Genomic DNA, 115343 nt, shown 5'->3' on the forward strand with positions numbered 1-115343 from the left:
GCCAGAGATGAACTTGAAAAAAATAAGGATTCCATGAACGAACTTGAGTGGATTGGAAAAAATTTATAAAGCACACACCAAATTCCAGTTTGACGAACTGAATCCGAAAAACATTAGGGCGCAGAGGAGATAGAATCCTTTGCGTCCTTCCTTTTTATACAAGGGTTGACATCGTTACCAGGCTTGGTGCAGGGAGAATAATAATGGTTATGCAAGGACGGCCAAAGAGTTCCGGGAACAGCTTGTTGCACATATCGGAGGCACATTTGCTGATATTACGACTAGACAGAAGGGTAACACCTATTATAAAGACCTTACAATTACGCAGGAGACAAAAGAGTTGTATGCAAAAGAATATGGTTATGAGGAGACTGATTTCTTAGCTGGGTAGCAGTATGGGGGCAGAGGTAGCAGTACAGGTAGCAGTAATTTTCACAACTGCTACCCAATCAAAGCCAGTAAATACAAGGGTTTTTGGATATTGGTAGCAGAAGGTAGCAGACTTTTCAACTTCTAAGCCGAAAAATTAAACTTTAATGCAGAAATATATCGGTATATGAAAAAGAAGAATTGTGATTATTATTTTGTGAGAACTGCTACCCAAAGTTAATTACTGCTACCCGCAGATGAAGAAGGGAGAGAAGTGGATGTCAAGAAGGGACACAGCAATCCGGGCATTGTGTAAGAGCCTTGGAGAGGATTACAGAGAAAAACAATAAATTACGCAGGAGGAGTGAAAAACATGAAACACAGGATTTTTTATGGTTCGGATTTCAAATTAAATGATTCCGATAAAAAGATGTTTTCAAGAGATGGATATGAATGTAAGGCTTTATTGCAGGGGAAGTCTGGAATGCCAGTGGCAGTATCACAGAAAATGGACAAGGATTTTCCAATATGGAAAGTGCAGTATGGATTTTCGTGTCTGGTATTTCCGACTTATGAAGATGCAATGGACTTTTGCAGAGGGAGATTCACAAGAATAGATGGAAAGGCGGTGTAGAAAATGCAGACGATAAGATATCATCCGTTAATTGATGGAGACACAGATGGAAGGGAGAAAGTTCCGTTGTTTTTTTCAACGGACGGGGAGACAATCCTGCAGAATAGCAAACTGTATCTGTCGGAGATTATCCCTAATCATTACAGACTTTATTCGAAAGAATCAAAGAGCCGGAGGGAAACGGATCAAATGATAATTCATTGTCCGTTGTGTGGAGACACATTAAGACAGGTGATTCAAAACTACGATACAAATAAACTTGGGCTGTACACCTGTGACAGGTGCAGACGATAGAAAGAGGGAGGATTATATTATGGTATTTCCATTAGTAAAAATGAATAAGGAAGGAACCTTATTACAACCGACAAATTCATATTATTCAGAGGAGTATGCACAGCGAATGTGCGACTTATATCTGACGGATGAACTGAATCGGGATGAAACCGGGAAAATAAGGAAAACTTACAGACTTCATGCGAGTAAAGACCACAGCGAGGAGATGGCATTTGCTTATGAAATCCATTGCCCGAAGTGCGGAAATTATTTGAAACAGATTGGGAGACAGTTGACATTTAATACGCTGGGACTTTATAAGTGCCCTGTGTGTGACAGAAAGAAAGGGGGAAAAGAGTTATGGTAGATAACGTACAAATCACAGGAATATGATATTGAATTCTGGAATGCAATGAGAAATAAGGAAGTAAGAGGAGATATTCTTGCTAAAGGACGGGATATCAGTACGGGTACTTATAGCATGCCAACGGTTGCAGCCGGGAAGGTTATGAGTGAGATTGAAAAAGAATCTGATTTCAGAAAGATTGCAACAGTTATCCGTGCATATATGACTGGCTATAAACTCTTTGCGAAGGACTGTAAAGATAAAGCTGAGTTCGTAGCAGAAGGTGCTACAATTCCTGTTTATGAAGGCGCAGGGGATTTTAATGAAAATGCGATTGGAAAGAGAATAGTTAATATCGACCACCAGTTACAAAGAACATCGGATATGCGGTATATCATAGAAACTACAAAGACGGATGCCGGAACAAGGAAACTTCCCATTACAGAGGATGTAGCACAGATGTTTCAGGCAATCATTGAGGACAGAGTACCACCAAAGGTTGAAAAGGTGATTGATGGTTATAGCGGGTTTCTTTTCTACGATGAAAATGATATGCCTTTGGTGGCAATGCACTGGCAGCACCGATTCAATCACATGGTCGGCAGGTACAATGACATTTACCGGGTGCAGATGCCGAATATCACTCCTCATGTTTGTAGGCATACCTACTGCTCCAATATGGCAAAATCAGGAATGAACCCGAAGACACTGCAGTACCTCATGGGACATTCAGATATATCGGTTACGATGAATGTGTACACGCATATTGGCTTCGATGATGCGGAGGAAGAACTGAAACGGATGGAAGAGTTCAGAAAGGCACAGGCAGAGATAGAGAAGAAAAACGATACTAAAGCGGTATCGCAGAAAATGTTTAAAGTAGTGTAGCATTGTTACTCGGCAGAGACGCTCCGGTTATACTGGGGCGTTTTTTTTATGGAAAAATGATAAGGGTGACGATATAATATGTTAAGTAGCGAAAAGTAACTAGTGGTAGTATTGTGAGAAAGAGTTGCTTATCGTACTTGTGTAAAAAATGACAGGATAGATTTAGAATGATGTAGAATAGGAAGGTGTTGTTTGGATGGGTGTAACAAATAATGTTTCTATATATTTCCCGGTATATAAAAAAATAGAAAAGGAGATACAAGAATTAGCATCTGCTATATATTTTTGTGATGAGCAAAAGAATGTATTTTCGCTTGATATTGCAGATTTGATTGTTAGATGTCTAGTAGAAATAGAATCTATTGCAAAGGATATTTATAGAATAGAAAATGAGGTGGAACCAGATAATCCGGGTGAATGCTTTAAGTGGATGGAACAGAACTGGAATATATCAAAGAAAAAGGTGGTTGTTATTTCTCCATTTTTCCACTTCGATGAGATGAAGAGCTTTTTTCCATTTGATTATAAGAATAAGTCCGAAGAAGATTATTATTCTACATATAATGCAATAAAGCATGACCGAGTGAAGAATATCAGTAAGGCAACATTGTATACACTAGTTCGAGCGTTAGGTGCATTATACATATTAAATATTTATTTTAAAAATGATAGAATTCAGCTGAAGGATGATAATTATGCGGCACATGTAGATAGAACATTTGGTTCAGAAATTTTTTCAGTAGATATTGCGCCATGTAAAGATATTGTTGTATTGAGTTCTGAAAAAAATATAATACCAGAACAATGTATATACAAAATCATTAGAAAAGAATCAGATTATGCCTTTTCGTTATCTTATAAGAATCAATTTGGAGAGGTTTGCTCATCCAGTTTGGTTATGACTAATAAAGAATTTCAAGATTATGCAGCATCATGTGTAGGAAAGGGAATATGTACCGAGGAGTTTTGGGATTTTGTGGCAAAATTTTCGGGTATGACGGCCGAAAATTTTAAGGTAGGCTTCTTGAAAAATAATAAAGTTAGTGAGTTTATATCTGTGAGAGCGTATAAAATGAAAGCAACTTTCTGGGCTGAGTTGAATAAATAAAGTGAGAGTAGGAACGAGGATAATTATGGCAAATTCAAATCAAACATTAAAATGGATAAACAGCCTTGAGGATAATAAGATTATATTTGATGCTGGAATTATTGATGGCTCGAAGAACAGAGGTATTTATGGTATTTTTGCGATTGATATTATTAAAGGAACTGAATATTGTGCGTATGTTGGAAGAGCAGTTAATATTTATTCAAGATTTTTAATCGGTAAAGAAGCGCATTTTGTTAAGCTGAGAAAAGGTGAATTAAAGAATAATAAAATTATAGAAGCATTAAATGATAAGTGTAAAAGAATAGAAGTACGTGTGCTTGAACCGATAGAGTTCAAGTATGTAGACTATTGCAGGGATACACAATTAATGGCTTCGAGAGAGTGTTATTATATAGACTATTATCAAGCGCTAAATCAATGTTTAGAGCAATATCCAGATGGAAGTAATATTAGAAGGGAAGTGTGGAAAGAAGAAAAAATCCTTAGTAGTAAGAATTCTCCTTTTACTACTATTTCTACTACTAACAGGTAGTCACAACTTGCTCCATCTTGCCGTATTCTGCCAAGATGACAGGTTAAGAACACATTTTACAAACATCTGGAATTCCTTGCAAAACAGGGCATTTCCGGGCAAATTGAGGAGAATGATAACAATGATAAAAATACTTTTCATCTGCCACGGCACTCCAGTTTTATGATAATGCATACCTTCGCAGACTGGGGCAGAGTACGGCATAATATGGCAGAAAGCCTTGGGATTACTACGGTTTAGACTACTAAGGCTCATGACTGCAAGTGGGATAAAGGCAAAGATGTTGGGAGGATTTTTTAGTAGTAAGGGACTACTTACAGGCAATGTAGTAGATTTTTATTGATGGAGATGTGGAAAAATTATAAAAAGTATTGCATGTTTATTGAGGGTTGGATATACTAAATGCAACAGAGTTGCCCGATGCTCTTGTGGCGTTGGGGACCAAGCTGAGACTTGTGCTCAGCTTTTTTACGTTAAAGAGAGTTTTTGTAAAATATTGAAGAACTCAAATTCTGATTGAGATTTGAATGACTATATGATAAAATAAAGAATAATTTTTTATTTCGGTATAGGAGAAAAAACTATGTCAGTAAGTTACAATAGGCTTTGGAAACTTTTGATTGATAAGAATATGAGTAAGACACAGCTTATAAAGGATGCTAAGATTAGCACAAATGCAATGGCTCATTTAGGAAAAAATGAGGATGTGCGTGTAGAAGTGCTAGTTAAAATATGTGGAGTGCTTAATTGTAGCATGGATGATATCATGGAGATAAAAGATTGATTGTCTGAGTCCAGCTTATTGATCCAATAACGGAGTAAAATTATATACATGTTATTGGAAAGACTAAAAAGAGGTGATTTATATGCTAAAAGACAAAAGCTTGACGTATATCTCGTTGTTTAGTTGTGCAGGTGTTGGATGCTACGGTTTTAAGCAAGAGGGTTTCCATTGCATTGCAACGAATGAACTTGTAGATAGAAGATTAGCAGTACAGAGAGCTAATAATAAGTGTGAATTTGAATCCGGATATATAAGTGGAGATATTACACTTGAAAGCACCAAAAAGAAGATTTATGCAGAAATACATAGATGGAAAAAAATGGGTAATGACAAGGTGGATGTGGTAATGGCTACACCTCCTTGCCAAGGAATCAGTGTAATAAATCATAAGAAAAATGATAAAGATATTCAAAGAAATAGCTTAGTAATAGAATCGTTAGAAATCATTGAGAAGATAAAACCAAGGATTTTTATTTTAGAGAATGTTCAGGCATTTGAAAAAACATTTTGTGTTACAGATAAAAATGAAGTAATGCGTATTGGAGATTATATCAGAAAACGTTTAGGTGATGAATATACCATTTCGAGCCGGATTTTGAATTTTATGAATTATGGTTCAAATTCGTCAAGAACCAGAACATTGGTTATCGGTGTGCATAATAAGTATAGAAATAATATTTCACCATATGATTTATTCCCCCAATATAGAAAAGAAAAAACATTACGAGAAGTTATTGGTAGTTTCCCAAGACTTGAATGGGGGGAAATTTCACAGGATGATTTCTATCATGCATTTCGAACATATGATGAGAAAATGCGTCCGTGGATTCATGACTTGAAAGAGGGTGAATCTGCATTCGACAATGAGGATATAAAGAAACGACCGCATAGAGTTATTAACGGTAAAATTGTAGAAAATGTAAAAAAGAATAGGGATAAGTACACACGGCAAAAATGGGATAGATTTGTTCAGTGTGTGCATACGAGAAATGATCAGTTGGCGGCACAAAATACTGTGCATCCAGATCAGGATAGAGTTTTTTCTATACGAGAATTAATGGAAATGATGACAGTTCCACATAACTTTAGATGGATGGACAGGTCATTGGAAGAATTAAATCAGTTAAGTATTACTGAAAAGAGAAGGATATATAAAGAACACGAGGTTAATATTAGGCAATGCTTGGGTGAGGCTGTTCCTACTGCGGTAGTGAAACAAATTGCTCATAATATTTCTAATGAACTTTCTAAGAAGAGATATGAGTCAGTTGCAATAGGTACTGTGATAAAGGAGTATCAGCTAACAGATAAGAAAGAATTAAAAAAGTTTATTTTATCTGATCCATTGCAATTAGGAATATCAGGACTACAGAGAGTGGTAGAATTATGTAATGCAAAACGCAATGAAAATGCAGCGTTTTATACTAATAAATTTATGATTAGTGAAATAATGGATGCCTTACCGGAATTTTCGAACGAGACACTTAGAATTATTGAACCATCGGTAGGAGCTGGTAGCTTTTTGCCTTTATTAATTGCTAAATATGCGTATGTGCCTAATGTGCTAATAGATGTCATTGACATTGATAAAGATAGTATCGATATTTTAAAAGTCTTAATTTCAAAAATGTATATTCCTAACAATGTGCATATTAACATTATATGCAAAGACTTTTTGAAATTTGATGCAAATGAAAGGTATGATTTGGCTGTTGGAAACCCACCTTATGCAAATCTGAAAGATAAGTCAAAGGAAATGCAGCAAAGGTTGGCAGAAAATGTAAATACGGAAACAAATAATTTAGCGGAATTTTTTTTGGAAAAATGTTTAAGAATAGCTGACTATACCGCTTTGGTTCTAAACAAGACTATATTGTCCAGTGGTGAATATAAGCCAACACGTGAACTTTTGAAAAAGGTCTGCATTGATAAGATTATTGATTTTGGACGTTACGGTTTCAGTGAACTTTCAATTGAAACAATCGCATTAATGATTGATGTCAAAAGAAAACCGGGAAAGACTTTTATAAAAAATCTGAAATACAATATTTTCTTAAATCAAAAACAAGAATATATTACAGATTCACAATTTCCATATTACATTATATATAGGAATGATGAATTTGATGCAGTTGCTGATAAATTGGAGTTTGGCATTTTCGATGTATTTAGAGATAGGCAGATCACAAAGAAAAATACTGTTTCTAAAAATGAAGAAAATTGCATAAGAGTAATAAAAGCAAGAAATATTTTGGATGATGGGACAGTAGTTGATATACCGGGATATGATATGTTTATAAATTATAAGAACAATCAGCGATTGACAGCAATGCAGTATGTTAATGATATGTCGATTTATTTAACACCTAATATGACATATAAACCGAGAGTAATTCGTAATGTCAAGAATGTTGTTCCGGATGGCTCGGTTGCAGTTTTATGGCCTAAAGATGGTAGAAATATTTCAGATGAACAGTTGAGTTTTTTTGCAACAGATGAGTATAGAAAATTTTATTTTGTTGCACGAAATATGTCTACACAATCTATTAATGTAGATAAAACAAGTGTATTTTTTTACGGAGTGAGGAAAGATGACGAATAATCTGATAAAACAATTTTTGGATGAACATGATTATGATGTGAGGAAAACACATAATGGAAGATGGATAGACCAGAAGTGTATTTATGATGAAGTATGTTTTGTGTCTGACTGTATAGTAGACTATTTGTTAAATGGCGGGAAAGAACCATTTACATCACCACTTATATGGCATCAAGATTATTCTATTAAAAATGTCATGCATGTTTTTGGTAAACCGGATCCTACAACAGATACCGTAATTGATGAATATAATAAATTTTTTCGTCAACCAATGAAGATGTTAGCTGCAGCAGGAGTTTTAAAAGAAGAAAAGAAAGGTATTACTATATATTTTTCTGTAGAGAATAGGGACATGCTTGAACATATTGCTTTGAGAGAAAGAAATGCTTTTGATTTTATGTGCCTATATATAGAAAAAGTTTTGAAAGATAGTGGAATATGGGATCCGTTTGCTTCGTTTTTTGATGAGCAAACGAATGAACAATATGATAACTTAAAAGCACGTTTTTCAGAATTTTGTATCGAAAATACTCCAATAGGTACGGAGGTAGAGGCTAATAGAATTTTTACAACAATATTGAATCAATTGGCGTGTAATTATCATAAAAAAGGCACTGCGCGTGGTAAGATGTCAAAAACAATAATAACTTTGGATAAGATAGCATATAACAAGCCTAATTGGTATGACAATCTTACTGGGAAAGAAAAGAATGTTTCCAGAAGAGATTTCAGTGAAATGGATGAAAGCACGGTTGCTGATAATACATATGATTATATGGTGACAAGAGCGATGCGAAATCTTCGTGACTTCATTGAAAGATATTATAATAATGAACCGGAAGTTATTGATAGATATTCAATAGGACAAAAACAAAGTGCTATACACCATATTTTTCCTAAGAGTAGTTTTCCTCGTATTGCTATGTATATTGAAAATCTTATAGCATTAACTAGTGCACAGCATTTACAGGAAGCGCATCCAGGAGGAAATACAAGGAAAATTGATAAAGATTTTCAGTATACATGCTTGATTTGTAAAGCGGATCGTATAAAGAAGAATATTGAGGGAGAAGCAGGAATACCAGTTAAGTACAGTTTTAGCGATTTTATGTTTGTGCTAGATGTTGGACTTTCAACAGATTATTTTGAACAACTTGAAGAAAATGATTTTAATGCTGTGTTGGCAGGCATCGAAGCAAACTATTCATAAAGGAAGGGGGATCCAAATCTCTACAACCTTTCTGCCTGAAGACCGATGGCCCCCTTCGTGCGAATTTTCGCAGAATTAAACAGGGGGGATACCCACAGAATCCATATTATATGAAAATTTCCGCAGAATACCGCTTCTTTAGCCGATTTTGTTTTGCTGGATAATACCGAAATACGCATAAAAACCGTGTGTAAAACGATGGAAAAAGCACAGTTTTTATGCATATTTTCTGACAGAAATATAATCAGAAATGTCTTGCTATTCTGTGTTGTCAGAGTGATATATGTACTACCGAAAAAAGAAAGGCAGGTACATATTATGAAAAATGGAATCAGATTTACACTGGAACCAAAGCAAAGACCAAAACTGGCGAAGGAGATTGGCAAAATACTCGGAACAGCACCGCATTATGAGCGGGTGCCAAGCTGTGCATACGATATTGCAGGATACAGGCTGGACAAAGAGGGCGTGCTGCACATCCCGGAGGGAGTAGCGGTAGAAATGGTGGAACACTTAATTCGCCAGTTATGGGAACATGGGTTTCAGGACGATATGGAAATAACGGAAGAAGTGCCAGTGCAACAGGATAAGCTGACAATAGCGATTCTGAAAGAGAGCCTTACGGATACGGCATTGGAAAATTTACAGAAGATTATAGCAAATAAGCAGATGCTTTTTCAACGCGCATTTCAGACGGACAGCACAGAGATTGAAATTACAGATGAAAAAATAAATTTCACATGGTTTCCATACACAGTGGATGGAGATGATATTGCAGCCTACACGCAATTTATCTCAAGGCTGTGTGATATGGCAAGAGATGCAAAAAGGGTATCATCAAAGCCGACCGAAACGGACAATGACAAATATGCTTTCCGCTGTTTTCTGCTCAGACTTGGCTTTATCGGAAAAGAGTATAAGACAGCGAGAAAGATTCTGCTTAGAAATCTTATGGGAAATTCAGCATTCCGCTGCGGAGAATAAGGATAAAATGACATGGGGTGTCGGTGCAGACCGATGCCCTTTTTCTATGGAAAAAACAGTTGGGGCAACTTGTGGCAGATGATTTAGGTTATTCTTATAGAGCCTATATAGAAAATAACCTATATTACTTGCCACATCTTGCCCCAGTGTGAAAACAGCCGTGGTCACGCCCAGCGGTTATCATTTTCTTCCTGTATCTTTCTGCGATAAGCAGTGCGGGATTTTCTGCGGTTTCGTTCCTTTTTGCATTCTGGATTGTCACAGTATTTTTGGCGGTTTCCGTTTTTGATGAACAGACGGCCACAGCACTCACAAGTGGCAACGCCCACACGGTCGGCATAAGCAATGGGGTAATCTGTAGGGATAGATACATATTGCGATAGGGCGAAACGGGCAGTGTCAAAAACAGAGTGGAAATCCGGCATAACCTTCAATTCTCCATTTTCATCCAGTCCCAACTTCATAGTTACGCCATTCATTTTATTTAGGTAAGCTGATATTTTACCGAGGTGTTTCTGCATAGGAAACGAATTAAAATCTGCAAATTCATTCGTCCATGTGATCTGCGCAAGATCTGTGGAAACGTCAAGCCGTTCCAGACATTTTTTGAACATCAGGATGACAAGGGTATCCCGATACAGGCTTTCGAGATCTTTCCGCATGGTGTGAACATCAAAAGTGAAATTACCAAGAATGTTAGTGGAAAAATCCCAGTATTCCGTATCCTTTTCAATATCCCAACGATATTCTTCGATGTCCTCAGAGGCATAGTAGGGGTGTGCGTACTGCTGACACCAAGAAATGATATCATCGGCAGCAGTGTAGTCATCTTTTCCACGGATACTCTGGTACAGGTTATTCAGAGAAAGCCAGAGCTCATTTCCGTCCAAGCCGTATCCACGGTTGAGTTTCGGAACATCGCCCTTGCCCAGACAGGCGGTGATTACGATTTTTCCATTCTGTTCTGTCTTTTCATAGTATTTGAAAGTTGCGGTCAGCCGTGCATCCGCACTCATTTTCCCCAAACTGAAATCTTCGTTCATATTCTACCTCCATTCTTACCGATAGAACTTGCTTTCGGTACGAGTTTTTACCAATAGAAAATAGTCTTTGGTAACATTATAAAGTATACTGTGATAGAAAACAAGAGCAATTCATGTTTGGAATGCAGAGAGGAGGATGGCTATGGATAAAGTCACGATGAGCGTACAGGAAATGGCAATGCAGATGGGAATCAGCCTGAGCAAAGCGTATGCACTGACCAGAGAAGCGGATTTTCCAATCGTCCGTGTAGGCAAGCGGGTATTGGTTCCTGTTTCCGAATTTAAGGTGTGGTTATCGGCAAGAGCCACGGAGAAATGATACGTCAGAAAATAAGCGGGGAAGGAGGAGCACAGAATGTATGAGAAACTTCCGGAACAGTTGAAAAAAGACGGACGGTTCTGTCTGTGGAAATATGAAGAAAGAAACGGACGCATGACAAAAGTGCCGTATCAGACAAATGGCAGAAAAGCGAGCAGTGCCGATAAAAATACCTTTTCGGATTTTCGATTGGCAGTCAATGCAATGGATGGTTATGACGGAATCGGTATGGGTGCATTTGATGATTTCTGCATGGTAGATATCGACCATTGCGTGTTTGGTGGAAAGATGACGCAGATGGTAGAAGACATCGTGGAGAGAATGGACTCCTATACAGAATTCAGCCCCTCCGGCACGGGAGTCCGCATAGTATGTAAGACATCTTCCCTGTCTTATGATACGGGCAGATATTACATCAATAATCAGAAACTTGGTCTGGAAATCTATACAGCAGGTGTAACAAAGAAATTCTGTACTCTGACAGGAAATGTGATCCGCAACCGTGGTGTTGAGGAGCGAAGCACTGAAATTGGGGAAATACTGGAAACTTATATGCTCCGTCCGATTTCTAAGAAAAAGAACGATGTACAGGATATTCCCGGCAGTTATCTGTCCGATGATTCCGTGGTCCGCTTGGCATCGGATTCCAGACAGGGCGAAAAGTTCAAAGCCTTGTGGAATGGAGAAATACTGGAAGGAAAATCCCACAGCGATGCGGATATGTCGCTTGCAAGTATCCTTGCATTCTGGTGTGGCGGTGACACAGGGCAGATGGACAGACTGTTCCGAAAATCGGGATTGATGCGGAGCAAGTGGGACCGTGTGCAGAGTGGCTCAACCTACGGCGCATTGACGATGGAAAAGGCAGTGGCACAGGCATTGGATTTCTACCGACCTTATGCAAGGACATCAGCAGAGAGTGATTTTGATGATATGTTGCAGAAGCTGATAGAACTGAATGTGTCGGATAACAGCAGATACCCGTGGAATGACAACGGCTCAGGCAGATTGTTTGCTGATGTGTATAAAGATATCGCAAGGTATGTGCCGGAAAGGAAAAAGTGGTATGTGTATGACGGAACCCGGTGGATTCCGGACATTGGCGGACTGAAAACAATGGAGCTTGCAAAATCCCTTGCGGACAGTCTGGTCAGATATGCCCTGACAATTACCGATGAACGTATAAGAAAGGACTATCTGGAATATTCTGCGAAATGGCAGAGCCGGAATTACCGTAACACGTATATCAGTGATGCCCAGAGCGTGTATCCGATTGCAATGTCTGAGTTTGACCGCAATGTTTATTACCTGAACTGTCAGAACGGAACACTGGATCTGCAGATGGGAGAGTTCCATCCGCATACACCACAGGACAAGCTGACCAAGATTGCAGGGGCGGCCTATGATCCGAATGCAAAGAATCCACGTTTTACCAGATTTGTTTCAGAGGTGATGAGTGGGGATACGGAGAAAGCAAGGTTCATGCAGAAAAGCCTTGGTTATGGTCTGACAGGTGATACCCGCTATGAATGTATGTTTTTCTACTACGGTGCAACCACCAGAAATGGGAAAGGGACTCTGATGGAAAGCACACTTCATGTGATGGGAGATTACGGTTTGACTGTCCGACCGGAAACGATTGCTGCAAAACCGTCTGCCAACAGCCAGAACCCGACAGAGGATATTGCACGTCTTGCCGGAGTGCGGTTCGCCAATATCTCAGAGCCAAGGCGGGGATTGGTGCTGAATGAAGCACAGATCAAAAGCATGACGGGAAATGATACACTGAATGCCAGATTCCTGCATGAAAACAGTTTTGATTTTAAACCACAGTTCAAGTTGTATGTAAATACAAATTATCTTCCGGCTATTACGGATATGACACTGTTTTCGAGCGGACGTATCGTAATCATTCCCTTTGACAGACATTTTGAGGAATGGGAGCAGGAACAGAATCTGAAAGCAGAATTTTCCAGGCCGGAGGCAGCAAGTGCCATCTTAAACTGGCTGATTGAAGGCTACACCATCTTGAAAGAAGAAGGTTTCGCTCAGCCAAAAGCAGTAAAAGATGCCACTATGTCCTATCAGCATGACAGCGATAAGATGGAACTTTTTGTGGAGGAATTCCTGGAACAGGAGAAGGATGCGGAATGCCGGACATCGGCAGTGTATCAGGCATACCGAAACTGGTGCAATGACAATGGATATTTTGCGGAGAACAGCCGGAATTTTAACCAGGCACTTCGTACAATCGGTACGGTAGTCCGCAAGCGTCCGAGGGATGGTGGAGAAAAAACCACACTTTTAACAGGATATCGGCTCTTGTGCAGAGATTTCCTCTGCTGAGAAAAAGGAGGTATACATGGGAAAACAGAAAGCAGCACCACCGATGCGGTTTGAACCATCGGATTTTTCAACAGACAAGTACAGATGTGTGAATGTCATCAATTTAAGGGACAGATGCCCGGTCATTATTATGGCAAGCGAATCCTGTGACCCGCCTTATTACCGTGTGGTTGACGGGTCATTGGAGATGTTTTATCTGTCCTATTCTGAAGCAGTGGATTATTGCAGACAGAGTGGTTATATGACACAAAAATAATTTTTCAGGAGGTTTATTATGATTGACAGTACAGCTTATTATAACGATTTTTGGAACGAAATGAGAGGAAAACAGGCAGTTACGGACAGCCTTTATAACAACCGTGAAAGCAAGACAAATGCGTACCATCTGCCCGGAGAATCAAATAAAAAATATACGGCAGTACTACGGAAAGAAAGTGCAGTCCGTCAGCTGGCAACCGTTGTGAATGCGACCAGAAGTGACAGCCGTCTTTGGACATTTGACTGTGAAGGTCAGGCTGAATGGGGCGATATGGTCAATCTGGAGGGCATGGATAACGAGGACGATTTTCAGAGATTTGAAGTACAGGCATACCGATTGTCTGAGCTTGTCAGACTTGGATTGGAGTTCGCTTCTGACCAGTCCTTTGCCATAGAGGATTATGTAATCGGGAAAATGGCACGTTGTTTTGGCACAAGCGAGGAACAGGCGTTTATCAACGGAACAGGGGAAAATCAGCCGACAGGTATTCTGCACGCCACTGACGGAGCAGAAACGGGCGTGACGGCAGAGAGTGATTCTGCTATCAGCTATGATGAAATCATCAAACTGTATCTGTCCGTGGATAAGAAATACCGTAAACATGGTACATGGCTTATGAATGACGAAACGGCTCTGGCACTCCGTACCCTCAAAGATTCAGCCGGAAACTATCTGTGGAAGGAAAGTGATGAAACGATTTTCTCAAAACCTGTGCAGATTGTTGATTCCATGCCGTCTATCGGAAAGGGGCAGAAAGTAATCGCATTTGGAGATTTCAGCAATTACTGGCTCGTTCAGCGTTTTCCGCTGACTATCCGCACACTGAAAGAAAAGTTTGCCATGCGTGGACAGGTAGGATATCTGGGATGTGAGTATCTGGATGGAAAGCTGATCCGTAAGGATGCAGTCAAGGTATTTCAGATGGCAGCAGACTAAGCAGTTGGGTCTGTGGAAATACTGCAGCCCGTATGGAAGGAGGATTGCACATGGCAATAGAAAAACATGATATTTCTGGCAGTATGGAAAATACAATTGTCCCTGTAAAGGAAAAGTATACGCTCACAATCAAGGAGGCTGCAGCTTATTTTAATATTGGCATTAAAAAGATGAGAAGGATTGCAGAGGATAACCTTGGAACTGTGGCAGTTTATTGTGGAAACAGGTTCTTGATTATCCGTCCGAAGTTTGAGGAATTTATCCTTAATTCATCAGAAATATAATTCCTTTTATCTGCCGAAAGTAGTTGCTATTTCTGGGGAGTAGAGCGAATATACGATGAACCAATTAAACCCTTGAAAACAGCCACTTTCGGCAGAAAGGAAGTGTATTATGGCAAGACCAAATTTAGCAGAAAAGGATATATTGAACCCTTCGGAGGCAATTGACTATTTTGTCCTGAGCCGAAGAAAGTTTTATGATTTATTGAAAAATACGGATGGTGAGGATTTCTTGGCATACTACGGAGAGCGCAAGCTGATTCTCCGTGTTGCATTTGAAAAATATCTGCTGCACCATCCAGAGTTGAGGAGGCGAGGCTAATGGCAAAGGCAGGAAGAGGAGAGACAAGACGGGATTCCAAACGCAGAGTGCTGCGACCGGGAGAGAGCGTAAGAGCAGATGGAAAATATCAGTATAAATATCATATTGATGGAAAACCACATTTTGTATACAGTTGGAAACTGGAACCTACGGACAAACTTCCCAAGGGCAAAAAACCATGTCTTTCTCTCAGGGAGTTAGAAAAGCAGGTAAACACAGATTTAGATTTGCTTGTGAATATCGTAGACGGACAGATGACAGTCTGTGAACTGGTAGACCGATATTTGAAAACAAAGACAGGAGTAAGGCAAAGCACGAAACAGGGATATGTAACAGTGCAGAGATTACTTGCGAAGGAAGCATTTGGCAAAAAGATGATACGAAGTGTGAAAACATCCGATGCAAAGCTGTTTCTTATAAAATTGCAACAGGAAGATGGGAAAAGCTACAGTTCCATTCATACCATCCGGGGAGTGCTGCGACCAGCCTTTCAGATGGCGGTGGATGATGACATTCTGGTAAAGAATCCTTTCGGATTTCAGCTTGCCGGAGTATTGGTAAATGATGCAGTTACAAGAGAGGCAATCACAAAAGACCAGATGAGAAAGTTCCTAAAGTTTGTGCATGACGATGTGGTGTATTGCAAATATTATGAAGTGGTGTACATACTCTTTCATACGGGAATGCGAATATCAGAATTTTGTGGCTTGACGCTGAAGGACATTGATCTTGTGAACAGAACTGTAAATATTGACCACCAGTTGCAGAGAACATCAGATATGCGGTACATCATAGAAACCACAAAAACGGATGCTGGAACAAGAGTATTGCCAATCACAGAGGATGTGGCACAGATGTTTCAGGCAATCATTGAGGATAGAAATGCACCAAAAGTGGAAAAATCCATAGACGGATATAGTGGATTCCTATTTTACGATGATAATGGAATGCCACTTGTTGCAATGCATTGGCAGCACCGCTTCAATCATATGGTTGGCAGATACAATGACGTTTACCGGGTGCAGATGCCAAATATCACGCCTCATGTATGCCGACACACCTATTGTTCGAATATGGCAAAATCGGGAATGAATCCCAAGACACTGCAGTACCTCATGGGGCATTCGGATATATCAGTCACAATGAATGTGTACACACATATTGGATTCAATGATGCAGAGGAAGAACTGAAACGGATAGAAGAGTTTAGGAAAGCACAGACAGAGGTTGAACAGAAAAAAGAGAAGCCTATGTCGCACAAGATGTTTAAGGTAATTTGATATAGAAGATGGATGACGCTCCGGTATGGCTGGGGCGTTTTTTCTATGGAAAAGAAGTGAAAATGACGATATAATATAATGAAAGTTCTATGAGAAAAATGCACTTGAGGAGATATATCATGGGAGAATTTTTAATTAAAATTTTTGAGCTGTTATTGGGAGAAAATAAAGAAAAAAGGCAATATAGGTTATTTCATCTAAAATCCGTAACTTTTTTGTGGTTGATTTTGATTTTGTTTACCAGTAGGGTTTGGAATGTGCAGAAGTGTATTAAAGGTCTGATAAGCGAGAAAATACAAAGTATAATTTTAGATATTGCAAGAATTGGGGCACATTTATTTACAAGTTTGGTAATCATAGCATTCGTAATATTTGTTATTGCAGCAATTATTTATGAAATTATGTATAAAGTGTCTAATAATAATGAAAGAATAGATTATTTTCACAGGCTTAGGATAGGGGCATCATTCCGTTTTTCAAGCAGCCTTGAAAATGTTCTAATATTTCTAATGATGGGTTATGTTTTTGATAATAATTTTGTAAATGAATACACGGCTATTTATTCTCAATATTTATGGATATGTATATTTATTGCATGTGGGGTTGAATTTGTTTTTTCAAGTTCAATAGGTATTCTTAATAGATTTTTTGTGTTTTGGTCCCCATTAGATAAAAAAGATAAAGATTAGCATTATAGGATAGGAGTGAAAAATATGGAAGTGGATATAATTGTTCTTCCTAAGGATGGAAGCAAGCAAAAATTACAGATGGGAATGAAACAGGCAGTAAAAAATGTATTTAAGAAACTGTATAATAATCTTCAAGACGAAAATTTTGAGTTTGATTTAAATGAAGAGTGTGTAAATGTAAAATATCAGTTGTCGACAAAAAATGCTAATATGGTATTTGTAAAATTTGAATGCGAATATACATCGGCTAAATCAGCAAGGGTTTTGGACTGTTGTATAAATAAACTAATACAGGGAGAGCACAGAAAAGATTGGAATATTGTAATTACATATGATGAGGTCTCACAGTTGTATTGTTGTAAGTTAATGCCGCTATTTGGAATTTTTGAACGAAGAACTCGAGAATTAGTTTATATTACCGTTATAAAAATATTTGGAGTGGGATGGTATGAAAAATCCTTTAGTGAAAGTTTGCAAAATACATTGAAGGGTAAGGGGAATAAAACAAAGTTAGTAGAAGGTGCATTAAATGAATTGACGTATGAACAACTTAAAGAATATCTTTTTGTGCCGTTCAGTAGTCAAAATTTGTCAGAGGTATTAGAAAGTGAACTGGCGAAAGAACATATTCAAAGTTGGTCAAAAGAAGAGATGACAAGCATAATTGATAAATGTCGAAGTGTTTCCTTGTGGGACAGGTTCTTTGGGCAATATAAAAAATTTCAAAATTTCAAAGAAAAAATTGAAGAGTTGCAACCATACAGAAATACAGTTATGCACCATAAAAGGATAACACAACAAGAATATGAAAAGGTTAGAAAATCATTAAAAGCTGTTAATAAACTTTTGGTAGATGCTATTAATGTGTTAGAAGAGGATATATATACGGAAACACACTTGGTAGATGTTGTTTCAGCATTGGGAAATGTAATTTCTAATATTCTTGGAGATTATGTTCCAAAGTGGGTAGAAAGTATGAAATCTGCATTAGCATCATTTGGTAGAGTTGTTATTGAGGCTGCAATGCCACAGATAAATATCCCAGATATAATGCCTCAATTAACATTAGGCGCAGAATTGTCTCAGCATTTTCAAAGCGTATATAATGTGCCGCAAATTGGTAGCTCTGCAATGGCAGCGGCTAAGGCGTTATATCATAGTTCTGGAATGAAGATGGCAAGTGAAATGGCAGCACAGGCTAGTCGACTACCGACAATGCCCGAAATAACAGGAATTAATAATATTATGGCGACTACGGATGCTCTTAATATCCCTGCAGCAAGAATAGCAAGCGAAATGGCGGCACAAGCCAATAGTATAAAAGCTATGTGTAAAATGCCTGCAATCGAAAGTATGACTGCAACAGCAGACACGCTGAATTCTTATGGCAAATTATTTTCGGACGAAATGGAAGAAACATATAGTAGAATCTCAGGGGATTTAGAGGCTGCTCGGTTAATAGAAAACGCTGAAGAAAAGAAGAAAGTGAATTCGGATGTTCCTACTGATGAAAAGCCTTAGTAGTAGGAAGTTTGATTTTACTACCAACTTTACTACTAACAGCCCGCAACAACTTGCTCAATCTTGCCCTATTTTGCCAAGATGCCAGTCAAAACACACATTTTACAAATCCCCGAAATTCCTTGCAAAACAGGGCATTCCGGGGCAAATCAAGGAGAAATAAAACTATGATAAAAATACTTTTCATCTGCCACGGCAACATCTGCCGTTCCACCCTAGCCCAAAGTGTCTTCACCCATAAAGTCGCATCCCAAGGGCTTTCCGCCCACTTCCTTATCGACAGCGCCGCCACAAGCACCGAAGAAATCGGCAATCCACCGCACCGGGGGACGGTGAATAAGCTGAGGAAGGTTGGAATTCCTCTGGTGCCGCACCGGGCGCGGCAGGTGACGTGGGCGGATTATGAGAAATTTGATTATATCATAGGTATGGACAGTGCCAATATCCGAAATTTAAACCGGATGCTGAAAGGCGATCCGGAGGGGAAAATATACAAATTCCTCACATTTGCAGGTTCAGACCGTGACATCGCGGATCCGTGGTATACGGGTGATTTTGACGCGACGTATGAAGATGTTCTGGAGGGCTGTGTGGGTTTTCAGGCATATCTGAAAGAACAGGGACAGATATAACCAAAAGTTTGATGAGTATCCATTTCAGGTTAAGATGGAAGGAACGGACTGTTTCTGTTGCAATTTATCAGTGTGCTGGAGGAACATCCGGGCGATTCGTGGATTAAAAAATATATTTTCCCGGGCGTAATGGTTCTAAGTCTCTGGGAAATGATTTCTTGTGGTTCAGCAGATGGATTTTATATCCTGGATGTGGAAAACCTGCGTCTGCACCAGATTTTATTTACAAAAGGAATTAATAATGACTTGCCGATGACACGCTGGTATTAATAAGTGGAGTGCTTTTTTATTTCCAGCTGAATCCGTTCGCAGAGATCCTTGACCGTGACAAGCTCGATAAAATCCGTTTCCGGAATATCGATCTCGAAGCAGTCTTCGATTTCTGTGATAAAGTATACGATCAAAAATGAATCCAGCCCCAGATCGTCGATCAGGCGGTCAGCCGATGTCAGCGGGCGGGTGATTTCTACGTATTCTGATAGAATGTCTTTTATTTCAACCAGGATTTCTTCCTGCGTCAGTTCGTGTTTCATGAGAAGTTCCTCCTAATATATGTGATTCATGCAGCTATTTTTATTGTAAATTTAATATAGAATCTGTGTTTGTGAGATGATTCTATCTGTGTGTTTATTTTATCATGAAACTGCCCGCTTGAGTAGATATATCCCTTAAAATAGGAGGAGCCGACAGGAACGGACTCCTGTCGGCGTAGGTATGAAAAAGTATATTATGAAAGGTCTTTTGCCTTTACGCGTATTACTATATCGAAAAAATGTGATAAAAGTATGTTCGGAATGTGAAGAAATCATAAATTTCGGAAAATATTTTGGAAGTGGATGGGGGAATAAAAATGACACGCAGATATAAGTTTGTGCAATTTTATTCATAAAAATGAAAATATATGCGTGAAATTTCTGAAAAAGATAGAATGTAAAAAGGTAATATGATATAATGAGCGCAAGTGAGCCAGAGAGCTGCTTGCAGATTTATGGCGAACGGCGAATGGCGATCACGATAGCTGCGTCAGCAGCGGTAAGCATCGAAGATGCGAATCGTGATATAATATGAACACTTACAGAGAACTTGTCAAATCTAGTGTGAGTTATAGCTGAACATTTGATGAATCTGAGATAAAGGAGAAAAATAATCAAAATAAAGATTCAAAAAAACATATCTACGAAGAAGAAGGCAGAACATCAGGCGGATGCAAAAGCATTTGCCGGAACGGGTTCAGAAAGGACAGGGAACGATGCGGGCGTTTACATTTGAAAATGCGACAAAGATTTATTTTGGCGGAGGCTGTGTGAAGGAGCACCTGCTGGAGGCGGTGAAGCCGTATGGGGAAACGGTGATGCTGGCGTATGGCGGCGGCTCGATCAAGATGAATGGCATTTATCAGGAAGTGATGGATGTCTTAAAGCTGGCTGGAAAACAGGTGATAGAATTTTCTGGCATCATGCCGAACCCGACTTACAGCAAGGTGATGGAAGGGAAAAAAGTCGTACAGGAAAATCAAGTGGATCTGATCCTGGCCGTGGGCGGCGGTTCAGTCATGGACTGCAGCAAGGCGATCTCAATGGCGGCTGCGACGGACAAGGACGTCTGGGAGGAATACTGGATCAAAAAGGGCGAGATTGATTTTGAGCCGGTTCCGGTGGGCGTGATTGTGACCGTGGTCGGCACTGGAAGCGAGGTCAACGGCGAGGGTGTAATCACCCATGAGGAACAGAAAATTAAGACGAGCCGGAATTATCCGCGCTGCAATCCGGTGTTTGCGATGATGGACCCGAAATATACCTACACGGTTTCTCCACTCCAGACGGCAGCGGGCGGTTTTGATATGCTCAGCCATGTGATGGAGACATATTTCAGTGCACCGGATGAGGATAATCTTTCGGATGCGATCTCGGAGGCGTTGATGCGGAGTATTATTGAGAACCTGCCGGTGGCGATCCGGGAACCGGAAAATTATGAGGCGCGCAGCAACCTGATGTGGGCGTCCACGATGGCGGAGATTGGCATTATCAAATTAGGAAAACAGTGTGATTTTGAGGCGCATATGATTGAACATCAGATGGGGGCTTACACGGACTGCAACCACGGCATGGGACTTGGCGTGATCCATCCGGCGTATTATCGTCGAATTTGCCGGGACGGCATCAAGAAATTTGTGAAATTTGCCGTAAATGTCTGGGGAATGTCACCAGATGGCGGCGATGAGGAAGAACTGGCATTTGGAGGAATTGACGCATTGCAGGCGTTTATTCATGAGATTGGTTTGCCGGGGACGCTGCGGGAACTGGGAATCACAGATCAGAGCCTGCTGAAAACGATTGCTGATTCATGTATCCGCAATGACGGCGGGTATCGGCAGCTGACGCACGCGGAAATCTTGGATATTTTGGAAGAGTGCTATTAGTACAAAGGAGGAAAATCATGCCACACATTGCAATATCTATGTACCCGGGACGGAGCCGGGAAGAGAAGGCAGCGCTGGCTGAGAAGGTCAGAACGCTGGTATCAGAAGAATTAAAGAAGGATCCGAAGGTTGTGACGGTATCGGTTCATGATGTACCGGCTGAGAAATGGCAGGAACATTTGGATACGATTCCGGGCGAGGAGAGATTCTATTAGAAGTCTAAGTCGGGGTTGCAGAAAGAGGCAAAAGATCATCAGACGATGGATAATATAGCTCAAGCAGTGTCGAAAAAATAAACTGCAAAAGATATATAATAATGAATAAAAAAGAACGGACTGTTCATAAATAGACAAAAAAGCATAGGATGTAGAGAATAGATATTTGAACTGTGCCGGTTTACAGAGTATCATCTGTAAACCGGGCAGAAAGAAGCACATTTACGCGCATTACTTAGTGGATTTTGTCTGTATGAACAGTCTTTTTTGCAGCATTTTATAATTGAGAAAATATTTCATTTACTCCTTTTAAATTCCCACAAATATTTCTTGACATTTCCCAGTTACATTCATATAATGAACATATGAACAATGATTCATATAAATAAAAATATTTCAAAGAAATCTTGATAAAATCCTGCAAACTGCTTTCACGAAAGAAGCAATGAAGCAGGGCAGAAACGCGTAGCATGAAGGGAGAAATCGGATGGCAATTCATGATGTAGAGTGCTGTGAGGAGTGTGCTGTTCACGATGAGGTTGTGCAGTCGGTCCGGGGAATGCTGCCGGATGACGATGATTTGTATGATCTGGCGGAGCTGTTTAAGGTATTTGGTGATTCGACGCGGATCCGGATTTTGTTTGTGCTGTTTGAGTCGGAGATGTGTGTCTGCGACATTGCACAGCTGCTTAATATGACGCAGTCGGCGATTTCGCATCAGCTTCGGATTCTCAAGCAGTCGCAGCTTGTCAAGAGCCGCCGGGACGGAAAGTCGGTGTTCTATTCGCTGGCAGACGACCATGTTTACCGGATTATCAACCAGGGCTTTGAGCATATTAAAGAATAGCAAGTTCCTTGAATGATGATAATGGATTGAATGAATGTGAAAGCGGTGCTATCTGTAAAGAAAAAAATTGCAGGTCTCGGAAAGCAAACATTAAAAATTTATAACTCAATAAAAAGAGGAGGATTATCATGAAGAAGAAATTTAAATTAACTGATCTGGATTGTGCAAACTGTGCAGCAAAGATGGAGGATGCGATCAAGAAGCTGGATGGAGTTAATGATGCGAGTGTCAGCTTTATGATGCAGAAAATGACGATCGATGCGGATGACGCACGTTTCGACGAGATCATGAAAGAGGTTGTAGAAGTGTGCAAGAAGGTGGAACCGGACTGCATTATTAATATGTAAAATTGGAAAAGGCATAATCGGATCAAAAGCTGCTTTTTAAAAGAATAAAATCAGATTGTGTAATGCACAGAAGGGCAAAGTAAAAAGATATAGGCAAATGAGCTGTGCCGGCACATTTTCCTATATCTTTTTTTCTGGGAATGTGTTTCCAGAATGAAGGGAGGCTTTATGAATCAGAAGCAGAAAACGATGCTGAAGCGGATCGTCGCGGCGGCAATCGTATATATCGCGGCGGCAGCAGCGAAAAAAATGAATGTATTTGCCGGAATGCCGCAGCCGTGGACAGAGTTAGTCGTATTTTTAATTCCGTATCTGATTATTGGATGGGATATTGTATACAAGGCGTTCCGGGGGATTAAAAATGGTCAGGTATTTGATGAGAATTTCCTCATGACAGTAGCGACGTTCGGAGCGTTCGGTGTGGGCGAGTTTTCTGAGGCGGTTGCGGTTATGCTGTTCTATCAGGTTGGCGAGCTGTTTCAGAGTTATGCGGTCAACCGTTCGCGCCAGTCGATCAGCGATCTCATGAATATCTGCCCGGAATATGCCAATATTGAAAAAGATGGACAGATAGAGCAGGTCGATCCGGATGATGTGGAAGTGGATGACATCATCGTGGTACAGCCGGGAGAGCGGATTCCGCTGGATGGCGTGGTGGTAGAGGGTGAATCGATGATCGATACCTCGGCGCTGACTGGTGAATCGGTACCGCGCGGTGCGGCAGCCGGGGATGAAATCATCAGCGGATGTGTCAATGGCAGCGGGCTTCTGCGGGTGCGCGTGACGAAAGAATTTGATGATTCGACGGTGGCACGGATTCTGGAGCTGGTGGAGAATGCCAGCAGCAAGAAGGCGAAGGTGGAGAACTTTATCACTCGGTTTGCCAGATATTATACGCCGGTGGTCGTGATCGCGGCGGTTGCTTTGGCATTTGTGCCGCCGATTGTGCTGGGCGGAGAATTTGGCGAGTGGATTCAGCGAGCTTGTATTTTCCTGGTAATTTCCTGCCCGTGTGCGCTGGTGATTTCGGTTCCGCTTAGCTTCTTTGGCGGCATTGGTGCTGCATCCCGCATCGGTGTGTTAGTCAAGGGAAGCAATTATCTGGAGGCAGTTTCGGAGCTGGATACGGTTGTATTTGATAAGACAGGCACCCTGACGAAGGGCGAGTTTAAAGTGACGGAGCTGCATCCGGCGGGAATCAGTGAGGATGAGCTTCTGGAGCTGGCGGCGTATGCCGAGAATTATTCGACGCATCCGATCGCGGAATCGATACGGGAGGCGTATCGTGAGAGAAAAGGCAGTTTGGCAGAAGCAGAAACTCAAAAGGCGAATGCGGGAACAGCAGAAATCGTTCTGGATGCTGACAATGACACAATAAAAGAGGTGCAGTCCAAAGAGGGTGTGCAGGGAGTGGTACGCAAACCCCTGATCGACTTAACCCGCATTGGTGAAACCAACGAGATTTCCGGTCATGGTATCGAGACAACGATTGACGGTCACAAAGTTCTGGCGGGTAATGGACGCCTGATGAAGAGTAAAAATATACCGTATCAGGAATGCGACGGCATCGGCACTGTGATTTATCTGGCAAAGGACGGAAAATTTGCCGGAAGTATCCTGATTGCCGATACGATCAAGCCGGAGACGGAGGATGCGATCCGTGGACTGAAGGTGGCTGGAATCCGCCGTACTGTTATGCTGACGGGCGACCGGAAAGCGGTCGGCGAGGCGGTGGCTGCGAAGGTTGGCATCGATCAGGCGTACACGGAGCTGCTTCCGGCGGATAAGGTGCAGAAGGTCGAGGAGATGCTGGCGGAGATGACCGGAAAGCGGAAGCTGGCATTTGTCGGCGACGGCATCAACGATGCACCGGTTCTCTCCCGCGCAGATGTCGGTATTGCAATGGGAAGCATGGGAAGTGACGCGGCGATCGAGGCGGCGGACATTGTCCTGATGGATGATAACCCGGCGAAGATTGCAGGTGTGGTTAAAATCGGACGCAAGACAATGGCAATTGCGCACCAGAATATCGTGTTTGCTCTGGCGGTTAAGGCGGTTGTGCTTCTGATGGGCGCGGCTGGAGTGGCGAATATGTGGGAAGCCGTGTTTGCGGACGTCGGTGTTTCCGTCATTGCAATTTTAAATGCGATGAGGGCATTAAGAACTAAATAATCGGTAATATCAAAAAGCTATGGTAGAAGGAATACTTGATGGTTCCGGAAACTGTAGCTTTTTAAACTTGCGTTTTTAAGGGATTTATATATATAAAACCAATATTTGCAAGTGGTAAAAGAATAGGAATAAGAAAGAAATCAAGGCTTGGAAAAGATAAAATGCTGGGAATCATACAGAATTTCCAAAATAGTTGTAATAATCCTTAATAAAATAGTAATTGAATCTGACGGAAGAATGAAGTATGATCAAATACCATAGGATATTAGACGGAAAGGAAGGAACAGGATGAAAAAATGGATGAAAACGGCGCTTGTCCTGGCTGCAGCGGTCTGCCTGAGTGTGGCGGCTGCGTTCACAGCACTGGCGGCGCAGACGTTTCAGATAACCGCTTCGATCGGCTCCTGTCTGATTGGTTCGGGGCAGAATACAGTGGATATTTCACTTTCAAGCAACGGTGATACAACGGGGACGGACGGAAAGATTTATCTGTTTGAATTGCGGCCGTATGAGTCGGAGATTGGAAGTCGGACTGATTATGTCAGCAGCGTAGGCGCAGGGGAGACGAGGACCGTCTCGATTCCTTTAAACAAGGGAACTGCCCAGGACCGCCTTTACAGCCGGTTTGTTCCGGCAGTGTTTGACGGAACTGCATTTACGGCAGTTGGCGCGGCACATTATATCACAAATCCGGAGGTGGTTGCATCCAATCAGGATGCGTTTAAGACGCCGCTGACGAAAAAGGGCTTGAATATCCAGTTAAATATGCTCAACGATGCATTTACACTGGGCGTCAAACATGTGGCGGTCAATATCGCATTTTCCCAGTTTTTAGGAAGTGGCATTGATTATGAGTACGATGGAAAAACGTATCATTTTAATAAGTCGGTGGTTGAAAATTATGACAAGGTGATCAGTACATATATCGGAAAAGATATATCTGTGACGGCGATCGTTTTAAATGACTGGAATGACGCGCACCCGGAACTGGTTCATGCGGGAACTGCGAAATCTTCGAGCGCCAATTATTATATGTTTAACACGAAGACACAGGAAGGATTTGAGACAACGCGTGCGATCTTCGCGTTTTTGGCGGATCGTTACAGCGGCAAGAATCATAATTCAAATTATGCGAAGATTTCCAACTGGATTCTGGGCAATGAGATCAACAACCAGATTTGGAACTACATGGGACCGGCAGATTTGAATACATATGTATCCACGTATCAGCAGGCATTCCGCACGTTCTACACGGCGATCAAGAGCACAAGTGCGAATGACCGGGTTTATTTTTCACTTGATTTCTGGTGGGGAGCTCCGTATGAGAACCTGAACGATCAGGTGCATTATACGGGCAAAGGCATTGTTGATACGTTTAACGCCCTGGCAGTAACGGAAGGTCAGATGGACTGGGGCATTGCCTACCATCCGTATCCGTACCCGATGACGGAACCGGAATTCTGGGATGATCCGGCAACGGGGCTGGTAACCGAGAGTGCAGATTCACCGATTGTCAACTTTGCAAACCTGCATGTACTGACCGATTATCTGAATCAGGATTCGATGAAGACAGCATCCGGCGAGGTGCGCCATGTCATTCTGACGGAGGAAGGATTTACTGCACAGAGTCTGACGCGCGGCGATGTGTCGGATATCCAGGCGGCGGCATTTGCATATTCTTACTATATCGTAGACAGCAACCCGTATATCGACGCGTACATTCTGAGTCGTCAGGTCGATGCGCCGTCAGAGGTAAGGGCAGGCTTAAGCTTCGGTCTGTGGTCCTGTGATATGAATCAGGGCAATGAGATTGTAGCGGTAAAGGATCGAAAGCTCTGGAGAGTTTTCCACGACATTGATCAGAAGAGATACACGCTGGAAACTTCGAATTTTGCAAAATCAATCATTGGAATTAATAAGTGGTCGGATGTGATTCCGAACTTCCGGTGGAAGTCTCTGGAACAGTAGCGGATGGTAGACACAGACTTGTAGAACAAAAACTATAAGAAAAAAGTATAAATAAAAAAGTGCCTTTCTTCTCGAAGAAAATTTCTTGAGAGGAAAAGCACTTTTTTTAGAAAATAAACGTATCTGATGTATCGGAGAACCGGGAGTCTCAGATACCATAGATGGTTTGCTGGATTTTGTCTCCGAATCCTGCCGATTTTATCAGATCTTGAGTTCTTATCAGATCTTATTGCTCTGTCTCCAGATATGCATCTTCTCAGCTTCCTTGATCAGCTGATCGCGGAACTGCGGATGTGCAACGGAGATGATAGCCTCGCATTTCTGCCAGGTTGCAAGACCCTTTAAGTTTACTTTACCGTACTCGGTTACCAGGTAGTGCAGGTTTGCACGTGTATCGGTTACGATGGAACCCTGATTTAAGGTCGGGAGAATACGGGACTGCAGCTCGCCAGCCTTGTTCTTGAAGGTGGAGGAGCAGCAGATGAAGCTCTTTCCGCCCTTGGACAGGTAAGCGCCCAGAACGAAGTCAAGCTGTCCGCCTGCACCGCTGATGTGCTTGATTCCTGCGGACTCTGCATTTACCTGACCGAAGAGGTCGAGGTCAACCGCGTTGTTGATGGACATGAAGTTGTCCAGGGCTGCGATGGTGCGGACGTCGTTGGTGTAATCAACCGGAGCACTCATGCAGGCCGGGTTGTTGTTTAAGTAGTCATACAGTTTCTTGGTACCAGCGCCGAATGCGTATACCTGACGGCCTTTGTCCAGTGCTTTGTGAGCGCCTGTGATCTTGCCGGCTGCGGCAATATCAACGAATGCGTCAACGTACATCTCGGTGTGAACACCCAGATCCTTTAAGTCAGATTTCGCAATCAGGGAACCAACTGCGTTCGGCATACCGCCGATACCTAACTGTAAGCAGGCACCATCCGGGATCTCGTCTACGATCAGTTTTGCAACTGCTTCATCGACATCAGTCGCTGCTGCGCCGCCTCCCATCTCTGCGATGGTCGGGTTGCTGCCCTCTACGATCATGTCTACGTTGGAGATATGAACGCCGTTCTCAAATCCGCCGAGGCAGACCGGCATATTTTCATTGACCTCTACGATGACAACCTTGGAAGTCTCGCAGCAGGCTGCCATATGGGAAGCATTTGGTCCGAAGTTGAAATAACCGTGCTCGTCCATCGGAGCGACCTGGAATACAGCTACATCCGGTTTGGTTGCGGACTCACGATAGTATCTCGGAAGCTCGGAATAACGGATCGGAGCATAGAAGCTGAATCCCTGTGCGATTGCCTTTCTCTCGATACCGCTCATGTGCCAGGAGTTCCAGGTCATATGAGCTGCCGGGTTTTCGATCTTGAAGATCTCCGGTACCCACATCAGGATACCGCCGCGGAAGTTTACATTCTCCAGTTCCGGAAGACGTTTTGCGATAGCAGCATCGACTGCTACCGGAGTGCCGGTGGTCCAGCCATAGTCAACCCAGTCGCCAGATTTAACGACGGAAGCAGCTTTTTCAGCGGAAACCAGCTTTTCTGCATACAGTTTCTTGTAATCCATACTTATTCACCTTGTCCTTTTTAATAATATGAAGAAGTCCGTACAAATGCGTGATTCGGACATCCCCCGTTGTTTATCAGTGTATCATCTCCACTACCCCTTGTCAACGAAAGAGGCGGAGGACAAAATAGGGGAAAATGACGACATATTCATATTTATGAATTACAGATATAAGTGTATGTAAATGGAAGAGAAATGAGTTTGTCTATTAATTCACAAACAAAATACCATGTTGGTTATAATGCCAGAGAAGATCACTTTTATTGAGAAAACGGAAGAAAAAAATTGTGCATTCCGCCTAAAGGCGATCAAAACGATGTAGAAATAAGTGGATTGTACGCGGAAAAATGAGAATCTTAAATCTTTATAAATCCATTGATAATTATTTGACAGGAGCCGCGTGGGGTGTTAAGATACAAATACACTATCATATTTATCACTATTTTACTATTTACTGCAGTTGTGTTATTTACGTGGTGGATCATTTTCAAGGAGGATTTTTTCAATGTCTAAGAAAGTCGTAATTGCAAGTGCATGCCGTACCGCAGTAGGTTCTATGGGTGGCCAGCTCAGTACTGTTCCAGCAGCTGAGATGGGTGCCGTAGTTATCAAGGAGGCTCTGAAGAGAGCAGGCGTTGCTCCGGAGCAGGTTGATCACGTATACATGGGATGTGTTATCCAGGCTGGCCTTGGTCAGAACGTAGCACGTCAGATGTCTCTGAAAGCTGGTCTTCCGGTAGAAGTTCCGGCAGTTACCCTGAACGTGGTTTGCGGTTCTGGTCTGAATGCTGTAAACGCAGCAGCAGATATGATCCTTGCAGGCGATGCTGACATCGTAGTAGCTGGTGGTGCAGAGAATATGTCCGCAGCTCCGTATGCTCTGATGAAGGCTCGTTACGGATACCGTATGAACAATGCGACCATGATCGACACCATGGTAAATGACGCTCTGTGGGATGCATTCAACGATTACCACATGGGTATCACCGCTGAGAACATCTGCGATCAGTGGGGTATCACAAGAGAAGAACTCGATGAGTTTGCAGCAGCTAGCCAGCAGAAGGCTTGCGCAGCTATCGAGGCTGGACGTTTCAAAGACGAGATCGTTCCGATCGAAGTTAAGAAGAAAAAAGAGACTGTTATCGTAGATACCGATGAGGGTCCGCGTCCGGGTTCCACTGTAGAGGTTCTTGGCAAGCTTCGTCCGGCATTCAAGAAAGACGGACGTGTAACAGCTGGTAACGCTTCCTCCATCAACGATGGTGCAGCAGCTGTAGTTGTTATGAGCGAAGAGAAAGCAAAAGAACTGGGTATCAAACCGATGGCTACATGGGTAGCAGGCGCTCTGGGCGGTGTAGATCCGAGCATCATGGGTATTGGACCGGTTGCAGCTACCAAGAAAGTTCTGAAGAAGACAGGCTGGAAGGTAGAAGACTTCGACCTGATCGAGGCAAACGAGGCATTCGCAGCTCAGTCTATCGCTGTAGCTCGTGACCTTGGCTTCAACAAAGACATCCTGAACGTAAACGGCGGTGCAATCGCTATCGGACATCCGGTAGGAGCATCTGGCTGCCGTATCCTGACAACTCTGTTATACGAGATGCAGAAACGTGACGCTAAGAAGGGTCTGGCTACTCTGTGTATCGGTGGCGGCATGGGCTGCGCAACGATCGTTGAGAGAGACTAATTTCTGACGCAGAACCGGAGTCGTCGGGGCTTATCCCCGGCGCTCCGGCTGTTTCTGGTTTTACGTATTTCAATTCAAGAGCTTTTTAGGAGGAACTGGAAGTGGGATTTGTAGACTATGAGGTAGACGGACACGTCGCAGTCATAACTATTAATCGTCCGAAGGCACTGAACGCGTTAAACGAGGATGTGCTGAAGGATATTGAAGCTGCATTTGATGCAGTAGACCTTTCCGAAATTCGTGCAATTATCCTGACCGGCGCAGGAGAGAAATCTTTCGTAGCCGGTGCTGACATCGCTGCTATGAGCGTGATGACCAAGGAGCAGGGCGAGCACTTCGGTAAATTCGGCAACGATATTTTCCGCAAGATCGAAACCTTCCCGGTTCCGGTTATCGCGGCAGTAAACGGTTTCGCACTCGGCGGCGGCAACGAGCTTGCCATGAGCTGTGATATCCGTATCTGCTCGGACAATGCATTATTCGGACAGCCTGAAGTAGGTCTTGGTATTACACCAGGCTTCGGCGGTACACAGAGACTCGCACGTCTCATCGGACCGGGCAAGGCAAAAGAGATGGTATTTGCGTCCCGCAACATCAAAGCGGACGAGGCATACCGTGTTGGACTTGTAAATGCTGTTTATACACAGGAAGAGCTGATGCCGGCTGCGAAGAAGCTGGCAGGCGCTATCGCAAAGATGGCTCCGATCGCTGTCAGAAACAGCAAGAAGGCGATGAACGACGGACTTCAGACTGATATGGATCAGGCTATCGTGATCGAGGAAAAACTGTTTGGCGGATGCTTCGAGACAGAAGATCAGAAGAACGGTATGCAGGCATTCCTTGAGAAACGGAAAGTGGAGCAGTTTAACAATAGATAGTTAGTTAAATTATAGTTGTATAATTTCAGGAGGATTTGTCATGAAAGTTGGTATTATTGGTGCAGGAACCATGGGTTCCGGAATCGCTCAGGCATTTGCCCAGGTAGATGGATATGAAGTATGCCTGTGTGATATTAACGAAGAGTTTGCTTCCAACGGCAAACTGAAAATTACCAAGAACTTTGAGAAGAGAGTAGCAAAAGGAAAGATGGCAAAAGAGGATGCAGACAAGATCCTTGCCAGAATCCATACCGGCGTTAAGACTATCTGCAGCGACTGCGATCTCGTAGTTGAGGCAGCAATCGAGAACATGGAGATCAAAAAACAGACCTTCAAAGAGCTGGGCGCTATCTGCAAGGCAGACTGCGTATTTGCTACCAATACATCTTCTCTGTCCATTACAGAGATCGGTGCAGGTCTTGACCGCCCGGTTATCGGTATGCACTTCTTCAACCCGGCTCCGGTTATGAAGCTGGTTGAGGTTATCGCAGGCTTAAACACTCCGGCAGAGATTGTTGACAAAGTTAAGAAGATCTCTGAAGAGATCGGCAAGATCCCGGTACAGGTAGAAGAGGGCGCTGGTTTCGTAGTAAACCGTATCCTCATCCCGATGATCAACGAAGCTATCGGTATCTACGCTGAGGGCGAGGCTTCTGTAGAGGGTATCGATACCGCTATGAAGCTGGGTGCTAACCATCCGATGGGACCGCTTGAACTGGGCGACCTGGTAGGTCTGGACGTTGTTCTGGCTATCATGGAAGTACTTCAGTCTGAGACTGGTGACCCGAAGTACCGTCCGCAGCCGCTTCTTAGAAAGATGGTTCGCGGCGGCAAGCTTGGCCGTAAGTCTGGCGAAGGCTTCTACAAGTACAACTAATATGTACATAAGTCTGGCTTCTTGACCAGATGAAAACATAATAGAGTACCAGATTTTTAAGAACCGCAACGGGGCGGCGCTTAAAGCCGCCTCTTAAGCGTATATAAGAAAATGATGGAGGAATAGACACATGGATTTTACATTAAGTAAAGAGCATGAAATGGCGAGAAAGTTATTCCATGACTTCGCCGAGAACGAAGTAAAACCTTTGGCACAGGAAGTTGACGAGACAGAGCACTTCCCGGAGGAAACCGTTAAAAAGATGCAGAAGCTTGGCTTCATGGGCATCCCGGTTCCGAAGGAGTATGGCGGACAGGGCTGTGATCCGTTAACATACGCTATGTGCGTTGAGGAGCTTTCCAAAGTTTGTGGTACTACCGGCGTTATCGTATCTGCACACACATCTCTGTGCTGCGATCCGATCCAGACTTTCGGTACTGAAGAGCAGAAACAGAAATACCTGGTTCCGCTTGCTAAGGGCGAGAAGCTTGGTGCTTTCGGTCTTACTGAGCCGGGTGCTGGTACAGATGCTCAGGGTCAGCAGACCAAGGCTGTATTAGACGGCGACGAGTGGGTATTAAACGGCTCCAAAGTTTTCATTACCAATGGTAAAGAGGCTGACATTTACGTTATCATCGCTGTAACAGGCGTTGTTGAAGTAAAGGGCAGAAAGAAAAAAGAGATCTCTGCATTTATCGTAGAGAAAGGAACTCCGGGCTTTACCTTCGGTACCAAAGAGAAGAAGATGGGTATCCGTGGATCTGCTACATACGAGCTGATCTTCACAGATTGCCGTATCCCGAAAGAGAACCTGCTTGGCCAGAAGGGCAAAGGTTTCCACATCGCTATGCATACCCTGGATGGCGGACGTATCGGTATCGCTTCCCAGGCACTTGGTCTTGCAGAGGGCGCTCTTGAGAGAACTGTTGATTACGTAAAAGAGAGAAAACAGTTTGGTCGTGCTATCGGTCAGTTCCAGAACACTCAGTTCCAGCTGGCAGATATGGCTACCAAAGTTAAAGCAGCTCAGCTCCTTGTTTACAGAGCAGCCGTTGCTAAGAAGACACAGAAAACCTATTCTGTAGAAGCAGCTATGGCTAAACTGTATGCAGCAGAGGTTGCTATGGAAGTTACAACCAAGGCTGTACAGCTTCACGGTGGTTACGGCTACACGAGAGAGTACGATGTAGAGCGTATGATGCGTGATGCTAAGATCACTGAGATCTACGAGGGTACATCTGAGGTTCAGAGAATGGTTATCTCCGCTGATCTGTTAAAATAATTCAGTCTGCAGAGAAATCAGAACAATCTCAGTCCTAGAGAAAAAAGAAAAAAATAAGGAGTGAAAATACCGTGAAAATTGTAGTTTGTGTAAAACAGGTTCCGGATACCAAAGGCGGAGTTAAATTTAACCCGGATGGTACTCTTGACAGAAGCGCAATGCTGGCAATCATGAACCCAGATGATAAAGCAGGTCTGGAGGCAGCGCTTCGCTTAAAAGATCAGTATGGTGCAGAAGTTACCGTAGTTACTATGGGTCTTCCGAAGGCTGAAGAGGTTCTTCGCGAGGCTATGGCTATGGGCGCAGACAATGGTGTTCTTGTAACTGACCGTGTACTCGGTGGTGCAGATACCTGGGCTACTTCCCAGACAATCGCAGGTGCACTTCGCAACCTTGATTATGACTTAATCATCACTGGCCGTCAGGCTATCGATGGCGATACCGCTCAGGTAGGTCCGCAGATCTCCGAGCATCTTGGACTTCCGGTAATCAGCTACGCTCAGAACATCCGTGAAGTAAACGAAGCTGAGAAATACATCGTAGTTGAGCGTCAGTATGATGATAGATATCACGTAGTAAAAGCACAGCTTCCGTGTCTTTTAACCGCTCTTGCAGAGTTAAACGAGCCGCGTTACATGACTCCGGGCGGAATCTTCGATGCATACGCAAAAGAGATCACCGTTTGGGGCAGAAAAGATCTGAAAGAGGTTGAGGATTCCAACCTCGGTCTGAAGGGTTCACCGACACAGATCGCAAAAGCTTCCGATAAGGTAAGAAAGGGTGCTGGCGAGAAGGTAGAACTGGATCCGGCAGCTTCCGCAGATTATATCGTTGGCAAACTGGCAGAGAAACACATTATCTAATTATTTTATAGAAAAGAGTGGTGAATAAGATGAACAACTTAGAAGCATATAAGGGCGTATTTGTCTTTGCACAGCAGGTGGATAATGTTATCAGCAATATCGCTTTTGAGCTGATTGGCAAAGGTAAAGAATTAGCAAAAGATTTAGGAGTAGAGGTAACCGCTGTTTTAGTTGGTTCTGACGTTAAGGGTCTTGCAGATCAGTTAGCAGAGTACGGTGCAGACAAGGTTATCGTTGTAGACGATCCGGAGTTAAAAGAGTACCGTACAGAGCCGTACACACATGCAATCGCATCTGTTATTGAAGAGTTCAAACCGGAAATCTTCCTGATCGGTGCTACTGCAATCGGTCGTGACCTTGGTCCGCGTGTTTGCGCTAGAATCCATACAGGTCTGACTGCAGACTGTACAAAACTTGATATCGGTGATTTCCCGATGAATCCGGTTCCGGGTAGAGAGACAAAGCACAATCAGCTGCTTATGACTCGTCCGGCATTCGGCGGCAACACCATCGCTACCATCGCTTGCCCGGATTTCCGTCCGCAGATGGCAACCGTTCGTCCGGGTGTTATGCAGAAGGCTCCGAAGGAAGCTGGCAAAAAAGCTGTTGTTACTGAGTTCAATCCGGGATTCACAAAGAACAACAAATATGTTGATATTCTGGAAGTTGTTAAGGCTGTATCCAACACCGTTGATATCATGGATGCTAAGATCCTTGTATCCGGCGGTCGTGGCGTAGGAAGCCCGGAGAACTTCAAGATTCTGGATGATCTGGCAGAGGCTATCGGCGGTACCGTAAGCTGCTCTCGTGCAGTTGTAGATGCTGGCTGGAAGCCGAAGGATCTTCAGGTAGGTCAGACAGGTAAGACTGTTCGCCCGAACGTATACTTTGCAATCGGTATCTCCGGTGCTATTCAGCATCTGGCAGGTATGGAAGAGTCTGACATCATCGTTGCTATCAACAAAGATGAGTCTGCTCCGATCTTCGATGTTGCTGACTACGGCGTAGTAGGTGACTTAAACAAGATCGTTCCGATGCTGACTGAGAAGATCAAAGAAGCTAAAGCAGCAGCTAAGAACAACTAATTAAAAGCAGGAAGAGATATCTTCTTACAATAAATAAGCAGTAGAGTTTTGTATATTTTTCTCTGATAAATATATGAGACAGCGCCGGCTGGACGGATTTACTCCACCCAGTACTCCGCAGTCCCGTGCCAGCGAGTAAAGAGAACCCTGTTTCCGAGGTGATGAACCTGGGAGGCAGGGTTTTTTTGTTTCATAGGAAATTGCGTCCTATGAAACAAAAAACGCTCCGCGAGGATGCGCCAAGGCACATTCTTTATTCTGGTCAAAAACACTTGACAGATTAAGGTGGATTGCCCGTATAATAGAGTATCTGGAATATAGATATGATTTATCTGCTATATAAGAAAATACAGGTTACTGTTCACGGGTAGGCACTTTTGGAACCGAAAGTGCCGTAAGAAAACGTGGTGGCGGCAGGAAGTTGCCGTATTTAAATGCGAAACCACGGCAAATTCTGTTACTGGGCACGTATGCGTGAACAGTAACAAATACAGGATGGTATGATTTATGTTATTTAGTTCCCTTGTGTTCCTATGGTATTTTTTGCCAGCGGTATTTTTTCTTTATTTTATAACGAAAAATCTGCATATCCGCAATAGCGTCCTTCTGACTGCCAGCCTCTTTTTTTATGCGTGGGGCGAGCCGAAGTATGTGATTCTGATGCTTGTTTCGATCGGGCTGAATTATTTCTTTGGATTGTGGATTGGGAGGATGCAGAGTAAACACAGAATGCGCCTTGCTGTTACAACCTGCGTGTTTTTAAACCTCCTTCTTCTGGGCTATTTCAAATATTTTAACTTCGCAGTCGAGATTGCAAATTCTCTGTTAAGCCGCTTTGCGGGCGGCGCACATACACTTTCTTTCCGCGAGATTGCTCTTCCGGTCGGAATATCCTTCTACACGTTTCAGGCGCTTTCCTACGTGGTGGATGTGTACCGGGGGACGATTCAGGCGCAGAAAAATATCTTTCATCTGGCGCTCTATATTTCCTTCTTTCCGCAGCTCATCGCGGGACCGATCGTCAAGTATCACGATGTCTGCGAACAGATTGGGAACCGGCAGTGTACGGCGGAGGGGATGGCGTATGGAATCAAGCGCTTTTCCTACGGACTGGCGAAAAAAATGTTGTTTGCTAATACCTTTGCGGCGACGGTGGACTGGATGATGGAGAAACCGCTGGCACAGCTGGGAACGGTCAATGCGTGGATGTTGGCGGTTTTGTACACACTTCAGATTTATTTTGATTTTTCGGGATATTCGGATATGGCGATCGGATTGGGAAAAATGTTTGGATTTGATTTTATGGAGAACTTCAATTATCCGTATATCTCTACCTCGATCCGCGAGTTCTGGAGACGCTGGCATATTTCACTCTCGACCTGGTTTAGGGAATATCTTTATATCCCGCTGGGCGGCAACCGGAAAGGGCAGGTGCGGACGTATGTTAATCTGCTGATTGTCTTTTTTGCGACCGGGCTCTGGCATGGCGCTGGGGCAACCTTTATCATCTGGGGATTGTACCATGGGCTGTTTCTGGTGGTGGAACGCATGGGACTTGGGAAGCTATTGGAGAAGAACTGCTTCCGGGGACTGAATCACATCTATACGGCGTTGGTTGTAGTGGTTGGCTGGGTGTTCTTCCGCGCCGATACGCTGGCGGATGCGAAAGTGATCCTGCATCAGATGTTTACCTGGGAGAACGGCATCTATCCGGCATCGCTGTTCGTGAATCGGAAGGTAATTTTTCTTGCGGTGCTGGGCGTGCTGCTTTCGGGCATCGCGCAGAGTATATGCCCGAAGCTGCGGGAGCATTTGTATGAGAAAGAAGTGACAAAGACAGTGGATATTGTGATTATGGCTGTGCTGCTGTTTTTGTGTACCATGTATCTCGTCAGCAGCACGTATAATCCGTTTATTTATTTCAGGTTTTAGATCCAGCCGCCGTCCAGTTGAATTATCTGTCCCGTTAAATAGGAGTCCTCGCTCCCCAGCTGGTATGCCAGTTTTCCGACTTCCTCGGCACGCCCCATACGTCCTGCTGGAATTTCTTCCAGCAGGGCATTCCGTTCTTCTTCATCGAGAAACTGGTTCATTTCGGTGTCAATAGCGCCGCAGGCGATCGCGTTGACCTGGATGCTGTTCGGCGCAAGTTCCTTCGCGAGGGCGCGCGTCATGGCGTTGATGCCGCCTTTGGTGGCAGAATAGGCGACTTCGCAGGAAGCGCCGCAGACGCCCCAGACGGAGGAAATATTGAGAATGCGTCCCGATTTGCGTGACACCATCATCGGAACGGCGAGGCGGCAGCAGTTGAAGACGGAGGTCAGGTTGGTATTGAGAATGTGGTTCCACTCGTCCGGCGTCATATCCTGGAACAGACCGATGTAGGAAATCCCTGCATTGTTGACGAGGACATCCAGGGAACCGAAGCGCTCCCGGATCGCGTCAAACAGGCGGGAACAGCTCTCAAAATCGCCCGCATCGCCCATCCAGGCAAGGCAGGAAACGCCCAGCGCTTCGATTTCGCGCTGGGTCTTTTTTAATTCTTCTTCCCGCCTCAGGCAGGTAATCACGACATCCCAGCCGTTCTTAGCGTAGGTTAATGCAATCGCTTTCCCGATTCCGCGGGAAGCGCCGGTTACGAGGATAGTTTTATGATTCATGGCAGTAAACTCCTTATATGCGAATGTTTTTGAGAATTGCGGGAGCACGCAGTGCAGAGCAATTCGGTATCAGAGGGGTCAAAAGCTTTTGACCCCAACATCATATTTGATTGAATTATAGCATGTATTTAAAATTCATGAAATAGTTTCATTTTTCCGCCTGTCATAAAATCGTAAGAAATTTTCATCCATTTTTTGCTCTTCTGAGTGTTTTACAGCATTGTATGAAAGTGCCAAAATGTGTTATACTAAAACCAAATGGATCTGACACAGCGATAGAGCGGATCAATTACCGAACAGATTCGGAAGAAAGGAACTGTATACCATGTATGATATAATAATCATTGGTTCCGGACCAGCTGGCTTGAGTGCGGCGATTTATGCACAGCGGGCGTGTCTGGACACGATTGTGATAGAGAAGAATGGAATCAGCGGCGGACAGGTGCTGAATACCTGGGAGGTGGACAATTATCCGGGATTTCCGGGTGTGACCGGCTTTGAGCTTTCCAGACAGTTCCGGGAGCATGCAAACAAGCTGGGAGCAAGAGTTGTACAGGATGAGGTCGTGCAGGTCGAGCTTTCAGGAAATGTGAAGAAAGTAGTCTGCGAGGAAGAGACGTATGAGGCACGCTGTGTGATTCTGGCATCCGGAGCACATCACAGGACGTTGGAGGTGCCGGGAGAAGAGGAACTTCGCGGGGCAGGCGTTTCATACTGCGCGACCTGCGACGGGGCATTTTTCCGGGGAAGGACGGTTGCCGTTGTGGGCGGCGGCGACGCGGCGCTGGAAGATGCAATTTTTCTTGCACGGATGTGTGAAAAAGTATATATCGTCCACCGCAGAGACAAGCTTCGCGGGGCAAAACGGCTGCAGGAGCGCTTACAGGCGCTTGAAAATATTGAATTTGTCTGGAACAGCGAGACGGTTGCGATTGAAGGGAACGCTCAGGTGGAGGCGTTGCGGCTGAGACAGACCAAAACCGGAGAAGAGAGGCGGCTGGACGTGGATGGTGTCTTTATTGCGGTCGGAATCGCACCGGAGAGTGAGCTGTATGCGGGTCAGTTAGAGCTTGATGAGCAGGGCTACATCCGGGCGGATGAGAGCGGTCAGACGAGCGTTCCGGGCGTATTTGCAGCCGGAGATGTCCGGACCAAGGCGCTGCGCCAGATTCTGACAGCGGCATCGGACGGTGCAAACTGCGTGGCATCTGCAGAGCGATATCTTCAGGCATAACTCATTTTTAACATAGAAGAAAACAGAGTAACTGTTTAGTAGGTCTGCGCATTTACTGCGCTGACCGTACGAAAACATGGGTCAGCAGGCAAAAATCCCATTGCCGTAGTCAATTTTTAATGGATTTTTGCGCGTGACTGTGAAGGTACTGAACAGTTACAGTTTGAGATAAAACGACGGAACAGAACGGACAGAAGAGTAGGAGGTCCTTATGAGAAAAACGCTGAAATTTCTGATAGCATCAGGAGCGTGCCTTGTGATGGCAGGGACGGGACAGATGAGCGCCCAGGCGGCGATGAATCTGGAGACGGATGCCCCGGTCGCTGGTGCGTCAGTGGCGATCAATAATTACTATGCGAGCAGCTTGAACCCGGAAAAAGAGCTGGCGGAGGCATTTGCTTCTAAAGAAGTTCTGGCAGTGGCGGGAGCCGGTCAGACGGGAGTGGCAGGCGGCGCGCAGACAGCCAAATCGGCACAGGTGCCAGCAGAGACGAAAGCCCAGCCAAAGGAGACAACTGGCGAGACTGAGGCGGTTGTCCGCGCGATGTCCAAGTCGATCTACGATAATATCGCGATTTCCCGTGTGACCAATTATGTCAATGTTCGCGCACAGGCGAGCACAGGCAGCGAGGTAGTTGGAAAGATTTACAATAACTGTGCGGCGACAATTCTGGACACGGTGGACGGCGAGGGCGGCAAATGGTACCATATCCAGTCGGGTTCCGTGACCGGTTATATTAAAGCACAGTATTTTGTGACCGGTGAGGAAGCGTCCAAGATTGCCAGGGAGGTCGGCACAACCTACGCAAAGGTTACAAATACCTCTACGCTTCGCCTGAGAGAGACGCCGAGCTTAGAGGGCAAGACGCTGGATCTTCTTTCTGCCGATGCAGAGTATGAGGTGATCGGAGAAGAGGGCGATTTTGCCAAGATTTCCGTCGATAATGATCTGGTCGGATATGTGTATAAAGATTATATTACGACGCAGGTAGACTTTAAGCAGGCAGTTTCCGTAGCTGAGGAACAGCAGCAGAAAGCTGAAGAAGAAAAACTGAAACAGGAAGCGAATGCGGCGATCGAGAACCTGGAACAGGTAAAGAAGAAAGCCGAGGAAGAGTCGAGGGCAGCGGAAACCACGGCAGCGGCGAAGGAAACCACGGCAGCTGCCAAAGAGACGACCAAAGCACCGGAGACTTCCTACAGCGGAACAATAGAGGCGAATCCGAGCGAAAGCAAGGCAGCTGGGACGACAGCGGCAGCCAAGGAGACGACAAAGGCAGTTGAGACGAAAGCGCCGACTACCGTGGCAGCGACGAAAGCGACCACTGCAAGCGGCGTTGGACCGGGCGGCGGACCGGGCACAGGCGGTACGTCCTCTTCTGGAAATGAAGTAACAAATGCTACCCGTTCTGCGGTTGTGGCATACGCAAAGCAGTTCCTTGGAAATCCGTATGTATACGGCGGAACCAGTCTGACAAACGGTGCGGACTGTTCCGGATTTACAATGAGTGTATTTGCACATTTCGGTATTTCAACCGGACGAAGCTCGAGAGATCAGGCGGCAAAGGGCAAGGAGGTTGCGGTCAGCGCAGTACAGCCGGGCGATCTGCTTTTTTATGCGAGCGGCAATTATATCAATCACGTAGCACTTTACATAGGCAATGGACAGGTTATCCACGCAAGTACGGCAAAGAGCGGCATCAAGATTTCGCCGTCCAACTACCGAACACCGTGTAAGGCAGTTTCATTCTTAAATTAGTAAACGCAGATAAAGGAGTATATCGGTTCTTACGGAACGATTTCATATCCGTAGGGCGCGGTGGGAATACCGCAAAATTACGTTGCCAGCGGGGCAGAAGATTTCTGATCGGTGAGACAAGCAATTTTGCGGTATTTTTTCATTTTCATAGGAAAATGTGTGCACTCGCGCGAAGAAGAATTATGTCGCAGGCGACCGCGCGAGGCGCGAGAATGTGCCAAGGCACATTCTTTTTCATAAAAAAGGAGAAAAATCATGGCAGAATTAAGAGAACTTTCCGTAAACCAGTTCGTAGAAGAAACTGCTTCGAAGGCGTCCGTACCGGGCGGCGGAAGCGTGTCGGCGCTGGTGGGGGCGCTGGGTGCGGCATTGATGGAAATGGTGGCAAATCTGACGATCGGAAAGGAAACATATGCCGGGGTGCAGGAGGAAATGCAGGCGCTGGCAGCTGAGGGCGCTGCGCTGCATGAGGAGCTGCTGTCAGGGATCAAAAAGGACAGCGAATCGTTCAATGGATATATGAGAGCGCTGAAACTTCCGAAGGAGACGGAGGAGGAGAAAAAAATCCGCACTGCCGCCCTGCAGCAGGGGTTAAAAGAGGCGACCGAAGCGCCGCTTGCGATTGCGGAGTCAGCGGCAAAGATTTTTCCGATGGCGGAAGCGGTCGTAAAGAGGGGCAATAAAGGTGCCGTTTCCGACGGTCTGATTGCGGCGATGTTAGCCCGGACAGCGGTTGTGGGTGCGCTCTTTAATGTGAAGATCAATCTGGCATCGATCAAGGACGAAAGTTATGTATCAGAACTTGAGAAAAGAGTAGAAAAACTGGAATCGGATGCAATTTTTTGTGAAAAATCAATTTTGTGTCTTTCCAAATTGTCAGACACAGTATATAATAGATAACATTCACAGCCTTTCCGGGAAATTCACAGGGGGGATCTTCTTTACAGAAGATAAAGCAGATAACATTCACTGTGTGAAAACTTCCGGAACAGGCAAAACCGCAAAAACAGGGAGGTACAGGAGCAATGATGACAGATATTGAGATTGCACAGGCAGCGAATCCACTGAAAATCGGTGAGATTGCAGAGGCAGCAGGCGTAGACGAGAAGTATCTGGAGCAGTATGGAAATTATAAGGCAAAGGTTGACTACAATCTTCTGAAAGAGACCGAGGGCAAGGATGGAAAACTGATTCTGGTGACCGCGATCAACCCGACTCCAGCCGGAGAAGGAAAGACCACGACCACGGTCGGTCTGGCAGACGGATTGAAACGTCTTGGCAAAAAGGTAACCGTAGCGCTTCGTGAGCCGTCGTTGGGACCGGTCTTTGGTGTCAAAGGTGGTGCAGCTGGCGGCGGATATGCACAGGTCATTCCAATGGAGGATATCAACCTCCATTTTACCGGTGATTTCCACGCGATCGGCGCAGCAAACAACCTGCTGGCAGCGATGCTGGACAATCATATCTATCAGGGCAATGCACTCCGCATCGATCCGAAGCGTATTACCTGGAAGCGTGTTGTCGATATGAATGACCGTCAGCTCCGCAACATCGTAGATGGTCTGGGACGCCGCGTGGATGGCGTGACCCGTGAGGACGGATATGACATCACGGTTGCCAGCGAGATCATGGCAGTTCTGTGCCTGGCACGCAATATTACGGATCTGAAAGAACGCCTTTCCAAGATTATCGTAGGTTATACCTATGACGAGGAACCGGTCACTGCCGGTGATCTGAAAGCAGCGGGCGCGATGACGGCTCTTTTAAAGGATGCCCTGAAACCCAATCTGGTACAGACCTTAGAGCATACACCGGCATTTATCCACGGCGGTCCGTTCGCGAACATCGCGCATGGATGTAACTCCGTCATTGCGACAAAGATGGCATTAAAGCTGGGTGATTACACGATCACAGAGGCTGGCTTCGGCGCTGACCTGGGTGCGGAGAAATTCCTGGATATCAAGTGCCGGATGGCAGAGCTGAAACCGTCGGCGGTCGTTGTAGTAGCGACAGTACGTGCCCTGAAGCATCACGGCGGCGTGGCGAAGGCTGACTTAAACGCAGAGAATCTGGAAGCACTGGAGAAGGGACTTCCGAACCTGATGCAGCATGTAGAAAATATTACCAAGGTATATGGACTTCCGTGTGTCGTAGCGATCAACCGCTTCCCAATGGATACCGAGGCAGAATTAAAGCTGATCGAGGACAAGTGCCATGAGGTCGGTGTCAATGTAGCTCTGTCCGAGGTATGGGCGAAAGGCGGAGAAGGCGGCGAGGAGCTGGCAAAAGAAGTCATCCGCCTGTGCGAGACTGAGAGCGAGTTCCACTACTGCTACGAGACCGATACAACCATCGAGGAGAAACTGGATGCGATCGTGAAGAAGATCTACCACGGCGACGGCGTTGTACTCACGGATGCAGCAAAGAAGCAGGCAAAACGCCTGACTGAGCTTGGATTTGGTAACTATCCGATCTGTATGGCGAAGACGCAGTACAGCTTTTCGGACAATGCGAAGCTGCTCGGCGCACCGAAGAATTTTACAGTAACTGTCCGCAACCTGAAAGTATCCGCGGGCGCAGGCTTCATCGTAGCGCTGACCGGGGACATCATGACGATGCCAGGACTTCCGAAGGTGCCGGCGGCAGAGAAGATCGATGTCGATGAGAATGGACGGATCACGGGTCTGTTCTAAGAAAAGAAGTAACTGTTCAGTAGGTCTGCACATTTACTGCGCGTGACTGTGAAGGAACTGAACAGTTACGAAAAGAAATAGAATATGAATGGAACTTAACACAACGCAAAAAGGGGAACTGCCACATGGCAGCTCCCCTTTTTGCCAGGAAACTTGTCTACTTATAGTACGAAGCGATGAATTAAAATTCTGGTTCGATCAATCCGTAGGTGTTGCCTTTACGTTTGTAAACAACATTGACCTGCTCGGTCTCGGAATTCAGGAATACATAGAAACTATGTCCTAAGAGTTCCATCTGTACACAAGCCTCTTCCGGATCCATCGGCTTCATAGCGAATTTCTTTACTTTGACGATATCTACTTCGTCGTTGGAATCATATTCTTCGTTTATGAAGAGGTCAGAGAATGCAACGGCTGCCTGTTTCTTGTCTACGATTTTATTCTTATATTTTTTGAGCTGACGCTCGATGATTTCTTCTACCAAATCAATCGATACATACATATCGTTGCTTTCCTGCTCTGCACGGATGATGGTGCCTTTGACAGGGATGGTAACCTCGATCTTCTGACGATCTTTCTCAACTGTAAGTGTGATATTCACTTCAGTGTCCTGATTGAAGTATCGCTCTAACTTTCCGATCTTCTCCTCTACAGCTGCTTTTAACCCCGGGGTAACATTGATATTTCTTCCAGTAATCTTATAACGCATAATCATCGCTCCTTTTTATTGGGATGGCTATAGTATACCACTTTTGGATGTTAAATTCAACCTTTTTCACAAAATTGTCAACACAATTAATTGAAAAACAGGTCGAAATACTGTGTCGTTTGATTTTTCACGAATTGCTGTTGTTTTATAAGGGATTTGCGCGCGGTTTGTGCGGCGGACAATGAAATATGAAAAAAGAGTCTTGCAGGATAGGGCAGAATGGGTGTGTTTTTGCAACAGAAAAAGGTCGAAAAAGCTAGAAAAAACGGGGGTTTGGAGGCAATGCAAGGGTTCTTCATTTGTCAATAGATCTGCTTGTATTTTTGGAAGAAATATGCAAATTTATGAGATCTGAACAAAAAAGAAATCAAAATGCGCCGGGGACAATGGGGGCTTCATGAACAGACGGAAATTGTGGATAATGTGGATAAGTCGGTGCAAAACTCCATTTTCCCTAAAAAAGGGAAAAAACGGGGGTGCAAAACTTATCCACAAAACTGGGGACAAAATGTGGATAATGTGGACAACAAGAAAGTCGAACATATATTTTGTGCAACTTGTCTGGTTTACCATAAAGTTGGCGGGCTGGCAGAAGAAAAAACGTTTTACCTGGATAGGCAGGGAGGCGGCGTTTTACAGCAGGTTCCTTTGTTCGTGTATGGAGGGTCTTGTTTTATGGCTGGGATTTTCCGGGTACGGCAGGTTCGGCTTATCTCAGCCGGGCGCGTGCGCAGCGTAAATGTAAAAAAATCATGAAATCATTGAATAAAATCCCTGTTAGTGTTAGAATAAATAAGATTGTATAACTATACCTATACGATCTTTTCGATCTAAAACATATCATACATTGAGCTATAAAAACGAAAAAAGAATGAGAAAGCAAGAAATAGGAGAGAAAAGCATGAATCTGATAGAGAAAGTGTTTGGTACCCACAGCGAACGCGAGCTGAAGCTGATCCGCCCGATTGTGGATAAGATTTTAGGTATGCGCGAGCAGATGGTTGCCTTATCGGATGATGAACTGCGCGACAATACGCGCAAGTTCAAAGAGCGCCTTGCAAACGGCGAGACGCTGGACGACCTTCTGCCGGAGGCATTTGCAACCGTGCGTGAGGCGGCGAGACGGGTATTAAATATGGAGCATTACCCGGTTCAGCTGATCGGTGGTATCGTCCTGCATCAGGGACGTATCGCAGAGATGCGTACTGGTGAAGGTAAAACCCTGGTTTCTACCGCACCGGCGTACTTAAATGCGCTGGCTGGAAAGGGCGTATTTATCGTTACCGTCAACGACTACCTGGCAAAACGAGATGCAGAGTGGATGGGTGAGGTTCACAGATTCCTCGGTCTGACGGTCGGCGTGGTTTTAAATTCAATGAATTCCGACGAGCGCCGGGAAGCTTACAACTGTGATATTACCTATGTTACCAACAATGAGCTTGGTTTCGATTACCTGCGTGACAACATGGCGATCTATAAAGAGCAGATGGTTATGCGGAATCTGGACTATGCGATCATCGATGAGGTCGATTCCGTCCTGATCGATGAGGCGAGAACCCCGCTTATCATTTCCGGACAGAGCGGCAAGTCCACGAAGCTCTATGAGGTGTGCGATATTCTGGCACGTCAGTTGGAAAAGGGCGAGGAATCAGCAGAATTTTCCAAGATGGCAGCCATCATGGGCGAGGAGATCGAGGAGACAGGCGATTTCGTAGTCAATGAGAAAGATAAAGTAGTCAACCTGACCGAGGCTGGTGTGAAGAAGGTTGAAGATTTCTTCCACATCGAGAACCTGGCGGATCCGGAGAACCTGGAGATCCAGCACAACATCATTCTGGCACTGCGTGCCAACTACCTGATGTTCCGCGATAAAGACTACGTGGTAAAAGATGACGAGGTTCTGATTGTCGATGAGTTTACCGGACGTATCATGCCGGGACGCCGTTATTCCGATGGTCTCCATCAGGCGATTGAGGCGAAGGAGCACGTACATGTGCGCCGTGAGAGCCGCACGCTGGCAACCATTACCTTCCAGAACTTCTTCAACAAGTTCAACAAGAAGGCTGGTATGACCGGTACGGCACAGACCGAGGAGAAGGAGTTCCGTAACATTTACCAGATGGACGTTATCTCCATCCCGACGAACCGCCCGGTACAGCGTATTGATTACGAGGATGCGGTTTATAAGACGAAAAAAGAGAAATTCCATGCGGTTGTCGAGGAAGTGGCAGCAGCCCATGAAAAGGGACAGCCGGTTCTGGTTGGTACCATTACGATCGAGACTTCCGAGCTTCTGAGCAAGATGCTGACAAGACGCGGCATTCCGCATAAGGTATTAAATGCGAAGTTCCATGAGCTGGAGGCTGAGATCGTAGCAGATGCAGGTATCCACGGTGCCGTTACGATCGCGACTAATATGGCAGGTCGTGGTACGGATATCAAGCTGGATGAGATTTCCAGAGAACTGGGCGGCTTAAAGATTATCGGTACAGAGCGTCATGAGTCCAGACGTATTGATAACCAGCTGCGCGGTCGTGCCGGACGTCAGGGCGATCCGGGTGAATCACGTTTCTACCTGTCCCTGGAGGATGACCTGATGCGTCTCTTCGGTTCAGAGCGTCTGATGAATATGTTCAACGCCATGGGCGTACCGGAGAATGAGCAGATCGAGCACAAGATGCTTTCCAAGGCGATTGAGAAAGCACAGATGAAAATCGAGACCAACAACTACGGTATCCGCGAGAACCTGTTAAAATACGACGAGGTTATGAACGAGCAGCGTGAGGCAATCTACGCAGAGCGCCGCCGTGTACTGGATGGCGAGAATATGCGTTCCGTTATCATGAAGATGATCACGGATATCGTAGAAAACGCCGTAGATATGTCCATCTCTGATGAGCAGGAACCGGCTGAGTGGGATCTGTCCGAGTTAAATTCCCTGCTGCTTCCGGTTATCCCGTTAGAGCCGATTCAACTGACGGAAGACCAGCAGCATATGAAGAAAAATGAGCTGAAACATATGCTCAAAGAGGCGGCAACGAAGCTTTATGAGACACGCGAGGCAGAGTTTACAAGCGCGGAACAGGTACGCGAGATGGAGCGCGTGATCCTTCTGAAAGTGGTTGATGCAAAGTGGATGGCTCATATCGACGATATGGATCAGCTGCGCGAAGGCATCGGTCTGCAGGCATATGGTCAGAGAGACCCGCTGGTTGAGTATAAGATGAGCGGCTATGAGATGTTCGACAGCATGACGGCAGCGATCCGTGAGGATACCGTCCGTATTCTGTTCCACATCCGTGCAGAGCAGAAGGTCGAGCGTGAACCGGCTGCCAAGGTAACGGGAACCAACCGTGACGACAGCACCGTGCAGGCACCGAAGAAGCGTGAGGAAAAGAAGATTTACCCGAACGATCCGTGCCCATGCGGTTCCGGCAAGAAGTACAAACAGTGCTGTGGACGGAAGCTGTACGCGAAGAATTAATAGATGAAAGAAGGCAGGCTGCCGTGATTTTGCAGCAGTCTGTGCAGAAAATTCCCGAAACTATGGCGAAATACCTGGTTCCGGGAATTTTTCCAAATATAAAAAAGAGTTACGGTCTATATGTGTGTGATCCGTAACAAAATATAACTGAAAGAATGCTGAACCGTTGAGGAAAATGGCAGCAGATAGATGAGAATGGAGAAGGTGAGAGCATGGTTGAATTAGATCAGTTTAAGTATACATTATCAACCTACGATGAGACGCTGAAAGAGGTCAAGGATTCCCTGGATCTGGAAAATAAGGAGCGCCGCATCACGGAGCTTGACAAATCAATGGAAGAACCGGGCTTCTGGGATGATCCGGAGCGCTCGACCAAGACGGTCCGTGAGGCGAAAAATCTCAAAGATACCGTGGATGGCTACAAGCACCTTGAACAGCAGTATGAGGATATCCAGGTCATGATCGAGATGGGCTATGAGGAAAATGACCCGGCGATGATTCCGGAGATTCAGGAGATGTTAGATGAGTTCGTCAAAGAGCTGGAAGAACTCCGCACAAAGACACTCCTGTCCGGCGAGTACGACGGCTGCAACGCGATCCTTAAGCTGAACGCGGGCGCGGGCGGTACCGAAGCGATGGACTGGTGCAGTATGCTGTATCGTATGTACCAGCGTTGGGCGGACAAAAAGGGCTTTACGACCGAGGTGCTTGATTTCCTGGACGGCGACGAGGCGGGACTTAAGTCCATCACACTGCAGGTCAACGGTGAAAATGCCTACGGCTACCTGAAATCGGAGAAAGGCGTCCATCGTCTGGTCCGTATTTCCCCGTTCAACGCGGCTGGCAAGCGTCAGACCTCATTCGTTTCCTGTGATGTCATGCCGGATATTGAAGAAGATCTGGATGTGGAGATTAATCCGGACGATCTGCGGATCGATACCTATCGCTCGAGTGGTGCCGGTGGACAGCATATCAACAAGACGTCCTCCGCGATCCGTATCACGCATCTGCCGACCGGTATCGTCGTACAGTGCCAGAATGAGCGTTCCCAGTTCCAGAACAAGGACAAGGCGATGCAGATGTTAAAGGCAAAGCTGTACCTGCTCAAACAACAGGAGAATGCCGAGAAGTTGTCCGACATCCGCGGCGATGTCAAGGACATCAACTTCGGAAACCAGATCCGTTCCTACGTTATGCAGCCGTACACGCTCGTCAAGGATCACCGGACGAACGCCGAAAATGGCAATGTGAACGCGGTGATGGATGGAGATATTGATCTGTTTATCAGTGCGTATTTAAAGTGGATCAGCCTGAAAAACCAGAAGACAGAAGAGGCGTAAAAGAAGATAAATCAGCCTGGATTGGCGGCACAAAAGTTTGACAGAGAAGAAAACACTCTGTCAAGTGCCGTCAGTTCAGGCTGTTTTTTTACAGATACAATTCGACTATAATGAAAGAAATAGATTGCAGAGTGTCAATAAATGTGATAATATCTTTCTGGTAAACACAAATGTATTTCTGGTGCGTACACAAGCGGAGATGGAATGGAAGAAAAAACAAAGTATTATCTGTTAAAGCAGAAAGCAGTGCCGGAAGTCCTTTTGAAGGTGGCGGAAGCGAAGAAGCTCATTGCGTCAGAAAAAGCGATGACGATTCAGGAGGCGACCGACCAGCTGGGGATCAGCCGGAGTTCCTTTTACAAGTATAAGGACGATATTTTTCCATTTTATGACAACGCCAAGGGCAAGACGATTACCATGGTGCTGCAGATGGATGATGAACAGGGACTTTTATCGGATCTTCTTCATATCGTAGCGATTTACAAGGCAAATATTCTGACGATTCATCAGAGTATTCCGGTCAACAATGTGGCGACGCTGACACTCAGCGTGGAAGTCCGTTCGGATACCGGAAATATATCGCATATGGTCGAAGAGATGGAAGAAAATTCGGGAGTACACAACGTAAAAATTATAGCCAGGGAGTAAAGATTATGATTCAGGTAGCAGTGATGGGCTATGGAACAATTGGTTCCGGAGTCGTAGAAGTATTAGAAACCAACAAAGACAAAATCACAGAAAAAACCGGCAAAGAGATTGCAGTAAAATATATTCTGGATCTGCGTGAATTTCCGGGTGATCCGCACGAAGCGCAGATTGTTCATGATTTTGAGATCATTGAAAAAGACGAAGACGTAGAGATCGTTGTAGAGGCGATGGGCGGCGTCAATCCGGCATACAAGTTTGCAAAAGCGTGCCTGTTAGCCGGTAAGCACGTTGTGACCTCCAACAAGGCACTTGTAGCGGCACACGGCACCGAGCTTCTGGCGATTGCACGCGAGAAGAACTTAAACTTCCTCTTTGAAGCCAGCGTAGGCGGCGGCATCCCGCTTCTGCGTCCGCTGACCCAGTCTCTTGCAGGCGAGAAGATCGAGGAAATCAGCGGTATCTTAAACGGTACAACCAATTACATCCTTACCAAGATGGCAAGAGAAGGTCAGACCTTTGAGGAAGCCTTGAAGAAAGCGCAGGAACTCGGATATGCAGAGCGCAACCCGGAGGCAGACGTAGAAGGCTACGATACCTGCCGCAAGATCACGATTCTTACCTCACTGGCAACTGGAAAAGAAGTAAATTACGAAGATGTGCCGACCGAGGGCATCACAAAGATTACCGATACCGATTTCAAATATGCGGCAAAGCTGGGAACTTCGATTAAACTGTTTGGAACCAGCCGCATGGAAGGCAATAAAGCCAGCGTCTATGTATGCCCGATGATGATCGGACCGGATCATCCGCTCTTTGCAGTCAATGACGTATACAATGCAGTCATGGTTCGCGGCAATACACTTGGAACCGTCATGTTCTACGGCAGCGGCGCCGGAAAACTCCCGACCGCCAGCGCAGTCGTCAGCGACATCGTAGAGATCGCCGGACACATGGAAGACAACATCCCGACCGGCTGGACCGACGAAAAACAGCCAGTTGCACCGATGGGCGAAGTAACCTTCAGCTACTTCCTCCGACTGGCAGGCAAATCAGCCGACAAACTTGCCGATGTGCGTGCAGCCTTCGGTGAGGCAGAGACCATCGAACTCCCGGAGATGGACGAATTTGCGGTCGTAACCGGAGAAATGACCGAAGCACGCTTCCGGAAACTGGCAGCGGCATTCGAGGAAGATATCCGCCAGACGATTCGCTATACAAAATAGGATATAAAGTAAAAAGCACGCCAAAGTCATTCATGACGCGGTGTGCTTTTTAACGCAAGAAATACACAGAAAAAGGTCCCCTTGCCAATCATTTTATTGTAACGGACCAATCAAACTCTCATACAACTCCATTGCCTGATCAAAAAACGGCGCATATTGCGGATCCGTAATCATATGGTATACCTGGATCAGGCAGAAAAACTCAACTACTCCAAAGATGGTAGACATAACTCCCAGTATCAGCCCGACCACTGCGCTGCCGCGCCGCGGCTGTCCTTCCTCCTTGGAGAGGACAAACAGTACATTCGCCGACATTCCGAGCAGAATCGCGGCGGAAAAACTCAAAAACAGGGAAAAAAATGCGAAGATGCCGCACATCATTGACATCGTGGCATAGCGGCGCGAACGATTGCGCCGGGTTTCATTTGTATTTGAATGTTCCTTCGGAGAAGGTGTTTCATCGTAATAACTCATCGTATATCTAATCCTTTCATAACTGTGAAAAAAGAAAACAGCTACATCCTTTTCTGAAAATTAGAGACAGCCGCTGAATAGGGCAAAACAAAATCTATGCCCATCTGGCGGATTGAATCCGATAAAAGTGTATCATGAATAAAGCCGCTTGTCCAGTTAGGCATTGACTTGCGAAATATGCGCTGGAATGGTATGATTAAACAGCGTATTGATATTGAAGGAGAGTTTTTGCATGGATATTATACAGGCATTGAAAGAAGAGCTTCAGATAGGGAGAAATCAGGTCGAAGCGGCGGTAAAGCTGATCGATGAGGGAAACACGATTCCGTTCATCGCGCGCTACCGCAAGGAGGCGACCGGTTCCCTGAATGATGAGGTGCTGCGCCAGCTAGATGAGCGACTGCGCTATCTTCGGAATCTGGAGGATAAAAAGGAGCAGGTGATCGGTGCGATCCGCGCCCAGGAGAAGCTGACTCCGGCGCTGGAGAAACAGATCCGCGATGCGGCGACGCTGGTTGCGGTGGAAGATCTTTATCTTCCGTACCGCCCGAAACGGCGCACCCGTGCCGGAATTGCCCGTGAGAAAGGGCTGGAACCGTTAGCAGTCTGGATTTACAAGCAGGAAGCGGGCGGCAGCCTGGAGGCGGAGGCGGCGAAGTATGTGTCGGAAGAAAAGGGTGTTGCAGATGTTTCAGAGGCAATAGACGGCGCGCGTGATATTCTGGCTGAGCAGATCAGCGAGATGGCAAAATACCGCAACTACGCACGTAAAAAGACGATGCAGGACGGTCTTTTGGAGGCATCCGCAAAGGATGAGAAGATACAGTCGGTGTACGAGATGTACTATCATTTCTCCGAACCAGTCAAAAAGCTGGCGGGACACCGTGTGCTGGCGATCAACCGCGGTGAGAAAGAGAAGATTCTGAGCGTGAAGCTTATAGCGCCGGAGGAGCAGATTGTCCGGTATATGGAGAAACAGCTGATTATCCGCTCGGATGGGGATGCGGCGCGCGTGATGGAAGAAGTGATTCTGGACAGCTACCGCCGCCTGATCGGACCGGCCATCGAGCGCGAGATCCGCGCGGGGCTGACAGAAACGGCAGAGAACGGCGCGATTCAGGTATTTGGCAAGAACCTGGAACAGCTCCTGATGCAGCCGCCGATCGCAGGATGTGTGGTGCTCGGCTGGGATCCGGCATTCCGGACGGGCTGCAAGCTGGCAGTTGTGGATGAGACGGGAAAAGTGCTCGATACGACGGTCATTTATCCGACTGCGCCGCAGAACCGCGTGGAAGAGTCGAAGGAGATCGTGAAAAAGCTGATCCGCAAGTACGGCATTTCCCTGATCTCAGTGGGGAATGGTACGGCAAGCCGAGAATCTGAGCAGATCATCGTGGAACTCTTAAAAGAAATTCCGGAGAAGGTTCAGTATGTTATCGTCAATGAGGCGGGCGCGTCGGTTTATTCGGCGAGCAAGCTGGCGACGGAGGAATTTCCGCAGTTTGACGTCGGACAGAGAAGTGCGGCATCGATCGCGAGACGCCTGCAGGATCCGCTGGCGGAGCTGGTAAAAATTGATCCGAAATCCATTGGAGTCGGTCAGTACCAGCATGATATGAACCAGAAAAATTTAAGCGAAGCGCTGCAGGGCGTGGTGGAAACGTGCGTAAATAAGGTCGGCGTGGATCTGAATACGGCATCGGCGCCTCTGCTCGCCTATATTTCCGGCATTAACAAGACGATTGCGAAAAATATCGTGGCATATCGGGAGGAGAATGGCGCATTTTCAACGCGCCGTGAGCTTTTGAAGGTGGCGAAGCTGGGACCGAAGGCGTATGAACAGTGCGCCGGATTTATGCGGATCCAGGGCGGCAAGAATCCGCTCGATGCGACGAGTGTGCACCCGGAGAGCTATAAAGCAGCGGAGGCACTTTTAAAGCAGCTTGGACATGATCCGAAGGAGATCGCGGCGGGTGGCATCCGCAATATCCGCAAGGAGATCGCGGATACGGCAAAGCTGGCAAAAGAGCTTTCGATCGGCGAGCCGACCTTACTCGATATTGTGAGCGAGTTGGAAAAACCGGCGCGCGACCCGCGTGAGGAGATGCCGAAGCCGATTCTCCGCACGGATGTGCTGGAAATGAAGGATTTGAAGCCGGGCATGATTTTAAAAGGAACCGTGCGGAATGTCATTGATTTCGGTGCGTTTGTGGATATCGGCGTGCATCAGGATGGTCTGGTTCACGTGTCCCAGATGACAGACCGCTATATCAAGCATCCGCTGGAGGCGGTCAGCGTCGGGGATATCGTGGAGGTCAAGGTGCTGGCGGTTGATGTGGCGAAGAAGCGCATTTCGCTGACGATGAAAATCCGGGAGACGAAGTAAACCACGGCAGATTCAGCCGTTGGTTATAGGATGCAGGAGCGCTGACTGGAATGGGGCGGCGGATAAGGCATAGAAAATTAGGGAGAAGATAAAATGGACTTACGTGTAAAAATACAGCCAAAAGAGATTTTTATTTATTCGATGTACAATTTCTGGGCGGGACTGCGTGGAATCGGATGCATCATACTGACGGTGCTCGTTATTATTGCAGCGGCAGCCAGCGAGGAACGTCTGGGAACGCAGGTGACGAATCTGGTGATTCTGGGAGTGATTGCCTTGACAGGCTTTCAGATTTTTGCAATCTGGAAACAGGCAGAGCGCACCGCCGGGGATGCGAAAACGGGAGCTGAGATTGTATTTCACATTGGAGACGAGGGCATCCGTGCCCGCCAGGCGAACGGCAAGGGTGAGATCAGCTGGGATAAGCTGGTAAAAGTGAAAAAGATCGCGGGAATATATGTGCTTTACCTGGGTCGAGACAAGGCGTACCTGATGCCGAAGCGCGTGTTCAGAGGTTCGGAGGAGCAGATTTTTCTCAGTATGCTTACAAGAAATCTGCCGCAGGAAAAGAGAAGAGGAATTCGAGCATGATGATAGAAACAAACAGCCCGGAAGAGACGTATGCGTTTGGAAAAAAGCTTGGAATGGAAGCGCAGGCAGGGCAGGTGTATTGTTTGAATGGTGATCTGGGCGTAGGAAAGACGGTCTTTACCCAGGGGTTTGCCGCGGGACTTGGAATTCAGGAACCGGTCAACAGCCCGACTTTCACGATCGTGCAGGAGTACGACGATGGGCGCCTGCCGCTCTACCATTTTGATGTATATCGTCTTGGCGATGTGGACGAGATGGATGAGATTGGCTATGAGGACTATTTTTACGGCGAGGGCATCTGCCTGATCGAATGGTCGGAGCGCATCCGCGAGATCCTGCCGGAACATCCGATCCAGATCACGATTGAAAAGGATCTGGAAAAGGGCTTTGATTACCGGAAAATTTCAGTAAACGAGCAGTAGCCGGCGACAGGAGGAAAGAGAAAATGAGAATTTTGGGAATCGAAAGCGCATCCCTGGTGGCATCGGTTGCTATTGTTACGGATGATGTGATCACGGCGGAATATACGGTGAATCTGAAAAAAACGCATTCGCAGACACTTCTTCCGATGATTGATGAGATTGTGAAAATGCTGGAGGTGCCGTTGGAAAGCATCGATGCAATCGCAGTATCCGGCGGTCCGGGCTCTTTTACGGGGCTTCGGATTGGCTCTGCGACAGCGAAAGGACTGGGACTGGCGCTTGGGAAGCCGCTGATCCATGTGCCGACGATGGATGCGATGGGATATTGTCTGTACGGAGCTTCGGCGCTCATCTGCCCGATGCTGGATGCGAGACGGCAGCAGGTGTACACGGGACTCTATCGGTATGAAGAGAAGTTCGAGATTGTGAAAGAACAGTACATTACGGATATCCATGCGTTGATTGCTGAGTTAAATGAGCGCGGCGAGCGCGTGATTTTCTTGGGGGACGGTGTGCCGGTCAACCGGGCGGTGATCGAGGAAGAGATGAAGGTGCTGTATTCGTTTGCACCGGCACAGGCGAGCCGTCAGCGAGCTTCGGCGGTGGCAGCGCTTGGCGCAGTGTATCTGGCAGAGGGAAAGACCGAGACGGCAGCCGAGCACAAGCCGGATTATCTGCGGAAATCGCAGGCGGAGCGCGAGCGCGAGGTCGCAGAGCGCCAGGGCGAGATGGATAAGCTGGCAGCCGGTATTGTGGTTGTGGAGAAGAAATAATGGCGGCAGGAACGGGAACGCAAAAAAAGCTTCGTGTTCAGATAGTGGATTTTCAGCCGGGGGATCTTCCTGCTGTCCGGGCACTGGAACTGGAATGCTTTTCGGATGCATGGTCGGAGAAGCTTTTACAGGATCTGCTGACGAGCAGCTGGGATAAAAACTGGGTGCTGAAAGAGGATGAAACCGTCCGTGGTTACTGCAATTTCCGCGTCATTGCCGGGGAAGGCGAGTTGATGCGGATCGCGGTTCACGGCGCGTGCCGGGGGCGCGGCTATGGGCGGCTTCTGATGGAACGGCTGTTAAAGGAAGCAGAGGAAGAAAACGTTGAGGATATTACCTTGGAGGTGCGTGCATCCAATGCCCCGGCGATTGCGCTGTATGAGGCGTATGGCTTTCAGAAAGAGGCGGTTCGGAAGAATTATTACAGCGGGCCGACGGAAGATGCGCTGATTTATTGGAAAAGAAGCGGAAAAAGCATTGACAGATGAAATGGAAATGAGTATACTGTTTAACAGATAAAAGCGTAACACTTTACAGTGTTAAATCAAAAGAAAAGAACGGTAGGAGGTTCATATGCTGAGTCAGGTATCTATTTTTGCAGAGAATAAGAAAGGACGTTTACAGAATATTACATCCCTTCTTCAGAAGGAGAATATTAACATTTGGGGTTCGATCACGAATGACAGTGCGGAGTACGGCATTATCCGTATGGTTGTTTCTAATCCAGAGCACGCGGAGAAAGTGCTGGCGGAAGCTGGTTATCTCTGCCGTCTGACAGAGGTGCTTGGCGTCGAACTGGATGACGAGGTCGGAGCACTCAACCGTCTGTTAATTTCCCTCGAAGAGAGCAATATCAATGTAGATTACCTGTATCTCTCCTTCAATCGTGATTCTGGCAAGCCGGTTATGGTGCTTCACACGGACGATGTGAGGGAGGTCAGCATCTGCCTGACATCGAAGGGATATAAGGTACTGTAAGTATTTCCAGCACTTTCCGCTTAAAAACCGGTATAAAAAACAGTATAATGATGGAGAAGCTGTGGAGGACATGGCTTCTCCATTTTGCGTATATAGAAGAGAAAGGCGAGGAGAGCATGAGAAAATATGGAGAGAGCGGCATTCTTCTGTCGGTTGTCTGCAACCGGTGCGGAAAGAAGCTGGCGGTGAAAGATGGCATTCTGCGCGAAGGAGCGGCGCATTTTGATGTGGCATGGGACTATTTTTCGGAGAAAGATGGGGAGGTGCATCATTTTGATCTGTGCGAGGAGTGCTATGATGGAGTGACGCGGGAATTTCTGATTGAGGCAGATAAGGAGGAGAGGACGGAACTATTGTAGAGTCGTGAGGGGGACGGAGAAACGCGGGACAGGCGGTGCGCCATCTGCGTCTCTCCAGTGAATTGGATTGCTGAATTTCTGGCTTGCAACATAGTATTTCTTTATGATATTATTAAATGATATGGGAGTTAGGGGGAAAGCTGTTTTGACAGCTTTTTGCATGACTTTTAATTAAAAAGATTTATTATGAATCATTTATTTAATAGAAAAGAGGATGTTTCATGTTAGATGTATGTTTGCTGGGAACGGGCGGGATGATGCCGCTGCCGTATCGGTGGCTGACGGCTTTGATGGTCCGCTGCTCGGGCAGCAATTTGCTGATAGACTGCGGGGAAGGCACGCAGATTGCGTTGAAAGAAAAGGGCTGGAGCCCGAAGCCGGTGGATGTGATTTGTTTTACACATTATCACGCGGATCATATCAGCGGTCTGCCGGGACTTTTGTTGACGATGGGAAATGCGGAGCGGACGGAGCCGATCACGATGATTGGACCGAAGGGACTGGAACGCGTGGTGACGGCACTGCGGACGATCGCGCCGGAATTGCCGTTTCCGCTTGAGTTTATCGAGCTGACGGAGCCGAGACAGCAGCTTCAGATTGGACCGTATGTGATCGATGCGTATCGGGTCAACCATAATGTGACCTGTTATGGGTACTCGATTTCGATTCCGAGAAAGGGACGGTTCGATGTGGAACGCGCGCGGGCGCAGGAGATTCCGCAGAAGTTCTGGAGCCGCCTGCAGAAGGGGGAGACGATCGAGGAGGAAGGCAGAACGCTGACACCGGATATGGTGCTCGGAGGTGACCGGAAGGGAATCAAGGTGGCATACTGTACCGATACGAGACCGCTTCCGGTAATTGCGGAGTACGCGAAGGATGCGGATCTGTTTATCTGTGAAGGCATGTACGGCGAGGACGGGAAAGAAGCCAAGGCGAGAGAATACAAGCATATGACATTCCAGGAGGCGGCGCACCTGGCGAAGGAGGCCCAGCCGAAGGAAATGTGGCTGACTCATTACAGCCCGTCGCTCATCCGTCCGGATGATTATATGGATAAAGTGCGTGAGATATTCCCGAGAGCGAAAGCCGCCCGCGATGGCTGGACGGCAGAGCTGGGATTTGATGAGGAGTAAGGGCGATGCAGACGGAAGAAAAGAGAGAGAATATAGAAGAAAAGAAGGAAGAACGGATGGAAATGCCAGTTTCAGGAGCATTGGAACGGGGATCAGGGAAAGCTCCGGTATCGGGGGCAGAGATTTCCGTGCATGATACAGAAAACGGACACCCATCAGAAGATGTTTACATTCTTGCAATCGAGAGTTCCTGTGATGAGACGGCAGCTTCAGTCGTGAAAAACGGACGTACCGTTCTTTCCAATATCATATCTTCCCAGATCGATCTTCACACGCTGTTTGGCGGCGTTGTGCCGGAGATTGCGTCGAGAAAGCATATCGAGAAGATCAACCAGGTTATTGAAGAGGCGCTGACAGAGGCACATATGAGTCTGGAGGAGATGACGGCGATTGCAGTTACCTACGGTCCAGGGCTGGTTGGCGCGCTTTTGGTCGGTGTGGCGGAAGCCAAAGCACTCGCGTATGCGGCGAAGAAACCGCTGGTCGGCGTACACCATATCGAGGGGCACGTATCGGCAAATTTCATCGAAAATCCGGATCTGGAACCGCCGTTCATGTGCCTGATCGTGTCAGGCGGACATACACATCTGGTGATTGTGAAAGATTATGGCGAATTTGAGATTCTGGGACGCACCCGAGACGATGCAGCAGGCGAGGCGTTTGACAAGGTGGCACGCGCGGTCGGGCTCGGTTATCCGGGCGGCCCGAAGGTCGATAAGGCAGCAAAAGAGGGGAATCCACATGCGATTGAGTTTCCACGGGCAAAAGTGGGCGACAATCCATATGATTTCAGCTTCAGCGGCTTAAAATCGGCGGTCTTAAATTATATTAACCATGCGAAAATGATGGGCGAGGAGATCCATGTGCCGGATCTGGCGGCTTCGTTCCAGAATGCGGTTGTGGAAGTATTGGTATCGCGCACGATCGAGGCGGCGAAACAGCACGGCTATAAGCGCGTGGCGATCGCCGGCGGTGTGGCATCCAACTCCGCTCTCAGGGCGGGCATGGAGAAGGCCTGTAAAGAGGCGGGCATCCAGTTCTTCCATCCGTCACCGATCTTCTGTACGGACAATGCGGCGATGATCGGCGCGGCGGCGTACTATGAATATAAGAAGGGCGCGCGCGCAGGCTGGGATCTGAATGCGGTGCCGAATTTGAAGCTGGGCGAGAGATAATACAAATTTTTTCAGGAAGAATTGTTTTGCGGTTAGTTTTTTTAAAAGATTGATTTGACAAAAAGTGGAAAAAGAGTGTTTTAAGAGATCGTTCTGGCATGGAGGAGAAACGAGATGGAACATACATTGGATCAATTTGGGAAAGAGAAAATTACACCGCATCCGACCCGCACCGCCGCTATCGTTCTGGCAGCCGGACAGGGAAAACGGATGAAAAGCAAGATTCAGAAGCAGTTTCTCCTTCTGGAGGAAAAGCCGGTCATCTGGTATGCACTTCACGCGTTTGAGGAGAGCCGGGTCGATGATGTGATTCTGGTGACCGGGGCGGATGAGATCGCGTACTGCCGGGACGAGATTGTAGGAAAATATGGATTTTCCAAGGTGCGCGCTATCGTTGCGGGCGGAAAAGAGCGCTACCATTCGGTCTACGAGGGTTTAAAGGCGCTCGGCAGCCAGCTTTCCTATGGGGAGGGGGACTGCGTCCTGATTCATGACGGGGCGCGTCCGTTTGTGGACGAGCCGATGATTGAACGTATCGTATCAGATATACGAAGTTATAGCGCAGCAGTGGCGGGCATGCCGTCAAAGGATACGGTCAAGCTGGCGGATGCGGACGGATTTGCCTCTGTGACGCCGGAACGGGCGCATGTCTGGATGATTCAGACACCGCAGGGATTTACTTACCCGCTGATCCGCGCGGCGTATGACAAGATGATGAGTCGGGAAGAGTACCAGCAGGGAGTGACGGATGATGCGATGGTGGTCGAGACGATGACCGATCACAAGGTACGCCTGACCGAAGGTTCTTACCGGAATATCAAGGTGACAACGCCGGAGGATATGGAGGTCGCGGCTGCATTTTTACAAAATAAAAAAAGTTAATAGGTCTATTGACAACCCTTGACTTCTATGTTATAGTATTTATCGTGTTTAACTGCCAAAGACAGCAGGTGCCGAAAGGCATAAGGTTAATACGCCTGCCGAGGGAACTGATATCGTTGTATATTTCTATCCCCCTGTCCTGCGAGTGACGGAGGGATTTTATTTTACAGAAAACGTTTACCAGGCGGTTATAGAAATAAAACAGGAGGTAAACCAATCATGGCAAAAGTTGAATTAAAGCAGCCGGTTGTTGCTGAAATCGCAGAATTATTCAACGGCGCTAAGGGCGCAGTAGTAGTTGACTACCGTGGACTGACAGTTGAGCAGGACACACAGCTCCGTAAGCAGTTAAGAGAAGCTGGTGTTACTTATAAAGTATATAAGAACACTATGATTCGTTTCGCTGCTAAGGGTACCGCGTTCGAGGCTCTGGAGCCGAATCTGGAGGGCCCGACCGCTCTGGCTGTATCCAAAGAGGATGCTACAGCTCCGGCAAGAATTTTAGCTGAGTTCGCTAAAAAAGCAGACAAGCTTGAGATCAAGGGCGGCGTTGTAGAGGATACTTACTACGATGCAAAGGGCATGCAGGTTATCGCAACCATCCCGTCCAGAGAAGTTCTTCTTGGAAAACTTCTTGGAAGCATGCAGTCTCCGATCACAAACTTCGCTCGTGTTATCAAACAGATCGCAGAGCAGCAGGAGGCATAAGACCCTTACCTGCAAAGCAGGGTGTAAGGTGCGTGAGAGCCGCATAGTAAAGCAAGAGGCCGCATAAGGCTGATTTAAAATTCAATCACAGGAGGAATATTAAAATGGCAAAGTTAACAACAGCTGAGTTCATTGAGGCAATCAAAGAATTATCCGTATTAGAGTTAAACGATTTAGTAAAAGCTTGCGAGGAAGAGTTCGGTGTATCCGCAGCAGCAGGCGTTGTTGTAGCAGCAGCAGGTGCAGCTGAGGCAGCAGAAGAGAAGACTGAGTTCGACGTAGAGCTGACAGAGGTTGGCCCGAACAAAGTTAAAGTTATCAAGGTAGTTCGTGAAGCTACAGGTCTTGGTCTGAAAGAGGCTAAGGAAGTAGTTGACGGTGCTCCGAAGGTAGTTAAGGCTGGCGCTTCCAAGGAAGAGGCTGAGGACATCAAGACTAAATTAGAGGCTGAAGGCGCTAAAGTTACCTTAAAGTAATTTAAGTAATTTCGCATAGAGCTAATTGCATTACAGATGGGGAGTCTGGCGTGTGCGTGAGCGCATGCCAGGCTCTTTTTATTTCATGGGAAATTGCGTCCTATGAAATAAAAAACGCTCCGCGAAGATGCAGACTCTTTTTTAAACGGGGGAATCAAATCAAGATGGCAGAGAAGACAAGAAATGAAACGGCAGCAGATGAGGAAGTTAAAACGCTTCGGGAACGGCTTAAGACGTGCGAATTTCTGTTGATTGGGCTTGGAAGCGAATGGGAGAAGGCGGGAGGCGCGGAGGTACAGGGGGCATACCGGGCGCTGGCATCGATGACAGAGGGGAAGGATTATTTTATCGTGACAACCGCAAAGGATGCGCGCATCTTTGAAAGTTCGTTGGATGAAGCGAAGATCACGGCGCCGTGCGGTAATGTGAACTGGCTTCAGTGTTCGAAAGGCTGTACGAAGGATATCTGGGAGCGCGGCGAGGTGGCGGATGGTATCTGCCCGCACTGTGGGGCGCCGCTGACAGAAAACACAGTTCTGGCGAATCCGTATATCGAGGAAGGTTATTTGAAAAGCTGGAATCTCTACCGGGAATGGCTGGCTGGAACCTTAAACCATGCGCTCCTGATTCTCGAGCTGGGAGTGGATTTCAAGACGCCGACCGTCATCCGCTGGCCCTTTGAAAAGACGGTCTTTTTTAACCGCAAATCGCATATGTATCGGATAAACCAGAAGTTTTACCAGATTGTCGGAGATATTCAGGAGAGGACCGTATCGATTCCGCAGAATTCGGTCGGCTTTATCCGCAATTTTGCTTCCTGCGATTGAGAGTCCACTTAGTTACTGGGCACGTATGCGTGAACAGTAACGTCCACTTATCTGCGGAGGGTACATTTGGGAAGCAAAACTTGAGAAACCGCTTCGATTGTGCTAAAATGGAACCATCGTTTGACAGAAAACGACAGAAAATGACATGGACGAGAGGATAGGGCAATGGGAGCAATCAGTAATGACTGGCTGGCTCCGCTCAGCGGAGAGTTTAAAAAGCCATATTACAGAAAGTTATACGATACTGTGAAACGGGAATATGAGACGCATGTTGTATATCCGGATGCGAATGATATTTTCAATGCATTTGATTTTACCCCTCTTTCCGAGGTAAAGGTGGTTATTTTAGGTCAGGATCCCTACCATGGTCCGGGACAGGCGCATGGGCTTTGCTTTTCGGTAAAGCCGGATGTGGAAATCCCGCCGTCCCTGGTGAATATTTATCAGGAATTGCACGATGATCTCGGCTGCTACATCCCGAACAATGGCTATCTGACGAAATGGGCGAAGCAGGGAGTCATGTTGCTGAACACAGTTCTGACCGTCCGCGCGCATCAGGCTAATTCCCACCGTGGAATCGGCTGGGAGGAGTTTACGGACGCTGCGATCAAGATCTTAAATGAGCAGGACCGTCCGATGGTATTTATTCTGTGGGGACGTCCGGCACAAGCGAAGAAATCGATGCTTAATAATCCGAAGCATCTGATTCTCGAAGCACCGCATCCGAGCCCGCTGTCTGCGTACCGCGGATTTTTCGGCAGCCGCCCATTCAGCAAGACCAATGAATTTTTAAAAGAACATGGTGTTGCCCCGATCGACTGGCAGATAGAAAACGTGTAGGAAGGAGCAGACATGAGTTTTGTTGAGATTTTAAAGGTAATTGTACTGGGAATCGTGGAAGGTTTCACGGAATGGCTTCCGATCAGCAGTACCGGGCATATGATTCTGGTGGATGAGATCATCCATCTGGATGTCAGCGAGGCGTACCGGGAAGTGTTTATGGTTGTCATCCAGCTGGGTGCGATTCTGGCGGTTATGGTGCTGTATTTCAATAAATTGAATCCGTTTTCACCGCACAAATCGATGGCGCAGAAGCGCGGTACAATCCGTTTGTGGATAAAAATTATTATAGCCTGCATTCCGGCAGCGGTGATTGGGCTTCCGCTTGACCATTTCATGGATAAGCTGATGAATGGCTATGTCGTAGCAGCGATGCTGATTCTCTACGGCGTTTTGTTTATCGTACTGGAAAATCGAAACGTGCACCGTCATTTTCCGATTGAGCGCGTGACGCAGATTTCGTTCCAGACAGCGGCACTGATCGGCTGTTTCCAGGTGCTGGCGATGATTCCGGGTACTTCCCGTTCGGGCGCGACGATTCTGGGCGCGATGCTGATCGGCTGTTCACGTCCGGCGGCGGCAGAATTTTCATTCTTCCTTGGGATTCCGGTTATGTTCGGTGCGAGTTTTTTAAAGATTGTGAAATTTTTCATTCAGGGCGGCGGATTTTCTTTCGCGGAGTTCATTTATCTGGTCCTTGGTATGGTGGTCGCATTTGGCGTGTCCGTGTACTCGATCAAGTTCCTGATGGGATATGTCCGCAAGCATGATTTCAAGTTTTTCGGATATTATCGGATTGTGCTTGGTATCGTGGTGCTGTCCTACTTTGGTATTTCGGCGCTAGTAGGTTAAAATGTACGCTCGGAGTCGTTCCTGCACTTGCTTTTGCGGCTGGCGGAAAGATTCCGAGAGCACATTAAATAGAAAAAGAGGATTCAGACCTGACAGAAATGCGGAGGTCTGGATCCTTTTTTGCGTTCATATAATACATGGAAGCGGAAACGCAAATATAAAGGGGATGCCCTGTCACAGTTCAGGGCTGACACGTCTAAAATGGTAAATCGGATCATTCAAAATAAGGGTTCCATGAGGAAAAAACTGCTCTGCCTGTGCACGGCAGTGCTGCTGGATCTGTGTTTCTTAGGAATCGTGTGCAGGCTGGCAGTGGGGATGCAGTGGGAAGATTTGGCAAAAGTGGACCAGACGGACCAGACGGTTTCCTCACCGGAATGCTTTTCCGGCGGGGAGCTGGCGCTGACCTTCGACGACGGACCGCACAGGGTGTACACGAAAAAGCTGCTGGACGGCTTGCGCGAGAGGGGCGTGAAAGCCTCTTTTTTTCTGGTCGGGGAAAATATTCCGGGTAATGAGGAACTGGTGCGACAGATGGCTAAAGACGGTCATCTCATCGGGGTTCACTGTATGGCACATGTGGATCTGGCGCGCCAGCCGATTGAAAAGAGCGTGGAGGAGATTCGGGAGACGGCCGATTGGATCGAGGCGGTCACGGGAAAACGTCCGGAATACATACGTCCGCCGTATGGTTCATGGAGTACGGAGCTTCAGGAGAGTGTGTCGATGACGCCGGTGTTCTGGGACGTCGATACGCTGGATTGGAAAAGCCGGAATACGGCGCGGATTGTGAAGCATATCTGTAAAAATGCGGCGGTTCACACGGTGGTGCTGATGCATGATGCATATCAGACTTCGGTCGATGCAGCGCTTGAGACGATTGACACATTGACGGCGGAGGGATATACTTTTGTTACAATAGAAGAATGTCTGATTGATTGAGAGGATACGATGGATTTATTTGATTATATGCGGAAAAATACGATCGAGCAGGAGGCACCGCTGGCATCCAGGCTGCGCCCGTCCACGCTTGACGAGGTGGTGGGACAGAAGCATATCATAGGAAAGGATAAGCTTTTGTACCGGGCGATCAAGGCGGATAAGCTCGGATCGCTGATTTTTTATGGACCGCCCGGAACGGGCAAAACGACGCTGGCGCGCGTGATTGCCAACACGACGAGCGCGCGTTTTGAGCAGCTCAACGCGACGGTGGCGGGGAAAAAAGATATGGAACAGGTCGTGCAGGATGCCAAGGATGCGCTGGGGATGTACGGAAAGCGCACGATCCTGTTTATCGACGAGATTCACCGCTTTAATAAGGGGCAGCAGGACTATCTTCTGCCGTTTGTTGAGGATGGTACGATTCTGCTCATTGGTGCGACGACGGAGAATCCGTATTTTGAGGTCAACGGGGCGCTGATTTCCCGATCCCGTATTTTTGAGCTGAAACCGTTGGAAAATGCGGATATCCGCGAGCTTTTAGAGCGGGCGCTCCATGACAAGGAAAAGGGTATGGGAAGCTATCGCGCGGAGGCGACGGACGAGGCGCTCGATTTTCTGGCCGATATGGCAGGCGGAGACGCGCGCGCGGCGCTCAATGCGATCGAGCTTGGTATTCTCACAACGGAACGGAGTGAAGATGGACTGATTCACATCACACTCGATGTAGCACAGGAGTGCATCCAGCGCCGTGCCGTGAAGTATGACAAGACGGGGGACAACCATTACGATACGATCTCAGCGTTTATCAAGAGTATGCGCGGTACCGATCCGGATGCGGCAGTTTATTATCTGGCGAAGATGCTGGATGCAGGCGAGGATATCAAATTTATTGCGCGGCGTATCATGATCTGTGCATCGGAGGATGTCGGCAATGCGGATCCGCAGGCGATTCAGGTTGCGGTCAGCGCGGCGCTGGCAGTGGAGCGGATTGGTCTGCCGGAGGCGCGGATTATCCTGTCGCAGGCGGCTACCTATGTGGCGAGCGCGCCGAAGAGCAACGCGGCGTATATGGCGGTCGATGAGGCACAGGAGGCGGTCAGGTTAAAGGGCAACTTTACGGTGCCGTCCCATCTGCGCGACTGCCATTACAGCGGGGCGGAGAAGCTGGGGCATGGCGACGGGTACAAGTATGCACATGATTATCCGAACCATTATGTGAAGCAGCAGTACCTGCCGGATGGACTGGAGGGCAGCACATTTTACCGCCCGTCAGAAAATGGGTATGAGAAGAAGATTGGGGAGTGGCTGCACTTCCTGAAGGGCTCTGAATGAGAAAAAGCTTCTTTTTAGATGGATTTTGCCGATGCTACGCATTCCAAATCGGCAAAATCTGCTGCCGGAACTGTATCGTACGGAATTTTCAGTTCAGAAAATTCCTACCTGTGAACAGTTACTATGTTCCTGAATTGATATGTATGAAGAAAATGTTTACTTGAATTTTTATGAAAACCGTTTATAATAAAACCAAGGTGGCTGCAGGATAAAGAGCAGTCACAGCATAAAAGGCTATGTTAAAAAGGTATGCCGGGCAGGTATCTGCCTGTCCGGTTTCGTGTAAGTACCTGGAAGACATCCACACGTTTCTTATTTCTGATTTTTGAATCCCAGAGAATATGACACAATTAAACAGGGTAAGGAGAATTATATGAGAGAAAAATTAAAGACACTCCCTCTGGTGCAGCTTCGGGAAATGGCGAAGGCACAGGGGTTAAAGGGGATCAGCACCCTGAAAAAGGCGGAGATCATAGACAGGCTGTGCGAACTTGAGAAGCCGGCGGAAGGGGGACAGAAAGAAGAAACGCCCCAGGCTTCTGTCAGTGAGCATCCGGCCGGATCGGCGGAACCGGCAGAGAGAACGGAAATGCACGTGCAGCCGCGCAGAACGGATGCAGGGCAGAATACATCGGCACAGACGTATTCGCAGCCGCGGAGATCTGCCAACGGAGAACGGGCTGCGGGAGGGCAGAATTCCAGCTATGAGCGCCGCAGCGAAGGCGGATACCGCCGGAATGAATACGGCTCCTATACACGCCGTGAGAATAATAATACCCGTTATCAGGATAACCGCAGACGCGAGTACACGCAGCGAGAGGGGTATCAGAGAAATTCCTATGTGCCGCGTAACAATTACAATGAAGCGATGAGCGCAAGAACCGAGTATAGCCAGCCGGAACATACCGCACCGGCACCGCAGATGGCAGAAGCAGCCTCCGAGTACAGTCAGCCGGAACGTACCGCGCCGGTGCAGCAGATGGAAAGCACCCGTACCGAGGTGGAAAATGCACGCATGGAGGATCTGAAAAATGAATTTCAGGAGTTGGACAGCGGCATCGAGGCGAACGGAATCCTGGAGGTTATGCCGGATGGATTTGGATTTATCCGTTGTGAAAACTTCCTGCCGGGTGAAAATGACGTCTATGTGGCGCCGTCCCAGATCCGCCGTTTTAATCTGAAAACTGGTGATATCGTGCGCGGAAGCCGTCGTGTGAAGTCGGCGACGGAGAAATTTGCCGCATTATTATATATTAATTCGGTCAATGGATACCCGACCAGCGTGGTGGAAAAACGTCCGAATTTTGAAAATCTGACGCCAATTTTCCCAAATGAACGTCTGCACCTGGAATATCCGGGGGTTAAGACTTCCATGGCGATGCGCGTGATGGATCTGCTGTCCCCGATCGGAAAAGGACAGCGAGGCATGATCGTATCCCCGCCAAAAGCCGGAAAGACCACCCTGTTAAAGCAGGTGGCGACGACCATCACAAAGAACCATCCAGAAATGCACCTGATCATCCTTCTGATCGATGAGCGTCCGGAGGAGGTGACAGATATCCGTGAGACGGTAACGGGAGAAAATGTCGAGGTCATCTATTCGACGTTTGACGAGCTGCCGGAGCGTCATAAACGTGTGTCGGAGATGGTAGTAGAACGGGCGAAGCGCCTTGTCGAGCACGGAAGGGACGTTATGATTCTTTTAGACAGTATCACCCGTCTGGCGAGGGCTTACAACCTGGTGGTTCCGCCGAGTGGACGAACTCTTTCAGGTGGTTTGGATCCGGCAGCGCTGCATATGCCGAAGCGCTTCTTCGGTGCGGCGAGAAATATACGCGAGGGCGGCAGCCTGACGATTCTGGCGACCGCGCTGATTGAGACGGGCAGCCGTATGGACGATGTTATTTACGAGGAATTTAAGGGAACCGGCAACATGGAGCTGGTGCTTGACCGCAAACTTTCCGAGAAGCGTATCTTCCCGGCGCTCGATATCCTGCGTTCCGGTACGCGAAGAGATGATCTGCTTCTTTCGTCCGCCGAGGCGGAAGCGGTCGATATCGTTCACAAGGCGACCAACACGCAGAAACCGGAGGATACCGTTGAGCGGATCCTGGATCTGTTTGCCAAGACGAAGAACAATACGGAATTTGTGGAGATCACGCGGAAAAAGGGGTCATTTTACTAAAAATCATGTTTCACCAATAGCGCATCTGTGAGGACTTTCTTCCAGGCAGGAAAACAGGACTGTAAGAAGAAAAATAGTATTGAAAAATAGATAAAATTGCTTGCTAAAAAGTACACACCATGATATAATTATAAGGCTGTATTAACAGACGGTAGTTCTGACATCTGCGTGAGTCGTCCTTACGAGTGGAAGGAACGCTTAAATGATGGAATAGCGTGCCTGGATGTGCGGAGCTTTATATAGAGCCGTTTTAAGACGGCTTGCAATTAAAAAAGCGGTCGGAAATCGCAATGAAAAATTCAGAGAGGTGAAAGAAATGAGAGAAGGAATCCATCCAGCCTATTATCAGGCAAAAGTAGTTTGCAACTGTGGTAACGAGTTCGTAACTGGTTCTACCAAGAAAGACATCCACGTAGAGGTTTGCTCCAAGTGTCATTCATTCTACACAGGCCAGCAGAAAGCAGCCGCTGCCCGCGGACGTATCGATAAGTTCAACCGCAAGTACGGCATCAACGCAGGCAAATAAGTTTGAACCATGTAAAGGTTGGGTTTTAGTGGCGACATTAAACTCAGCCTTTTTGTTTTCTTCTTTTTTTATTTTGAAAGGACAGCATGAAGTATTCAGGAATTGGCGGTCAGGCGGTAATTGAAGGAATCATGATGATGAAAGGCGAGGACTATGCAGTGGCAGTCCGCCGGCCTGACAAAGAGATAGAAGTAAAAAAAGACACATACCAGAGTATCACGAAAAAAGCGAAGATTTTACAGCTCCCGTTTGTGCGCGGCGTGTTCCGGTTTGCAGATTCGATGATCATCGGCATGCGGAGTCTGTCGTATTCCGCCAGCTTTTTTGAGGATGATGAGGATGCAGAGCCGGGAAAATTCGAACAGCTTTTAGACCGTGTGTTCGGCGAGAAGCTGGAGAGTGCGATCATGGCAGCAGTGCTGGTAATTTCGTTTATTCTGGCAATTGGTATTTTTATGCTCCTGCCGCTGGGGATTGCGAACCTGTTTAAGGGAGTTATCACATCGGATCATCTGATGGCAGTGCTGGAAGGTGTGATCCGGATCGCGATTTTTATTATCTATATTAAACTCGTTTCGCGGATGGAGGACATCCGGCGGACATTTATGTACCACGGGGCGGAGCACAAGTGCATCAACTGTGTGGAACACGGACATCCGCTGACGGTAAAATATGTGCGCGAGAGCTCGAAGGAGCACAAGCGCTGTGGTACCAGTTTCATATTGATTGTCATGGTGATCAGTATTCTGATGTTTATGGTGATCCGGGTCGATACGATCTGGATGCGGATTCTGAGCCGTATTATTCTGGTTCCGGTCATTGCAGGTATATCATATGAGGTATTGCAGTGCGCTGGACGGAGCAATTCGAAGTTTATGGATCTGGTGAGCCGTCCGGGTATGTGGATGCAGGGTCTGACGACGAAGGAGCCGGATGACTCGATGATTGAGGTGGCGATCGCGGCGACCGAGGCAGTTTTTGACTGGAGAGAATACCTGACGGAGAATTTCCCAGGCTGGGAAAAGCAGCTGGAAGAGTCATAAATAGAACACGGTACGACAGAGGGGATGAGTCGATGAGCGAGGAAAACGGAAGAACAGACCTGACCTGGAGAGAACTGTTGGATGAGGGCGGCGCGCGCTTAAGTGAGGCGGGTGTACCGGACGCAGGGACGGATGCCTGGTATCTGATGGAAGCGGCGTTCGGGATTGACCGGGTGCATTATTATCTGGATCAGAACCGTCCGATCCATGCGGAACGCCTGGAAAAGGGCTATGGGCGCTATCAGGAAATGCTTCAGAAACGGGCAGAGCGCATTCCACTGCAGCAGATTCTGGGAATGCAGGATTTTATGGGAATGACATTTTCTGTCGATGAAAATGTCCTGATTCCGCGCCAGGATACGGAGACGTTAGTTGAGCGGGTTCTTCGGGATTACCCGGAAAAGGATCTGAAACTTTTGGATATGTGTACCGGATCCGGCTGTATCGCGATCAGCCTTGCCGTGCTTGGCGGCTACCAGAACGTGACGGCGGTGGATATTTCCGAGGCGGCGCTGCGCGTGGCAAAGAAAAATGCGAGACGTCTCTTTTTGATTCAGAAGGGAACTGCGCGGTCAGAATCGTTTCAGGTATCGGAGGATCCGTGGTGCATCCGCCTGAAAACGTGGCTGGCAAAGGGACCGCGCCTGCAGGCAGAGATCGAGGAACACAGCCTGACACTTTTGCAGAGCAATCTGTTTCAGGCGGTGGAGGCGGATGTCATGTACGATGTGATTGTGTCGAATCCGCCGTATATCCCATCGGCGGTGATCGACGGTCTGGAACCGGAGGTACGCGACCATGAGCCGCGGCTGGCGCTGGACGGCAGCGAGGACGGTCTGTATTTTTACCGGGTTCTGGCGCTGGAGTGCAGCAAACATCTGAACAAGGGCGGCTGCGTATATTTTGAGATAGGATATGACCAGGCGGAGGCGGTCAGCCGGATACTGACCATCGCCGGGTATCGGGAGATAGAAGTGATAAAGGATGAGTCGGGGCTTAACCGCGTGGTAAAGGCACGGTGGAACCGTTAGACGATAGAGGAGGATATCATGTTTGACAGATTGGATGATTTGCTGATCCGTTATGAAGAGCTGATGGAAGAGCTCGGCAGCCCGGAAGTGGCAAGCGATACAAATCGTTTCCGCAAGCTGATGAAGGAGCAGTCGGATCTGGCTCCGATTGTGGAGGCATATAAAGAGTATAAGAAGGCAAAACAGGACGTAGAGGACAGTCTGGCGCTTCTGGATGAGGAATCCGACGAGGAGATGCGCGAGATGGCGAAGGAAGAGTTAAATGCTGCGAAAAAGCGCATTGAAGAGCTGGAGCAGGAATTAAAAATTCTGCTTCTTCCGAAGGATCCGAATGATGAAAAGAACGTTATCGTCGAGATTCGTGCAGGTGCAGGCGGCGATGAGGCGGCATTATTTGCGTCCGAGCTGTACCGCATGTATGTGCGCTTTGCAGAGCGCAATCGCTGGAAAACCGAGCTTGTCAGCGTCAGTGAAAATGGAATCGGCGGCTTCAAGGAGGTCGTTTTCATGATTACCGGCCAGGGCGCTTACTCCAAGATGAAGTACGAGAGCGGTGTCCACCGCGTACAGCGTGTGCCGGAGACCGAGTCCGGCGGACGTATCCATACTTCGACCGCGACGGTTGCCGTGATGCCGGAGGCAGAGGATGTGGACGTTGTCATCGATGATAAAGATATCCGTATTGACGTTATGCGTGCGTCCGGAAACGGTGGACAGTGTGTCAACACGACTGACTCCGCGGTACGTCTGACCCATATTCCGACCGGTATCGTGATCTACAGCCAGACTGAGAAATCGCAGTTACAGAACAAGGAAAAGGCGTTCCGTCTTCTGCGTTCCAAGCTATATGATCTGGAGTTGGAGAGACGCCAGAACGAGGAAGCGGCAGAACGCCGCAGCCAGATTGGTACCGGTGACCGTTCCGAGAAGATCCGTACCTATAACTTCCCGCAGGGACGTGTGACCGAGCACCGCATCAAACTGACCTTGTATAAGATCGATTCGATCATGGACGGCGATCTGTATGAGATCATTGACAGCTTAATTGCAGCCGATCAGGCGGCGAAGCTGGCGAAGATGAATGAGGGCATCTAAAGAATTAGAGAAAACGGAAGGGGGATCCTATATGGAAAGAAGAGATAAAGTCAATTATTATTTGGATCTGGCGGAAATGGTTTCGCAGCGGAGTACCTGTCTGCGAAAGCACTACGGGGCAGTGATTGTGAATAACGATGAGGTTATCTCGACCGGCTATGTGGGCGCCCCGCGCGGACGGAAAAACTGTTCCGATATCGGTCGCTGCATCCGCGAGGAGCTTCATGTGCCGCGCGGCGAGCGGTACGAGTTGTGCCGCAGTGTCCATGCCGAGGCCAATGCCCTGATCAGTGCCTCCAGAGAGCGCATGATCGGCGCGTCGCTGTATCTGACCGGTGTCGATGCGAGAACCGGCGGGTATGTGGAAAAATCGAGCTGCTGTTCGATGTGCAAGCGCATGGTAATCAATGCCGGAATTGAACATGTCTATATCCGTGATACGAAAAATGAGTACCGAAAAGTCGATGTAGAAGATTGGATCCGCGAAGATGAATCGCTGGAAGGAAAATTTGGGTACTAAGAAGCGCACAGGAGACGGCGCTGCCCGCTGGGCACGCCGCATCTTCTGTGCTTTTTTGATCGTGATTGGATGTCTGGTTCTGGCGGATGGTGTGGGGGATGCGGTTAGAAGGGCGGAAAACAGAGATTCCCAATCTGAAGGAAATGTAGAGCAGAATTTATCTGGAAAATCTGATTCAGATGCGTCAGAGCCGATATGGCAGCCAGATTTCGCAGCCTTAAAATGCCAGAATGCCGACGTCATTGCCTGGATTCGGATTCCCGGTACTCACATCGACGAACCGATTGTCCAGACAACCGACAATGAATCGTACCGCAGCATCGGGCTGGATGGAAAACCAGATCCAGCCGGGACTGTCTTTCTGGACTGCGAGAGTGCACCGGATGCATCGGATTTTCATTCGATTTTTTACGGGCATCATATGAAGGACGGAAGCCGGTTTTCCGAGCTGGTCCGCCTGAAAGACGAAGATTTCTTCCAGAAGCATCGGACGGCTTATCTCTATTTCCCAGATGGGAAAAGGCGGACACTCCGTCTGATTGCAGCGCTCACTGCGGGCAGTCAGGGGGAACGGCGTAGGACGGAATTTGCGGATCGGTCGGAGATGCATTCTTATATAGAAGAAATGACGGAGGGATGCCGGTTTCGCGAACTTCCAGACGAGGAGGTTTCCCACTTGTATTCCTTTGTGACGTGCAGTTATGAATTTGCGGATGCGCGGACGATTGTGTATGCAGTGGATGAATGATGCTTATGGATTGTACGTTACTGTTCACGTATACGTGCCCAGTAACGGAATTTGCCGTGGCTCCGCATTTAAATACGGCAAATTCCTGCTGCCACCACGTTTTCTTACGGCACTTTCGGTTCCAAAAGTGCCTACCCGTGAACAGTTACGATTGTACAATGCAAGAAAGAAGTGCAAAGCAAATAAATTTGCAAGCAGCAGGCAAATGTGGTATATTACTTATAGTGATGAGATCTGCCTTTTTTTAGAAAAGAGGCGTGAAAATAAAACATATGAGGAGAACAAGATATGAAGGGTATCGTTTTAGCAGGCGGTTCAGGCACACGCCTTTACCCGCTGACACGCGTAACTTCCAAACAGCTGCTTCCGATTTATGACAAACCGATGATTTACTATCCGATCTCCGTTCTGATGAACGCGGGAATCCGGGATATTCTGATTATTTCGACACCGGATGACACACCGCGTTTTAAGGAATTGTTGGGCGATGGACATCAGTTTGGTTTACATTTAAGCTATGCCGTGCAGCCAAGTCCGGATGGACTGGCACAGGCATTTATCATCGGCGAGGAGTTCATCGGGGATGATTCCGTAGCGATGATTCTGGGCGACAATATTTTCCAGGGTCAGGGACTTGTGAAACGCCTGCGTGCTGCCTCTGCCAAGAAAGAGGGCGCGACTGTATTCGGCTACTATGTCGATGATCCGGAGCGCTTCGGTATTGTAGAATTTGACGACCAGGGCAAGGCGATCTCCATCGAGGAGAAGCCGGAGAAACCGAAGTCCAATTACTGTGTAACGGGTCTGTATTTCTATGACAACCGGGTAGTAGAGTATGCGAAACAGTTAAAACCGTCTGCCAGAGGCGAGCTTGAGATTACCGATTTGAACCGCATCTATCTGGAAAATGGCGATCTGGATGTCATTCTTCTGGGACAGGGCTTTACTTGGCTCGATACCGGTACACATGAGTCCTTAGTTGAGGCAACCAATTTCGTTAAGACAGTAGAGACCCACCAGCACCGCAAGATCGCGTGCCTGGAGGAGATTGCGTACTTAAACGGCTGGATCAGCAAGGAAGAAGTGCTGGAGGCATACGAGGTATACAAGAAAAACCAGTATGGCAAATATCTGAAAGACGTACTGGATGGGAAATATGTTGATAAAATACATCAGAATTAAAAGGAGTTAAAACAATGAAGATTATCGTGACAGGCGGAGCCGGATTCATCGGCGGAAACTTCGTACACCATATGGTAAATAAATACCCGGAGTATCAGATCATCAATCTGGATCTTCTGACCTATGCGGGCAACTTAGAGACACTGAAACCGGTAGAGGATAAGCCGAATTACAAGTTTGTACACGGCGATATCGCAGACCGCGACTTTGTGTTTAAACTCTTCGAGGAAGAAAAGCCGGACATCGTAGTAAATTTTGCAGCAGAGAGCCATGTAGACCGTTCCATCACGGACCCGGAGGCATTTGTCCGTACCAATGTCATGGGAACGACCACCCTGCTGGATGCCTGCCGCACCTATGGAATTAAACGTTATCATCAGGTATCGACCGATGAGGTATACGGCGATCTGCCGTTAGACCGCCCGGATCTCTTCTTCACGGAGACAACCCCGCTTCATACCTCCAGCCCGTACTCTTCTTCCAAGGCGAGTGCGGATCTGTTTGTACTGGCATACCATAGGACCTACGGACTTCCGGTGACAGTATCCCGCTGTTCCAACAACTACGGTCCATATCATTTCCCGGAGAAGCTGATTCCACTGATGATCAGCCGTGCGCTGGCAGACGAGGAACTTCCGGTATACGGCGACGGCGCGAACGTCCGTGACTGGCTGCACGTATCGGATCATTGTGAGGCGATCGATCTGATTCTCCACAAGGGACGCGTCGGTGAGATTTACAACATCGGCGGACACAATGAGAGGACCAACCTGGAGGTTGTCAAAACCATCCTGAAAGCGCTGGACAAGCCGGAAAGCCTGATCCGCTACGTCAAGGATCGTCCGGGTCATGACCGCCGTTATGCGATCGATCCGACCAAGATCGAGATGGAGCTTGGCTGGAAGCCGAAATACAATTTTGACACCGGCATTCGTCAGACGATCGACTGGTATCTGAACAATCAGGACTGGTGGAAACACATTTTAAGCGGTGAGTACAGCCAGTACTTCGAAAAAATGTATGGAGATAGATTATAATGAGAGTATTAGTGACAGGCGTTAAAGGCCAGCTTGGCTATGACGTGATGAATGAGCTGAAAAAACAGGGTCTTACTGGCATCGGTGTGGATGTCGATGAGATGGATATTACCGATGCCGAGGCATGCCGCCGCGTGATCACCGAGGCAAAGCCGGATGCAGTGATCCACTGCGCTGCATATACTGCAGTAGACGCAGCGGAACAGAATATGGAACTCTGCCGTAAAGTCAATGCAGATGGAACGAGAAATATCGCTGAGGTCTGCAAAGGTCTGGACATCAAAATGATGTACATCAGTACCGATTATGTATTCAACGGTCAGGGCACCCGCCCGTGGGAGCCGGATGACCACCGGGAACCACTCAACGCCTACGGTCAGTCGAAGTATGAGGGCGAGCTGGCAGTTGAGGAGCTGGTAAAGAAGTTTTTCATCGTCCGTATCGCGTGGGTATTTGGCGTGAACGGCAAGAACTTCATCAAGACGATGCTGCGCGTTGGCAAAGAGCGCGGGGCAGTCAGTGTTGTGGATGATCAGATCGGTTCCCCGACTTACACATACGATCTGGCGCGTCTGCTGGTTGATATGATTCAGAGTGACAAATATGGTCGTTACCATGCGACGAATGAGGGACTTTGCAGCTGGTATGAATTTGCAGTTGAGATCTTTAAGCAGGCGGGCATGGACGTCAAGGTGACGCCGGTCAGCACTGCTGAGTATACAGCTGCTTATCCGGGTCAGGCAAAACGCCCGATGAACAGCCGGATCAGCAAAGAAAAACTTTCGGACAACGGATTTGAGCGCCTTCCGTCCTGGCAGGATGCGGTAGGTCGCTATCTGAAAGAAATTCAGTAAAAAATGTGCAATCAGACATAGAAAGCAGCAACGGCAGAAAGTGTGAAGCGCCGTTGGCTGCAGGATTTTCTTCAGGTTGGAATCAAAATCGTAGAAGGTCATGTATGTTAGTGGGGGATTTCCATAAATGTACATGACCTTTGGACTCTGTATTTGATGATGTAGGAGGAACTCTCAAAATGGGTAAATATTTTGGAACAGACGGATTCCGCGGCGAGGCAAATGTGACGCTGACCGTGGAGGACGCCTATAAAGTAGGTCGTTTCCTGGGCTGGTACTATGGACAGAAGACGAAAGCAGATCGCTGCCGGGTCGTGATCGGCAAGGATACGAGACGCAGCAGCTATATGTTTGAATATTCGCTGGTATCGGGACTGACCGCTTCCGGCGCAGATGTCTATCTGCTTCACGTGACAACTACTCCGAGTGTATCGTATGTTGTACGCACAGAGGAGTTTGACTGCGGTATCATGATCTCCGCAAGCCACAATCCATACTATGACAACGGAATCAAGGTCATCAACGGACGCGGCGAGAAACTGGAGGAGGAGACGATCGAGAAGATTGAGTCGTATCTGGATGGCGAGACGGGTGAGATTCCATTTGCCAAGCGCGATGCGATCGGACGCACCGTTGATTATGCGGCGGGACGCAACCGCTATATCGGTTATCTGATTTCCCTGGCAACACGGTCTTTCAAAAATATGCGGGTAGGTCTTGACTGTGCAAACGGAAGCGCTTCTGCGATTGCGAAAAATGTATTCGATGCACTGGGCGCGGAGACACACGTCATCAATAACACGCCGGATGGTCTGAATATCAATACAAATTGCGGTTCCACCCACATCGGGGGACTGCAGAAATATGTGGTTGAAAATCATCTGGACGTTGGATTCGCTTATGATGGAGATGCGGACCGCTGCCTGGCAGTGGATAGTGAGGGCAAGCTGGTGGATGGCGACAAGATCCTCTATGTATGTGGAAAATATATGAAAGAACAGGGCACGCTGGTCAACAATACGGTTGTCACCACGGTTATGTCGAACTTCGGTCTTTATAAGGCATTTGAGCGCGAGGGCATTTCCTATGAGAAGACGGCGGTTGGTGATAAGTATGTCTATGAAAATATGTCCCAGAACGGTCACTGCCTGGGAGGCGAGCAGTCGGGCCATATCATTTTCAGCAAGCACGCGACGACCGGAGATGGCATTTTAACATCATTAAAGCTGATGGAAGTGATTCTGGAGAAGAAAGAGACACTTGCAAAGCTGGCAGATGAGGTGCAGATTTATCCGCAGGTTCTGAAAAATGTCAGAGTCAAGGATAAAGAGGCGGCGCAGGCAGACCGCGACGTGCAGGCGGAGGTTCAGAAGGTATCGGATGCGTTGGGCGATACCGGTCGAATCTTAGTTCGTCCGAGTGGTACGGAGCCGCTGATCCGCGTGATGGTCGAGGCACCGACGGATGAAATCTGCGGAAAATATGTAGCACAGGTTGTAGAAATGATAGAAAAAAAGGGACTGGCAGAGTAAGACATGAGAGAGCAGCTGACAGAAAGTGATGTAAAGAAGATTCAGGAAGAGATCGACCATCGGAAGCTGGTGGTCCGCAAAGAGGCGATCGAGGCGGTCAAGGAGGCGCGCGCACAGGGTGACTTGAGCGAAAACTTCGAATATTATGCTGCTAAGAAGGATAAGAACCGGAATGAAAGCCGTATTCGCTATCTGGAAAATATGCTGAAGCACGCTAAGATCGTATCGGAAGAATCCCGCCCGGATGAGGTCGGAATGAATGATACGGTTACCCTGTATTTTGAGGATGACGACGAGGAAGAAGTATACCGTCTGGTAACGAGCATCCGGGGCAATTCCCTGGAAAACCGGATCAGCATCGAGTCGCCGCTCGGAAAAGCGATCGAAGGACACCATGTGGGTGACCAGGTGGAAGTGAAGGTCAACGATAAGAGCAGCTATGTGGTGGAGATCCGGAAGATCGAGAAAACGGGAGAAGAGGATTCGGATCGGATTCGTAGTTATTAGTCGCAATACAAAGGAGAGTTTTGATTACTATGAAATTTGAAGAATTATGTGATGCACGTTATTCACTTCGTAAATTTGACAGCCGCCCGGTTGAGGCGGAAAAATTACAGAAAGTGCTGGAGGCAGGACGCAAAGCCCCGACGGCACATAACTTACAGCCACAGCGCTTTTTCGTGATGCAGAGTGAGGAAGCTCTGGCGAAAGCGGATGCATGTACGGCGTGTCATTTTCATTCGCCGGTTGTGATTGTAGCAGCCTATGATCCAGAGATTTCCTGGAAAAGGGAAGAGGACGGGAAAAACCATGGAGAGATTGATGTGACATTGGCGGTTTCCCAGATGATGCTGCAGGCAGCAGAACTGGGACTGGGAACAACGTATGTTGGTATGTTTAATCCAGAAAAATTGCTGGAGCAGTTCCCAGAGATGAAGGGCTTACAGCCGACGGCCTATCTGCCGCTTGGATATCCGGCAGAGACAGCTCATCCGTCCAGGCTGCATGCAGATCGCAAGCCGCTAGAAGAGCTGGCGGTATTTCTGTAAAATATAGACAATCCGTAACTGTTCAGTACCTTCACAGTCACGCGCAAAAATCCATTAAAAATTGCCTGCGGCAATGGGATTTTTGCCTGCTGGCCCATGTTTTCGTACGGTCAGCGCAGTAAATGCGCAGACCTACTGAACAGTTACGACAATCCTTTATTTACCATAATCCTTAATCGATACAGTCTGTTTTCTGAGAAGCTTGGAGACAGGCTGTATTTTTGTGTAATGCCAATGATGCGCACTCGCGCGAAGCAGAAATATGTAACGATATATCTTGCAATCCATGTGCATTTAAAAGTATAATAAAAAAATATGAAGAGAAGCATGAAACGATGTAAGATGAGAAAAGGAAATGGTATGTTATTAAGAGAATATTTAAAAGAATGGACCAAAGAAGACTTATTAAACGAAGCAAGAAGCTACGAGTTAAAGAACTGTTCCCGACTTAAAAAGGATGACCTGATTGACCGAATTGTAGAATATTTAACGACAAAAGAGGCACTCCGGGGCAGACTTTCATGCCTGACGAAAGAGCAGATGGTGCTTTTTTGCAAAGCCTGTACCGAGCCACAGAAAATTTCTGCAGAAGAGATTATGGATGGAATGCAGTTATATAAATACGTACTTGGAAGTTTTGAGGAAGTGAGTGACTGCTTTACTGTCTTTGAAGAGATTGCACAGGGATTTAGCGGGATTGACGATGAGGCATTCCGGGCGGTTCAGAGCAAAAAAGGCTGGCTGATGAAGTGTATCAGCTTCTTTATCGATTATTATGAGATTGCGCCGCTGGAAATTTTGTATGAACTGTACAAATTGAAGGTGAAAGGCACGATCGAAGAAATGATGGGAATGCTGGAGGAAATGCCGGAGGACATCACAGAATCCTGCATTTTCCCGATGGAGAAATTGGGAATGCAGGATCTGCCGAAAGAGAATCCGCTTTATTCCGAGAGGGGCTTGTATGTACATCTTCCAGTTTTTGAGGGTGATGGACTCACTGCTTTGTTGAAACAGCAGCAGAATAAAAAATTCTATATTCCGTCTGCACAGCAGTTGGATGAAATCTGTCAGAAAGGGTATGAGGCAGGGGTACTGGCTTATAAGGAGCTGGAGTCCTATTTCATAAAAAAATTGGATGTGCCGTATGAGAAAGCGGCTAGATGGTGCTTTGAGACGTGGGCCAGCAGTTATGAAGGAAAATCACCGGCAGAACTGATGAATAAGATGCATGAAGAAGGGATTGTCTTCCAGAGCGAGCAGCAGATGGGCGAATTTTTAAGACTTCTCATGGATGCGTTCAACAATACGAGAACAAAAGAAAACCGCGGAAATAAACCGTGGGAATTAAGTGAGAGAGGTATGATCGGCGGCATGCCGGCGATGGTGCCGGAAATGTCCCAGCCAGCACCGGTAACCGCGAAAAAGGTGGAGAAGATTTATCCGAATGATCCGTGTCCTTGCGGATCTGGGAAGAAATATAAGAAGTGTTGTGGAAGAAATTAATACTCAGAGGTGAAATGAAAAATGCAGCAAGAGAGGAAAGAAATATCTGGCAAAGCTAATACGATCGCTGGTTTTTCCATCCCTCTGTATCTAGGCATCCTGGCGCTGGTGGTGGTCTGTATGTATATGGACTGTCTTCCGGCAGGCTTGGTCGGCGGCATGATTGCGCTGATGGTGCTGGGCGAGGGACTCAATTTTTTAGGAAATCATACACCGGTTGTGAAAACGTACCTGGGCGGCTCGGTCATCTGTATTCTGGGGGCGGCGGTCATCCAGGCGCTGGGGCTGATTCCGGAGCAGACGCATGAGATCCTGGACAATTTTGTCAACAAAGAAGGATTTCTGGTCTTCTATATCTCAGCGCTGATCACAGGAAGTCTTTTCAATATCGACCGCGGGCTTCTGATCCGCGCAACGGTGAAACTGCTTCCGACAGCTGTCATATCGCTGGCAGTCGGCGTGATACTTTCAGGTCTGCTCGGTATGGTGATGGGGGATAGTTTTCTGGAAGGAATCCTGTATATCGGTATTCCGATGACGAGCGGCGGCATGACGGCGGGAGCAGTGCCTCTGTCGGCAATGTATTCGTCGGTTCTGGGGACGGACGCCGGACAGATCCTGACGCGGATCGCACCGGCGACGGTGCTGGGAAATTGTGTGGCGATCATTTTTGGCGGTTTAGCCAATAATATCGGCGAGCGAAAGCCATCCCTGACCGGAAATGGCTGCCTTGTCAATGACGGTCACGAAGTGAAGAAACAGCCTCCGATGAAACCGACCTTCGCACTCTTATGTACGGGGCTTATCATTTCAATGGCATTTTATGAACTGGGGGCGCTCTGCCATCATTTTATTTCGATTGTACCGACGTATGCGTGGATGATTGTAGCAGTTGTGATTGTGAAGGGAACGGGAATCCTTTCGGAGCGCCTGGAGGACGCGGCGAGAGAGTGGGGACAGTTCGCGATCCACAGCTGGACAGCGGCGGCGCTGACCGGAATCGGGGCGACGCTGATTGATTTAAAGACGATTTTACACACGATCACTCCGTTTTATCTGCTCAGTGTCGTGCTGATTGTCGGGGCGATCACACTGACCGCCGGATTGATCGGCATCAAGATGGGATTTTATCCGCTGGAATCATCGATCGCAGCGGGGATGTGTACGACGAACATGGGCGGTTCCGGAAATGTGGCGGTGCTCAGCAGTTCAAAACGGATGGAACTGCTTCCATTTGCACAGATTGTGACGCGTTCCTGCGGAGCACTGATGCTGACCATCGGGGGCGTGCTGATACAGCTGCTGGCGAGGTAAAAAAGAATTGTGATTGACAGAGAAATGTGCCTGATAGAGGGAAAATAAGTGAAAACAGGGGAATAGAGAAATAGGGAAAAGCTGGGAGGTAGGTCTTATGAACATATTCATTGCGATCATGCTTGTATTTGCGGCAGCCGGGCTTTTGGATGAGATACTGGGAGGAAAGCTGGGGCTGATGCCGAACTTTGAAAAGGGGCTTGCCACGATGGGCGGTCTGGCGATGTCCACGGTCGGATTTTATGCGATCGGAGTTACATATGTGCAGACGCACGCGGAAGCGATTGCGGAGGCGGCAAAGCATATGCCATTTGATCCGGCGCTCATTCCAAGCTGCCTTCTGGCGCCGGATATGGGGGCGCTTGGCATGGCACAGAAGCTGGCGGCGACACCGGCGCTGGCGGCATTTACCGGTGCGATGGTAGCAGGCAGTCTGGGAATGACGGTCGGATACCAGCTGCCGGTCTTTCTGGCAGCTGTTCGAAAAGATGAAATAGGAGAGCTGATGCGGGGGTTCATCTTCGGTCTGATTGCCATACCGTCTGGTCTGGCGGTCGGAGGTCTGATGCTGGGTCTGCCTGTCCGTCAGCTCTTTTTTAATATGATCCCGGTGCTGGTGCTGTGCATGGTGCTGATTGCGGCATTTGTGCTGGTTCCGGCGCTGACGATGAAGATCATGATTTTCCTCGGAAATGCGATCCGTATTTTTAGTTTTCTCCTGTTTGGTGTGGCAGTCTTCGGAATTTTTATGCCGAAGTATGCGGTTGTCGAGGATGCCTTGATAGAGGAAATGCTTTTTATGGTACTCCGTATGGTCATCGCAGCGTGCGGCGGTCTGGTGCTGTCGCAGGTGGCGTTAAAACGTCTCCAAAAGCCGATCCAGCGTATTGGGGCGGTCCTGGGTATCAATGAGGAGGCAGTTGTCGGACTGTTCCTTTCCTTTATACAGAGCCTTGCGATGTTGCCATTGTTTTCCAAGATGGATAAGCGCGGAAAAGTATTAAACGCCGCTTTCTCTGTTGCAGGCGCCTATGTGGTAGGCGGTCAGATGACCTTCGTAGCATCCATGATACCGGGAAACTGGGTAACAGCCTATATGATCAGCAAGGTGCTGTCAGGCGGACTGGCAGTTGCCCTGGCGGTTATTTGTCTGAGAAGGTCAAAAATGTTAGCAGAGTAGAGCTGGACAGGAAGTACAGTAAGGAATCGGATATTGCGATAAGAATGGGAAGATAGATAGAAAAAGAAAGAAATAAGAAAGCCCCGGCAGTTTCGCTGCCGGGGCTTTCCGCCCTTTTAGGGCTATATCATTTTCATAGAAGGCATTAATAGGTTACAATGAAGACTTTTAGAGTTGTCAAACGGTTGCGAGCAATTAACAGCAGCCACAGCCTCCAAAGCTCTGCTCGGTTCTCTCAATGATCTCGTTCTGAAGCGGTTTATCCAGGTTACGGAAGTAGTCACTGTATCCGGCTACGCGGACGATCAGTTCCTTGTATTCCTCCGGATTCTTCTGAGCTTCGATCAGGGTCTGGCGGTCGATAACGTTGAACTGCATATGATGTCCGTTCATAGCAAAGTAGGAACGAATCAGAGCAGCCAGGTTGTCAATACCCTTCTCACCTGCGATAGCAGCCGGAGTAAACTTCTGGTTCAGCAGAGTACCGCCGGTCTCACAGTGGTTCATCTTGGAGCAGGATTTAACAACTGCGGTCGGTCCGTTGATATCAGCGCCTTTTTCTGGGGAAATACCCTCAGACAGAGGAGTATGAGCCAGACGGCCGTTCGGAGTAGCGATCATAACATCACCGAAGTATACGTGGCAGGTGGTCGGAAGCATATCTACATGATATACACCGCCTCTGGTGGTCGGTCTGCCTGTGATGTAATCTTTGTACTCATTGAATACGCTTACCATGATGTCATCTGCATAATCATCATCGTTGCCGTATTTCGGAGTTTTATTCTTAACCAGGTTCAGAATGTCCTCATGGCCCTTGAAGTCGTCGTTCATAGCGTCGATGAGTTCTTTCATGGTGAACTTCTGATTGTCAAATACGTTGAACTTGATAGCGGAGAGTGCATCGGAGATAGTACCGATACCAACACCCTGGATGTAGCTTGTGTTGTATCTCGGGCCGCCTGCGTTGTAGTCTTTACCTTTCTTGATACAGTCATCGGTACAGATGGAAAGGAACGGAGCCGGCATCATCTGAGAGTAGATTCTCTCGATAACCAGATTGCCGCGCATCTTAACGTCGATGATGTACTCAAGCTGTGTCTTGAATGCGTTCCACAGTTCATCGTAGGATTTGAAATCTTCAGCCTTGCCGGTGTGCGGTCCGATCTGTTTCTTGAACATTACATCGTAGCCGTCATAGAGAGCAAGCTGTAAGCATTTCGGGATATTTAAGTAACCGGTCAGCCAGTAAGCCTCAGTTCCCCAAGCACCTGTCTCAACACATCCGGAGCATCCTGCGTTTCTGGCGTCAACCAGAGATTTGCCCTGATTTAACAGCTCCTGAATTAACTCATCGGTGTTGTAGAATGCCGGCTGGCCCCAGCCCTGACGAGCGATCTCGCAGGCTCTCTTTACGAACTTATCCGGAGTAACCTTGGAAATCTGAACGTTGGAGTTCGGCTGGTTTTGTCTCATATCTTCCATACAGTCAAGGATTAAGTAAGAAACAGCGTTAACTGCGTCTGTACCATCTTCCTTCACACCGCCGGAGTTGATGTTTGCGAAGTCTACGTATGTACCGGACTCTTTTAAGGTTACGCCAACCTTAACCGGAGCCGGAGAGTTGAACAGTTTAACCCAGAGGCACTCAAGAAGCTCAAGAGCTCTTGTATCATCCAGAGTACCTGCAGCGGTATCTTTCTCATAGAACGGAATCAGATGCTGATCCAGACGACCTGGTGTAAATGCATCCCACGGGTTTAACTCGGTTGTAACACCAAGGTGTGTAAACCAGTACATCTGAAGTGCCTGCCAGTAGGTCTCCGGTTTGTGCTCCGGAACAACCGCACAGTTAGCTGCAATCTGCTCGAGCTCTGCTTTTCTGACCGGATCCTTCTCCTCAGCAGCTTTCTCAAGAGCCAGATCATGATATCTCTTACCTAAGATAATGATAGCATCGCAGCAGATATCCATAGCGCGAAGCTCCTGCTCTTTGTCGTAAGCTTCCGGATCATTGAAATAGTCAAGATCCTTGATAGCCTGCTCGATCTCCTTCTTGTAGTCACCGTAGCCTTTGATGTAGAAGTTCTTGCCGCCGGCTGTATGACCCGGTCCACGCTGCTCCATGAACTCGGTAAACATACCAACCTCATAGCAGTCTCTCCACTCCTGGGTCATAGCTTTTAAGAGATGCTCTCTGACTGCACGGTTCTTCCAGTACGGAATGATCTCTTCTTCCTGAAGCTTCAGATCGTCTTCGGTAACAGTGAAGTTAACCAGTTTACGATCGTTCATGATGTGCATATCTTCGATGGTATGACAGCACAGCTCCGGGAAAGTCGGTGAACACTGCGGGTCTTTGCCCTTCTCACCAACTAACAGTTCATCATCACCTAAGTAAAGAGTTTTCTTGGAGAAGTACTCTTTCAGAACGAGAGCTCTTAAAACCGGTACAGATACGGAACCTTCGTACTCTTTGTAAACATCGGTTTCAATTTTGGCTCTTTCCAGATCCAGATGCGGCTGGGTGGAATGACTGATTCTTCTCAGTCTTTTAATTCTCTCGGTGCATCCGCGGTCATTGTCTTTTAACAGACCTTCTGGTGTGTTGATTACGAATGAAGTATCAATTTTCTCTGCCATTTAAATCATCCTCCTATATTGACTTTGTTGAATCCCTGTTCTTCGAACATGGACTTAAAGTGTTCCATAAGCTCGGACACCGGTACGCTCATCTCATCCTCATGGTACTCCATGTCGAGGCTGGCGTATTTACCCTTTCCGATGTCATGATAAGGTAAAAGGTTTACCTGACGTGCGTGAATATTGTTTTCCTTCAGGAAATGGATGACACTTTCGATGTGTTCATCGGTTGCGTTGACCTGCTGGATAATCGGAAGCCGGATGTAAAGACCAGCGCCCTCATCACTTAATTTCTTTAAGTTCTCAAGAATCAGTGAATTGTCAACGCCGATATACTTCTTGTGGTCTTCCGGATCCATCACTTTGATGTCGTAAAGAAAAACATCTACGTAAGGAAGAATCCGCTTCAGATTCTCATAGTCTGTGTAGCCGCTGGTGTCGATGAAAACGCTGACACCGTTCTCATGGAGCTTGCGACAGACCTCTTCCACATAGTCCATATGCTGGGAAGCCATAACTTCGCCGCCGGAGAGTGTTACACCGCCGCCGGACTGCTCATAGAAGATTTTGTCCTTCATCGCTTCCTTGACAAGTGCATCTACGGTGTATTCCTTACCGGCTAACTCCCGGGCCTCTGTGATGCACCAGTCGGTACAGACACCGCAGGCGGTACACTTGGAACGGTCAAATACAATCTTTCCGTCTACGATGGAATTGGCTCCCTGTTTACATTTTGCAACACATCGACCACAGGCGGTACATTTGTGCTGATGAAAAATCAGTTCCTTATAATAATGCTGACTCTCCGGGTTGTGGCACCACATACAGCGTAAGGGACATCCCTTGAAGAAGATCGTGGTGCGGACACCATCGCCGTCGTGCGTTGAAAATTTCTGGATGTTAAATATGTAAGGAGTTTCTGCCATCCTTTCCCCCTCCTTTGCAAAAACTAGACTGTGTTCTAGTTCTGAGTCTATAATACTACAACCAACTCAAGAATACAAGAGTAAATTGAAAAAAATGTATTAATTTAATTTTTAACAGACGAATCTGAAAAATAATCATCCGATCACGCTGAAATAAGCGGAATGCGGAATGGCTATAAAAGAAAATTAATATAACATATAAGATATCATAAAAAATGGGGGCTTACAATTGACAAAAGTGAGGATATTATGCGTGAAAAGAAAGTGAAAATTGTAGAAAAGATAAAATGGTGTGAATATTCATAATATATAAAACAAAAACAAAAAATTAAGCACAGTTAAAAAGGCGTCGCACAAATATGAAAAGTGAAAATCAAGATAGAAGTGAAAAAAAGCTAAAAAACCAGAATAACACGTAGAAAAGAGCAGTAGAAAACAAAATGAATACGAAGCTTGAAATAATGGTTACTGTTTCACAGGTAGGCACTTTTGGAACCGAAAGTGCCGTAAGAAAACGTGGTGGCAGCAGGAATTTGCCGTATTTAAATGCGAAGCCACGGCAAATTCCGTTACTGGGCACGTATGCGTGAACAGTAACAAAAAATGAAATAATTTCGCTCATGTGAAAGTTGCCCGGTTGACAAGAAGAATTTTGACATGGTATAGTAAAAATGTATAAGGATGTTTCGGGAAGTATTAGAAGAACCCGGACAGTAGAAGCCAGGAAAACTATATTTCGAGCTGAAAAACCTAACACAGTATATTGTCAGGGTTTACAGCCAATGGGTATCAGGGGAAACTCGGATGCCTCCCGCATTTGGAAAGAAATGCATTGGAAAGAGAAGTAGGACCTGCTGCTTATTAGGAAGAAAGGCAGCTGGTAAAAGGCGGCGCATCCTCTGCCAGAGTCTCGTTCCGATGAAATGTTTTTCAGCGTATTCTTAAACAAAAGAAGGGAGAAGAACAATTTCATGAAGAAGACAAACAGAATCATTGCATTGGCAATGGCGGCCATGACAGCATTGTCTATGACAGCCTGCTCTGGAAGCACAAAAGAGACAACGGAGGCGGAAAGCGCCGCAGAGACAACCGCAGAGGCTGCTGAGGAAAGCAGTGCAGAGGAGACCAAGGAAGCATCCGGAGAGACGCTTCTGATGGCAACGACGACCAGTACCGATAATACAGGTCTTCTGGATTACTTAAAGCCAATCTTTTTAGAGGATACAGGTATTGACTTACAGTGGACGGCAGTGGGAACCGGTGATGCGATTCAGAAAGCAAAAGATGGTGAAGTCGATGTGATACTGGTTCATTCCAAAGCAAAAGAAGAAGAATTCGTGGAGAGCGGCTACGGTGTAGAGCGCTTCCAGGTTATGTATAATGATTTCGTGATCGTAGGACCGAAGGATGGTCCGATTGCAAAGACGGATGATATCAACGCTGCATTTAAACAGATCATGGACGAGCAGCTGACATTTGTGTCCCGTGGAGATAACTCCGGTACCCATAACAAGGAGACCGGAATCTGGGAGAAGCTGGGAATTACAGATTATGAGAGCAATCCAAACTATGTATCGGCAGGCGCTGGAATGGCTGATACACTGGCGATGGCAGATGAAAAAGGTGGCTACTGCCTGTCTGACCGTGGTACCTGGCTTGCCAAGAAGGCAGATTTCCCGGATATGGATATTGTATGTGAAGGCAGCAAGGAACTTTTAAACCAGTACGGCGTTATCGCAGTAAATCCGGAGAAATATCCGGATGTCAACAACGAGGCGGCGAATACGTTTATCAAGTGGATCTGTTCTCCGGAAATCCAGACTCTGATCGGTGAATACGGCGTAGAGGAGTACGGCGAGCCGTTATTCTTCCCGAATGCAGAGCAGAAGTAGAATACTGCCGGATGATATGCGGCAGTGCTGGGATTAGCGTATTTAAACGAATAAAGCAGGCAGTTGAACCTTGCAGAATTTATAATGTATAAACAGGAAACCGGAGAAGGGAGGATGCACTTTTTCCGGTTTTTCTGTCATTAAGAATTGAGAAAATGAGAACGCCTGCAGAATATAAGGTGTTTCAGTGAATATGCTGGGAGAAAAAATATGGGAAACCTGTTTTCAAAATTTTTTGGTACGGTCGGAGTGATAGATTCTATCCGGGTAACTCTGGTGATGTCTTTCTGGTCAACCTTGATTGCGTCAATGCTTGGAATTTTTCTGGGACTTGTGCTGGAGCAGATGAAATTCCCAGGAAAAAAGCTGGTAGTCCGTGTGAACCGGACCTTGATGGGAGCACCTCCGGTCGTCATCGGACTGCTCACATATATGCTTTTGAGAAAAAAAGGTCCGTTTGGGGCGCTTCGATGGGTATTTACGATCAAAGGAATGGTGGCAGCCCAGGTTCTGATCATCACTCCGATCGTCTGTGGAATGGTGTATTCATATGCGGTCCGCACGGCACCTTCGATCCGGGCGTTTGCCAGGACGATGGGAGCTGACCGGCATCAGACCGCGCGGCTTCTGCTGCGTGAAATGAAAAATGAAATTTATTTTGCGGTTGTGTCTGGATATGGGCGTTCCATCAGTGAGGTTGGGGCGGTCTTTCTGGTAGGTGGAAATATAAAAAACAGCACCCGGACAATGACAACTGCGATTTCAACCCTGAAAGGTGCAGGCGATTATTATGAAGGGGTATTTTTGGGAGTGATCCTGATGCTTCTGGCATTTGCGGTACAGACATTGGCAGAACATTTCAGACAGGAGGAGACACCGGATGAAAATCTCTAAGCTGCAAAAGAAGATAGGTCAGTTTACGCTTCAAATCGAGGAACTGTATCTGGAGAGCGGGAAGGTTCATGGTCTGATAGGAACCAATGGCTGCGGAAAAACAACACTTTCCAAGCTGATACAGGGGATATTGGTTCCAGATGGCGGGAGGATTGATTATGAGGGACTGACACCCCGGGATATCACGATGACAACACAGAGACCGTATCTTTTGCATGATACGGTGTATCAGAACCTGATCTATCCGCTGAAAATACGGGGAATCCGCCCAGATGAGGCGAAGATGGATGCCTGGCTGGAACGATGTGGACTTCTGCAGAAAAAAAATCAGTATGCCCGTTCCCTGAGCAGCGGGGAACAGCAGAAATTATCATTTATCAGGGCCCTGGTATTTGACCCTGCGTTTGTGATTGTTGATGAAACGCTTTCCAACCTGGATCCTGACAGTACAGAATTGTTTGAACAGCTGATGCGGGAGCAGCAGACGAAAAATAAGATGACATGGCTGCTAATCAGTCATCAGCTGGTGCATGTCCGCAAGATTTGTGACCAGGTACATTTTATGGAGCAGGGGAATGTTCTGGTGTCTGGAACACCGGAAGAAATCCTTCTTCACCCCTCTCACCCGTCCATACGCCGATATCTGGCAGATACAGAGGTTTCATATCGCGAAAATGAAAAAAATTCAGAAATATGAATAAAAATGCGAGATGATTGCGCTGAATGTGAAAAAAATGGAAATAGTTTTGCTTGGGATGATTGACACAGTTTGTGAAAATGTGGTATAATTTCAGGTAGAAAATCATGAGAAAGAGAATTGTCGCACGAGAGCGGCAGTTATACAGAGTTGATTTCGAGCTTTTCTGCCTAAGCTGTGAACCGATTGACAGGATGGAAGAAAAGCCAATGGGTATCCGGGGAAACGCGGGTGCCTCCCCGCATCAGGCGATGCATTGGAAAGGAATAGCTCTCGGATGACCGGGATGAAGACCCGGAAGTTCTGGAAAAGAGCAGTAAATTCCGCCAGCGCAAGCAAAGCCTGATGTAGATAAGTGCATATCAGCAGAAAGCCATAAGAGGCAGACTGCATCATCAGGAACGGATACAGAGAGCGGAATGTTTTCTGTATTCGTTTTTTTGTTTCATTCGGAGAGGCGGTCTATGAATCAGAAGCACTTCGCATGGATGCATACCTTCGCGAAGAAGAATCATGCCGCAAGGGAGGAACTATGAAGTTATTGAAAGTTGATACGCTGGCGCAGGCGCGGGAACGTCTGCTTGAAGCGGCAAAAGAGTGCCTGCCAGAGACGGAGCGGGTTACGCTTGCAGATGCATCTGGCTGTATTTTAGCAGAAGATATTGTCTCTGGGGAAATGATTCCTGCATTTCGCCGTTCCAGTGTAGATGGGTATGCAGTCTGTTCAAAGGACACGGCGGGCGCAACAGAAAGTATCCCGGTTTTTCTGAAGGTGCTGGAAGAAGTAGAGATAGGACATCCGGCGGTATCAAAGATTGAACCGGGTACCTGTGCCTATGTACCGACCGGCGGCATGGTTCCGGAAGGGGCAGATGCCATGGTGATGGTAGAATACAGTGAACGGTTCGGAACAGATGAGGTTGCCCTGTATGAAAATGTTCCGTATGGAAAATGCATCGTGCTTCCGGGAGAAGATGTAAAAACCGGGGATATAGTCCTTAAAGCGGGAACTCGGATTGGCCCGGCGCAGGCGGGAACGTTGGCAGCGCTTGGCGTGGTGCAGGTGCCGGTTTTTAAACCGTGGAAGGTGGCAGTTCTATCGACGGGCGACGAACTGGTCAGGATCGATCAGGTTCCTGGACCGGGGCAGGTGCGGGATATTAATACATGGGCGCTGTCATGTTATGTGAAGAAGACGGGTCTGGAGCTTGTTTCGGCAGAGGCAGTGAAGGATGAAGAAGTGCTTTTAGAGGAGAAAATCAGGGAGGCGGTCAAAGCCTGTGATTTGATTCTGATCTCCGGAGGAAGTTCTCAGGGAAAGAAAGATATGACTATGGAGATATTAAACCGCATCTCCAAGGAGGGAGTATTTACCCATGGGCTGGCACTGAAACCGGGAAAACCGACGATTCTGGGATATGATAAAGAGAAACATACGCTGTTAGGAGGACTTCCTGGGCATCCGGCAGCAGCGCTTACCGTTTTCCACTTATTATTTGTGTGGCTCTGGAAGCAGGTAACCGGTCAGCCAGATCAACCTCCGCTAGAAGCCTTTATGACAACGAACCTGGCGGGGGCACCCGGAAAAACAACCTGCCTGCTGGTAAAGCTTCAGATGGCTCCGCAGGGGCTGGAGGCAGAACCGGTATTTGGAAAATCAGGCTTGATTTCGACGATGGCAGAGGCAGACGGCTACGTTCTGATTGATATGAATCAGGAGGGACTGAAGAAGGGTGAGCAGGTGAAGGTATACCGTTTTTAAAATGAATTGCTTCCAGAAGGGCGGCGGAGAATAAAGGATCGGCAGAGCCCGGTGGAAACAGAATAGAGGCAGAGATGGGAAAGAGAAATTTATATCTGAATAATACACCGGTGGAGGAGGCAAAAGCCCTTTACCAGAAAGCACTGGGGGAATTATTAAGACCCAAGGCAGAATGGATTCCCGTGACGGAAAGTCTGCACCGGATTACAAAAGAGGCAGTCTATGCGAAATATTGTTCTCCGCTTTACAATGCGGCGGCGATGGATGGAATCGCGGTTGAGGCAGAGAAAACAAAAGGAGCATCGGAGCGGAAACCACTTACCCTATATCCAGGTACAGATTTTACAGTGGTGGATACGGGCGATCCGATTCACGCACCATGCGATGCAGTTATCATGGCGGAGGATCTGCTGGAGCAGGAGGATGGCTCGGTGCAGATTACGGATGCAGCTGCATCATGGCAGCATGTGCGCCCGATCGGAGAAGATATCGTAGCGGGTGAGATGCTGATGCCCGGTTATCATGAGATACGCCCGATTGATATAGGTGTTCTCCTGTCTGGCGGAATTACAGAGATTGAGGTGTTGAAAAAGCCGTCGGTAGCGATTTTTCCGACGGGAACCGAAATCATAGAGCCGGGACAGGAACCCAAGGATGGGGACATCATCGAATCAAATTCGAGAGTGTTTGAGGCACTGGTAACGGAACATGGCGGTGCGCCCCATCGTTTTCCGCCGATTGCGGATGAGTATGAAACATTGAAAGAAAAGGTGGCAGAGGCGGTTGAAAACTATGACATGGTGATTGTCAATGCCGGCTCCAGTGCTGGAACCGAAGATTTTACGGTTCATGTACTTCGGGAATTGGGGGAGGTTCTGGTACACGGGGTGGCAATCAAGCCGGGTAAACCGGTAATATTGGCGATTGTCAATGGAAAACCGGTAATCGGACTTCCGGGATATCCGGTATCCGCCTATATCAACTTTGAAAATTTTGTGATTCCTGTGCTGCAGAAACTGGCAGGACGTACAGAAACAGGCGGCACGACGGTGCGGGCTGTCATATCCAAACGCCTTGTATCATCCCTGAAACATAAAGAGTATGTGCGGGTGAAGGTAGGAGAAGTGGGTGACAAGCTCGTCGCTTCTCCATTGGCGCGCGGGGCGGGAGCAGCAATGAGCCTGGTGCGGGCAGACGGATTCTGTGTGATTCCTCAGAACAGCGAGGGGGTCGAGGCGGGAGATACCGTTGACGTAGAGCTATACCGTTCCCTGGAGGAAATTGGAAGTACGGCAGTGGCAATCGGAAGCCATGATCTGATTCTGGATGTGATGGCAGATTTGCTGCCGTGTATGTACCCGGGTAATTACCTTTCCAGTACGCATGTAGGCAGTATGGGCGGTTTAATGGCATTAAAGCGGGGAGAGGCGCATCTGGCTCCGACCCACCTGCTGGATGAAGAGACAGGAGAATATAATATTGCGATCCTGAAAAAACTGTTTGCGGGTGAAAAAATGGCACTTGTCAAAGGTGTTGAGCGAATTCAGGGAATTATCGTAAAAAAAGGAAATCCGCTTGGAATCCATGAAATTGAAGATCTACGTGGCTTGAATTATGTCAACCGACAGAGAGGAGCGGGGACAAGAGTCCTTTTTGATTATAAGCTGAAGGAAGCCGGTATTTCACCGGAAGAGATTCACGGATATGACAGAGAGGCGGCAACGCATATGGCAGTGGCGGCTGCCGTGTCCGGCGGCGATGCAGACGCGGGCATGGGAATCCAGTCGGCAGCCAGGGCAATGGGACTTGATTTTATTGAGATTGGACGGGAAGAGTATGACTTTGCGATTCCAGTCAGATTTTTGGATTTTCCACCGGTACAGCATTTTCTGGCGGTTTTGAAAAGCCGGGAGTTTGCAGAGAGAGTGGAGAAGCTCGGTGGTTATGGGCTGGCAAGAACCGGAGAAATTTTATATTTATAAAAGAGGAGATTAGATGGGAGCAGTTGTACGTGAATTATATGTGTTCCGGCAGAGGGGACAGCCGGGAGAAGCCGTGGAGAGCGCCTGGTTCCGAAGGGGGATCGGAATGGAGGGTGACCGGCATGCAGCGGGAGGTGAAAGGCAGACTTCGCTGTTGGCGGGAGAAGCCCGGGACTGGATGGAGAAGCAGACAGAACCGGGACTCTGCTTCCGCCGCTACAAGGCAAACCTGATAACGGAGGGAATCGATACCACCCAGTTAAATACGGGGGATCTTCTGGCGGCGGGAGGGGCGGTGTTCCGCGTCTCCGGGTATGGAAAAAAGTGTTTTCCAGAGTGTATTTACCATGAAAAAGGAGTTTTCTGCCGCCTTTCGGCAGGAGCCATATTTTTGGAAGTGATTCGGGACGGATATGTATCTGTTTCGGATGAAATAATGAAATTAGGCAAAAAGGAGGAACTGTGATGAGACGATTAGAGAAAGATGAATCACTCTGCATTGGCTGCCACCAGTGCGAAGAAGCCTGTTCGAAGGCATTTTACAAGGTTTCGGATCCAATGAAATCCTGCATCCGCATTACCGACAAGGAGGATGGAAGCCATCATATTGCTGTGTGCACACAGTGTGGAAAATGTTCTGAAGTGTGCAATACAGGTGTGATTACGGAGGATGCGAGAGGCGTTTACCGGCTGAATAAGAAAGAATGTGCCGGCTGTCTGATGTGCGTTGGATTCTGTCCGGAGAATGTTATGGTACAGTGTGATGATTATCTGGAGCCGTCCAAATGTACGGCGTGCGGATTGTGCGTAAAAGCATGTCCGACCGGAGCGATCCGTCTGGTAGAAGAGTAAAAGGAGGAGAAAGGCATGATTAAAATGTGTGATCTTCCGCGTTATGCGGACGCAGATATGGAAGAAATCAAAAAAATGAAAGAGGCCCACACGGTTCTCAATCAGGTTACATATGAGCCAAAGCCGCTGTATCATGGATATACGGATAAGCGTCTTCGAATCAATGTGACAGATAACACCATCGATATGATCGACATTCCTCAGGAGGTCAAAGAAAAATTTACCGGCGGAAAAGGTTATTGCCTGCGTTATCTGTGGGATGCAACGAATCCGGATACAAAGTGGAATTCTCCGGAAAATGCCATCACCATGTCGGCAGGACCGATTGCCGGAATTACGCAGTACGGCGGTACCGGAAAATGCCTGGTATGCAGCATTTCACCGATGACAGATATCCCGATTGATTCAAACGTCGGCGGATATTTTGGTCCATTCTTAAAATTCTCCGGATTTGATGTGATCGAGCTGACTGGAAAAGCGGAGGAAGACGTGATTATTGTCATCGATGGCAATAAGGGAACCGTTTCAATTGAAAAAGCACCGTTAGAGCATAAAGATGCACATGTACTGGGAGAAGAGCTGACAACCATGTATGCGGAGGATGACAATGATCGCAAAAACGTGGCGGTCGTATGTTCTGGTTCAGCGGCGGATCATTGCAACCTCTCTATGCTGAATTTTACATTCTATGATCCGAAAAGAAATGTAGTTCGCTTAAAACAGGCTGGACGTGGTGGTATCGGACGTGTCTTTGCGGACAAGCACATTAAAGCGCTGGTATGCCATTTTAAAGGCGTAAAAGCAAATCTGAACCATGTATATGATATCAGTATCCTGAACCGGGATGGCCTGAAATTCCATCGTGAGGTGGCGACACAGGATGACAAACAGAATTCAATGCGTAAATCCGGAACAGCATACTCCCTGCGTATCATGAGCGATTATGATATTCTGCCGACGCGCAATTATAAATATGGCGGAACGGATAAGATCGATGAGATGGCACCGGAGGTATGGAGAAATAAATGGCTGACCCAGGGCGGAGCGGACGGATGTTGGTATGGATGTTCGATGGCGTGTGCTAAAACAGCCGATCAGTTTGAATTAAAGACAGGTCCGTATAAGGGACATAAAGTATGTGTGGATGGTCCGGAGTATGAGACAGCAGCCGGTGTTGGTCCGAACTGCGGTGTAACCGATCCGCAGGTAATCCTGGAAGTGAATTTCTACTGTGATACATATGGCATTGATACGATTTCCTTTGGCACCATGACTGCCTTCCTGATGGAATGCTATGAAAATGGTATCCTGAATAAGGAGAGAACCGGCGGTCTGGAGCTTGTATGGGGCAATGCAGAGGCGGAGCTGGAGCTGCTGCACCAGATGGCGCGAAACGAAGGCTTTGGCAAGATTGCGGCACTTGGAAGCCACAAGCAGAAAGAGTATTTTGCAGCGCAGGGCTGGGGCGATATGGATTTCATGAATGATATTGCGATGGAACAGAAGGGACTTGAATATTCAGAGTATGCTTCCAAAGAATCCTTGGCGCAGCAGGGCGGCTATGGTCTGACCAATAAGGGACCGCAGCATGATGAGGCATGGCTGATTTTCATGGATCAGGTAAATAACCAGATTCCTACCTTTGAGGATAAGGCGGAGGCGCTGTATTACTATCCGATGTTTAGAACCTGGTTTGGTCTTCTGGGACTTTGCAAGCTGCCGTGGAATGATATTGTACCGGCTGACAACAGCCTGACCGATGAACCGGCGAAGGTACCGGAGCACGTAGATAACTATCTGGATCTTTATTATGGTGTTACTGGGGTCAAGATTGATAGGGATGAGATGATTAAAATGTCCGAGCGCGTCTACAATTTCCAGCGTGTTTTCAACATTCGTCTTGGCAAGGGACTGCGTGCGAACGATGCGATTCCATACCGTTCCCAGGGACCGGTTACGGAAGAAGAATATCTGTCCCGTCAGGAGCGCTACGATGGTCAGCTGGTAGAGCTGGTTGGTTTTACAAAAGAAGAAGTCGAAAAAATGTCCTTAAAGGAAAAGATGGCTGCGACCAGAAAGCACAGAGAAGGGGAATATGAGAAGCTGATTGATGCGGTATATCCGAAGCGCGGCTGGAATTTAAACGGTGTTCCGACAATTGCACACCTGAAAGAGCTTGGCATGGATCTTCCGGAGCTTTTGGAAGTAGTTGAGCCGCTTCAGTAAGACTATTCATTAATACGTTGCAGAAGGGAAGTGGATATAATGGTACTGAATAACCGTCCATATCCGGACTGGCATGAAGGACTGACAATCAGGGGTGTGATGGAACACATGAAATTTACCTGGCCCAAGCTGGTCGTGAAGGTAAATGGGCAGCTGGTCTGGCCAGAAGACTATGATAAAGTAACACTTGAAGAAGCAGATGATTTGAAGATTTATCATTTACTGGGGGGCGGTTGATTCAGAAAGGAGACGCTGGTTTGGAGATAGACAAAGAACGCTATAAAAGAAATATTCTCCTGCCGGAGGTAGGAGAAGAAGGACAGAAAAAGCTGGCGGAAAGCCGGGTGCTGGTAGTCGGGGCGGGGGGACTTGGATCTCCCGTCAGCCTCTATCTGGCAGCAGCAGGAGTCGGTACGATCGGGATTGCTGATTTTGACCGGGTGGATGTCAGCAATCTGCAGCGTCAAATCCTTTACCGGGAACAGGACATTGGAAAGGCAAAATCAGAACTGGCGGCGGAGCAGCTTCAGAGCCGGAATCATTCGGTGCAGGTAGAATTATACCCAGAGGGGATTACAGCTGAAAATGCAGAAGAAATTCTTGCAAAGTTTGATGTGATTGTGGATGCTTCGGATAATTTTCCAACCCGCTATCTGCTGAGTGACACATGTATGAAGCTGGGAAAGCCGGATGTATATGGAGCTATCTGTGAATTTGCGGGACAGGTTACCGTGTTCGCATCGGACGGACCATGTCTGCGCTGTCTCTGTCCGGAGGCAGAGGACCCATCCGGAAACCCGAATTCGGCTGCTTATGGTGTGCTTGGCGTGATTCCCGGCATGATCGGGTGTATGCAGGCGGCAGAAGTATTGAAGCTTCTTTTGGGCAAGGGAGAGCCGCTGATTGGAAAAATGCTGTTCATTGATGCCAAAACGTGGTCCACGGATCTGATAGAAGTTCCAGTGCATCCCCAGTGTAGCTGCCATGCACATACCAAAGTTCACCGGATGTGAAAACGATATTAAAAATAGACACTATGAACAATCTCTTTACTTCACAGGAAAAGAATGATAAAATAAATTAGATTGCCGAAAGCAGATGAGGAAGATTATCCACTCTGCTTTCGGCTGGATTCAGGTAAACAAAAAGGTAAATTAGATAACCAGGAATGTTTCCCTGAAATTACGATTATTGAGAAGTTAAGAGGTAAAAGGTAAATGGCGAAGGGTAATAACACAAAAGCAAAAATTGCCCGTGTTGCATGGAAATTGTTTCATGAGAAGGGATATGAGGAGACGACGATCGATGAGATTATCCTGCAGTCTGGAACATCAAAGGGAAGCTTCTATCATTATTATAGTGGAAAGGATGAGCTTCTGGCATCTCTCCCAGAGATCTTTGATGCAAAGTATGAAGAGGTAATGCAGGCGCTGGATCCGGAGATGGACAGCTTTGACAAGCTTATGACGCTCTGCTTCAGTGTACATGATCTGATAGAGTCGGATATCCCGGTAGGGCTTCTGGCGTCACTCTATTCCTCACAGGTGGTGACAAAGGGGGATAAGCATCTTTTAAACCAGAACCGTTTTTACTATAAGATGGTAAATCAGCTGGTCGATGAGGGGCAGCGCCGGGGGCAGATTACCCGCAGTATGCCATATTACGAGATTGCACATATGTATGCACTCTGCGAGAGGGCAATCATCTATGATTACTGCATTTCAGACGGTGGCTATGCGCTTGGAGAGTATACAAGAAAGACAATGCCTCTGCTGTTCGGCGGAGTGCGTGTAAAGCAGGAAGTCAAATAAAAAAGCAGACGGAAAATGCTTCTTAGGGGTATTTTCTGTCTGCTTTTGTGCGTGATAGCCGCGTACAGATCAGGATAGCATTGAGTACCTTTAAAATAAAGGAACCTGGGACGGGAAAATGCAGCTTAAGAAAGGAAAAATGCCAGATGGAACGAGAAAATCAGGAGTACATAAGCATTGTGAATGCAACGGAAAACAACTTGAAACATGTGTCGTTGAAAATTCCGAAAAAGAAAATCACAGTTTTTACCGGTGTGTCCGGTTCGGGCAAATCATCGCTCTGCCTTGATACGATTGCGGCAGAGTCGCGGCGGGAGCTGAATGTGACATTTCCAAGTTTTGTCCAGCAGTTTCTGCCGAAATATGGTCGTCCGGAGGTTGAGCGCATGGAGAATCTTCCGGTCACGATCGTGATCGATCAGAAAAAGCCGGTGGCAAACTCCCGCTCAACGGTCGGCACATACACCGATATCTATGCGCTGCTGCGCCTGCTCTTCTCACGTGTGGGCAAACCGTTTGTCGGCTATTCGGACAGCTTTTCCTTCAACCATCCGAGCGGCAAGTGTGAGCGCTGTGAGGGCCTGGGTGTTGTGACGGAGCTGGACATCCACAAGCTGGTGGATTTTGATAAATGCCTAAACGATGAGGGCGTTATCCAGTGGCCGGCGTTCACGACCGGTGCATGGCGGTGGAAGCGGTACGCGTACAGCGGTCTGTTTGATTTGGACAAGAAGATCAAGGATTATTCGAAGGAGGAGATGGATTTATTTCTCTATTCGCCGCAGATCCGCCTGAAAAACCCGCCGGCAAACTGGCCGAAGTCCGCGAAGTACGAGGGCATTTATCCGCGTATGTACCGCAGTATCATTACATCTAAGGAAGGACAGCTTCACAAGAAGGAGCTGGATCGCATTGTCAGCACCTTTACGTGTCCGGAGTGCCACGGGGCGAGACTGAATGCAAAGATCCGTAGCTGCCTGATTAACGGAAAAAATATCTGCGAGGTTTCGGATATGCCGATCCCGGAGGCGGCAGAGTTTATCCGCCAGATCGACGATCCGCTGGCGCGCGATATCAAGACCGAGATCCTGAAGCGGATGAATGCGCTGATTGAGATCGGACTCAGCTATCTTTCTTTAAGCCGTGGAACCGACACTCTCTCCGGCGGCGAGGCGCAGCGTATCAAGATCGCGCGTTACATCAATTCGCCGCTTACCGATATGATGTATGTGCTGGATGAGCCGAGCGTCGGACTGCATTCGCGCGATATCCAGAATCTCAAAAATTCGCTGATCAAGCTGAAAGAGCACGGAAATACCGTGATGATTGTGGAACACCACCGGGAAGTCATCGCTCTGGCGGATCACATTGTGGATATGGGACCGGAAGCGGGCATAAACGGTGGACAGATCATGTATCAGGGAAGCTACGAGAACCTTTTGAAAGCGGACACTGTGACCGGGCGGATGCTGCGGACGAAAACGCCGATGAAGATGGAGTACCGCAAGCCGAACGGATGGTATCAGGTTGAGCACGCGAAGCTTCATAACTTAAAAGATCTGAGCGTAAAACTGCCGCTTGGCGTGATGACGGTCATCGCTGGTGTGGCTGGTTCGGGAAAAAGCTCCCTGATGGAATATTTTACGAGCCAGTATCCAGGCGAGGTGATCTCGATCCGGCAGAAGGATATCGGTATCAATCTGCGTTCGACCCCGGCGACGTATCTGGATATCGCGGATGCGATCCGGGCGCTTTTTGCGAAAGCGAACCATGTCGCACAGGCATATTTCAGTTTCAATTCCAAGGGCGCCTGCCCGGCGTGCCAGGGAAAAGGTGTAATTATATCGGATATGGCATATATGGATTCGATTGAGACGGTTTGCGAAGTCTGCCACGGAACGCGGTATTCGGAGGAAGTGCTGCACTATCAGTACAAGGGAAAAAATATTGCGGAAGTCATGGATATGACCGTCCGTCAGGCGATCCAGTTCTTTGAAGATGCGGATTTTGTGAAGAAACTCGATACGCTGGTACAGGTCGGACTCGGTTACCTGCACCTGAATCAGTCGATGACGACGCTTTCCGGCGGCGAGCTGCAGCGTGTGAAGCTGGCGAGCAAGCTGGATGAGCGGGGACAGATATTTATTCTGGATGAGCCGACTGACGGGCTGCATCTCGACGATATCCGCCGTCTGATGAAGCTTTTCAACCGGATGACCGATCAGGGCAATACACTGTTTATCATCGAGCACAGCCTGGATGTGATGAAGGACGCCGACTATATCGTGGAGCTTGGACCGGGCGGCGGACTCGCAGGCGGCAGTCTGCTCTTTGCCGGGACACCGAAGGAGATGCTGGAAGCGGAGCGGAGTGTGACGCGGGAGTATCTGCGGGAGAGCTTATAGATAAAGAAAAATATCCCGAATGCATCGGAAAGTGCATTCGGGATATTTTTAACAACACTCAATCAATTCGTTCAAATACCATGGTAGCTTGAAAGATATTTCTTCGCATCTTTAAAAAACGCCGCCACGATCAGGAGAATGATAAACGCGATCGGAAAAGCTGCAATGATGGACACGGTCTGCAGGTTTGCCATTGAATTATCACTGAAAATGAGGACCATCGGCAGTAGAATCAGGCTCAGGGACCAGAAGGTTTTGATCGCCATGTGCGGTTCGTCCTCGCTTGTCAGGTTCTTGTAGGAGTAGGCGGAGGCAACCAGTACGATCGCGTCAAAGCTGGTGGCATAGAAGGCGATCATCGCCGCCGCGAGCAGAACGAGAACCATCGGGGCGAGCGGAAGCGTGCGGATGATGGCAGTGATTGTGGAATAGAGGTCGCCACTGGCGGCATAAAGCCCCATGACATCCAGTTTTCCGAACACCTGGAGTCCCAGGCTGTAGTTTCCGAGGATAATAAAGCTCACAAACGTGCCGCCAAGCCCGAACACGTAGCCGCCGAGGATTGTCTGCCGGATCGTACGTCCACGAGAGATGGTTCCGATGAAGAACGGGGCAGCGACGCACCAGACCATCCAGTATGCCCAGTAGAACATTGTCCATGTCTGCGGAAATGAGGTGGTGCGCTGTGGGTCGGTGTAGGTGGAGAGTCCGATAAAGTTCTGTACCAGATTTCCGATGGAGGAAAAGCCGGTTTCGATGATATAGCGTGATTCACCGCCAAACAGCAGCACATATGCCAGAAGAGCGAAGAAGAGGTAGACGCAGGACGCCGCGAGCTTCTGGATGCCCTTCATGCCACGCACGACGGAAACGGTATATACCAGGCAGGTGACTGCCAGAATCGCGATGGTGATGAGGCGGGTGTCGCCGAATCCGAAGAGTTCGGAGACGATCTGGCTCATCAGAGGGGTCGCCAGCGTAAAAGTCGTGGTTGTGCCGGCCAGCAGTGCGAAGACCGCCATCAGATCAATCAGAGTTCCGGCAAGCCCGTCTGTGTGTTTTCCGAGGATCGGGCGGCAGGCTTCGGAGTATTTCTGTTTATGGCAGCCGCGCACATGAAGCATGAAGCCAAAGGCAGCGGCGAGCACGACATAGAAGCCCCACGGGATCGGACCCCAGTGAAAGAGCGGGTATGTGCTCGCCCAGTCCTGAATACTGCCCATTTCTGCCAGATGCGGGTCATTGGCGTAGAGAACCCACTCACACAGGGAGTAAAAGAGAATGTCCGCCGCAAGTCCGGAGGTAAACATCATCGAACCCCAGGCAAAATTGGAATAGAGCGGCTTCTCATCCGGTTTTCCGAGCCGGATGGTTCCGTAGCGGGAAAAGGCGATGTAGATTGACAGAAGAAAAATGCCGAGTCCGATGGCAAGGTAGCCGACACCGAAGTTTTCCCCGAGAAAGCTCCGGAGATTTTCCAACACTGCCTTGGATGCATCTGGCGCAGCCAGAAAGCAGAGACAGAGTATTATAATAAGAAGAAATGGGACGACCATCGTGGTCCAGTCCAGGCGTTTTGGCTCTGGCGCTGTTTGGAATTGTGGATTTTGCATGGGAAACCTCCTTTTAAATCATTTGTAAAAATGAGGATTTTTGCAAATGGTTCATGTTCATTTTTTGATAAATAAATTAAATATTGAACACATTATAGCATTGGGTGGAAAAAAAATCAATGAAAAATTTGGGAAAAAATAGAGAAACAAGGAAATAGATGTTACCGGTTCACGGGTAGGCACTTTTGGAACCGAAAGTGCCGTAAGAAAACGTTGTGGCAGCAGGAATTTGCCGTATTTAAATGCGAAGCCACGGCAAATTCCGTTACTGGGCACGTATGCGTGAACAGTAACGAATCGATAGAAAAATGTATGGGAGGCGGCAATGGAAAAAAACTGCCGCCTCCCTACTGCTCAATCTGCACATCAAATCCCAGTCCGCGCAGCATATTCGCATAATTCTCCATATCCTGGCCGGAGAAGGTCTGCTCGCGGGCAAGCGTCGGAGATTGCGTGTATTTTTCATATTTAATGATCCCCAGATTTGAATAGGAGAGCAGAATTACATGTCTGATGTGGTGCTCAGACAAAAGGTGGGCATACCTGCGGGCATCGATGAGCGTGTCGTTGATGCCGGGGGTAATGGTAATGCGGACCGCCACTTTTTTTCCGATAGAGATGGCAAAGTCCAGATTTTCCAGAATCGAATGATTTGAGACACCGGTGAACTGGACATATTTCTTTTCAGAATAATGTTTTAAATCGATGATAATCATGTCCGCGTTGGCGATGAAGCGGGAGAAAGCCAGCGGTTTGGCGAAAGCGGTCGTCTCAATCGCGGTGCGGATGCCGTGTTCTTTACATTTTTTCAGGACAGCGGTGGCTGCTTCCGGCTGCATCAGCGGATCGCCGCCGGAGAGAATGACGCCGCCATTTCCATAGAGCTCCCGGTCGGCAAGAATTTTTTCCATGATTTCATCCATATCCATCATCTGACCGACGAAATGAAGCATTCGGGACGGACAGTGATCCGTACAGGCACGGCAGAATGTACAGGTGTCCGGGGTAAAGGTGAGACGGTTGTCTGAAAATGCCAGACTTCCGGTGGGACATTCGCTGACACAGAGATTGCAGTAGAGACAGTGCTTGCTGTCCCAGAGAATCCGGGTCGGGCGCTCATGCGCCTGCGGGGTTGAACACCAGACACAGCGCAGGGGGCATCCTTTAAAATAAATCGTAGTCCGCAGCCCGGAACCGTCAGCCAATTCATTTCGTTTGATCTTAAATATATTCGCCTGCATGAATACAATACTCCTGAAAATCCTTCTGATATTTATAAAACACGATAAGACATTGAGAATTCCGGCACGGGATGACACCGGAATTTCGGAATGGATTCGTAATACATCTGAATGCAAAATACAGGCTAACTATAGCATAAAGAAGATAAAAAGTAAATGAGACAGTTTCTCCAATTTGCTGCTTGATTTTTTTACAAAGATTTGACAAAAAAGCGGAAATAAATTTTACAAAAAAGCGCTATAATAAAACAGGTTCGAGAGAGAATATGTGTGAACGCTGCGAAAGAGCAGGTTATACAGCGGCAGATTTGCCAACTGGCACATATCGAAAAAGAAACCACGAAAGAATACCGCGAGAGATCGGGCGGCTGGCTTAAAATGAAGCGCGAAAACAGCTGCAGGAAAAAGATGGAAGATGGCGGGGAAGATATGGAATTGAAATATGAACTCTGGAAAGAGAGTATAGTTCAAGAGAAAGTTATATGTGAATGTAGGAAGCGTCTGTCGGGATATCGGCGGGCGGTTTTTTGTTTCATAGTAGAATTAAATATATCATTTGTGAAATTACAGTATTATACATAATTTCTATATACAAAAGAGGTATTTGTTTATGTTATGAGCACAGGCTTACAACACTTATTAATAAGAATTAATATAAGGTACTTTTAACGAAAAATTCACGGAAAATCACGCTTACAACGTGAAAAACACGGTTGTATTTAGGAAATAAAATTGTTATAATGAGTGGCTGAAATGGAAAATGTAAAACAAAAAAGAAAAAAGTTGGGAGGTTACGAAGGTGAAAAGATTGAGTGCGTTTTGCGCGAGCCTGGGATTATTTTTGATGGCAAATCCGATGACGGCTCTGGCAGCAGAACAGGAAGGCGGTGCATCGGCATCCTCTGTGCCGCTCTGGATGTGTATTCCATTTGCGGGACTGCTTCTCTGTATTGCGATTCTGCCGCTTGTGAAGGCAGAATGGTGGGAAGAGCACCAGCCTCATGCGGTTGCTCTTTGGTCAATTCTTTTTATCATTCCGTTTGCAATGCGTTACAGTGCGGGAACAGCACTGGAAACGGTTCTGGAATGCCTGGTCAATGACTATTTGACCTTTATTATTTTGTTATTTGGACTTTTCTGCGTTGCCGGTAATATCACGATGTCCGGTGACCTGGCAGGTTCTCCGCGTGTCAACGTGGGATTACTGGCACTGGGAACCCTGCTTTCAAGTTGGATCGGTACGACCGGTGCCAGTATGCTGATGATTCGTCCGGTTGTCAAGATGAATGCATGGAGAAAGAAGAAACGTCATATCATTATCTTCTTTATTTTCCTTGTATCCAACATCGGCGGATGTCTGACTCCGATCGGTGACCCGCCTCTGCTGATGGGCTTCATGCGCGGCGTACCGTTCTTCTGGAGCTTACATCTGGCGCCGATCTTATTCTTCAATATGCTGGTGCTGCTGACAATCTTCTATTTTATTGATAAGAGGGCATATCGTCAGGATATCGCGAGCGGTCTGAAACCGGATATCAGCAAACCGGGTACCGAAGTAAAGCTGCGCGGCGCGCACAACCTGATTTTCCTGGTTATGATCGTGGCAGCCGTTATTTTAAGCGGTACCTTACCGTCCATGCCGCAGTTCCAGGATGCAGCCGGAAAGGTGCTTGGCATCCATCTGTTTGGAGAGGTAGAATTAAGCTATCCGGCCATCATTGAGATTGTGATCATTCTGGTGGCGGCCTTCCTGTCCTTCAAGACCACGAAGGTTGAGATCCGCCGTGAGAACCACTTTACCTGGGGCGCGATTCAGGAGGTTGCGGTTCTGTTTATCGGTATTTTCATCACGATGCAGCCAGCCCTGATGATTCTGAAAGCAAATGGCGCGAACCTGGGCATCTCCGAGCCGTTTGAAATGTTCTGGGCGGCCGGTCTGCTGTCCAGCTTCCTGGATAACACGCCGACCTATCTGGTATTTTTAACAACGGCAGGTGCGCTTGGATTTACGGAGGGCATGGTGACGACGTTAGGAACGGTTCCGATCAAGATGCTGATGGCGATCTCCTGTGGTGCGGTATTTATGGGTGCGAACACCTACATCGGAAATGCACCGAACTTCATGGTTAAGTCGATTGCGGATGAAAACGGTGTGCGTATGCCGTCCTTCTTCGGATATCTGCTCTGGTCGTTCGGTATTCTGGTTCCGGTCTTTGCACTTGATATGCTGTTATTCTTTTTATAGGGGGTGAGTGACGATGAGCAACAATCAGGAACATACCAATACAGATAATATGGAAAATCAGACGCAGCAGGCGCTTGAAAAGGACAGCGCCCAGTATGCGAATGAAGTAACGGGTGCGGAAAATGCAGCCGAAAAGGATTCGGCAGGGAAGAAGCCGGGCAGCACGGTGCCTGGAAGAGATGAAAAACGAATCCGTGAACTGGCGGAGAGTATTTACGATCTGGATGCGGAGGTTTATGCACAGTTAGGTTCTTCTCTGGGACGTGTTTTCAACCGTGACCGGAAGCGCTGCGTGGATGAGCTGACTCATCTGATGCTGACACGCCCGCAGGGTAACCTGGTTCGAAGTGAGATTGCCCTGATCGGAAACATGGCGCGTACCATCGAGAATAAGGAAGAGCGGAAGCTCGTCATGACCGAGTACAACCGGATTCTGACCGAAGTCATGAGTCTGCCGACCAGTTTCGCGAGCGGCGACGTTATCAACGCAGAGCTGGCGAAGCTGAATACATTTAACCTGAAAAACCGTTTTTCCGAAAATGACCACCTGATCGTATGTATCAGCTGGACCTACGGAAGCGGCGGTGTAAATATCGGATTTAAGCTGGCAGATAAGCTGAAAATCAATTTCTACGACGCGGAGATCTTTGAAGCGGTTCTGAAACGTCTCGAGGCTCAGAAGGATTCTATACAGGATTCTGTCAGCTACGGAATCAAGCCGGGAATCAAGAAAGAGCCGGCGCACGATCAGGATGCCAATGTAAACCCGAGTGAGGCATTCATCCCGGAGCGCCATCTGACCCTGCGCCAGCGCATGCGCGAGTTCAGCCGTTTCCACGGACTGCCGAAGCGTGATGCGGTCTTCTTCAACGAGAGCGACCTTCTGGTTGACATGGCGAAGAAGGAAGATTTTGTTATTCTGGGACGATGCGGAGATGCCATCATGGCAAACAACAACATCCCGCATATCAGTATCTACATCACGGCGCCGTTTGAGCAGCGTATCAAACGTGCGATGGAGATTGACAGCTCCCTGACGGTCAAGCAGGCACGCCATATGTTAAAGCATCTGGATCATGTCCACAGCCAGTACTATCATTACTATACAAACCGAAACTGGGGACATTCCAACAACTATGATCTCTGTATCAACAGTGCCAGCTACGGTATCGATGGAACCGTGGATTTCATCTATCGGATGATCACGGCGCGGGAAGAGGATAAATAAGAGAACGGCTGAAGATGATGGGAGTCAGCGAAAGACAACAGACGCTGCCCCCAGATTCTTCGGTCGTTTTTTTACATTTATAGTTTACTGCCAATAGGATGTATAACTAAAAAGATTCAGAATTTTTGCGGCGGAATACTTGCAAATTTGAGGGAAAGCCAGTATACTAGGTACCATATCACAGGGAAGTCCTTCGAAAGCGGGAGATTGGAAGAGGCATCCTTCTCGAAAGGAGAAATAAATTATGGAAGAAAGAATTATGCGCCGCGTAGCGGATTCAGCTGTTATCCAGACACAGCTTGTATTAAATAGTCACTTAAATGGTGCTGGTCGTTTGTTTGGCGGTCAGCTGATGGAATGGATCGACATTGTAGCGACCGTTGTTGCGCGCCGCCACGCGCATTGCAATCCGACAACTGCATCGGTTGATAACCTGCAGTTCAAAGAGGCAGTCCACCTGAACAATACCCTGATTATCGAGGGTAAGCTGACTTACGTTGGAAGAACCTCCATGGAAGTGCGTGTCGATACATTCGTAGAGTCTTTAAGCGGCGCGCGTAAACTGGTTAATACCGCTTATGTGGTTATGGTAGCGCTGGATGAAAACGAGCATCCGATGGAAGTTCCGGGACTGCTTATCGAGACCGATGAGGAGAAGGCAGAGTGGGAAGCTGGCGTGAAGAGAAACGACTTGCGGAAACACCGCCGTGCGGAGAACTACTAATCGGCAGTGTTTTTGTTTGGGAAAGGGAATTTGCATAAACCGGAAACAGATGTAATAAGATGTAAAAAACGTTCTCAGGGGAACTCCCATGAAGGAATATATCGAGGAACGGGCGGTTGCGATCGCTAATTACATCATAGACTACAATGCGACAGTGCGGCAGGCGGCCCGGAAATTTGGGATCAGTAAATCTACCGTGCATAAAGATGTGGCCGAGCGCCTTTCCCATATCAATCCGCCGCTTGCATCCCGGGCGCGTGTGGTACTGGACATCAACAAAGCGGAACGCCATATCCGGGGCGGGATGGCGACGAAAGAAAAATATGAGCATGAGCACCAGCTGCGCGCGTGCAGCCGGGACGAGAAATAGAAAAGCTGGTAAAATTGAAGCTGAAAGCAGAAAAAGGGGCATTCCGCCTGGACGGGCGGAGTGCCATTTTTTCTGCTTCATTGCAAACTATTTCAAAATATGCTATAGTAGCTTCGATTCATAAAGCTATATGTCAGCCAGATTCAGGCATATGGCAGCGTAGGAGGAACGGGAAAATTCTGAATTGAAAGATAAAAAACAAAGAGGAAGAATGGATAGATGGAACCAAGACAGGCAATCCTGGTAGTCAGCTTCGGGACAAGCTACAATGACAGCCGAGAAAAGACGATCGGAGCGGTTGAGCGTGCAGTGGCGGAGGCATTTCCGGCATATGAGGTGCGCCGGGCATTTACCAGCCAGAGGATCATTGATAAATTGAAAAAGCGGGATCAACAGTCGATCGACAATTTGAAGGAGGCACTTGACCGGGCAGCAGCCGATGGGATTAAAAATCTGATTGTGCAGCCGACCCATTTGATGGATGGATTTGAATACATGGATGTAAAAGCGGAAGTGGAAGCGAATCAGGGGCGTTTTGAACGGCTGGCGCTGGGAGCACCGCTTCTTGCCAGTGAAGCGGATCTGGATGCGGTGATCCGGGCGATGGCAGGAGAATTGGGCGGATATGACGATGGAAAAACGGCACTCTGTCTGATGGGGCATGGGACGAACGCGGCTTCCAATCAGGTGTATCAGAAGATGCAGGATAGGATGATTGCGGGCGGCTATGCAAATTATTACATCGGAACCGTGGAGGCGCAGCCGGATTTACAGGCGGTGATCGAGAAATTGGGCGCGCAGAAACACTATCAGAGGGCAGTGCTGCAGCCGCTCATGGTGGTTGCAGGCGACCATGCGAATCAGGATATGGCAGGTGAAGAGGAGGATTCCTGGAAGAGCCGCCTGGAACGCGCCGGATACCAGGTGGAATGCTGCATCCGGGGACTGGGAGAGTTTGAGGCGATCCGGAAGCTGTATGTGGCGCACGTGAGAGAGGCAGAGTGGGAAAAATGAAGAAAATAGGATGGATAACGGGAAAGAAAAGGTTACTGTACACGGGTAGGCACTTTTGGAACCGAAAGTGCCGTAAGAAAACGTGGTGGCAGCAGAAATTTGCCGTATTTAAATGCGAAGCCACGGCAAATTCCGTTACTGGGCACGTATGCGTGAACAGTAACAAGAAAATGGCACTTAGGATGGCAGGGCTGTCGCTTATGGGGGTGCTGCTCTTGAGTGGCTGTGGAAATACGGGAAAGAGTGCGGTGGCGGCAGCGTCGTCTACATCCGCCAGTGAGACATCCAATGAGGCGGGTAAAGGTACGAAAGTGTCCCAGCCGGCAGAAAACGTGGATGCACAGGTGGCGGAGGCATCACTTCCACAGCCGGGTGAGGCGATCAGTGCGTCCCTGACCTGGAAATCGCGGATGGAGCTTGCCTATGCGACCCAGTTTGTGGTTGATACCTATGAGGATGCGGACGGGATGCAGTACGAAGCAGTTTCGGTTGCGGATGGAAGCCGTTTTCTTCTGATTCCAGAGGGCGGAAAGGTGCCGGAAGATCTTCCGGATTCGATCCAGGTGCTTAAGCGCCCGGTCAAACAGATTTATCTGGTAGCGACCGCGACCATGGATATGTTCCGGATGCTGGGAGCGCTCCCGGATATCCGGTTTTCGGGAACCGATGCGTCGGGCTGGTACATCCCGGAGGCAAAGGAGGCGATGGAGAATGGGTCAATTCTCTACGCAGGCAAGTACAGCGAACCGGATTATGAGCGGATCGTCTCGGAGGGCTGCGGTCTGGCAATAGAAAATACGATGATTCTCCATTCGCCGGAGGTAAAAGAAAAGTTGGAAAGTTTCGGAATCCCGGTGCTTGTGGATCATTCCAGCTACGAAGCACATCCGCTGGGGCGGACGGAATGGATCCGCCTGTATGGAGTGCTGACCGGAAAAGAAAAAGAGGCGGAAGCGGCATTTGCAAAGCAGGAAGCGGCTTTGCAGCGTGTTACAGAAGAAGGTTCGGATGCGGAGAACGCAGGCGGGAGCGTAAAAACAGAACAGACGGCACAGGCGGAAAAGCCGTCGGCGGCATTTTTCTATATTACGAACCAGGGCAGCGTGAACGTGCGCCGTTCCTCTGATTATATACCGAAAATGATAGAATTAGCGGGCGGCAGATACATATTCGGGCATCTGGGGGATGACGGAAAGAGGTCTTCGACCGTCAATATGCAGATGGAAGAATTTTATGCAGCCGCGAAAGAATCCGATTATCTGATTTATAACAGTACAATCGACGGGGAGATTCACTCAATTTCGGAGCTTTTGGCAAAAGCGCCGGTTCTCAAGGATTTCAAGGCGGTACAGGCGGGAAATGTCTGGTGCACGACGAAGAATCTCTATCAGGAATCCATGTCGGTTGGAGCAATGCTGGAAGATATCCATGCGATTTTCAGCGGAAGCCAGGAAGATGGGACATATCTGTATAAATTGCAGTCGTGAGGATGGAAAGTGTAATAAAGATAGATAGGAGAAACGATGCGTTCAGTATCAGAAGCAAACAGACAAAAACAGGAAAAAAAACAAAGAAACCTGGCGCAGGCAGGCAGACAGGTGCGGATCGCAGCCGCATTTCTGCTTCTGATTGTGTTGCTGCTCCTGTCGCTTATCTGGAGTGCCTGTTCAGGCAGTGTATCGGTTCCGATTATGGAATTTTTACAGGAATTGCGGGAGCCTAAGCTGCGTGGAATGGCGTGGACGATCATCTGGGAGATCCGCCTGCCGCGCGCGCTGGCGGCGCTGATCCTTGGCGGGGCGCTGGCACTGTCAGGGTATCTGTTACAGACCTTTTTCCACAATCCGATCGCGGGTCCCTTTGTGCTGGGAATTTCTTCTGGTTCAAAGCTTTTGGTAGCACTTGTGATGGTCGGATTTCTGGAATGGAATATTACGATCAATTCGGGGATGCTGGTGGCAGCGGCATTTGCCGGAGCGCTTCTCTCTATGCTGTTTGTGCTCCTGGTCGCGCGGAAAATGGAACAGATGGCAATGCTGATCGTCGGGGGCGTGATGATCGGCTATATTTGCTCGGCAATCACGGATTTTGTTGTGACCTTCGCCAGCGATGCGGATATTGTCAACCTGCATAACTGGTCGCGCGGAAGTTTTTCTGGTATGACATGGGAAAATGTGGCAGTCATGGCGGGCGTGACCTTTGTCTCAGCGGCAGCGGTGTTTCTGTTATCCAAGCCGATCGGCGCATACCAGATGGGGGAGACGTATGCGAAAAGCATGGGAGTCAATGTCGCACATCTGCGTTTCTTTATGGTGATTTTGTCCAGCATCTTATCTGGCTGCGTAGCGGCATTTGCCGGTCCGGTTTCCTTTGTTGGAATCGCGGTTCCGCATCTGATCCGCTGGCTGTTTGCCGATACAAGACCGCTGGTACTGATTCCGGGCTGTTTCCTGGGCGGAAGCGTGTTCTGCCTGTTCAGCGACTGGCTGGCGCGGACGGTCTTTGCCCCGACGGAATTGAGCATCAGCACGGTAACAGCTGTCTTCGGTGCGCCGGTCGTGATTTTTGTGATGATGCGGAAACATCGAAAGAGCACCTGAAGCATAGAGCAGCAGAGGAGAAAATACCATGAATCCAGAAAATGAGGAGAAGATCTACTTTTATACAGAGGACTTACAGGTTGGATACGGTGGAAAACAGATCTTAAATCCAGTTCGGATCGGGATAAAGAAGGGTGAGATCCTGACTTTAGTCGGACCGAATGGAGCCGGAAAATCGACCATTTTAAAGAGTGTCGCCGCGCAGCTTCCCCCTCTGGGAGGCGCGGTTTACCTGGACGGCGCGGACCTTCTGGGAATGAAGGGAACGGAGCGCGCACGGAGGATGGCGGTCATGTTTACGGAAAAGGTTCATGCAGAGTGGATGATCTGCCGGGATGTTGTGGCAGCCGGGCGTTATCCGTACACGGGGCGGTTTGGTGTCCTCTCGGAGGAGGACTGGAAGGCAGTTGATGAGGCGATGGAGGCAGTGCAGGTATCAGAGCTTCGGGAGCGGGACTTCCAGACGCTCAGCGACGGTCAGCGGCAGCGGGTGATGCTGGCGCGGGCGCTCTGTCAGGAGCCGGAACTGCTGCTTCTCGATGAGCCGACTTCCTATCTGGATATCCGTTATAAGCTGGAATTTATGTCGGTCTTGCAGGAGCTGGCGCGCCGCAAGAAGGTGGCAGTCATTTTATCCATTCATGAACTTGATCTGGCGGAGCGCGTCTCTGACTGGGTGCTGTGCGTCAGCCCGGGGCAGAAAAGTCAGTTTGGACGCCCGGAAGAGATGCTGACTCCAGAACATCTTTCCGAGCTTTTCCAGGTCGAGGAAGGGCGCTTCCGTCAGACAGGCGGCAGTATGGAGCTTCCGCGTCCGGAGGGGGCACCAGAGGTGTTTGTGCTGGCAGGAGGAGGAAGCGGGCGCGCTGTCTTCTGGCAGCTTCAGAGAGCTGGAACCACGTTTGCGGCAGGGATCGTATCGGAAGCCGACTTAGATTATCCGGCGGCTTGTACATTGGCGTCCAGATTGATTGCAGTCCCCGCATTTGAAGAAATATCAGAGGAAAAGGAACAAGAAGCCAGAGAATGTCTGGATGCGTGCCAGTGCGTGATTGCGTGCCGCAGGCAGTATGGGGGCTGGGCGGCGGCGAACGACCGGCTGCTGGCGTATGCCAGGGAAAAAGGAAAAAAGATTGAATATCACAACCTTCCGCTTCATAAAATGCAGTAAATCAAAGCATTTTGCCGCGTGGCTGCGTGCAGGGGAGCGGGAGGTTTTTTATTTGATGAAAAGTAAGAAAAGCAGAAAAAAATGGCTTCTAAGCCTTATGGCTGTGATGGGAATCTTTCTGGCGGGGGTCTATGCGGTTGCATGCGGCGGTGAAAAACAGGCAGAAAAATTGCGGGATCTGGAATTTGCCGTCATAGGTCCCGATGAGACGCCGCAGGAGCTGTCGCAGATCATAGAAGAAAAGAAGAACGATTCCTTCCGCCTGACTTACACAAGCGGAAATGACCTCTACATAGCTGCCGGGTACGGCAAGCAGGAGACCGGCGGCTACAGCATTACGGTTCCGGAGTTGTACCTGACGGACAATTCGATCATCGTCAAGACCGAGTTAAAAGGACCGGAGAGAAGCGAGCCGACCGGGGAAGAGCCGTCGTATCCGTATATTGTGCTGCGGACGGAACTGCTGGAGGAACCAGTGGTATTCCAGTAGTTTCCTATGAAACAAAAAAACAGGAACCGGCGAGAGTATCATCCGGTTCCTGTCTTTATGCAGTTTCTGCAGAACGATTTCCGCAGGATTTCCTATATGAGTATAAGACTGGTTTCCTGATTACAGGGAAAGAGCCTCTTTTACCTTGGAAATGATGTGAAGTCCGATGTCTCTGGAAGCATCTACGGACTGAGCGCCGATGTGCGGGGAAACGATGAAGTTGTCGCACTCGAACAGCGGGCTTGCGAATGTATCATCACCTGTCAGACCGCTGCCAGCCAGCTCGTTCTCCATAACGTCTGCTGCGTAGCCGCCGATCTTGCCAGCTTTCAGAGCCTCGTACATGTCTTTCTCGTTTACGATACCACCACGGCTCATGTTCAGAACAACTGCATCATCCTTCATCTCAGCGATGGACTTAGCGTTGAACAGATCCTTTGTCTCTGGTGTCAGCGGTACGTGGATAGATACGAAATCAGCTACCTTTAACATCTCGTCTACGGACATGCCAGTTGCATGCTCTTTCTCGAAATCTTCCGGTTTCAGGAATGGATCGTAAGCAACGACAGTCATACCAAATGCACGACCAAGTTCGCCGACTCTCTTACCGATACGACCGAAGCCCATAACACCCAGAGTCTTGCCGCGAAGCTCACGACCTTCGAATTTATATTTGTTCCACTCGTGTTTTACTTTTACATCGTAGTTAGCTGTGAAAGTACCACGGGAGATATCTAACATCTTGGAAATGGTCAGCTCTGCAACTGCGTTAGCGTTTAAGCCCGGTGCGTTGAAGATCTGGATTCCTTTGGATTTTGCATAGTCCATATCAATGTGGTTCAGACCAACGGAGCAAACGCCGATAACCTTCAGGTTCTTAGCAGCGTCGATGATCTCCTGATCGATCTTCGGATCTACACGCATGATCAGAACGTCTACGTCACCGATTTCAGCTAATAACTGATCCTTGGTGGACGGCAGATTCTCTGCAGTTTTAACTTCCATGTATTTGCTGAGTTCTTCAGCAATACCAGCGTATACTTTGTCAATGATAAGACACTTCATAGTTTAATTTCCTCCGCTCTTATTTTGTAAAATGTACCTATATGCAAGTATACCTAAAATCTGCTGTTCAGTCAAGTCATTTTGCCGTACCAAACAGAAACTCGTATTCGATTTTTTATATAACACTTATAAGTAAATGCTGGATAAAAAGGTGTTTTTGTAGAAAATGCCGCGAGAGCGATTTATAAATTGTATTTTGAGATAGGGCAGACTATAATAAAGGTAC

The 115343-nt window shown here is 47.5% G+C and carries 106 protein-coding genes, 1 pseudogene, 2 riboswitches and 1 other annotated feature; of the genes and pseudogenes, 96 read left to right on the forward strand and 11 right to left on the reverse strand.

What is annotated here, in order from left to right; all coding sequences use genetic code 11:
* The first annotated feature begins 742 nt into the window (after positions 1–742).
* The 9 genes from DW739_RS10560 (at position 743) to DW739_RS10605 (ending at position 9733) form a co-directional block, all read left to right on the forward strand.
* On the forward strand, positions 743–1003 hold the full coding sequence (locus tag DW739_RS10560; RefSeq protein WP_118743032.1) for a hypothetical protein: 261 nt from the start codon (positions 743–745) through the stop codon (positions 1001–1003).
* Between the two features lie 313 nt (positions 1004–1316).
* Positions 1317–1643, forward strand: a complete 327-nt coding sequence (locus DW739_RS10570; RefSeq protein ID WP_118743034.1) for a hypothetical protein — start codon at positions 1317–1319, stop codon at positions 1641–1643.
* Positions 1644–1784: 141 nt separating this feature from the next.
* On the forward strand, positions 1785–2510 hold the full coding sequence (locus DW739_RS10575; RefSeq protein ID WP_347560719.1) for a site-specific integrase: 726 nt from the start codon (positions 1785–1787) through the stop codon (positions 2508–2510).
* 196 nt (positions 2511–2706) lie between these two features.
* Positions 2707–3618 carry a hypothetical protein gene (locus tag DW739_RS10580; RefSeq protein WP_118743035.1) on the forward strand — a complete coding sequence of 304 codons (912 nt, stop codon included), beginning with the start codon at positions 2707–2709 and terminating at the stop codon, positions 3616–3618.
* A 25-nt stretch (positions 3619–3643) separates the two neighbouring features.
* A complete protein-coding gene (locus DW739_RS10585; RefSeq protein ID WP_118743036.1) occupies positions 3644–4153 on the forward strand; it encodes a hypothetical protein in 510 nt (169 codons plus the stop codon).
* 583 nt (positions 4154–4736) lie between these two features.
* Positions 4737–4937, forward strand: a complete 201-nt coding sequence (locus DW739_RS10590; protein ID WP_118743037.1) for a helix-turn-helix transcriptional regulator — start codon at positions 4737–4739, stop codon at positions 4935–4937.
* Positions 4938–5019: 82 nt separating this feature from the next.
* Positions 5020–7539 (forward strand): DNA cytosine methyltransferase, encoded by a 2520-nt coding sequence (locus tag DW739_RS10595; protein ID WP_118743038.1) that lies wholly within the window; start codon positions 5020–5022, stop codon positions 7537–7539.
* Positions 7529–8749 carry a restriction endonuclease gene (locus DW739_RS10600; RefSeq protein WP_118743039.1) on the forward strand — a complete coding sequence of 407 codons (1221 nt, stop codon included), beginning with the start codon at positions 7529–7531 and terminating at the stop codon, positions 8747–8749. The genes DW739_RS10595 and DW739_RS10600 overlap by 11 nt, the downstream gene beginning before the upstream one ends.
* Before the next feature lie 318 nt (positions 8750–9067).
* A complete protein-coding gene (locus DW739_RS10605; RefSeq protein ID WP_118743040.1) occupies positions 9068–9733 on the forward strand; it encodes a hypothetical protein in 666 nt (221 codons plus the stop codon).
* A gap of 164 nt (positions 9734–9897) precedes the next feature.
* On the opposite strand, the gene DW739_RS10610 is transcribed toward DW739_RS10605, so the two are convergent.
* Positions 9898–10776, reverse strand: coding sequence for a hypothetical protein (locus DW739_RS10610; RefSeq protein WP_118743041.1), 879 nt, complete (start codon positions 10774–10776; stop codon positions 9898–9900).
* A 142-nt stretch (positions 10777–10918) separates the two neighbouring features.
* On the opposite strand from DW739_RS10610, the gene DW739_RS10615 reads away from it, so the two are divergent.
* The 11 genes and pseudogenes from DW739_RS10615 to DW739_RS10665 form a co-directional block, all read left to right on the forward strand.
* Entirely contained in the window at positions 10919–11095 is a 177-nt protein-coding gene (locus DW739_RS10615) for an excisionase family DNA-binding protein (protein WP_015560864.1), read from the forward strand.
* A 36-nt stretch (positions 11096–11131) separates the two neighbouring features.
* On the forward strand, positions 11132–13441 hold the full coding sequence (locus DW739_RS10620) for a phage/plasmid primase, P4 family (RefSeq protein ID WP_118743042.1): 2310 nt from the start codon (positions 11132–11134) through the stop codon (positions 13439–13441).
* A 16-nt stretch (positions 13442–13457) separates the two neighbouring features.
* Positions 13458–13697 carry a hypothetical protein gene (locus DW739_RS10625; RefSeq protein ID WP_005612402.1) on the forward strand — a complete coding sequence of 80 codons (240 nt, stop codon included), beginning with the start codon at positions 13458–13460 and terminating at the stop codon, positions 13695–13697.
* 18 nt (positions 13698–13715) lie between these two features.
* Positions 13716–14636: a phage major capsid protein gene (locus DW739_RS10630; RefSeq protein ID WP_118743043.1), complete on the forward strand. Its 921-nt coding sequence runs from the start codon at positions 13716–13718 to the stop codon at positions 14634–14636.
* 83 nt (positions 14637–14719) lie between these two features.
* A complete protein-coding gene (locus DW739_RS10635) occupies positions 14720–14920 on the forward strand; it encodes an excisionase (protein ID WP_347560721.1) in 201 nt (66 codons plus the stop codon).
* Between the two features lie 109 nt (positions 14921–15029).
* Complete coding sequence (locus DW739_RS10640) at positions 15030–15239, forward strand: excisionase (protein ID WP_118281025.1); 210 nt, start codon at positions 15030–15032, stop codon at positions 15237–15239.
* Positions 15239–16519: a site-specific integrase gene (locus DW739_RS10645; protein WP_118743045.1), complete on the forward strand. Its 1281-nt coding sequence runs from the start codon at positions 15239–15241 to the stop codon at positions 16517–16519. Before DW739_RS10640 ends, DW739_RS10645 begins: the two co-directional genes overlap by 1 nt.
* Positions 16520–16638: 119 nt before the next feature.
* Positions 16639–17208 (forward strand): hypothetical protein, encoded by a 570-nt coding sequence (locus DW739_RS10650; protein ID WP_118743046.1) that lies wholly within the window; start codon positions 16639–16641, stop codon positions 17206–17208.
* 24 nt (positions 17209–17232) lie between these two features.
* Positions 17233–18729, forward strand: a complete 1497-nt coding sequence (locus tag DW739_RS10655; RefSeq protein ID WP_118743047.1) for a hypothetical protein — start codon at positions 17233–17235, stop codon at positions 18727–18729.
* 167 nt (positions 18730–18896) lie between these two features.
* A complete protein-coding gene (locus DW739_RS10660; protein WP_118743048.1) occupies positions 18897–19361 on the forward strand; it encodes a low molecular weight protein-tyrosine-phosphatase in 465 nt (154 codons plus the stop codon).
* A 45-nt stretch (positions 19362–19406) separates the two neighbouring features.
* A pseudogene (locus DW739_RS10665) lies at positions 19407–19631 on the forward strand (SAM-dependent methyltransferase); the annotation flags it as partial.
* On the opposite strand, the gene DW739_RS10670 reads toward DW739_RS10665, so the two are convergent.
* Positions 19628–19894, reverse strand: a complete 267-nt coding sequence (locus DW739_RS10670; protein ID WP_107001355.1) for a phosphopantetheine-binding protein — start codon at positions 19892–19894, stop codon at positions 19628–19630. The pseudogene DW739_RS10665 and the gene DW739_RS10670 sit on opposite strands and share 4 nt — an antisense overlap.
* 716 nt (positions 19895–20610) lie before the next feature.
* Between DW739_RS10670 and DW739_RS10675 the strand changes: the two genes are divergently transcribed.
* The 6 genes from DW739_RS10675 (at position 20611) to DW739_RS10700 (ending at position 27329) form a co-directional block, all read left to right on the forward strand.
* Entirely contained in the window at positions 20611–21780 is a 1170-nt protein-coding gene (locus DW739_RS10675; RefSeq protein WP_118743093.1) for an iron-containing alcohol dehydrogenase, read from the forward strand.
* Positions 21781–21797: 17 nt separating this feature from the next.
* The gene (locus DW739_RS10680; RefSeq protein WP_118629350.1) at positions 21798–21995 is read left to right on the forward strand and encodes a tautomerase family protein; all 198 of its coding nucleotides are present in this window, start codon (positions 21798–21800) and stop codon (positions 21993–21995) included.
* A gap of 487 nt (positions 21996–22482) precedes the next feature.
* Entirely contained in the window at positions 22483–22842 is a 360-nt protein-coding gene (locus DW739_RS10685) for a metalloregulator ArsR/SmtB family transcription factor (RefSeq protein WP_022358591.1), read from the forward strand.
* 128 nt (positions 22843–22970) lie between these two features.
* Complete coding sequence (locus tag DW739_RS10690; RefSeq protein ID WP_022358590.1) at positions 22971–23189, forward strand: cation transporter; 219 nt, start codon at positions 22971–22973, stop codon at positions 23187–23189.
* A gap of 168 nt (positions 23190–23357) precedes the next feature.
* Positions 23358–25361 (forward strand): heavy metal translocating P-type ATPase, encoded by a 2004-nt coding sequence (locus DW739_RS10695; RefSeq protein ID WP_118743049.1) that lies wholly within the window; start codon positions 23358–23360, stop codon positions 25359–25361.
* A gap of 288 nt (positions 25362–25649) precedes the next feature.
* Positions 25650–27329: a DUF5722 domain-containing protein gene (locus tag DW739_RS10700; RefSeq protein WP_118652093.1), complete on the forward strand. Its 1680-nt coding sequence runs from the start codon at positions 25650–25652 to the stop codon at positions 27327–27329.
* Positions 27330–27548: 219 nt separating this feature from the next.
* Here DW739_RS10700 and DW739_RS10705 read toward each other — a convergent pair whose 3' ends face one another.
* Complete coding sequence (locus tag DW739_RS10705; protein ID WP_118472575.1) at positions 27549–28892, reverse strand: butyryl-CoA:acetate CoA-transferase; 1344 nt, start codon at positions 28890–28892, stop codon at positions 27549–27551.
* Positions 28893–29397: 505 nt separating this feature from the next.
* Between DW739_RS10705 and DW739_RS10710 the strand changes: the two genes are divergently transcribed.
* The 7 genes from DW739_RS10710 to DW739_RS10740 all read left to right on the forward strand — a co-directional run bounded on the left by DW739_RS10710 (position 29398) and on the right by DW739_RS10740 (position 37496).
* On the forward strand, positions 29398–30579 hold the full coding sequence (locus DW739_RS10710) for an acetyl-CoA C-acetyltransferase (protein WP_107001360.1): 1182 nt from the start codon (positions 29398–29400) through the stop codon (positions 30577–30579).
* Positions 30580–30680: 101 nt separating this feature from the next.
* On the forward strand, positions 30681–31457 hold the full coding sequence (locus tag DW739_RS10715; protein WP_022358585.1) for an enoyl-CoA hydratase-related protein: 777 nt from the start codon (positions 30681–30683) through the stop codon (positions 31455–31457).
* Positions 31458–31497: 40 nt separating this feature from the next.
* The gene (locus DW739_RS10720; RefSeq protein ID WP_118638306.1) at positions 31498–32334 is read left to right on the forward strand and encodes a 3-hydroxyacyl-CoA dehydrogenase NAD-binding domain-containing protein; all 837 of its coding nucleotides are present in this window, start codon (positions 31498–31500) and stop codon (positions 32332–32334) included.
* A gap of 130 nt (positions 32335–32464) precedes the next feature.
* Positions 32465–33616 (forward strand): acyl-CoA dehydrogenase, encoded by a 1152-nt coding sequence (locus tag DW739_RS10725; protein ID WP_107001362.1) that lies wholly within the window; start codon positions 32465–32467, stop codon positions 33614–33616.
* Between the two features lie 71 nt (positions 33617–33687).
* Complete coding sequence (locus DW739_RS10730) at positions 33688–34479, forward strand: electron transfer flavoprotein subunit beta/FixA family protein (RefSeq protein ID WP_118629344.1); 792 nt, start codon at positions 33688–33690, stop codon at positions 34477–34479.
* 29 nt (positions 34480–34508) lie between these two features.
* Positions 34509–35564: an electron transfer flavoprotein subunit alpha/FixB family protein gene (locus DW739_RS10735; RefSeq protein ID WP_117796101.1), complete on the forward strand. Its 1056-nt coding sequence runs from the start codon at positions 34509–34511 to the stop codon at positions 35562–35564.
* Between the two features lie 507 nt (positions 35565–36071).
* Positions 36072–37496: an MBOAT family protein gene (locus DW739_RS10740; RefSeq protein WP_118743050.1), complete on the forward strand. Its 1425-nt coding sequence runs from the start codon at positions 36072–36074 to the stop codon at positions 37494–37496.
* Here the strand turns inward: DW739_RS10740 and DW739_RS10745 are convergent.
* Positions 37493–38224 carry an SDR family oxidoreductase gene (locus DW739_RS10745; RefSeq protein ID WP_118743051.1) on the reverse strand — a complete coding sequence of 244 codons (732 nt, stop codon included), beginning with the start codon at positions 38222–38224 and terminating at the stop codon, positions 37493–37495. The genes DW739_RS10740 and DW739_RS10745 overlap by 4 nt on opposite strands.
* Positions 38225–38540: 316 nt before the next feature.
* Between DW739_RS10745 and trxB the strand changes: the two genes are divergently transcribed.
* The 4 genes from trxB (at position 38541) to DW739_RS10765 (ending at position 43910) form a co-directional block, all read left to right on the forward strand.
* Positions 38541–39458, forward strand: a complete 918-nt coding sequence (gene trxB, locus DW739_RS10750; RefSeq protein ID WP_107001366.1) for a thioredoxin-disulfide reductase — start codon at positions 38541–38543, stop codon at positions 39456–39458.
* A gap of 211 nt (positions 39459–39669) precedes the next feature.
* Positions 39670–41217: an SH3 domain-containing C40 family peptidase gene (locus tag DW739_RS10755; RefSeq protein ID WP_107001367.1), complete on the forward strand. Its 1548-nt coding sequence runs from the start codon at positions 39670–39672 to the stop codon at positions 41215–41217.
* A gap of 255 nt (positions 41218–41472) precedes the next feature.
* Positions 41473–42117, forward strand: a complete 645-nt coding sequence (locus tag DW739_RS10760) for a cyclodeaminase/cyclohydrolase family protein (protein ID WP_118743052.1) — start codon at positions 41473–41475, stop codon at positions 42115–42117.
* A 125-nt stretch (positions 42118–42242) separates the two neighbouring features.
* Positions 42243–43910 carry a formate--tetrahydrofolate ligase gene (locus DW739_RS10765; RefSeq protein WP_118743053.1) on the forward strand — a complete coding sequence of 556 codons (1668 nt, stop codon included), beginning with the start codon at positions 42243–42245 and terminating at the stop codon, positions 43908–43910.
* A 181-nt stretch (positions 43911–44091) separates the two neighbouring features.
* Here DW739_RS10765 and raiA read toward each other — a convergent pair whose 3' ends face one another.
* Complete coding sequence (gene raiA / locus DW739_RS10770; RefSeq protein ID WP_022360630.1) at positions 44092–44619, reverse strand: ribosome-associated translation inhibitor RaiA; 528 nt, start codon at positions 44617–44619, stop codon at positions 44092–44094.
* Between the two features lie 372 nt (positions 44620–44991).
* On the opposite strand from raiA, the gene DW739_RS10775 reads away from it, so the two are divergent.
* The 5 genes from DW739_RS10775 (at position 44992) to DW739_RS10795 (ending at position 51314) form a co-directional block, all read left to right on the forward strand.
* On the forward strand, positions 44992–45375 hold the full coding sequence (locus tag DW739_RS10775; protein ID WP_118743054.1) for a hypothetical protein: 384 nt from the start codon (positions 44992–44994) through the stop codon (positions 45373–45375).
* 145 nt (positions 45376–45520) lie between these two features.
* Positions 45521–48103: a preprotein translocase subunit SecA gene (secA, locus tag DW739_RS10780; protein ID WP_022360628.1), complete on the forward strand. Its 2583-nt coding sequence runs from the start codon at positions 45521–45523 to the stop codon at positions 48101–48103.
* Positions 48104–48315: 212 nt separating this feature from the next.
* Positions 48316–49443, forward strand: a complete 1128-nt coding sequence (gene prfB / locus DW739_RS10785) for a peptide chain release factor 2 (RefSeq protein WP_117796089.1) — start codon at positions 48316–48318, stop codon at positions 49441–49443.
* Positions 49444–49647: 204 nt separating this feature from the next.
* Entirely contained in the window at positions 49648–50091 is a 444-nt protein-coding gene (locus DW739_RS10790; protein WP_107001373.1) for an ACT domain-containing protein, read from the forward strand.
* 5 nt (positions 50092–50096) lie between these two features.
* The gene (locus DW739_RS10795) at positions 50097–51314 is read left to right on the forward strand and encodes a homoserine dehydrogenase (protein ID WP_118538575.1); all 1218 of its coding nucleotides are present in this window, start codon (positions 50097–50099) and stop codon (positions 51312–51314) included.
* Positions 51315–51407: 93 nt separating this feature from the next.
* Here DW739_RS10795 and DW739_RS10800 read toward each other — a convergent pair whose 3' ends face one another.
* A complete protein-coding gene (locus DW739_RS10800; RefSeq protein ID WP_118743055.1) occupies positions 51408–51788 on the reverse strand; it encodes a hypothetical protein in 381 nt (126 codons plus the stop codon).
* A 232-nt stretch (positions 51789–52020) separates the two neighbouring features.
* Here DW739_RS10800 and DW739_RS10805 point away from each other — a divergent pair, with 232 nt between their 5' ends.
* The 33 genes from DW739_RS10805 to DW739_RS10970 all read left to right on the forward strand — a co-directional run bounded on the left by DW739_RS10805 (position 52021) and on the right by DW739_RS10970 (position 83266).
* Positions 52021–54174, forward strand: a complete 2154-nt coding sequence (locus tag DW739_RS10805) for a Tex family protein (RefSeq protein WP_118743056.1) — start codon at positions 52021–52023, stop codon at positions 54172–54174.
* A gap of 93 nt (positions 54175–54267) precedes the next feature.
* Positions 54268–54765 (forward strand): YcxB family protein, encoded by a 498-nt coding sequence (locus tag DW739_RS10810; protein WP_118293358.1) that lies wholly within the window; start codon positions 54268–54270, stop codon positions 54763–54765.
* A complete protein-coding gene (gene tsaE, locus DW739_RS10815) occupies positions 54762–55187 on the forward strand; it encodes a tRNA (adenosine(37)-N6)-threonylcarbamoyltransferase complex ATPase subunit type 1 TsaE (RefSeq protein ID WP_022360622.1) in 426 nt (141 codons plus the stop codon). The genes DW739_RS10810 and tsaE overlap by 4 nt, the downstream gene beginning before the upstream one ends.
* A gap of 23 nt (positions 55188–55210) precedes the next feature.
* Positions 55211–55960: a tRNA (adenosine(37)-N6)-threonylcarbamoyltransferase complex dimerization subunit type 1 TsaB gene (gene tsaB / locus DW739_RS10820; RefSeq protein ID WP_118743057.1), complete on the forward strand. Its 750-nt coding sequence runs from the start codon at positions 55211–55213 to the stop codon at positions 55958–55960.
* Positions 55960–56448: a ribosomal protein S18-alanine N-acetyltransferase gene (gene rimI / locus DW739_RS10825; RefSeq protein WP_118743058.1), complete on the forward strand. Its 489-nt coding sequence runs from the start codon at positions 55960–55962 to the stop codon at positions 56446–56448. The genes tsaB and rimI overlap by 1 nt, the downstream gene beginning before the upstream one ends.
* A gap of 85 nt (positions 56449–56533) precedes the next feature.
* Positions 56534–56938, forward strand: a complete 405-nt coding sequence (locus tag DW739_RS10830) for an ACT domain protein (protein WP_022360619.1) — start codon at positions 56534–56536, stop codon at positions 56936–56938.
* Positions 56939–57054: 116 nt separating this feature from the next.
* Positions 57055–57297 carry a hypothetical protein gene (locus tag DW739_RS10835; RefSeq protein WP_182427980.1) on the forward strand — a complete coding sequence of 81 codons (243 nt, stop codon included), beginning with the start codon at positions 57055–57057 and terminating at the stop codon, positions 57295–57297.
* Between the two features lie 221 nt (positions 57298–57518).
* Positions 57519–58430 (forward strand): ribonuclease Z, encoded by a 912-nt coding sequence (locus DW739_RS10840; protein WP_022360617.1) that lies wholly within the window; start codon positions 57519–57521, stop codon positions 58428–58430.
* Positions 58431–58435: 5 nt separating this feature from the next.
* Positions 58436–59605 (forward strand): tRNA (adenosine(37)-N6)-threonylcarbamoyltransferase complex transferase subunit TsaD, encoded by a 1170-nt coding sequence (gene tsaD / locus DW739_RS10845; protein ID WP_243023764.1) that lies wholly within the window; start codon positions 58436–58438, stop codon positions 59603–59605.
* Positions 59606–59719: 114 nt separating this feature from the next.
* A complete protein-coding gene (ispD, locus tag DW739_RS10850; protein WP_118743059.1) occupies positions 59720–60487 on the forward strand; it encodes a 2-C-methyl-D-erythritol 4-phosphate cytidylyltransferase in 768 nt (255 codons plus the stop codon).
* Between the two features lie 37 nt (positions 60488–60524).
* Positions 60525–60659, forward strand: a sequence feature (ribosomal protein L10 leader region).
* A 47-nt stretch (positions 60660–60706) separates the two neighbouring features.
* On the forward strand, positions 60707–61195 hold the full coding sequence (rplJ, locus tag DW739_RS10855; RefSeq protein WP_022360614.1) for a 50S ribosomal protein L10: 489 nt from the start codon (positions 60707–60709) through the stop codon (positions 61193–61195).
* A 104-nt stretch (positions 61196–61299) separates the two neighbouring features.
* Complete coding sequence (gene rplL, locus DW739_RS10860; protein WP_107001383.1) at positions 61300–61671, forward strand: 50S ribosomal protein L7/L12; 372 nt, start codon at positions 61300–61302, stop codon at positions 61669–61671.
* A 164-nt stretch (positions 61672–61835) separates the two neighbouring features.
* Complete coding sequence (locus DW739_RS10865; RefSeq protein ID WP_118743060.1) at positions 61836–62498, forward strand: hypothetical protein; 663 nt, start codon at positions 61836–61838, stop codon at positions 62496–62498.
* 165 nt (positions 62499–62663) lie between these two features.
* A complete protein-coding gene (locus DW739_RS10870; protein ID WP_022360612.1) occupies positions 62664–63338 on the forward strand; it encodes a uracil-DNA glycosylase in 675 nt (224 codons plus the stop codon).
* A gap of 12 nt (positions 63339–63350) precedes the next feature.
* Positions 63351–64190 carry an undecaprenyl-diphosphate phosphatase gene (locus DW739_RS10875; RefSeq protein WP_022360611.1) on the forward strand — a complete coding sequence of 280 codons (840 nt, stop codon included), beginning with the start codon at positions 63351–63353 and terminating at the stop codon, positions 64188–64190.
* A gap of 234 nt (positions 64191–64424) precedes the next feature.
* The gene (locus DW739_RS10880) at positions 64425–65132 is read left to right on the forward strand and encodes a polysaccharide deacetylase family protein (RefSeq protein WP_182427981.1); all 708 of its coding nucleotides are present in this window, start codon (positions 64425–64427) and stop codon (positions 65130–65132) included.
* A 9-nt stretch (positions 65133–65141) separates the two neighbouring features.
* On the forward strand, positions 65142–66464 hold the full coding sequence (locus tag DW739_RS10885; RefSeq protein ID WP_022360609.1) for a replication-associated recombination protein A: 1323 nt from the start codon (positions 65142–65144) through the stop codon (positions 66462–66464).
* Between the two features lie 373 nt (positions 66465–66837).
* Positions 66838–68649 carry a transcription termination factor Rho gene (gene rho, locus DW739_RS10890; RefSeq protein WP_118468411.1) on the forward strand — a complete coding sequence of 604 codons (1812 nt, stop codon included), beginning with the start codon at positions 66838–66840 and terminating at the stop codon, positions 68647–68649.
* Positions 68650–68965: 316 nt separating this feature from the next.
* On the forward strand, positions 68966–69175 hold the full coding sequence (gene rpmE / locus DW739_RS10895) for a 50S ribosomal protein L31 (protein ID WP_022360607.1): 210 nt from the start codon (positions 68966–68968) through the stop codon (positions 69173–69175).
* An 86-nt stretch (positions 69176–69261) separates the two neighbouring features.
* Entirely contained in the window at positions 69262–70218 is a 957-nt protein-coding gene (locus tag DW739_RS10900; RefSeq protein ID WP_118472588.1) for a DUF1385 domain-containing protein, read from the forward strand.
* Positions 70219–70250: 32 nt separating this feature from the next.
* Complete coding sequence (locus DW739_RS10905; protein ID WP_118743062.1) at positions 70251–71249, forward strand: HemK/PrmC family methyltransferase; 999 nt, start codon at positions 70251–70253, stop codon at positions 71247–71249.
* A gap of 18 nt (positions 71250–71267) precedes the next feature.
* Positions 71268–72344, forward strand: coding sequence for a peptide chain release factor 1 (gene prfA / locus DW739_RS10910; protein ID WP_118293366.1), 1077 nt, complete (start codon positions 71268–71270; stop codon positions 72342–72344).
* Positions 72345–72375: 31 nt separating this feature from the next.
* Complete coding sequence (locus DW739_RS10915; RefSeq protein WP_022360603.1) at positions 72376–72864, forward strand: deaminase; 489 nt, start codon at positions 72376–72378, stop codon at positions 72862–72864.
* On the forward strand, positions 72854–73612 hold the full coding sequence (locus DW739_RS10920; protein WP_207665578.1) for a class B sortase: 759 nt from the start codon (positions 72854–72856) through the stop codon (positions 73610–73612). The genes DW739_RS10915 and DW739_RS10920 overlap by 11 nt, the downstream gene beginning before the upstream one ends.
* Positions 73613–73900: 288 nt before the next feature.
* Entirely contained in the window at positions 73901–74794 is an 894-nt protein-coding gene (gene rfbA / locus DW739_RS10930) for a glucose-1-phosphate thymidylyltransferase RfbA (RefSeq protein WP_022360600.1), read from the forward strand.
* Positions 74795–74808: 14 nt separating this feature from the next.
* On the forward strand, positions 74809–75831 hold the full coding sequence (gene rfbB, locus DW739_RS10935) for a dTDP-glucose 4,6-dehydratase (protein WP_118743064.1): 1023 nt from the start codon (positions 74809–74811) through the stop codon (positions 75829–75831).
* Positions 75831–76685, forward strand: coding sequence for a dTDP-4-dehydrorhamnose reductase (rfbD, locus tag DW739_RS10940; protein ID WP_107001395.1), 855 nt, complete (start codon positions 75831–75833; stop codon positions 76683–76685). Before rfbB ends, rfbD begins: the two co-directional genes overlap by 1 nt.
* 179 nt (positions 76686–76864) lie before the next feature.
* Positions 76865–78217, forward strand: a complete 1353-nt coding sequence (gene glmM, locus DW739_RS10945; RefSeq protein ID WP_118743065.1) for a phosphoglucosamine mutase — start codon at positions 76865–76867, stop codon at positions 78215–78217.
* Between the two features lie 3 nt (positions 78218–78220).
* Positions 78221–78724 (forward strand): transcription elongation factor GreA, encoded by a 504-nt coding sequence (gene greA, locus DW739_RS10950; RefSeq protein WP_022360596.1) that lies wholly within the window; start codon positions 78221–78223, stop codon positions 78722–78724.
* A gap of 29 nt (positions 78725–78753) precedes the next feature.
* A complete protein-coding gene (locus DW739_RS10955) occupies positions 78754–79266 on the forward strand; it encodes a nitroreductase family protein (protein ID WP_117796070.1) in 513 nt (170 codons plus the stop codon).
* Positions 79267–79626: 360 nt separating this feature from the next.
* Positions 79627–80772 carry an SEC-C metal-binding domain-containing protein gene (locus tag DW739_RS10960; RefSeq protein ID WP_182427982.1) on the forward strand — a complete coding sequence of 382 codons (1146 nt, stop codon included), beginning with the start codon at positions 79627–79629 and terminating at the stop codon, positions 80770–80772.
* 21 nt (positions 80773–80793) lie between these two features.
* Positions 80794–82086 carry a 2-hydroxycarboxylate transporter family protein gene (locus tag DW739_RS10965; protein WP_118523293.1) on the forward strand — a complete coding sequence of 431 codons (1293 nt, stop codon included), beginning with the start codon at positions 80794–80796 and terminating at the stop codon, positions 82084–82086.
* Positions 82087–82183: 97 nt separating this feature from the next.
* Positions 82184–83266, forward strand: coding sequence for an ethanolamine utilization protein EutH (locus DW739_RS10970; protein ID WP_118743067.1), 1083 nt, complete (start codon positions 82184–82186; stop codon positions 83264–83266).
* Positions 83267–83461: 195 nt separating this feature from the next.
* Here DW739_RS10970 and hypD read toward each other — a convergent pair whose 3' ends face one another.
* The gene (hypD, locus tag DW739_RS10975) at positions 83462–85909 is read right to left on the reverse strand and encodes a trans-4-hydroxy-L-proline dehydratase (RefSeq protein ID WP_118743068.1); all 2448 of its coding nucleotides are present in this window, start codon (positions 85907–85909) and stop codon (positions 83462–83464) included.
* A 5-nt stretch (positions 85910–85914) separates the two neighbouring features.
* Complete coding sequence (locus DW739_RS10980) at positions 85915–86835, reverse strand: trans-4-hydroxy-L-proline dehydratase activase (protein ID WP_118743069.1); 921 nt, start codon at positions 86833–86835, stop codon at positions 85915–85917.
* Between the two features lie 722 nt (positions 86836–87557).
* Positions 87558–87679: riboswitch (molybdenum cofactor riboswitch) on the forward strand.
* A gap of 127 nt (positions 87680–87806) precedes the next feature.
* On the opposite strand from DW739_RS10980, the gene DW739_RS10985 reads away from it, so the two are divergent.
* The 12 genes from DW739_RS10985 (at position 87807) to DW739_RS11040 (ending at position 101356) form a co-directional block, all read left to right on the forward strand.
* Positions 87807–88727, forward strand: coding sequence for a substrate-binding domain-containing protein (locus DW739_RS10985; protein ID WP_118743095.1), 921 nt, complete (start codon positions 87807–87809; stop codon positions 88725–88727).
* 210 nt (positions 88728–88937) lie between these two features.
* Entirely contained in the window at positions 88938–89621 is a 684-nt protein-coding gene (locus DW739_RS10990; protein WP_118570271.1) for an ABC transporter permease, read from the forward strand.
* Positions 89608–90318, forward strand: coding sequence for an ABC transporter ATP-binding protein (locus DW739_RS10995; RefSeq protein WP_118629304.1), 711 nt, complete (start codon positions 89608–89610; stop codon positions 90316–90318). The genes DW739_RS10990 and DW739_RS10995 overlap by 14 nt, the downstream gene beginning before the upstream one ends.
* Positions 90319–90460: 142 nt before the next feature.
* A riboswitch (molybdenum cofactor riboswitch) is annotated at positions 90461–90601 on the forward strand.
* Positions 90602–90850: 249 nt separating this feature from the next.
* On the forward strand, positions 90851–92080 hold the full coding sequence (gene glp / locus DW739_RS11000) for a gephyrin-like molybdotransferase Glp (protein WP_118695971.1): 1230 nt from the start codon (positions 90851–90853) through the stop codon (positions 92078–92080).
* A gap of 74 nt (positions 92081–92154) precedes the next feature.
* Positions 92155–94062 carry a molybdopterin biosynthesis protein gene (locus tag DW739_RS11005; protein WP_118695969.1) on the forward strand — a complete coding sequence of 636 codons (1908 nt, stop codon included), beginning with the start codon at positions 92155–92157 and terminating at the stop codon, positions 94060–94062.
* A gap of 13 nt (positions 94063–94075) precedes the next feature.
* Positions 94076–94528 carry a rhodanese/MoeB/ThiF domain protein gene (locus tag DW739_RS11010; protein WP_022360327.1) on the forward strand — a complete coding sequence of 151 codons (453 nt, stop codon included), beginning with the start codon at positions 94076–94078 and terminating at the stop codon, positions 94526–94528.
* Positions 94528–94914: a 4Fe-4S binding protein gene (locus tag DW739_RS11015; protein WP_022360326.1), complete on the forward strand. Its 387-nt coding sequence runs from the start codon at positions 94528–94530 to the stop codon at positions 94912–94914. Before DW739_RS11010 ends, DW739_RS11015 begins: the two co-directional genes overlap by 1 nt.
* Before the next feature lie 15 nt (positions 94915–94929).
* Complete coding sequence (locus DW739_RS11020; RefSeq protein WP_207663956.1) at positions 94930–97140, forward strand: aldehyde ferredoxin oxidoreductase C-terminal domain-containing protein; 2211 nt, start codon at positions 94930–94932, stop codon at positions 97138–97140.
* A gap of 39 nt (positions 97141–97179) precedes the next feature.
* Positions 97180–97377 carry a sulfur carrier protein ThiS gene (thiS, locus tag DW739_RS11025; RefSeq protein WP_022360324.1) on the forward strand — a complete coding sequence of 66 codons (198 nt, stop codon included), beginning with the start codon at positions 97180–97182 and terminating at the stop codon, positions 97375–97377.
* A 20-nt stretch (positions 97378–97397) separates the two neighbouring features.
* The gene (locus tag DW739_RS11030; RefSeq protein WP_243023765.1) at positions 97398–98153 is read left to right on the forward strand and encodes a HesA/MoeB/ThiF family protein; all 756 of its coding nucleotides are present in this window, start codon (positions 97398–97400) and stop codon (positions 98151–98153) included.
* A 204-nt stretch (positions 98154–98357) separates the two neighbouring features.
* Positions 98358–98951, forward strand: coding sequence for a TetR/AcrR family transcriptional regulator (locus DW739_RS11035; RefSeq protein ID WP_107001407.1), 594 nt, complete (start codon positions 98358–98360; stop codon positions 98949–98951).
* Between the two features lie 146 nt (positions 98952–99097).
* The gene (locus DW739_RS11040) at positions 99098–101356 is read left to right on the forward strand and encodes an excinuclease ABC subunit UvrA (protein ID WP_107001408.1); all 2259 of its coding nucleotides are present in this window, start codon (positions 99098–99100) and stop codon (positions 101354–101356) included.
* A 71-nt stretch (positions 101357–101427) separates the two neighbouring features.
* On the opposite strand, the gene DW739_RS11045 is transcribed toward DW739_RS11040, so the two are convergent.
* Positions 101428–102969, reverse strand: a complete 1542-nt coding sequence (locus DW739_RS11045) for a BCCT family transporter (RefSeq protein ID WP_107001409.1) — start codon at positions 102967–102969, stop codon at positions 101428–101430.
* A 347-nt stretch (positions 102970–103316) separates the two neighbouring features.
* Positions 103317–104210, reverse strand: coding sequence for a glycyl-radical enzyme activating protein (locus DW739_RS11050; protein WP_107001410.1), 894 nt, complete (start codon positions 104208–104210; stop codon positions 103317–103319).
* Between the two features lie 799 nt (positions 104211–105009).
* Between DW739_RS11050 and DW739_RS11060 the strand changes: the two genes are divergently transcribed.
* From DW739_RS11060 to DW739_RS11100, 9 genes are all read left to right on the forward strand, one after another.
* Entirely contained in the window at positions 105010–106455 is a 1446-nt protein-coding gene (locus DW739_RS11060; RefSeq protein WP_243023766.1) for a sodium:proton antiporter, read from the forward strand.
* 13 nt (positions 106456–106468) lie between these two features.
* Positions 106469–107683, forward strand: coding sequence for a cytidylate kinase-like family protein (locus DW739_RS11065; protein WP_022360314.1), 1215 nt, complete (start codon positions 106469–106471; stop codon positions 107681–107683).
* A gap of 244 nt (positions 107684–107927) precedes the next feature.
* Positions 107928–108407: an acyl-CoA thioesterase gene (locus DW739_RS11070; protein ID WP_118638281.1), complete on the forward strand. Its 480-nt coding sequence runs from the start codon at positions 107928–107930 to the stop codon at positions 108405–108407.
* An 88-nt stretch (positions 108408–108495) separates the two neighbouring features.
* Positions 108496–108777, forward strand: a complete 282-nt coding sequence (gene spoIIID, locus DW739_RS11075; protein ID WP_117796058.1) for a sporulation transcriptional regulator SpoIIID — start codon at positions 108496–108498, stop codon at positions 108775–108777.
* A 219-nt stretch (positions 108778–108996) separates the two neighbouring features.
* Positions 108997–109791: a sirohydrochlorin cobaltochelatase gene (locus tag DW739_RS11080; protein ID WP_118652036.1), complete on the forward strand. Its 795-nt coding sequence runs from the start codon at positions 108997–108999 to the stop codon at positions 109789–109791.
* Positions 109792–109961: 170 nt separating this feature from the next.
* A complete protein-coding gene (locus DW739_RS11085) occupies positions 109962–111278 on the forward strand; it encodes an ABC transporter substrate-binding protein (protein WP_118652188.1) in 1317 nt (438 codons plus the stop codon).
* Between the two features lie 36 nt (positions 111279–111314).
* Positions 111315–112391, forward strand: a complete 1077-nt coding sequence (locus tag DW739_RS11090) for an iron ABC transporter permease (RefSeq protein ID WP_118638279.1) — start codon at positions 111315–111317, stop codon at positions 112389–112391.
* Positions 112392–112419: 28 nt separating this feature from the next.
* Positions 112420–113562 (forward strand): ABC transporter ATP-binding protein, encoded by a 1143-nt coding sequence (locus DW739_RS11095; protein WP_118652032.1) that lies wholly within the window; start codon positions 112420–112422, stop codon positions 113560–113562.
* 55 nt (positions 113563–113617) lie between these two features.
* Complete coding sequence (locus tag DW739_RS11100; RefSeq protein WP_118492385.1) at positions 113618–114052, forward strand: protease complex subunit PrcB family protein; 435 nt, start codon at positions 113618–113620, stop codon at positions 114050–114052.
* A gap of 120 nt (positions 114053–114172) precedes the next feature.
* Here the strand turns inward: DW739_RS11100 and DW739_RS11105 are convergent, their stop codons facing one another.
* Positions 114173–115117, reverse strand: coding sequence for a D-2-hydroxyacid dehydrogenase (locus DW739_RS11105; protein WP_022360306.1), 945 nt, complete (start codon positions 115115–115117; stop codon positions 114173–114175).
* Positions 115118–115343: the final 226 nt, after the last annotated feature.

This window comes from Clostridium sp. AM28-20LB (assembly GCF_003480665.1).
Lineage (GTDB): Bacteria > Bacillota > Clostridia > Lachnospirales > Lachnospiraceae > Otoolea > Otoolea fessa.

Excerpts from the sequence above, each read along its gene's own strand:
- greA (WP_022360596.1), top strand. The coding sequence starts at position 78,221 with ATGAGAGAGCAGCTGACAGAAAGTGATGTAAAGAAGATTCAGGAAGAG.
- DW739_RS10580 (WP_118743035.1), top strand. The coding sequence starts at position 2,707 with ATGGGTGTAACAAATAATGTTTCTATATATTTCCCGGTATATAAAAAA.
- DW739_RS10595 (WP_118743038.1), top strand. The coding sequence starts at position 5,020 with ATGCTAAAAGACAAAAGCTTGACGTATATCTCGTTGTTTAGTTGTGCA.
- rfbA (WP_022360600.1), top strand. The coding sequence starts at position 73,901 with ATGAAGGGTATCGTTTTAGCAGGCGGTTCAGGCACACGCCTTTACCCG.
- DW739_RS10990 (WP_118570271.1), top strand. The coding sequence starts at position 88,938 with ATGGGAAACCTGTTTTCAAAATTTTTTGGTACGGTCGGAGTGATAGAT.
- DW739_RS10970 (WP_118743067.1), top strand. The coding sequence starts at position 82,184 with ATGAACATATTCATTGCGATCATGCTTGTATTTGCGGCAGCCGGGCTT.
- DW739_RS10585 (WP_118743036.1), top strand. The coding sequence starts at position 3,644 with ATGGCAAATTCAAATCAAACATTAAAATGGATAAACAGCCTTGAGGAT.
- DW739_RS10885 (WP_022360609.1), top strand. The coding sequence starts at position 65,142 with ATGGATTTATTTGATTATATGCGGAAAAATACGATCGAGCAGGAGGCA.
- DW739_RS10900 (WP_118472588.1), top strand. The coding sequence starts at position 69,262 with ATGAAGTATTCAGGAATTGGCGGTCAGGCGGTAATTGAAGGAATCATG.
- rfbB (WP_118743064.1), top strand. The coding sequence starts at position 74,809 with ATGAAGATTATCGTGACAGGCGGAGCCGGATTCATCGGCGGAAACTTC.
- DW739_RS10575 (WP_347560719.1), top strand. The coding sequence starts at position 1,785 with ATGAGTGAGATTGAAAAAGAATCTGATTTCAGAAAGATTGCAACAGTT.
- DW739_RS10835 (WP_182427980.1), top strand. The coding sequence starts at position 57,055 with ATGAGAAAATATGGAGAGAGCGGCATTCTTCTGTCGGTTGTCTGCAAC.
- DW739_RS10830 (WP_022360619.1), top strand. The coding sequence starts at position 56,534 with ATGCTGAGTCAGGTATCTATTTTTGCAGAGAATAAGAAAGGACGTTTA.
- DW739_RS11085 (WP_118652188.1), top strand. The coding sequence starts at position 109,962 with ATGGCACTTAGGATGGCAGGGCTGTCGCTTATGGGGGTGCTGCTCTTG.
- DW739_RS10865 (WP_118743060.1), top strand. The coding sequence starts at position 61,836 with ATGGCAGAGAAGACAAGAAATGAAACGGCAGCAGATGAGGAAGTTAAA.
- DW739_RS10810 (WP_118293358.1), top strand. The coding sequence starts at position 54,268 with ATGGACTTACGTGTAAAAATACAGCCAAAAGAGATTTTTATTTATTCG.
- DW739_RS10955 (WP_117796070.1), top strand. The coding sequence starts at position 78,754 with ATGAAATTTGAAGAATTATGTGATGCACGTTATTCACTTCGTAAATTT.
- secA (WP_022360628.1), top strand. The coding sequence starts at position 45,521 with ATGAATCTGATAGAGAAAGTGTTTGGTACCCACAGCGAACGCGAGCTG.
- DW739_RS10960 (WP_182427982.1), top strand. The coding sequence starts at position 79,627 with ATGTTATTAAGAGAATATTTAAAAGAATGGACCAAAGAAGACTTATTA.
- DW739_RS10640 (WP_118281025.1), top strand. The coding sequence starts at position 15,030 with ATGGCAAGACCAAATTTAGCAGAAAAGGATATATTGAACCCTTCGGAG.
- DW739_RS10630 (WP_118743043.1), top strand. The coding sequence starts at position 13,716 with ATGATTGACAGTACAGCTTATTATAACGATTTTTGGAACGAAATGAGA.
- DW739_RS11020 (WP_207663956.1), top strand. The coding sequence starts at position 94,930 with ATGATTAAAATGTGTGATCTTCCGCGTTATGCGGACGCAGATATGGAA.
- DW739_RS11040 (WP_107001408.1), top strand. The coding sequence starts at position 99,098 with ATGGAACGAGAAAATCAGGAGTACATAAGCATTGTGAATGCAACGGAA.
- DW739_RS10605 (WP_118743040.1), top strand. The coding sequence starts at position 9,068 with ATGAAAAATGGAATCAGATTTACACTGGAACCAAAGCAAAGACCAAAA.
- DW739_RS10670 (WP_107001355.1), bottom strand. The coding sequence starts at position 19,894 with ATGAAACACGAACTGACGCAGGAAGAAATCCTGGTTGAAATAAAAGAC.
- DW739_RS10735 (WP_117796101.1), top strand. The coding sequence starts at position 34,509 with ATGAACAACTTAGAAGCATATAAGGGCGTATTTGTCTTTGCACAGCAG.
- DW739_RS10560 (WP_118743032.1), top strand. The coding sequence starts at position 743 with ATGAAACACAGGATTTTTTATGGTTCGGATTTCAAATTAAATGATTCC.
- DW739_RS10840 (WP_022360617.1), top strand. The coding sequence starts at position 57,519 with ATGTTAGATGTATGTTTGCTGGGAACGGGCGGGATGATGCCGCTGCCG.
- DW739_RS11065 (WP_022360314.1), top strand. The coding sequence starts at position 106,469 with ATGAGCAACAATCAGGAACATACCAATACAGATAATATGGAAAATCAG.
- DW739_RS10965 (WP_118523293.1), top strand. The coding sequence starts at position 80,794 with ATGCAGCAAGAGAGGAAAGAAATATCTGGCAAAGCTAATACGATCGCT.
- spoIIID (WP_117796058.1), top strand. The coding sequence starts at position 108,496 with ATGAAGGAATATATCGAGGAACGGGCGGTTGCGATCGCTAATTACATC.
- prfA (WP_118293366.1), top strand. The coding sequence starts at position 71,268 with ATGTTTGACAGATTGGATGATTTGCTGATCCGTTATGAAGAGCTGATG.
- DW739_RS10755 (WP_107001367.1), top strand. The coding sequence starts at position 39,670 with ATGAGAAAAACGCTGAAATTTCTGATAGCATCAGGAGCGTGCCTTGTG.
- DW739_RS10590 (WP_118743037.1), top strand. The coding sequence starts at position 4,737 with ATGTCAGTAAGTTACAATAGGCTTTGGAAACTTTTGATTGATAAGAAT.
- DW739_RS10645 (WP_118743045.1), top strand. The coding sequence starts at position 15,239 with ATGGCAAAGGCAGGAAGAGGAGAGACAAGACGGGATTCCAAACGCAGA.
- hypD (WP_118743068.1), bottom strand. The coding sequence starts at position 85,909 with ATGGCAGAGAAAATTGATACTTCATTCGTAATCAACACACCAGAAGGT.
- DW739_RS10660 (WP_118743048.1), top strand. The coding sequence starts at position 18,897 with ATGATAAAAATACTTTTCATCTGCCACGGCAACATCTGCCGTTCCACC.
- DW739_RS10710 (WP_107001360.1), top strand. The coding sequence starts at position 29,398 with ATGTCTAAGAAAGTCGTAATTGCAAGTGCATGCCGTACCGCAGTAGGT.
- DW739_RS10995 (WP_118629304.1), top strand. The coding sequence starts at position 89,608 with ATGAAAATCTCTAAGCTGCAAAAGAAGATAGGTCAGTTTACGCTTCAA.
- rfbD (WP_107001395.1), top strand. The coding sequence starts at position 75,831 with ATGAGAGTATTAGTGACAGGCGTTAAAGGCCAGCTTGGCTATGACGTG.
- DW739_RS10600 (WP_118743039.1), top strand. The coding sequence starts at position 7,529 with ATGACGAATAATCTGATAAAACAATTTTTGGATGAACATGATTATGAT.
- glmM (WP_118743065.1), top strand. The coding sequence starts at position 76,865 with ATGGGTAAATATTTTGGAACAGACGGATTCCGCGGCGAGGCAAATGTG.
- DW739_RS11035 (WP_107001407.1), top strand. The coding sequence starts at position 98,358 with ATGGCGAAGGGTAATAACACAAAAGCAAAAATTGCCCGTGTTGCATGG.
- DW739_RS11100 (WP_118492385.1), top strand. The coding sequence starts at position 113,618 with ATGAAAAGTAAGAAAAGCAGAAAAAAATGGCTTCTAAGCCTTATGGCT.
- DW739_RS10615 (WP_015560864.1), top strand. The coding sequence starts at position 10,919 with ATGGATAAAGTCACGATGAGCGTACAGGAAATGGCAATGCAGATGGGA.
- DW739_RS10690 (WP_022358590.1), top strand. The coding sequence starts at position 22,971 with ATGAAGAAGAAATTTAAATTAACTGATCTGGATTGTGCAAACTGTGCA.
- tsaE (WP_022360622.1), top strand. The coding sequence starts at position 54,762 with ATGATGATAGAAACAAACAGCCCGGAAGAGACGTATGCGTTTGGAAAA.
- DW739_RS10625 (WP_005612402.1), top strand. The coding sequence starts at position 13,458 with ATGGGAAAACAGAAAGCAGCACCACCGATGCGGTTTGAACCATCGGAT.
- DW739_RS10725 (WP_107001362.1), top strand. The coding sequence starts at position 32,465 with ATGGATTTTACATTAAGTAAAGAGCATGAAATGGCGAGAAAGTTATTC.
- DW739_RS11005 (WP_118695969.1), top strand. The coding sequence starts at position 92,155 with ATGGGAAAGAGAAATTTATATCTGAATAATACACCGGTGGAGGAGGCA.
- DW739_RS10980 (WP_118743069.1), bottom strand. The coding sequence starts at position 86,835 with ATGGCAGAAACTCCTTACATATTTAACATCCAGAAATTTTCAACGCAC.
- tsaD (WP_243023764.1), top strand. The coding sequence starts at position 58,436 with ATGCAGACGGAAGAAAAGAGAGAGAATATAGAAGAAAAGAAGGAAGAA.
- DW739_RS10745 (WP_118743051.1), bottom strand. The coding sequence starts at position 38,224 with ATGAATCATAAAACTATCCTCGTAACCGGCGCTTCCCGCGGAATCGGG.
- DW739_RS11080 (WP_118652036.1), top strand. The coding sequence starts at position 108,997 with ATGGAACCAAGACAGGCAATCCTGGTAGTCAGCTTCGGGACAAGCTAC.
- tsaB (WP_118743057.1), top strand. The coding sequence starts at position 55,211 with ATGAGAATTTTGGGAATCGAAAGCGCATCCCTGGTGGCATCGGTTGCT.
- thiS (WP_022360324.1), top strand. The coding sequence starts at position 97,180 with ATGGTACTGAATAACCGTCCATATCCGGACTGGCATGAAGGACTGACA.
- DW739_RS10705 (WP_118472575.1), bottom strand. The coding sequence starts at position 28,892 with ATGGATTACAAGAAACTGTATGCAGAAAAGCTGGTTTCCGCTGAAAAA.
- DW739_RS10680 (WP_118629350.1), top strand. The coding sequence starts at position 21,798 with ATGCCACACATTGCAATATCTATGTACCCGGGACGGAGCCGGGAAGAG.
- DW739_RS10790 (WP_107001373.1), top strand. The coding sequence starts at position 49,648 with ATGGAAGAAAAAACAAAGTATTATCTGTTAAAGCAGAAAGCAGTGCCG.
- DW739_RS10635 (WP_347560721.1), top strand. The coding sequence starts at position 14,720 with ATGGAAAATACAATTGTCCCTGTAAAGGAAAAGTATACGCTCACAATC.
- DW739_RS10610 (WP_118743041.1), bottom strand. The coding sequence starts at position 10,776 with ATGAACGAAGATTTCAGTTTGGGGAAAATGAGTGCGGATGCACGGCTG.
- DW739_RS10915 (WP_022360603.1), top strand. The coding sequence starts at position 72,376 with ATGGAAAGAAGAGATAAAGTCAATTATTATTTGGATCTGGCGGAAATG.
- DW739_RS10880 (WP_182427981.1), top strand. The coding sequence starts at position 64,425 with ATGAGGAAAAAACTGCTCTGCCTGTGCACGGCAGTGCTGCTGGATCTG.
- DW739_RS10655 (WP_118743047.1), top strand. The coding sequence starts at position 17,233 with ATGGAAGTGGATATAATTGTTCTTCCTAAGGATGGAAGCAAGCAAAAA.
- DW739_RS10800 (WP_118743055.1), bottom strand. The coding sequence starts at position 51,788 with ATGAGTTATTACGATGAAACACCTTCTCCGAAGGAACATTCAAATACA.
- DW739_RS11105 (WP_022360306.1), bottom strand. The coding sequence starts at position 115,117 with ATGAAGTGTCTTATCATTGACAAAGTATACGCTGGTATTGCTGAAGAA.
- DW739_RS11050 (WP_107001410.1), bottom strand. The coding sequence starts at position 104,210 with ATGCAGGCGAATATATTTAAGATCAAACGAAATGAATTGGCTGACGGT.
- DW739_RS11070 (WP_118638281.1), top strand. The coding sequence starts at position 107,928 with ATGGAAGAAAGAATTATGCGCCGCGTAGCGGATTCAGCTGTTATCCAG.
- DW739_RS10875 (WP_022360611.1), top strand. The coding sequence starts at position 63,351 with ATGAGTTTTGTTGAGATTTTAAAGGTAATTGTACTGGGAATCGTGGAA.
- DW739_RS11015 (WP_022360326.1), top strand. The coding sequence starts at position 94,528 with ATGAGACGATTAGAGAAAGATGAATCACTCTGCATTGGCTGCCACCAG.
- DW739_RS11090 (WP_118638279.1), top strand. The coding sequence starts at position 111,315 with ATGCGTTCAGTATCAGAAGCAAACAGACAAAAACAGGAAAAAAAACAA.
- DW739_RS10740 (WP_118743050.1), top strand. The coding sequence starts at position 36,072 with ATGTTATTTAGTTCCCTTGTGTTCCTATGGTATTTTTTGCCAGCGGTA.
- rplL (WP_107001383.1), top strand. The coding sequence starts at position 61,300 with ATGGCAAAGTTAACAACAGCTGAGTTCATTGAGGCAATCAAAGAATTA.
- glp (WP_118695971.1), top strand. The coding sequence starts at position 90,851 with ATGAAGTTATTGAAAGTTGATACGCTGGCGCAGGCGCGGGAACGTCTG.
- rpmE (WP_022360607.1), top strand. The coding sequence starts at position 68,966 with ATGAGAGAAGGAATCCATCCAGCCTATTATCAGGCAAAAGTAGTTTGC.
- prfB (WP_117796089.1), top strand. The coding sequence starts at position 48,316 with ATGGTTGAATTAGATCAGTTTAAGTATACATTATCAACCTACGATGAG.
- DW739_RS10695 (WP_118743049.1), top strand. The coding sequence starts at position 23,358 with ATGAATCAGAAGCAGAAAACGATGCTGAAGCGGATCGTCGCGGCGGCA.
- rimI (WP_118743058.1), top strand. The coding sequence starts at position 55,960 with ATGGCGGCAGGAACGGGAACGCAAAAAAAGCTTCGTGTTCAGATAGTG.
- DW739_RS10905 (WP_118743062.1), top strand. The coding sequence starts at position 70,251 with ATGAGCGAGGAAAACGGAAGAACAGACCTGACCTGGAGAGAACTGTTG.
- DW739_RS10795 (WP_118538575.1), top strand. The coding sequence starts at position 50,097 with ATGATTCAGGTAGCAGTGATGGGCTATGGAACAATTGGTTCCGGAGTC.
- DW739_RS10570 (WP_118743034.1), top strand. The coding sequence starts at position 1,317 with ATGGTATTTCCATTAGTAAAAATGAATAAGGAAGGAACCTTATTACAA.
- rho (WP_118468411.1), top strand. The coding sequence starts at position 66,838 with ATGAGAGAAAAATTAAAGACACTCCCTCTGGTGCAGCTTCGGGAAATG.
- DW739_RS10620 (WP_118743042.1), top strand. The coding sequence starts at position 11,132 with ATGTATGAGAAACTTCCGGAACAGTTGAAAAAAGACGGACGGTTCTGT.
- DW739_RS10675 (WP_118743093.1), top strand. The coding sequence starts at position 20,611 with ATGCGGGCGTTTACATTTGAAAATGCGACAAAGATTTATTTTGGCGGA.
- DW739_RS11045 (WP_107001409.1), bottom strand. The coding sequence starts at position 102,969 with ATGCAAAATCCACAATTCCAAACAGCGCCAGAGCCAAAACGCCTGGAC.
- DW739_RS10985 (WP_118743095.1), top strand. The coding sequence starts at position 87,807 with ATGAAGAAGACAAACAGAATCATTGCATTGGCAATGGCGGCCATGACA.
- DW739_RS10720 (WP_118638306.1), top strand. The coding sequence starts at position 31,498 with ATGAAAGTTGGTATTATTGGTGCAGGAACCATGGGTTCCGGAATCGCT.
- raiA (WP_022360630.1), bottom strand. The coding sequence starts at position 44,619 with ATGCGTTATAAGATTACTGGAAGAAATATCAATGTTACCCCGGGGTTA.
- DW739_RS10805 (WP_118743056.1), top strand. The coding sequence starts at position 52,021 with ATGGATATTATACAGGCATTGAAAGAAGAGCTTCAGATAGGGAGAAAT.
- DW739_RS10775 (WP_118743054.1), top strand. The coding sequence starts at position 44,992 with ATGCGCCGGGGACAATGGGGGCTTCATGAACAGACGGAAATTGTGGAT.
- ispD (WP_118743059.1), top strand. The coding sequence starts at position 59,720 with ATGGAACATACATTGGATCAATTTGGGAAAGAGAAAATTACACCGCAT.
- DW739_RS10765 (WP_118743053.1), top strand. The coding sequence starts at position 42,243 with ATGATGACAGATATTGAGATTGCACAGGCAGCGAATCCACTGAAAATC.
- DW739_RS10650 (WP_118743046.1), top strand. The coding sequence starts at position 16,639 with ATGGGAGAATTTTTAATTAAAATTTTTGAGCTGTTATTGGGAGAAAAT.
- DW739_RS10685 (WP_022358591.1), top strand. The coding sequence starts at position 22,483 with ATGGCAATTCATGATGTAGAGTGCTGTGAGGAGTGTGCTGTTCACGAT.
- DW739_RS10760 (WP_118743052.1), top strand. The coding sequence starts at position 41,473 with ATGGCAGAATTAAGAGAACTTTCCGTAAACCAGTTCGTAGAAGAAACT.
- DW739_RS10700 (WP_118652093.1), top strand. The coding sequence starts at position 25,650 with ATGAAAAAATGGATGAAAACGGCGCTTGTCCTGGCTGCAGCGGTCTGC.
- DW739_RS11010 (WP_022360327.1), top strand. The coding sequence starts at position 94,076 with ATGGGAGCAGTTGTACGTGAATTATATGTGTTCCGGCAGAGGGGACAG.
- rplJ (WP_022360614.1), top strand. The coding sequence starts at position 60,707 with ATGGCAAAAGTTGAATTAAAGCAGCCGGTTGTTGCTGAAATCGCAGAA.
- DW739_RS11095 (WP_118652032.1), top strand. The coding sequence starts at position 112,420 with ATGAATCCAGAAAATGAGGAGAAGATCTACTTTTATACAGAGGACTTA.
- DW739_RS10870 (WP_022360612.1), top strand. The coding sequence starts at position 62,664 with ATGGGAGCAATCAGTAATGACTGGCTGGCTCCGCTCAGCGGAGAGTTT.